Consider the following 114,300-nt stretch of genomic DNA (forward strand, 5'->3'; position numbering starts at 1 on the left):
GATAGCCCACGCCGAGCCGCGCGCGCCGATGCACCGGCAGCCTGGAGATGTCCTGATCGTCGATCAGGATGCGGCCGGCGTCGGTGGGGACCAGGCCGACGATCATGTAAAACGCGGTGGTCTTGCCGGCGCCATTGGGACCCAGCAGCCCGACCACTTCGCCGCTCGACACTTCCAGCGACAGATCCTTGACGACCTGGCGCGAGCGATATTTCTTGGCCAGTCCCTCGACGCGCAGACGGCTCATGCGCCGCCTTCGGTGTTGTTCGAGGCCTTGTCCTGCCGCGGGCGAATGATGCCGCGGACGCGGTTCGAGGAGCCGCCCGGATTGATTTGCACGCGCTCGTCACGGATGTTGTAGATCACCACGTCACCGCGAAACTCGTCTTTGCCATTGCTGAACCATACCTGATTGGTGAGCTTCACCACGCCGGTGTCGAAGTCGTATTCGATCACGCCGGCGCGACCGCGCACCTGGCGATCGTCGGTGCCCACCTGCTCGAAACGCGCCGGCGAGCCTTCGATGCGCGCGTTGGCGATCTGTCCATTGACCACTGCCGCGGTCGCGAGGTTCGACTTCAAGTCGGCCTCTTCAGTGCGGATGTGCACGTCCTTCTCGAACGTCCACTGCTGTTTCTCGGCTTGCCCGTTGCGCGCCCTCGCGGTTTGCGCCTCGATGAACTTGGGCCCCTGGGTCACGCGCACGTTGCCGGAGATGTCCAGCGTGTTGTTGCGGAAGTCGGAGTTGACCACGTCCGCGCTCCAGACGAAGTCCGCATCCAGCGAAGGCGCCTGCAGGGCGCCGCCTGGCGCGGCGAACAGCAATAACAGCAGCCCGCCCCAACGCGGCATGTCGATCAGTGTTCGCATGCGCTCACCGCGGTCGACGCACTTGTTCGGTGGTGGGATCGAATCGACCATTCACTGTCTCCAGCCGCAGTTTCTCGCTGGTCAGATCGGCGCGCAGACTCTTTACCGTCATCGCATGCTGCCCGAAGCGCATCTGCACCGGTGAGCGGGTGCTGTACGCGATGTTCTTCTCGGTATCGATCGCCAGCTCGTTGGTGCTCAGGTACGCGTTCGCGTTGCCTTCCAGCGAGCGCAGTTCCACATTGCCTTCCAGTTGCACCACGCGCGAATTCGGTGGCACCAGGCCGGTGTCGGCGGTCAACGCCCATTGCCAGTCTTCCTTGCCGAAATAGTTCACGCGCACCGATTCCATGGTGATGGCTTCGGCGCGCGACGGACGGGTCAGCTGCTGTTGGATGCGGCGCGCGATCAGCTCCACGCCGGGCGTGCCGTCTTCGCGCGTGCGCAGGATCACCGCGTCCTTCAGATAATAGCCGGGCTGCTCGGGCATTTCGTGGCTCGCCATCGGCATGCCGCCATCGTCGACGAACGCGCCGTAACCGATGACGATGGCGGCGAGCGCGGCGGCCAGCGATACCCAGCGCCAGTTCATCCGTGCACCCGTCGATTCACTTCGATCTGCCGCGTTTCGATCAGCAGGTCGCAGACCTCGCGCACGGCGCCCTGGCCGCCGCTGGCCTGAGTGATGAAGTGTGCGCGTGATTTCACGCTGGGGTGCGCGTCGGCGACCGCGACCGCGAGCCGCGATGCTTCGAACAGCGACAGGTCGGGCGTGTCGTCACCGACGCTCGCCACCGCCTGAGGTGTGAGATTCAACATGTCGAGCAACTCGCGTAGCGCCGCCAGCTTGTCGTGCACACCCTGCCGGATCCAGGTCACGCCGAGCTCGCTCATGCGCTTGTCCACGGCCTTGGACTGCCGGCCCGAAATCACCGCCACCTGCAGCCCGGCGTTGAGCACTTGCTTGATGCCCGCGCCGTCGCGCACGTGAAAACATTTCATTTGCTCGCCGCGGGCGGTGAAGTACAGCCGTCCGTCGGTCAGCACGCCGTCGACATCCAGGACCAGCAGGCGCACGTCGTTAGCGCGTTCCACCAAGGTGTCCATTACATCACCCCGGCGCGTAACAGATCATGAACGTTCAACGCGCCGACCAGCACGTTGTCGGCATCGGTCACCAGCAACTGGGTGATGCGATGCTTTTCCATCAGATGCACCGCCTCGGCGGCCAGCTCCCGAGGAGCGATGGTCTTGGGCCCGGCGGTCATCACATCACCCATGCGCACAGCATTGATATCGATCGGATGGTCGAGCGCGCGTCGCAGGTCGCCATCGGTGTAGATGCCGAGCACGCGGCGGCGCTCGTCGACCACGGCGGTCATGCCCAGGCCCTTGCGGCTGATCTCGAGCAGACCATCCTTGAGCGAGGTATCCGGGCTCACGGTCGGCAACTGGTCGCCGGTGCGCATCACGTCTTCGACGTGCAGTAACAACCTTCGCCCCAGGCTGCCGCCCGGATGCGAGCGTGCGAAATCCTGCTCGCTGAAGCCGCGCGCCTCGAGCACCGAGACGGCGAGAGCGTCGCCCATCGCAAGCGTGGCGGTGGTGCTGGCGGTCGGCGCCAGATTGTGCGGACAGGCTTCCTCGGGAACGCTCACGTCGAGCAGGGCGGTGGCCGCCTTGGCGAGCGTCGACTGTCGTTTGCCGGTCATGACCACCAGCGGTACGCCGAGCCGTTTGATCACCGGCAGGATGGTGAGCAATTCGGCCGTCTCGCCCGAGTTGGAAATGGCTATGACCACGTCTTCTTGAGTGATCATCCCGATGTCGCCGTGACTGGCCTCGGCGGGATGCAGGAAAAACGAGGGTGTGCCGGTGCTCGCCAGGGTCGCGGCGATCTTGTTGCCGACGTGGCCGGACTTGCCCATGCCGGTGACCACCACCCGGCCCCGGCAGTCGTGCAGCAGCTGGCAGGCTGCGACGAAGTTTTCATCCAGCCGCGATTCGAGGGCTTGCACCGCAGCGACTTCCGTCGCCAGCACGCGTCGGCCGCGCGTCAGCAACTGTTCGGAATTCAGTGGGGCCGAAGTCGGTAAAGATCGCATCCGTGAATGATAACGCGCCCACTACTGCCAGCGCATAAACATACTGTGTCGGCAGATAGCCAGAATGTGCGGGGAGGAGATCGGATAAGATGCCGCCCTTTGCAGCCCCAGGGTCGAGCAGCAATGAATGCCGCCGAAGTCCAAACACTGATTCAGAACGGTTTGCCGGGCGCGCAGGTGCGCGTCATGTCGGACGACGACACTCATTTCGAAGCCGTGATCGTGGCGCCCCAGTTCGAGGGCCGTCGCATGATCCAGCGTCATCAGCTGGTGTACGCGACCCTCGGGCAGCTGATGGGGCGTGAAATTCACGCGCTCAGCATCCAGGCGTTCGCGCCCTCCGAACAAAAGTGATGCATGGATAAGTTGCTCATCACTGGCGGCCCGCCGCTGGACGGCGAGGTTCGCATCTCGGGCGCGAAGAACGCCGCGCTGCCCATTCTGGCGGCGACGCTGCTGGCCGAGGGGCCGGTGTCCGTTGGCAATGTGCCGCATCTGCAGGACGTCACCACCATGATCGAGCTGCTCGGTCGCATGGGCGTGAGTGTCACCATTGACGATCGCATGCGGGTCGAGGTCGATGCGTCGACCACGAATGCGTTTGTCGCGCCGTATGAGCTGGTGCGGACCATGCGAGCATCCATCGTCGTGCTGGGGCCGTTGCTGGCGCGCTTCGGTCAGGCGGATGTGTCATTGCCGGGTGGCTGCGCCATCGGCGCGCGGCCCGTGAATATTCACGTCGATGGGTTGCGCGCCATGGGCGCGGATATCCAGATCGAGAATGGCTACATCCGGGCCAAGGCGAATCGACTCAAGGGCGCGCGGATAGTTTGCGAGACGGTAACGGTTACGGGTACCGAGAATCTGCTGATGGCGGCGACGCTCGCGGACGGTGAGACCATCATCGAGAACGCTGCGCGTGAGCCGGAAGTGGTCGACCTCGCGAATTTCCTCAGTGCGATGGGGGCGAAGATCAGTGGCGCGGGCACGGACATCATTACTGTGCAGGGCGTCGAGCGATTGACGGGCGCCAGTTATGACGTGCTGCCGGATCGCATCGAGACTGGAACCTATCTGGTCGCGGGCGCGATCACGGGCGGACACGTGAAGATCAAGGGCACGCGACCGGATCATCTGGACGCGGTGCTGCTGAAGTTGCGAGAAGCGGGCGCGAAGATCGACGTGGGCGATACGTGGATCGATCTCGACATGCGAGGCCGGCGGCCGAAGTCGATCGATATCCGCACGGCGCCCTATCCGGCGTTTCCAACCGATATGCAGGCGCAGTTCGCGGCGTTGAATACGGTGGCGGAGGGCGTCGCTGCTGTGACTGAAACGATCTTCGAGAATCGTTTCATGCATATGCTGGAGATGCGGCGCCTTGGCGCGGACATTCGCATCGAGGGGAACACGGCCATTATTCGCGGCGTGCCTAAGCTGACGGCGGCTCCTGTCATGGCTACGGATCTGCGCGCCTCGGCTAGCTTGGTGCTGGCGGCTCTGGTTGCTCAGGGATCTACAGAGATCCACCGCATCTATCACATAGATCGCGGGTACGAGCGGATCGAGGAGAAGCTCGAGCAGCTCGGGGCGCAGATTCGGCGGGTCGCCTGAATCAACGCGAGCCGCGAGGCGGGCGTTCTTCCAGCGTGGCTTCGACGCTGAAGTCTGCATTGCCGCGGCGGCCGCGGATTTCCAGCTCGGAACCTGGGGACATCGCGGCCACGCGATTCAGGGCCTCTTGAGCATTCACGATGGGCTGACCGTTCAGGTGGGTCACGAGATCGTCGACGCGGATGCCGACGCGAGCGGCCGGGCCCTGCGGATCGACTGAGCTGATGCGCAACGCCACCGGCGGATCGATGCCGAGCGCAGCGGCGGTGGCCCGCGGCAGTTCTTCGGACGACACACCCAACCAGCCGCGACGCACGCGGCCGTGCGCGATGATTTGATCCATTACGCCGCGCACCATGTTCACGGGAATTGCGAAGCTGATGCCATCGGTCCCCAGTGTCTGTGCGAGCACGGCAGTGTTGATGCCGATGAGCTCGCCTTCCGTATTGATCAGCGCGCCGCCGGAGTTACCGAAGTTGATGGCGGCGTCGGTCTGAATGAAATCCTCGAAGTCGGTGACGCCGAGGCGGCCGCGGCCGGTGGCGCTGACGATGCCTTGGGTCACGGTCTGGCTGAGGCCGAAGGGATTGCCGATCGCGAGCACCACATCTCCGGCGCGCAGTACGTTGGAGCGGCCCATGGGCATCACGGGCGGGTTCTCCAGATCGACGCGCAGCACGGCGAGATCCGTATCTGGATCAGTACCGACGATTGTGGGGGTGGCTATGCGGCCATCGGCGAGTTGCACGCGGATCTGGTCGGCGCCCCTGATGACATGGTCGTTAGTGACCAGATGGCCGTCCGAATCGAGGATGACACCTGAGCCAAGGCTGCCTTCAACGCGGCGGCGGACCTGAGCTGGATTCTGTCGCAACAGCGGATTGCCGAACGCTGCGTTGGGGACGCTCGCAACTACGCGCGCCGTGTAGATGTTGACGACCGCAGGTCCGGCGCGGCTGACGGCGTCCGCGAACGATGTGCGCACTTCACCTTCGCGCGGCGTGAAGGAAGCCGGCGTTGCGGGCGAATCCTGCTGAGCGGGCGCGGCAGCGGCGGTTGGGCCTTGCTGGATCGGCCGCACCAGCATCAGCACGGCAGCGATCGCGAGGCCTACCAGGGTCCATTTCAGCAGGAACAACAGGGTCTGCGGCACGGTGGGCACGAGTATGAAGGCCGGCTGACGACCGGCGCGTCGTGGCGCCCTGGGCAATGTACTTGGGCGATGTGTGTATAATGCGGAATTCCTTGAAGGTTTGAAACCTCGCTCCGGGCTCGCAGGCGCCGGTGTGGGGTGCGCGTGCGAAAGATGCCTCGCGGAGATCTTGGATGACGTCAGAAGTTGAAAAGGTGGATGGCGGCCGGCGCCATTTTCTGCTGGTTGCGACCGCCGTGACCGGCATAGCCGGCGCCGCGATGACCGCCGTGCCGTTCCTGGCCTCCTGGAAACCGAGCGCACGCGCGCAGGCGTTGGGCGCGCCGGTCGAACAGGACATCAGCAAGCTCGAACCGGGCGCCGTGGTCAAAGTGAACTGGCGCGGCCAGGCGATCTTCATCGTGCGTCGCTCGCCCGAGATGATGAAGCAGCTGGAGGATCCGGCGCTGGCCGATAAGCTGCGCGATCCGAAGTCCGAGCAGTCCGAGCAGCCCGAGTACGCCAAGAACGATGCGCGTTCGCTCAAGCCGGAATATCTGGTGCTGGTCGGCGTGTGCACGCACCTGGGGTGCGCGCCGCTGAGCCGCTTCCAGCCCGCGGACGCCGAGCTCGGCGCCGACTGGCCGGGCGGCTTCTATTGCCCGTGCCACGGCTCGAAGTTCGATCTGGCCGGCCGCGTCTTCAAGGACGTGCCCGCGCCCACCAATCTCAAAGTGCCGCCGTACCGCTTCGTCACTGACGGCGTGGTGCAGATCGGCGTCGACGCGGAGGTCGCCTGATGAGCGCCACGATGCAACAAAAAGGGCGCATGGCGCAGCTGGTCGACTGGATCGACGCGCGCTTCCCGATGACTCGCTTCATGAAGGAACACGCCAGCGAGTACTACGCGCCGAAGAACTTCAACTTCTGGTACTACTTCGGCTCGCTCGCCCTGGTGGTGCTGGTGTTGCAGATCGTCACCGGCATCTTCCTGACGATGAACTACAAGCCCTCGGCCGCGGACGCGTTCGCGTCGGTCGAGTACATCATGCGCGACGTGGAGTGGGGCTGGCTAATCCGCTACATGCATTCCACCGGCGCGTCGGCCTTCTTCATCGTCGTCTATCTGCACATGTTCCGCGGCCTCATGTACGGCTCGTACAAGAATCCGCGCGAGCTGGTGTGGATCTTCGGCATGCTGATCTACCTGTGCCTGATGGCCGAAGCGTTCTTCGGCTACCTGCTGCCCTGGGGCAACATGTCCTATTGGGGCGCGCAGGTGATCGTGTCGCTGTTCGGTGCGATCCCGGGCATCGGTGAAGGGCTCGTGGAGTGGATCCGCGGCGACTACTACATCTCCGATATCACGCTGAACCGCTTCTTCGCGCTGCATGTCATCGCGTTGCCGCTGGCGCTGGTATTCCTGGTGATCGCGCACATCTTCGCTCTGCACGAAGTCGGCTCGAACAATCCGGACGGCATCGAGATCAAGAAGCTCAAGGGTCCGGACGGCCATCCGGTGGATGGCATTCCGTTCCACCCGTATTACACCGTGAAGGACCTGGTGGGCTTCATCGTGTTCGCGATGCTGTTCTCGCTGGTGTTGTTCTTCGCGCCGGAGATGGGCGGCTACTTCCTGGAGCACGCCAACTTCGACCCGGCCAACCCGCTGCAGACGCCCGAGCACATTGCGCCGGTGTGGTACTTCACGCCGTTCTACGCAATCCTGCGCGCGGTTCCGAACAAGCTGCTGGGCGTCGTCCTGATGGGTATCGCGGTGCTGGCGTTCGTGTTCCTGCCGTGGCTGGACCGCTCCAAGGTCAAGTCGATCCGCTATCGCGGCTGGCTGTTCCGTGGCTTCCTCGGCGCCTTCGCGGTGAGCTTCATCGCGCTCGGCTACCTCGGCCTGCAGCCGGCGACCCCGGGATACACCCTGGCCGCCCGCGTGTTCGCGGTCATCTACTTCGCGTTCTTCCTGCTCATGCCCTGGTACACGAGGATCGATCAGACCAAGCCCGTGCCCGAGCGTGTGACTTTCCATACCCACTAAGCAGCCCGCCATGATGAAGAAGACTTTCCATAAGCTGTTTCTGGGTGCGGTCGGTGTGACGGCCCTGTCCTGGTCGACGGTGGGCGCCACGGCGGAGAGCGGCGCCCCACTGCAACTGGCGCGCAACGATGTCGCGAATACCGCCTCGCTCCAGCGAGGCGCCCGCAACTACGTGAACTACTGCAGCGGCTGCCACTCGGCCAAGTACGTGCGCTACAGCCGCCTGGCGGAAGATCTGCTGCTGACCGAAAAGCAGGTGACTGACAACCTGATGTTCAGCGGCGAGCGGATCCACGACACCATCAAGATCGCCATGCGTCCGGAGGACGCCAGCCACTGGTTCGGCACCACCCCCCCGGACCTGTCCCTCATTGCACGCAGCCGCGGCACCGACTACATCTACTCGTTCCTGAAGTCGTTCTACCTGGATCCGAGCCGTCCGACCGGGACCAACAACCTGATCCTGCCGGGCACTTCCATGCCCCACGTGCTGTGGGAGCTACAAGGCTTGCAGCGGGCGGTCTATGATGGGCAGAGCGACGCGGAACACAACGCGGTCCACAAGAAGTTCAAGGAATTCGAACTGGCGAAGCAAGGCAGCCTCTCGCCGCAGGAGTACGACCAATTCGTCCGCGACACGGTCAATTTCCTCGACTACATCGCCGAACCGATGCAGATCGAAAGGAAAAATTTGGGCATGCGAGTGCTGGCATTCCTGATAGTCTTCTTCCTGTTCGCCTATTTCCTCAAAAAGGAGTTCTGGAAGGACGTGAAGTAGGCCTGACCTTGACGGGTGCCAAACTGCGTTCGATCAGAACTGTCTGGAGCGTACTACCGTGATGACGCTCTTCTCGCGCGCCGACGATCCCTGGAGCCATCGCACCAGGATCGTGCTGGCTGAGAAGAGCATTCACGTCGAGACCATCGACGTGCAGGGTGGCAACCTGCCCGAAGACCTGCTCGACCTGAACCCGTACCACACGGTCCCCACCCTGGTGGACCGTGATCTGGTGCTCTACGACTCGCGCGTCATCATCGAATACCTGGACGAGCGCTTTCCGCACCCCCCGCTGATGCCTGTGGATCCGGTGGCGCGGGCGCAGTTCCGTCTGGCGCTGTATCGGATCGAGCGGGACTGGTACAGCCTGGCTCAGCAGATCGACGACCCGTCGGATCGCAAGAACGGGTTGAAGGCGCGCAAGATCCTCCGCGACAGCATCCTGGCCAGCACGGACGTGTTCAAGGCCAAGCCGTACTTCCTGTCGGACGAGTTTTCGTTGGTGGATGCCACCATTGCTCCCATCCTATGGCGGCTGTTGTATTGGGAAATCGATCTGCCTCCGCAGGCTCAACCCATTACCAAGTACGCCAATCTGTTGTTCTCCCGGCCCGCGTTCAGGCACAGCCTGTCGCGCGCCGAGCAGGAAATGCGCGCTTAAGACTCATGGCAGATGCTCCAATTCGATCGCGCCGGCCCTATTTGTTGCGTGCCATGCACGAGTGGATCAGCGACAGCAATCAGACACCGCATATCGTCGTCGATGCTTCGTTACAAGGCGTGGAAGTGCCCCGGCAATACGTCCAGGGCGGCAAGATCATCCTGAATGTCAGCAATAATGCGACGAGCAACCTGAGTCTCGGCAATGACGTCGTGCGGTTTCGCGCGCGTTTCGGGGCGGTAACTCACGACGTGCATGTGCCGATCGCGGCGGTGCTGGGTATCTATGCGCGGGAGACGGGGCAGGGGATGATTTTCTCGGAGGCGGATGCGCCGCCGCCCCAGCCGCCGAATGCGCCGACCGAAACGCCGGCTGGCGGCGCCGGGCCGGAAGTGAAGCGGTCGAAGCCGACCTTGAAGGTCGTCAAATAACGCCGCCGGGCGATTTATGCCACGGTCGCTGCCGGGACCGAGAGGGCGCGAAGCGCGCGCCAAGCAGCGGAATAAGAAGCGAGCGACTACGGGTTCAGACGTGTCGCGGTCCACTGGCCGCCGCTGAACGTGAATTCATCTTTCTTGGTCAGCGTGCGCTGCCAGCGCGCGCGGTCGTGAATCCGCCCGGCGCCCTCCGACCATAACTCGATCGAGTCGATCCACAGACGAATCCCGCCCCAATGCGGCGGCCGCGGCACTTCACCTTCGGTCGCCTGTAACAAGCCGAGGCGTTCTCTGACAGCTTGAACCTGCTGGACCATAGCCGCGCGCGAGGCGAGCGGCTCGCTCTGAACGCTGGCCCACGCGCCTACCCGGCTCTCGAACGCGCGGCTGGCGAAATACTGATCGCTCTCCGGCGCCGGCGACCGAACCACCGGACCTTCGAGGCGGACCTGCCGATGCAGCACGTCCCAATGAAACACCACCGCGGCGCGTGGATGAGCGGCCAGTTCCCGGCCTTTGCGCGAGTCGTAGTTCGTGAAAAAAACTATGAAGCCCTGATCGGCCACCAGCCGCTTGCACAGCACCACGCGAGCGGACGGCGCGCCATCGTCGCCGACGGTGGCCAGCACCATGGCGTCCGGGTTGGGCTGAACGTTGCGTGCCCGGGCGTCGCTGAACCAGGTCGCGAACATGGGCATGGGATCGGCGGGCAGCGGATCGGGCAGAAGTTCGTCGGCAGGCATAGGAGCCACATTATATACGGGCGTTAACTTGCGGGCCGCGCACGCCGGTTGGTAAAAGGCGTGAGCAACCCGCAAAGTCGAGACCCGACCTTTGATGAATCTTCAGGAACTCCGCGAACGCCTGTCCGAAGTCGATCGGCAGCTGCTCGCGCTTGTCGCCGAACGCCAACGGCTGAGTCGCGAGGTGGCCGAGGCCAAGCGCTCCGAAGGACGTGCGACGCGCGACTACACGCGTGAGCGCGAGGTGCTCATGCAGGCGCGCGCTACTGCGGATTCACTCGGGATTTCCCCGGCTCTGGCCGAGTCGGTGTTGCGCCTTTTGATTCGCGGCTCGCTGACCACGCAGGAGCGCATCCGGGTTGCGGCTGGCGGCCGCGGTGACGGCAAGAGCGCACTGGTCATTGGCGGCACGGGCAAGATGGGCCGCTGGTTCAGCGAGTTCATGGCCTCGCAGGGGTACACCGTGACCGTGGCCGATCCAGCGGGCAAGCCCGACAACGCCGCCTACCCGTACACGTACGTCGCGGATTGGCGCGAAAGCGGCCTCGACTACGATCTGATCGTGGTGGCCACTCCACTCAAGATCGCAAACGTGGTGTTGCAGGAATTGGCCGAGCGCAAGCCGCGCGGCGTCGTGTTCGACATCGGTTCGCTCAAGACGCCGCTGCGACAAGGCATCGATGCATTGCAGAGCGCCGGCGTGAAAGTCACGTCCGTGCATCCCATGTTCGGGCCGGACACCGAGCTGCTGTCCGGGCGGCACGTGATCTTCATCGACATGGGCAACCGCGAGGCGGTCGACGCCGCGCGCGAATTGTTCGGCTCGACCATGGCGGAACAGGTGGTGATGGGGCTCGACGAGCACGACCGCCTGATCGCTTACGTGCTCGGGCTGTCGCATGCGTTGAACATCGCATTCTTCACGGCGCTGGCCGAGAGCGGCGAAGCGGCGCCCCGACTCGCGCAGCTATCCAGCACGACCTACGACGCGCAGGTCGACGTCGCCACCAAGGTGGCCGGCGAGAGTCCCGACCTGTATTTCGAGATTCAGCATCTCAACGACTACGGGCGCGAGTCGCTCCTGGCCTTGCGCGGCGCCGTCGAGAAGCTGTTGCAGTCGGTGTCGACGGGAGACTCGCCGGCATTCACGGCGATGATGCAGCGGGGCCGCGAATACCTCGCAGGCCGGGTGCGCAATGATTAGCTTTGGTTCGAGGCAGGCTTAGATGTCGGCACGGGATCTCCAGGGAGAGATCCGCGAATTGCGCGGGCGCATTGCTGCGCTCATGGATGAGGCTGCGAACAACGAAAAGCTGCTCCGGCGGAGTCAGGAGCGCGAACTCGAGTTGCTCAAGGCCGAAAACATGGCGCAATTGTTCGACACCATCTGCAAAGGCTTGAAAGCTTCGTACGCGCTGGAATCGGTGACGCTGTTGCTGCTCGATCCGCAGCACGAGATCCGACATCTGATGATCGCCGACGGGCTGCAGCTCGAGGATTATCCGCAGGTGTTGTTCACCGACAGCTTGGCGGGCATGGCGCCGCAGTTCACCTCATTCCATCGCCCCTGGCTGGGGCCGTACATGGGCTGCGATCATCAACTGCTATTTCCCGACGTCGCGGGTTTGAAAAGCGCTGCGCTGATCCCGCTACGACGTCAGGAAAAGCTGCTTGGCGCGCTGAACTTCGGCAGCGTCGACGAGAAACGATTCACGCGACATCTGGCCACCGACTTCCTGGCGCATCTGGGCGTCATCGCTTCCTTCGCCATCGAGAACACGATCAATCGCGCGCGCCTCGTGCGCAGCGGACTGACCGACTTTCTCACTGGTTGGCACAACCGCCGCTACCTCAATGCGCGACTCAAAGAGGAACTGGCGCGCGCGCAACGCCAGGGCACCAGCCTCACGTGTCTGGTCATCGATCTCGACCGTTTCAAGCAGATCAACGATCAGCACGGCCACCTGGCCGGCGACATGGCTTTGCGCGAGGCTGCGCAGCGAGTCGATTCGCATATCCGCGGCAGCGATGCGGCGGCTCGCTTCGGCGGCGATGAATTCGTGGTGCTGGCCCCAGCCATCTCTCCCCAGCAGGCGGCATGCCTTGCCGAGCGCATCCGCACGACGGTATGCGAAACGCCTCTGACGCTGCCCTCCGGGGTTCAGTTGAATATGACCGTCTCGATCGGCGTCGCGTGGATCACCGTGCCGCGCGAGGAGGTCGATCTGAAAGCCGCCGCCGAACGGTTGCTGGCCGACGCCGACTCCGCGCTGTATCGGGCGAAGCAAGCCGGCCGCAACCGGGCGGAGCTCGCGAGCGGCGACATGCCCGAGCATCCTTGCACCTGACCCCCTCGGCACCCTGACGAATAATTAACGCCGGCGATGTCTGACAGACCTGGTCAAACGTGATTAAATGCGAGTCATTCGCATTGATTGGATTTTGGAATGATCAGGACAATCAGGGTCGATCGATTCGCGCCGGTGCTCGGCGCGCTACTGCTGGCAGTGGGGTTGGTGGGCTGTGGCAAACAGCCCGACGAACTGGTGGTCTATTCGGCGCGCAACGAGCAGCTGATCAAGCCCATGTTCGATCGCTACACGGCCGAGACCGGGAACAAGATCCGCTTCGTAACCGATGACGCGGGACCGCTGATCGAGCGACTCAACGCCGAAGGTGCGAATTCCCAGGCCGACATCCTGATGACCGTCGACGCCGGCGAGTTGTGGCACGCGGCTGATCGCGGCCTGCTGCGCCCGACGCAGTCGGAAGTGTTGAACGCCAACATCCCTGAAAACTTGCGCGATCCGCAGGGCCGCTGGTTTGGCTTCTCGATCCGAGCTCGCACCATGGTTTACAGCACCGAGCGTGTGAAGCCCGAAGAGTTGAGCGACTACGCGGCGCTCGCCGACGAACGGTGGAAGGGCAAGCTGTGCCTGCGCACCTCGAAGAAGGTGTACAACCAGTCGCTGGTGGCCATGCTGATCGCCGAGCACGGCGAGGCCAAGACCGAAGAGATCGTGCGCGGTTGGGTCGCGAATCTGGCCACCGAGCCGTTCTCCAACGACACCTTGCTCATGGAAGCCATCGCCGCCGGCCAGTGCGACGTGGGTCTGGTGAACACTTATTACTTCGGCCGCCTGTTGCGGGACAACCCCGACCTGCCGTTAAAACTGTTCTGGGCCGACCAGGCCGGGCAGGGCGTGCACGTGAATATTTCTGGCGCGGGCGTCACCGCTCATTCGCCACGCGCGGAGCGAGCGAAAGAGTTTCTGGAGTGGCTGTCGCAGCCCGAAGCCCAGTCGCTGTTCGCCGGCTTGAATCTGGAATATCCCGCCAGCCCCAGCATCGAGCCCGATCCCATCGTGAAAGCCTGGGGCGACTTCAAGCGCAGCCCGATGAATGTGGCGCAAGCCGGCGAGTTGCAGGCGACGGCAGTGAAGCTGATGGATCGGGCCGGCTATCGCTGACGAGTTGCAACTATGAAAAGCCATGTTTCGCGTACCACCCGGGTACAGGGAGGTACCCCGTCGCCGCAGGCGGCGGCGAGCAGCAAGAAGTCGCGCCTTTTTGCGAGCTCGCAGGAGGGTCGTGGCAGGATGCCCGATCCCGAGTCATAAGATGACGCGGCGTGCGTGGCGCGATCCGCTGAGCGTGGTGCTCGCGGTTGTGCTTTGCCTGCCTGCGCTCGTGCCGTTGCTGGTGATCGCGCACGCCACGATTTCGCCGGAAGCGGATGTCTGGGCGCACCTTGCGCGCTATGTGCTGCCCGAAGTCACCGCCAACACCATCAAGCTGCTGCTCGGCGTCGCGATCCTGAGCGGCATCGTCGGCACCGCGCTGGCGTGGCTCACGTCCATTTGTGAGTTTCCCGGGCGGCGCTTTTTCGACTGGGCGCTGCTGCTGCCGCTGGCCATTCCCACTTACGTGCTGGCATTCGTCGCGGTGGGGTTCCTCGACTACTCCGGTCCCTTGCAAAGCTGGTTGCGCGAGTGGACGGGCACTTCGGCCTGGGTGCCGCGAATCCGCTCCACGGGCGGCGTCATCCTGGTCCTGTCGCTCGCGCTATATCCCTATGTTTATCTGTTGGCCCGAACTGCGTTTCTCACGCAGGGCCGTCGAGCGCTCGAAGCTGCGCAGACGCTCGGGCTGGGGCGCGCTGCGGCGACTTGGAAGGTGGCGCTGCCGATGGCACGTCCCTGGATTGCCGCGGGCATCGCATTGACCTGCATGGAAACATTGGCCGACTTTGGCGCGGTCTCGGTGTTCAACTACAACACCTTTACGACGGCCATTTATCGCGCGTGGTTCGGCATGTTCTCAGTGAATGCGGCGCTTGAGCTGGCGGGTGTGCTGCTGCTGTTCGTGATCGCCGCTTTCGCGCTCGAACGCGCGTCGCGAGCTGGAGCGCGTTTCACCAGCAGTCGCGACGTTACTCGCGAAGCCGCCCGATTGCAGCTTGGGCCGGCAGCGCGATGGCTGGCATTCGCCGGCGCCGCGTTGATCCTGGCGCTGTCATTCGTGTTGCCGCTGGTGCAGTTGTTGATCTGGTCAGTAAAGAACGCGGGCGATATCGACAGTCGCTACTGGGGCTTTATCGCACGCAGCTTGATGTTGGCCGGCAGCGCTGCCGTGGTGATCGTGACGGCAAGTCTCGCGCTGGCCTACGTCGAGCGTCGCAGATCGACAGCTTCGATGCGAATGCTCGTGCGGCTCGCGACCTTGGGTTACGCCATCCCGGGCACGGTGCTCGCGGTCGGCATCGTGGTGCCGCTGGTGCTGTTGAACAACCAGCTGCAAGGCTGGTTACGTGGCTGGTTTGGGGACGCTGCGCCGGTGCTGCTGCTCCAGGGCACTTTGCTCGCGGTGCTGATCGCCTATCTGGCTCGTTTCCTCACCGTCGGCTTCAATCCCGTCGAGAGCGGCTTGCAGCGCGTGACGCGGAGTATCGACGAAGTGGCCGCCAGCCTCGGGGTGGTCGGCACCGATCTGATTCGCAAGGTGCACGTGCCGCTGTTGCGAACCAGCCTGGCCACCGCGGCCACGCTGGTGTTCGTCGATGTGATGAAAGAGATGCCCATCACCTTGATCACGCGGCCGCCCGGCTGGGACACACTCGCGGTGCGCGTGTGGGAAATGACGTCGGAAGGCGAGTGGGAGCGTGCGGCCTTGCCCGCTGTCGCGATCGTGCTGGTGGGATTGATTCCCGCCGCGATGCTGACCCGCAGAGGTGCGCATGTGGCTTGAGCTGGAAAACGTGGTTCGCCGCTTCGGCGCCCGCTCGGCCGTGAATGGCTTGTCGATCCGGCTGGCGAAAGGCTCGATCGGTTGCCTGCTCGGTCCCAGTGGCTGCGGCAAGACCACGGCGCTGCGTTGTATCGCGGGCTTCGAGCCCGTGGACGAAGGAACGATCCGCGCTCATGGTCGTCAGCTTGCAGCTCCAGGTTTTCATGCCGCGCCCGAGAGCCGTCAGATCGGCATGGTGTTCCAGGACTACGCATTGTTTCCGCACCTCACCGTGCTCGACAACGTTGCGTTCGGTTTGCATCGTTGGGAGCGGAGCAAGCGAGTTCGCCGCGCCGAAGAAATCCTCGACACCGTGGGCCTTGCGGAGTACCGCGATCAATACCCGCATCAACTGTCCGGCGGTCAGCAGCAGCGCGTCGCTCTGGCGCGCGCGCTGGCGCCAGAGCCGGAGATTGTGCTGCTCGACGAACCGTTCTCCAGCCTGGACGTGGAATTGCGCGAACGCCTGAGCGTGGAAGTGCGCTCGGTGTTGAAAAAACTCGGCGCCACCGCGTTGCTGGTGACGCACGATCAGCAAGAAGCCTTCGCCGTCGCCGACGTGGTGGGCGTGATGAAGGACGGCAGGCTGGAGCAGTGGGACACTCCGTATCAGTTGTATCACCGTCCGGCGACGCGCTTCGTCGCCGACTTCATTGGCCAGGGCGTGTTCATTCCGGGCGAGATCGTGGCGGCCGGTTCGGTCCGCACGGAGCTCGGCGTGGTGCGCGCCAATGGCAACGGACAATGGCAGACCGGCCGGCACGTCGACCTGCTGTTACGGCCCGACGATGTGATCCATGACGACGCCAGCGATCTGCGCGCCGAGGTCTGTCAGCGCGCGTTTCGTGGGGCCGAGTTTCTGTACACCTTGAAAATGGCCAGCGGTCTGCAGTTGTTGTCGCTGGTGCCGAGCCATCACGACCATGCAGTGGGCGAGCGGATCGGCATCCGCATAGAGCCGGATCACGTCGTGGCATTCGCGCGCGAATGATCCAAAACAGCGTCTCGGGCACCCCACGTACAGCGGCAGGGCACGTGCCTCGGAGCGGGTGAAATTTGGTTGGCGCGGAGGCTTGTGGAACAATCGGCGCAATCCGATTTCCAAAAGTTCCATGACCGATTTCATCGATGCAGACGGCTTTCGCGCCAATGTCGGAATCGTCTTGATGCGCGAGGATCGCCAGGTCTTCCTCGGCGGCCGGACCGGCGGCCGCGGCTGGCAATTCCCACAAGGCGGCGTACAGCAGCGGGAGACGCCCGAAGAGGCGTTGTATCGCGAGCTGAAAGAAGAAGTGGGCCTCGAGCCCAAGGACGTGAAGCTGGTCGCTGGCACGCGCAGCTGGTTGCGCTATCGCCTGCCCAAGCAGTACGTCCGCAAGAACAGCCATCCACCGTGCATCGGCCAGAAGCAGCGCTGGTTTCTATTGCGCTTCATGGGCTCGGAGGACCGCTTCGATCTGGAGTCGACCGGCGAGCCTGAGTTCGACAGCTGGCGGTGGGTCGACTACTGGACGCCGGTGCGCGAAGTCATCTACTTCAAGCGCGCTGTCTACGCCCGCGCGCTCGACGAGCTTGCGCGCACCGCCTTTCCGATCGACCCTCCGGCGCTGCCGGAGTGGTGCCAGGAAGAAAAATATCTGCGCAACCTGGCTCAGCGCCGGCAAAAGAAAGAAGGATGTGACCAATGAGAGCCGCCCCAGGTACAGGGATGTGCCCGCCGCAGCCGGCGAGCGCAGCAGTGGCAGGATGCCCGAGTCGCTGTCTGATCAGAACGGTTTGACCACCACCAGGATCACGATGCCGAACAGGAACAGGGTCGGCACTTCGTTGAAACCTCGGTACCAGCGCTCCGAGCGCTGGTTGCGGCCGTGTCGGAAGGCGAGCAGCAGCCGATAGCACCACACGTGATAGCCGATCAGTCCGGCCACCAGGGTCAGCTTGGCATGCATCCAGCCGGCCTGCATGAACCCCGGCACCTGACCCAGGGTGGCGCCGCCGAACAACACCGCCAGCACCCCGCCCACCGTCATCATGGTGAACAGTCGTCGTTCCATGATCTTGAAGCGCTCCGAGCCGGCCGTGTCGCCGCCCACCGCTGCGTGGTACACGAACAGCCGCGGCAGATAGAACAAACCGGCGAACCAGGTGATCACGAATACGATGTGCAGCGCCTTGAGCCAGAGCATGGATGTCCTTTCGATCGTTCGGTGACGGCCCGATGAACGGGCCACCTGCCGCGTTCACCTCACTGCCGATTGAGCCATCGCCGTATTCGGTCCCGGGGCGCCACTGCCGATGGTCCCGGACCTGGAGCCCGCAAGACCCGATTCTTTGCGGCGCTTCTCAATCGAGGCGCGGCGGCTGTGCTCTAATTTCACCAGCTTCCGTCAAATTCGTACAACGGTTTTCGAACCACGGCTGATCACGCGCCCGTTCAGAAATGGCTGATTTCAACCCACTGCGCACCGGAGCCTTCGTGGTCCGCCAGATGCCTTCCTGGCGTCGGCGGGTGCTGCTCGTGGGCGCCGTGCTGGCCACGGTGGTGGCCATGTACGTGATGTACGAGTGGGGCCGCTTCGAAGGCGGCTATAGCAAGTTCGCGGAAATCCAGCGGCGTCGCGAATTGACGGCGCAGATCCAGTCGCTGAAGGACGAAAATGAGCGGCTGCGCGCCGAAGTCGCGGCCGCGGAGCTGGCTCGCAACGTCGATAACAAGGCCTATGCGGCCGTCGAAAAGAATCTGGCCGATCTGCAGGCGCAGGTGCTGAAACATCGCGAGCAGCTGACGTTCTATCGCGGCATCGTCTCGCCCGAGGACGGCATCGGCGGGCTGCGCATCCAACGTTTCCAGGTGCTGCCCGGCGCGGCCGAGCATCACTACCGCTTGCGACTCGTGCTGGTTCAATCGATGCGGCAGGAGACTGTCGTGTCGGGCTCGGTGGTCGTGCAACTTGAAGGCGTGCGCGACAATCGACCCGTGCAACTGCCACTGTCGGAAGCTGCGGACACCCAGCGCGCGGACGGGCTGCTCCCGTTCCAATTCCGTTATTTCCAGAATCTCGAACAGGACATCGTGTTGCCGGAGGGCTTCGAGCCGCGCGCCGTCAACGTCGAAGTGCGTTCGGCACGGCTCGCCCCTGTGCGAGAATCGTATCCTTGGCAAGTGCAGGTAGAGGGCTGAAAGCCGCTGCCTGGGCGAGCTCCTTGACCGGGACGGCTCATGTTCAATCGCAGTAAACCCAAACCTCATCGCATCGACACGCTGATCGGCGCCGGCACGCGCATCATCGGCGACGTGCAATTCGCCGGCGGCTTCCACGTCGACGGCCATGTGAAAGGCAACGTGGATGCGCCGCCCGATTCGGGCGCAACCCTGAGCGTCAGCGACAGCGGCGTCGTGGAAGGCTCGGTGGCCGTACCGAACGTGATTCTCAACGGCACCGTGAAGGGCGACATCCTCGCCCACGAGCGCGTCGAGCTGGGCGCGACCGCCCGTGTCACCGGCAATGTGTATTACGCGCTGATCGAAATGGAGATGGGTGCGGAGATCACTGGCAAGTTGATCCACGAGCCGCGCCGTGGTGGCCGGTCCGAACCGGAGATCAAGCCCGCGCCGGGCGCCGCAGCCGCAGATTCCACCGGCTGATGACCTTATTCCTCAAAGGCTTGGCCGCGCTTTGACGCTGCCGACGGGGGCTCGTTACACTTGATTTACGCCAGGTAAGCCCTCATCGTGGCCGCATGAACACTGAATCCGCCGTTTCCGATCTTGCTCCGACCCCGGGTGCGCCGAGCCTGGTCTTCACCGATGCCGCGGCTGCCAAGGTGAGCGAGCTGATCCGCGAGGAGTCCAATCCCAACCTCAAGCTGCGCGTGTTCGTGCAGGGTGGCGGTTGCTCCGGCTTTCAGTACGGCTTCACTTTCGACGAAAACCTGGAAGACGGCGACACTCGCGTCGAGAACGGCGGCGTCACGCTGCTGATCGACCCGATGAGCATCCAGTATCTGGCCGGCGCCGAGATCGATTACAAGGAGGACATCGAAGGCGCGCAGTTCGTCATTCGCAACCCGAACGCCTCGACCACCTGCGGCTGCGGCTCGTCGTTCTCGATGTAAGCGCCCGATCCAGAACAATCGTAATGGCGCGCAGGATCCCCGACGTTATTGCGGCCGTCGATCTAGGTTCCAACAGCTTCCACATGGTCGTCGCCCGTCATTCGCACGGGCAGCTCACCATCGTCGATCGCTTGCGTGAAAGCGTGCGCCTCGGCGCCGGGCTCGACGAACAAGGGCGATTGAAGCGCGAGGCCATCGACGTTGCGCTGGCTTGCCTGGAGCGATTCGGTCAGCGACTGCGCGACATGAAGGCAGAGAGCGTGCGTGTCGTCGGCACCAACACGCTGCGCAAAGCCAAGCGCAAAGGGGCGTTCCTGGATCGCGCGCGTTCCGCGCTCGGTCATCCCATCGAAGTGATCTCCGGTATCGAAGAAGCGCGCCTGATCTATCTCGGCGTAGCGAACACCATGCCGAGCGAGCCGGGCCGGCGCCTGGTCGCGGACATCGGCGGCGGCAGCACTGAAATCATCATTGGCGAAGGCCATCAGCCGAAGAAGCTGGAAAGCCTGCACATGGGCTGCGTGAGCATGAGCTCGCGCGTCTTCAGCGACGGCGCGATCACCGAGAAGCGGTTGAAGCGCGCTCGCCTGGCTGCGCGCCTCGAACTGGAGCCGGTGCAGACGACCTTCAAAGAATATGGTTGGGATCAGGTCGTCGGCTCATCCGGCACCATCCGAGCCGTCAGCGACGTGCTGCGCGCACGCTCCAATGGCGACGGAATCATCACGCCGGCTGGCATCGACGCGTTGCTGGAGCAAGTGCTCCGCGCCGGGCACCTCTCGAAGCTGCGCTTGCCTGGACTGGCGGAGGAGCGAGTCCCGGTGTTCCCGGGAGGGCTGGCCATCCTTGCGGAAATTTTCAGTGTGCTGGATCTGAAGATGATGAGGGCGGCCGATGGCGCCTTGCGCGAAGGATTGCTTTACGACCTGGTGGGTCGCTACACCGACGAAGACGCGCGCCTGCGCAGCGTGCGCGCCATGCAAGGTCGCTATCACGTCGATCAAGCGCAGGCGGCGCGCGTCGAAGCTACAGCGCTGGAGTTTCTGCGCCAGACTCAGACTGTGTGGGAGCTCGAGGAGCCATTCGCGGAGCTTGCCTTGTGCTGGTCGGCGCGTTTGCACGAGATCGGGCTGGATGTCTCGCATTCGCACTATCAGAAGCACGGCGCCTATCTGCTCGAGCACGCGGACATGCCGGGTTTTCCGCAGGAAGAGCAGAAGATTCTCGCGTATATCGTCGGGGCTCACCGCCGCAAGCTGCAGCTGGATGCGCTTCAGGATCTGACTCCGCCGTGGCATATCAAGGCGCAGTTCCTGATCGTGATTCTGCGGCTGGCAGTGCTGTTGCACCGGGGGCGGAGCGCTGAAGCGCTGCCGAAGATCGAGTTGACGCCGCGCGCGCGCGCACTCGATATCACATTCCCGAAAGGCTGGCTGGATACGCATCCGCTCACCGCGGCCGATCTCGAGAACGAGATCGAGTATCTGAAGGCCGCCAGTTTCAGACTGCGCGTGAGCTGATTTTCTTCGACCAGTCAGTAGTCACCAGTCAGCAGTCACTTCTTTTCAGTCGTTGCAGTCGGCGTGTCGTTGCAGCAGTACCTGCTGTGCAATCATCGTTGGCGAGCCATCCGCGTTGGCGCGTTCGTACTTGCCGTCAGGACGCAGCACCCACGCTTGCTCGTTGTCGGCCAGGTAGCTCTCCAGATCCTCCACGATACGGTCGCGATGCGGTTTGCGCTCGATCGGGAAGCACACCTCGATGCGGCGGAAGAAGTTGCGCTCCATCCAATCGGCGCTGGCGCAGAAAATCTCCGGGCTGCCGTCGTTGTGGAAGTAGTACACGCGCGAGTGCTCGAGGAAGCGTCCGATCACCGAACGTACGGTGATGTTCTCCGAGATTCCGGGTAAGCCCGGCCGCAGCGCGCAGATTCCGCGCACGATCAAATCGATCTTCACTCCCGCCATCGCGGCCGAATACAGCGTCTGAATGATCTGCGGTTCGATCAGGGCATTCATCTTGGCGATGATGCGGGCCGGTTTGCCCTCGCGCGCAAAGGCCATTTCGCGCCGGGTCTTTTCCAGCAATCCCTCGTGCAGCGTGAACGGCGACTGCAGGATCTTCTGCATGGTCGCCACGCGTGTCGGGCTGGTGAGCTGCAGGAACAGCTCGTGCAGATCCTCGCCAACAGCCTCGTCGCACGTGAACAGGCCATAGTCTGTGTACACGCGTGCGGTGTTCGGGTGGTAGTTGCCCGTTCCGCAGTGACAGTAGCGGCGCAATTTCCCGCGCTCGCGTCGGACGACCATGATCAACTTCGCGTGGGTTTTGTACCCCACGACGCCGTACATCACGTGTGCGCCGGCTTCCTGCAAGCGAGTCGCGAGTTGAATGTTGGCGGCCTCATCGAATCGCGCCATCAGCTCGATGATCACCGTCACTTCCTTGCCGGCGCGTGCCGCGTCGACGAGTGCATCGACGACGGGAGACTGCGGGCCAGTTCGATACAGCGTCTGCTTGATCGCCAGCACGTCCGGATCGGCGGCGGCCTGCCGCAGGAAATCGATCACCGGCGCGAACGATTCGAACGGGTGATGCAGCAGGACCTCGCCTTCGCGCATCACCGCGAAGATGTCTTCCTTCGCCACCAGGCGCTTGGGAATGCAAGGCGTAAACGGCGGATATTTCAGGTCCGGCCGGTCCACCAGATCGTAAATGGCCATCAGCCGGTTCAAATTCACCGGGCCGTTGACCTGGTACAGATCGTCGCGCGTCAGCGCAAAGTGCCGAAGCAGGAAGTTGGTGATGTCTTCCGGACAGTCGAGCGAAGTTTCCAGTCGCACGGCCGCGCCGTAGCGACGCTGCGCGAGCTCGCCTTCGATGGCGCGCAGCAGGTTGTCTACTTCTTCGTCGTCGACGAACAGATCGCTGTTGCGCGTGACGCGAAACTGCCAGGCGCCTTCGACCTTCATGCCGCTGAACAACTGCGCCACGAAGGTGGAAATGACCGCCGACAGAAACACGAAATACGTCTTGCCGGGCTCGCCGGTGGTCGGCGGCAGCCGAATGATTCGCGGCAGCGAGCGCGGCACTTGCACGACGGCCAGCTCGGCGTCGCGACCGAACGCGTCCTTGCCGGACAGCCGCACGATGAAATTCAGACTCTTGTTTTGAATGCGAGGGAACGGCCGCGCCGGATCGAGCCCGAGTGGCGTGAGCACCGGCTCCACTTCCTTGGCGAAGTAGTCGCCCACCCATTGACGCTGCGCCGGGGTCAGCGTCTTGGCGTTGACGAAGTGGATGCCTTCCGCGGCCAGCGCCGGAAAGACCAGTTGATGCAGCAGTTCGTATTGATCCTTGACCAGGGCCGCCGCCCGCTCGTGAATCGCGGCGAGTTGCTCTGGCACCGTCATACCGTCGGGGCCGCCGGTGAGCGAGCCGAGCTCCTGGCGCTGCTTCAGGCTGGCGACGCGGATCTCGAAAAACTCATCGAGGTTGGAGCAGCTGATCCCCAGGAAGCGGATGCGCTCGAGCAGCGGCAGTCGCTCGTCGTGGGCTTGCGCGAGCACGCGCTGATTGAAGTCGAGAAACGACAGTTCCCGATTGATGTAGTACTCGGGAGCTTTCAGATTCACATCGAGCATGAACGCCGTCGCCTGTGTCCCGTCGATCTTCGGATCGATCCCGTGAGATCGATTCATGGGGGGACATCGAGAATACTACGGCGGCGACAGCGCATGTGTTACACGAGAAAGTCGCATGGATCGCACCCCTGCCGCGAGGCGCGATCCTTGAGCCGGCGGGTTAGCGGGGCAGGGCGGCGGCGACCGTGGCGGCGCCGGAGCGATCCAGCTTGGCGAACATCTGGCCGGAAGCGGTCAGGAATTCGGCTCGATACGAGTCCGGAATCGGCGCCGCATCCGGCAGCAGCACGGTGCGCGGATTCTTGTGAACGCCGTTCACCAGGTATTCGTAGTGCAGATGCGGACCGGTGGCAGCGCCGGAGCTGCCGACGTAGCCGATGGTCGTGCCCTGGCGGACGCGCTGACCGTTGCGAATGCTGGCGAAGCGCGACATGTGACCGTACAGCGTTTCGATGCCGCCGCCGTGTTCGAGGACTACCACGCGGCCATAACCGCCCTTGGTGCCGACGAACTTCACCCGACCGTCGCCCGCCGCCTTGATCACCGTGCCGGTGGAGGCCGCGTAGTCGACGCCTTTGTGGGCCCGAATCGTGTTCAGGATGGGATGACGGCGCTTGGGATTGAAGTTCGAGCTGATGCGAGTGAATTCGAGCGGGGCGCGCAGGAAGGCGCGACGCATGCTGCGGCCGTCCGGTGCGAAGTAGTCGGCGACCTTGCCGTCCTTCGACTCGAACCATACCGCGCGGTGAATGGTGCCGTTGTTACTGAAGTCGGCGGCCAGGATGCGGCCGTTGCCGATGAACTTGCCGTCGCGATACTTCTGCTCGTACACCAGGTTGAACTTGTCGCCGGGCTGGATATCCAGCGCGAAGTCGATTTCCCAGCCGAAGATGTCGTTGGCCAGCTGCAGGATCAGTTCCGGGCTGACGCCGGCGGCGCGCGCCGCCACGAACAGCGAAGAGTCGATGGTGCCTTCGGCCTGAACTTCCTGGATGTCCAGCGGCGTTTCGATGACTTCGGCGTTGAAGCCTTCATTGCCGCGCGTCACCGACAGAATCTCGGTCTCGCTGATGCGGCGAGTCAGCTGTTGCACCAGGCCCTGGTCGTGCACCAGCGTGATGATGTCGCCGACACGCAGCTGATCGAGGCTCTGCTGCACGCTCGGCATGTCGCGAATCACGGCGAGGTCGGTGAGGTTCAGTTTCAGCTGGCGGAAGATGCGATCCATCGTGTCGTTGCGACGGACCACGTATTCAACCGTGTCACCGAGCAGCGAAGTCGGCATCGCCGCCGGGATGGGCGCCGCCGTTTCCACCGGAATCGGCGGCAGGCTGGTCAAGCTCACGGCCGGCTGACTCGGCGCGGTCACCGTGGCGTCCTGGGTCGCCACGGCATAGGCAACGATGCCGCCGATCAGCGGCAACACCAGCCCGGAAATGAACCAGCGCGCGTGATTGGGCGAGCGGGGCACCTGCGGCTTGTAGTCGAAAGCGGTCCGGGCGCTGGGCTGCAATCCCTTGGCGATTGCTCCTTGAAACTTCAGGGATCCAGGTTGCCTAGACTCGCGCATAGCTGGTGCGTAAAAAATAAGTTAAAGTAAATGAATCAAGTCGCAAATTTGAAGAATCACAGCGGCTACGTCAACCCACGTAGATGGCGTTCGGATCCAAACTCTCGCGCCCCTCACGTAAAAGTGACGTGAACGCCACCTGACTGGCGCGTGGACCCCACGTGGCTCCACGTGACCAAAGCGTGCCGAAGCGACTAAAGTCGCCTCATTTCGTTTCACTCACTCGTTATCGTGCCCTTCGCGGCACGCTGGAAATCCGATGCTCTCCGCACCTACTGCAGAAGAACAATTGGCCGAGCTGAAGCGCGGCGCCACCGAGATCCTGTTGGAAAGCGAACTGCTCGCCAAGCTGCGTCGCGGTCAGCCGCTCAGAATCAAAGCGGGCTTCGATCCCACGGCGCCCGATCTGCACCTGGGCCACACGGTGCTGATCAACAAGATGCGCCGCTTTCAGGATTTCGGCCACCAGGTGATTTTCTTGATCGGGGATTTCACTGGTTTGATCGGTGATCCTTCCGGACGCAACGCCACCCGGCCGCCGCTGACGCCCGAGGATGTGCAGGCCAATGCGCGGACCTATCAAGAGCAGATCTTCAAGATTCTGGATCGCGACAAAACCACCATCGACTTCAATTCGCGCTGGATGAGCCAGCTCGGCTCGGCGGGCATGATTCAGCTGGCCGCCCGGAGCACCGTGGCTCGCATGCTGGAGCGCGACGATTTCAGCAAGCGCTACAAGGGCGGCCAGCCGATCGCCATTCATGAATTCCTGTATCCGCTGGTGCAGGGCTACGACTCGGTGGCGCTCAAGGCCGATGTCGAGCTCGGCGGCACCGATCAGAAATTCAACCTGCTGGTCGGCCGCCAATTGCAGGAGAGCCACGGACAGGAGCCGCAGGTGGTGCTCACCATGCCGCTGCTCGAGGGCCTGGATGGCGTCAACAAGATGTCCAAGTCGCTCGGCAATTACATCGGCGTCAACGAGGAGCCGGACAGCATGTTCGGCAAGCTCATGTCCATCTCCGATGACTTGATGTGGCGCTACTTCGAGCTGCTGTCGTTCCGGCCCAATGCGGAGCTGGCGAGCTTGCGCCAGCAGATGGCCGACGGCCGCAATCCGATGGAGATCAAGTTCGAGCTGGCGATGGAGATCACCACGCGCTTCGGCGGCGCCGCGGCCGCTGAACAGGCGCGTCAGAATTTTTCCTCACGCAGCCAGCGTCGGGAGATTCCGGAGAACGTCGAGACCAAGACGGTCAGCATCGATGGCGCGAGCATCCCGATCGCGGCCGTCATCAAGCAGGCGGGTCTTGCGGAAAGCACCTCGGCGGCGAATCGCTTGATTCAGCAGGGCGCCGTCCGAATCGATGGCGAGCGCGTCGAAGACATCAAGAAGACGCTGGAGCCGGGACCGGCGAGGTTGTTTCAGGTCGGCAAGCGAGGCTTCGCCTACATCGAGGTGGTGCGAGCCACCGCGTAGCCGCGATCGCTTTGACAGATTCGCGGGGCCTGCGTGGCCTCGCGACCGACCTTTTCGGCGCTCGAAAAAAAAATGTTGGCAGCGCCCTTTGCACTCTTGCAAATTCACGCGGTGGCTACGAAATCGGGTTTCCGCGTGGCGAAGAAATAAGCATGTTTTCAGCCGTCGGAAGCGCCGCGAAAAATTTTTTGCGGCGGGTGTTGACGCCCTGAAATCAAACAGTAATATGCGCCTCCCTCGCGGCGGGCGCCGGTTGAAAAACGGGCTGCGAGGACACTGGTTCGACTGCCCGCCAACGCCTCGGAAATAAAAAATTTCGAGGGGGTTGACGGCCAGAAACGAGACAGTAAGATGCGCCACCTTCGCGGCGGACGCCGGTTGAAAAACGGGCCGCGAAGAAGCTGATTCGACGAGTCGATCGCCTCGAAATGAAAAAACGAGGGGGTTGACGGAACGAAAAAAGCAGCTTAAAGTTCCGCTTCTGCCTGCAGCGAAAGCTGCGACGGCAGACACCGAAAGCCTCAGCGCACCGGTGACGCTCTTTAAAAATCGAACAGGTAATTTGTGTGGGGACTCGCGTCGGTTCGTTGGCGAAGCCAACTTCGACGATGAGTTACCAATTAGCCAGTAGAGCTTGTTGGATAACCTCTTCGTTAAACTTGATAGGTCTCAAAGCCTTTAAGTGAAGAGTTTGATCCTGGCTCAGATTGAACGCTGGCGGCGTGCCTAACACATGCAAGTCGAGCGGTAACAGGTGTAGCAATACATGCTGACGAGCGGCGGACGGGTGAGTAACGCTTGGGAATCTGCCTATCAGTGGGGGACAACCCGGGGAAACTCGGGCTAATACCGCATACGATCTACGGATGAAAGCCGGGGACCGCAAGGCCTGGCGCTGATAGATGAGCCCAAGTCGGATTAGCTAGTTGGTAGGGTAACGGCCTACCAAGGCGACGATCCGTAACTGGTCTGAGAGGACGACCAGTCACACCGGAACTGAGACACGGTCCGGACTCCTACGGGAGGCAGCAGTGGGGAATATTGGACAATGGGGGCAACCCTGATCCAGCGACGCCGCGTGGGTGAAGAAGGCCTGCGGGTTGTAAAGCCCTTTCGGTTGGGAAGAAAAGCTGCGACCTAATACGTTGCGGCCTTGACGTAACCAACTAAAGAAGCACCGGCTAACTCTGTGCCAGCAGCCGCGGTAATACAGAGGGTGCGAGCGTTAATCGGAATTACTGGGCGTAAAGCGCGCGTAGGCGGCTTTGCAAGCCGGATGTGAAATCCCCGGGCTTAACCTGGGAACTGCATTCGGGACTGCATTGCTAGAGTATGGGAGAGGGAAGTGGAATTTCAGGTGTAGCGGTGAAATGCGTAGATATCTGAAGGAACATCAGTGGCGAAAGCGACTTCCTGGACCAATACTGACGCTCATGTGCGAAAGCGTGGGGAGCAAACAGGATTAGATACCCTGGTAGTCCACGCCATAAACGATGAGAACTGGATGTCGGAGGGGTCTGCCCTTCGGTGTCGTAGCTAACGCGTTAAGTTCTCCGCCTGGGGAGTACGGCCGCAAGGTTGAAACTCAAAGGAATTGACGGGGACCCGCACAAGCGGTGGAGCATGTGGTTTAATTCGATGCAACGCGAAGAACCTTACCTGGTCTTGACATCCCAGGAACCCTGCAGAGATGTGGGGGTGCCTTCGGGAACCTGGAGACAGGTGCTGCATGGCTGTCGTCAGCTCGTGTCGTGAGATGTTGGGTTAAGTCCCGCAACGAGCGCAACCCTTGCCCTTAGTTGCCAGCATTAAGTTGGGAACTCTAAGGGGACCGCCGGTGACAAACCGGAGGAAGGTGGGGATGACGTCAAGTCATCATGGCCCTTATGACCAGGGCTACACACGTGCTACAATGGCCAGTACAAAGGGTTGCCAACCCGCGAGGGGGAGCCAATCCCAAAAAGCTGGTCGTAGTCCGGATCGCAGTCTGCAACTCGGCTGCGTGAAGTCGGAATCGCTAGTAATCGTGAATCAGCGATGTCACGGTGAATACGTTCCCGGGTCTTGTACACACCGCCCGTCACACCATGGGAGTTGATTGCACCAGAAGTAGGTAGCCTAACCGCAAGGAGGGCGCTTACCACGGTGTGGTCAATGACTGGGGTGAAGTCGTAACAAGGTAGCCGTACGGGAACGTGCGGCTGGATCACCTCCTTTAAATGACTCTGCTTCAGCCATACGGCTGCCGCGAGTTCCCAACACAAGTTACCTGATTCGATAAGTTTGGTTTCCGCGAGACTGGCCCGGCTTCAAACCATCACGGGTCTGTAGCTCAGTTGGTCAGAGCGCACCCCTGATAAGGGTGAGGTCGGAGGTTCAAATCCTCCCAGACCCACCAGTCCATCACTGGTATGTCAGGGGCCATAGCTCAGCTGGGAGAGCACCTGCTTTGCAAGCAGGGGGTCGTCGGTTCGATCCCGACTGGCTCCACCAGCGATACGCGGAATTCGTTCACGTGTACGTGAAGCGACTCATGCATCGTCACCCGACGGTCTATGCGTGGCTTTACGTCGCGAGAGTCTCAACGACTCTTGTTACGTGCTCTTTAAAAATTCGGAAGTTGTTTTGACGCATCAGATTCAGCGAAATCTAGATGACTTCACAACCGTTTAGAAATAAACGATTGAAGGCAGAAAGAGTTCAGACGAATCATGTCGCATTCGAGAATCAGCAACGTATAGCCTCAGGCTCATTGGGGTTATATGGTCAAGTGAATAAGCGTATGTGGTGGATGCCTAGGCGATAGAAGGCGATGAAGGACGTGGTAGCCTGCGAAAAGCTGCGGTTAGTTGGCAAACAGACTCACCCGCAGATCTCCGAATCGGGAAACCGACTGCTTCGGCAGTACTTGCAACTGAATCCATAGGTTGCAAGAGCTAACCCGGGGAATTGAAACATCTCAGTACCCGGAGGAAAAGAAATCAACCGAGATTCCGTCAGTAGTGGCGAGCGAAAGCGGAACAGCCCAGTTGGAACCAGTCGATCGAGCTTAGTGGAACGGTCTGGAAAGTCCGGCCATAGCGGGTGATAGCCCCGTACACGAAAGGCAAAGTCGATGACCAACGAAGAGTAGGGCGGGACACGTGTAATCCTGCCTGAACATGGGGGGACCATCCTCCAAGGCTAAATACTCTCTATCGACCGATAGTGAACCAGTACCGTGAGGGAAAGGCGAAAAGAACCCCGGAGAGGGGAGTGAAATAGAACCTGAAACCGCATACGTACAAGCAGTCAGAGCCCGCAAGGGTGATGGCGTACCTTTTGTATAATGGGTCAGCGAGTTATTTTCAGTGGCGAGGCTAACCGTATAGGGGAGCCGTAGGGAAACCGAGTCCGAATAGGGCGAATCAGTCGCTGGGAATAGACCCGAAGCCGGTCGATCTATCCATGGCCAGGATGAAGGTGGGGTAATACCCACTGGAGGTCCGAACGAACCACTGTTGCAATAGTGTGTCGATGAGCTGTGGATAGGAGTGAAAGGCTAATCAAGGCCGGCGATAGCTGGTTCTCCCCGAAAGCTATTTAGGTAGTGCCTCATCGAGCACTCCTGGGGGTAGAGCACTGTTTAGGCTAGCGGGTCATCCCGACTTAGCAAACCTATGCAAACTCCGAATACCAGGAAGTGAACCGGTGGGAGACACACGGCGGGTGCTAACGTCCGTCGTGAAGAGGGAAATAACCCAGACCGCCAGCTAAGGCCCCAAATTCATGGCTAAGTGGTGAACGATGTGGGAAGGCATAGACAGCCAGGAGGTTGGCTTAGAAGCAGCCATCCTTTAAAGAAAGCGTAATAGCTCACTGGTCTAGTCGGCCCGCGCGGAAGATTTAACGGGGCTCAAGCCATGAGCCGAAGCTGCGGATCTGCACGCAAGTGCAGGTGGTAGGGGAGCGTTCTGTACGCCTGCGAAGGTGCACTGCGAGGTGTGCTGGAGGTATCAGAAGTGCGAATGCTGACATGAGTAACGTTAATGCGGGTGAAAAACCCGCACGCCGAAAGCCCAAGGTTTCCTGCTCAACGTTAATCGGAGCAGGGTGAGCCGGTTCCTAAGACGAGACCGAAAGGTGTAGCCGATGGAAAACAGGTCAACATTCCTGTGCCCGGTGTGATTGCGATGGGGTGACGGAGAAGGCTAGCTCAGCAGGGGTTGGTTCCCTGTTTAAGCATGTAGGAGGAGTTACCAGGCAAATCCGGTAGCTCATTAACTCCGAGGTGTGATGACGAGGCTCCACGTGAGCCGAAGTGAGTAACGCCCCGCTTCCAGGAAAAGCCTCTAAGCTTCAGATCACATTGGACCGTACCGTAAACCGACACTGGTGGGCGAGCAGATAATCTGCCAAGGCGCTTGAGAGAACTCGGGTTAAGGAACTCTGCAAATTGATACCGTAACTTCGGAAGAAGGTATGCCTTCGACGGTGTAGGGACTTGCTCCCGAAGCTGTTGAAGGTCGCAGGTAATCGGTGGCTGCGACTGTTTATCAAAAACACAGGACTCTGCGAACACGCAAGTGGATGTATAGGGTCTGACGCCTGCCCGGTGCCGGAAGGTTAATTGATGGGGTTAGCCGCAAGGCGAAGCTCTTGATCGAAGCCCCGGTAAACGGCGGCCGTAACTATAACGGTCCTAAGGTAGCGAAATTCCTTGTCGGGTAAGTTCCGACCTGCACGAATGGCGTAACGCTGGCCACACTGTCTCGACCCGAGACTCAGTGAAGTTGAAATCGCTGTGAAGATGCGGCGTTCCCGCGGCAAGACGGAAAGACCCCGTGAACCTTCACTACAGCTTTACACTGAACTTTGAACCTTCCTGTGTAGGATAGGTGGGAGGCTATGAAGCCTGGGCGCTAGCTCGGGTGGAGCCAACCTTGAAATACCACCCTGGGATGTTCGAAGTTCTAACCTAGGTCCGTAATCCGGATTGGGGACAGTGTATGGTGGGTAGTTTGACTGGGGCGGTCTCCTCCCAAAGAGTAACGGAGGAGTGCAAAGGTACGCTCAGCGCGGTCGGTCATCGCGCTCTAGAGTGCAAAGGCATAAGCGTGCTTAACTGCGAGACGGACAGGTCGAGCAGGTACGAAAGTAGGTCTTAGTGATCCGGTGGTTCTGTATGGAAGGGCCATCGCTCAACGGATAAAAGGTACTCCGGGGATAACAGGCTTATTCCTCCCAAGAGTCCACATCGACGGAGGAGTTTGGCACCTCGATGTCGGCTCATCACATCCTGGGGCTGTAGCAGGTCCCAAGGGTATGGCTGTTCGCCATTTAAAGTGGTACGCGAGCTGGGTTCAGAACGTCGTGAGACAGTTCGGTCCCTATCTGCCGTGGGCGTTGGAAACTTGAGGGTGAGCTGTCCTTAGTACGAGAGGACCGGGATGGACGCACCTCTGGTGTTCCGGTTGTCACGCCAGTGGCACTGCCGGGTAGCTATGTGCGGACGGGATAAGCGCTGAAAGCATCTAAGCGCGAAGCCCCCCCCAAGATTAGGTTTCCCTGGGAACTCGATTCCCCTAAAGGGCCGTCGCAGACTACGACGTTGATAGGCTGGGTGTGTAAGTGCAGCAATGCATTGAGCTAACCAGTACTAATTGCCCGTGAGGCTTGACCATATAACACCCAATCAGCTTGGGCTTTGTATGGACCATGTTGATACTCAATGTGACATCGGTTCGTTGAACCTGTTGCTGAGTCAAAGTGTGTCGAAACAACTCCGAATTCACTGCAGCCGAGCGCTTGAAACACAGCAATCGACTGCGACGTGAGCCAGTTTGCCTGGCGGCAATAGCAAGCGGGAACCACCCGATCCCATATCGAACTCGGAAGTGAAAACGCTGTGCGCCGATGGTAGTGTGCCCTTCGGGCATGCAAGAGTAGGTCACTGCCAGGCTCTTAAACGTAGCGAAAGCCCCGACGGAGTCATCCGTCGGGGCTTTTTGCTCAGGTGCGTTTGCACCGCTGCGGTACAGCAACCAACCAATTGCTTCGAGTAATCAGGGGTTGAACAACATGAACACGCTGGAACGCCGTCGGCTCGTCAAAGCCCAGGTCATCGACGTGAAAGTCGCCAAAGCCGCGGTCAATGCTTCCAAGCGCCAGCGCGCTGAAGCTGCCAAGGTCCTGCGTAAGGACATGGCGGCCGAGCAGTTCAACCAGCTGCGCGCCGCCAGCTGATTTCTCGCCCGTCCGGGCACTCTTCCCTCAATGAAAGTCGCGCGACTTGCGCGGCAATGTTCTCACCCAGTGGGAATAATCCTCCACGGCCATCGCCACCACGTGCACGACTGATTCCAGGCTCTGCACTTCTCCCGTCACCACCATGAAGTTCGATTGCAGAATCCGGTCTCGATAGGCCTCGAATACGCCAGGCCAGAAAACGATGTTGTTGATGCCGGTCTCGTCCTCCAGCGACGCAAAGATGACTCCGTTCGCCGTTTGTGGATGTTGCAGGTGAGTGACCAGGCCGCCCACGCGCACCGTGCGTCCGTTGCGCATTCGATCCAGTTCGCTACGAGTGGAGATGCCCGAGGCGCGCAACTTCGGTCGCAGCACCGCCATCGGGTGCCGGCCGGTGCTCAATCCCATCTGCCGATAGTCGCGTTGGACTTCTTCCCATTCCGTCGGGACGGGCAGTGCGGGTGCAGGCTCGCGCGCAGCGTTCGCGGCGAGGGCGCCCGGAAGATGCTCGATGCCGAGAGCGCTCCAGAAAGCGTGATTCCGATGTTCACTCAAGCTCCGGAATCCGCCGCTCTGTGCGAGCGCTTTGGCAGCTCGTGACTTCAAGCCGGCGCGATAGGCGACATCTTCCACCGAGGTGAAGGGCGCCGACGCGCGTGCTGCCACTACGCTCATCGCTTCTTCCCTGCGCAAGCCCTTCACCAAGCGCATGCCGAGCCGGATGGCGTGGTTGCCGTGCTCGTCCGGTTCGAGCGTGCAGTCGTAATCGCTGACGGTGACATCCACTGGCAGCACCTTAACGCCTTGCCGCTTCGCCTGTTCGAGCAATTGCGAGGGTTGATAGAAGCCCATGGGCTGGCTGTTGATGAGCCCGGCGATGAAGGCCGCGGGTCGATGACATTTGAGCCAGCTGGAGAAGTAGGTCAGCAGCGCGAACGAGGCCGAGTGCGATTCCGGAAAACCGTACTCGCCGAAGCCTTCGATCTGTTTGTAGATCTGCTCGGCGAATTCCGGGGTATAACCGTTCGCGAGCATGCCGCTCATCAATTTGTCGCGATACATGCTCATCTTGCCGCTGCGCTGCCAGGCTCCCATGGCCCGGCGCAATTGATCGGCTTCACCCGGCGTGAAGCTCGCGGCGACGATGGCGATCTGCATCACCTGTTCCTGAAAGATCGGCACGCCGCGCGTCTTCGCCAGCACCGGGCGGAGAGCGTCGCTGGCGTACGGAATATCTTCGTCGCGCATGGAGCGGCGCTGCAGGTACGGATGCACCATACCGCCTTTGATGGGACCGGGTCGCACGATTGCGATCTCGATCACCAGGTCATAGTAGGTGCGCGGCTTCAGCCGCGGCAGCATGCTCATCTGCGCGCGCGACTCGATCTGAAACACACCAATCGTGTCGGCACGGCAGATCATGTCGTAGGTCGCCTCGTCGCCGCGCGCGATCTGATCCATGGCCGTCGGTCCGGTGCCGGCAGTCTCGAGCAGTTCGAAAGTCTTGCGCATGGCGGTCAGCATGCCCAGCGCCAGTACGTCCACTTTCAACAGACCGAGCTCTTCGAGATCGTTCTTGTCCCACTGAATGATGGTGCGATCGGGCATCGCGGCGTTTTCGATCGGCACCAGCTCGCTGATCGGCTCCTCCGCGATCACGAAGCCGCCGACATGTTGCGAAAGATGCCGGGGGAAATTCAGCAGATCCTTCACCAGCGTGCATAGTCGGCGCATCACGATGTCGTCGACATGCATGCCCATGGCCTGGATGTTGGCGGACAGCCGTTCCCAGTTATCCCACCAGGCATGCGACTTGGCGAGGCGGCCGACCACGTCTTCAGTCAAACCCAAGGCCTTGCCTACCTCGCGAATGGCGCTGCGCGGTTGATAGGTGATAACGGTCGCGGCGATCGCTGCGCGCGCCCGGCCATATTTCCTGAAGACATGCTGGATGACTTCCTCGCGGCGCTCGTGCTCGAAATCCACGTCGATGTCCGGCGGCTCGTCGCGCTCATCGCTCAGAAAGCGCTCGAACAGCACGCTGATGTCCTCAGGATTCACTTCGGTGATTCCTAGCGCATAGCACACGATCGAATTCGCGGCCGAGCCGCGGCCCTGGCACAAGATGGGTTTCTTCCTCCCGCCGTCGTCCGCCAGCTCCGAACGCGCCCACTCGGTAATCTCGTGCACCGTCAAGAAGAAATGCTCGTAGTGCTTGCGCTCGATCAGCGCCAGTTCCTTTTCGATAGTGGCGCGGACCGACGCCGGTTCGCCCTTCGGCCAGCGGCGACGGATCCCGAGCTCGGTGAGATCGCGCAAATGCTGGGTGGCTGTCCGCCCGGCGGGAACGATCTCGTTGGGATAGTGATATTGCAGACTCCGCAGCGAGAATTTGCAGCGTTCGGCGATGCGTAACGTTTCCTCGAGCAACTCGCGCGGATAAAGTTCAGCGAGTACGTGGCGCGGCCGCAGATGGCGTTCGCCATTGGGGAACAGACGATGACCCGCGTCGCGGACAGTGCAGCCTTGGCGAATGGCGGTCATCGTGTCCTGGAGCGCCCGTCGTGATTCGATGTGCATGTGGACATCGCCGCTTGCCACCAATGGCAATCCGAACGACTGCCCCAACCGCTGCATGGCCGCGAGGTGCTCACTATCGTCCGGCCGACGCAACATCGGGACCGCGATCCAGCCACGGTCAGGAAAGAACTCCCGTAGCCACCGCGCCTCGGACGGCCGAGCGTTGCGAGGGGCAACCCAGAGCGCCAGGCATTCGCTCAAATCCTTCTCGAGATCGCCGCGCGCCAGTTGGTACGTGCCCTTGGCCGAATCGATGCGGCCCTTGGTGATGAGCTGGCAAATCTGCGCATAGGCGCGCTGTGATGGCGCCAGAAGCACCAGATGCAGATCGTTCGGACAGCGGAATTCAGCGCCAACGATGAGCTGCAATCCGCAGTCCTCGGCCGCTTCGAGCGCACGCACCACGCCGGCCATGGAACATTCGTCGGTCAACGCCAGCGCCGAATAGCCAAGGTTGTGCGCCTGATACACCAGCTCGCCCGGATGCGACGCGCCGCGCAGGAAGCTGAAGTTGCTGACGCAGTGGAGCTCGGCGTAGCGGTCGACGGTCATGACCAGAACCCGTGCAGATGCCAGCTACCGTCGTTCAGATCCTTGAAGATCCACAGCGCCGCGCCCTGTTGAGTGCGAGCGATAAAATAGTCGCGTCGCACGTCGCCGCCATCCCACCAGCCGCTTTCGATTCGTTCCGCGCCCGTGAGCACGGGCATACCGCTCAGCTGTATGGGCTTGGGTTCCGGCAGCAGCCACAAAGGCCGATCGGGAAAATCCAGGTGTGGCCGCGCGTGCTGTGGATCGGCTGTGGCCCAGCTGTTTTCGGGGCGATGCTCGGCGACGGCCTTGACGCCGTGGACCTGCGCTTCACCGAGGCGGGCGACGAGACGATCGATGGTGTGGCCGAGCTCTTCACTTTGCTCGGTTGCGCCGCTCAGCATGTCGATATGCATGCCGGTGGGCATCGCGAACTCTTCGGCGGATAGCTCCAACGCCACCGGGGCTGCAGCCAGGGCAGTGTGCTCGAGCCGTTCGCGCGCCAATGCCAGGAAACGTTCGCTGTTTCGGTCGGGCATCGACAGCCCGATCGTGAGCACCGTGGCGACGGCGTCGCGATGAATGAAGCGCAGCGTGAACTTCTGCACTCCGGTGTCCCGAGCTCGAAGGAAGCCGACGAACTCACGCAACATGCGCCGCAACGGGAACAGCAAAGCTTCGGTGTTGTGAACTTCCGCTTCGAATTCGAAGCGAGCGTGATATTGCGGCGGCAGCCGGTATGTCGGGCGCGGGTCGGCTGCGGAGCCCATCAGTCGATCGAGGTAGTTGCACACCTCCGGGCCGAAACGTTTTGCCACCCCATCCCGAGGCAGCGCCACCAGCATCCCCACTGTGCGCACGCCGACAGTTTGCAGCTGCTCGGGAATCCACGGATCGAGATTCAACCAGCGCACCGATACCGACCCGATACGCGCGCGCAATGCTTCAACGCTAGTGATCGCAACACGAACTCCGGTACGCGCGAGCAATGCCGAGCCTTCCAGCGTCGGAGCGATGCCGAGCTGATAGCTATATGAGAGCTTGCGCAACTCGGCTTCCAACTGCTCGATGAGCTTGCGGAAGCCGCCAAACAATCTCAGGCTGGCGCCGATTTCCAGCCACACCGCCGTGCTCCGGGCACGCTGCAAGTCGAGAAACAGTTCGCCCACGATGACGGTGCCGCTGAACTGATATGCCCAGGTCGCCAGCCGCTCCAGCGCCGCCTGCTCGGCCGACAGCCGCCGCTCCATTGCGATCACTTCGGGGAGGATGGCCAAGGCGGTGGTGAAGTTCATCGCCGGCTTCAAGCCGACGCGTTCCGCAGCCGGGTTGCAACAGACCACCGAGCGAACGTTGCCTTCCAAAACCGTGACCACCGTGGGCCGCTCACTTTGCTCACATTGCAAAGCTTCGAGAGGCAACTGGGGCAGGGTGATGCAGAGCCAGAGCATGGCGCACCGGCGGTTAGCGGTTGGCGCTTAGAGGTTGGTAAAGAGGCGCGACAGCAACATCAGCTTCGCTGTTCTGGCTAACCCCTGACCGCCAACCGCTAACCGCTAGAGTCATGCCGGCGCGCGCGCCGCGGCACTTGACCACATCGATATTCAATTGCCCGCTCGCGTCCGACTGCAGGCGCAGGCGGACCGCGGCGGGAGAAGATTCACGAGCGGCGCTCGGCGGACGATAGACAAACCCGACGCTGTTGCCCGCCTCGGCGGCGAGTTGCAGTCGGCGCACTTCGCGGTCGCGGATCGCCTGCGGCCAGGCCAGCACCGCGCCGAACGACTTACATCGCAATGTTTGTTCGGCCGACCAGAGGATGTCGGTCGCGCTTTGGGCGCGAATGATCCAAAAATGCTCCAGCCGCAGCCCATGGCGAAGCAGGGCTGGAGCGTACGGAATGTAAGGCGGCGCGATCATGGCGACGTGGCGCTCGCCCTGCGTGATCTTGGCCAGCGCAGGCATCAACAGTTGCAGCTCGCCGATCCCCTCGCTCACCGGCATCAACTCGACCACCGTGCCTGCTTGCCAGCCCCCGCCGGGCAACACGGCGTCGAGGTTCGCCGAGCCGCTGGGCTCCACCCGCGCCGGTGGGCCTTCGTGGCCGTGGCGACACAGGCGCGCCAGCTGCTCCAACTTCTCGGCGCGAGACGCACTCATGATGATTCATCGAACACGGGGCAGGGCGGTGCGAATCACTCCCACTGCCAGCCCTTCAATGGACAGTTCCTGTTCACGCAGATCGATCTCGATGGGCCGATATGCCGCGTTCGCCGGTTCCAGCCGCACCCTGTGGCCTTGCCGACGGTAGAACTTCACCGTCGCTTCGTCCTGATCGACCAGCCGCGCCACCACGATCTGGCCGTTACTCACCTGCGAGGTTCGATGAACCGCCAGCAGGTCGCGATCGAGAATGTCGGCGTCCTTCATGCTGTCGCCGCGGACCCGAAGCAAGAAATCGGCGTGCGGCTTGAACAGCGATGCAGCGACGACGACGTGCTCTTCTATATGAGACGCCGCCAGAATCGGTTCACCGGCGGCGATCCGCCCGAGCAACGGCAGGCCCGCTTCAGAGTTCGACTTCGCGCGCTCGCGATTCGATTCCGCGATCGGCGCGAAATCCTCCCGAAGGCGAATGCCTCGAGAAATACCAGGTACCAGCTCGAGCGCGCCCTTGCTCGCGAGGGCGCGCAGATGCTGATCGATGCCCTGACGATTGCGCAGCCCCAGGCCCTCGGCGATTTCACCGCGCGTGGGCGGCAGTCCGTCCCGCTCCATGAAGCGGCGGATAAAAGCCAGGACTTCCAACTGCTTGCGGGTGAGGTCGGGCATGCGGGGCCTGCGCTGTACCGGTCGACCCTGGCCAGGGTCGATACCAGACAAACGTCTGGTACCGAGTCTAGGATCCTTCGCGGCCGAGTACAAGCGCTCTCGAGGCGCTGCTTCCAACCTGAACGCCTGCGAAAAAAATGTGATCCGGTTGGCGGACGCGCATCGACATGAATCCCTTCGGCGCCACTGTCGCGAATAAGTGGTTGCGAGTAACCCTTCACCTCACATGACAGCTGGCGAACTGAAGTGACAGTCTCCGCTATACTTCCGGCTCCATATTCTTCGCTCATCGCACTGACCAACGACGATGCGACGCGAATCACACCAGCTCAGAGCCGCCCGCGAATGACGGACTCCGTACTCGCTCGAGTCGCACAAGGAGATGCGCGTGCCGTGCACGAGTGCATCGATCAATTCGGTAGTCTCATCTGGTCCATCGCGAGGCGTCTGACTCGCACCCGCGCCGACGCCGAAGACGCCGTCCAGGAAATTTTCACCGATGTCTGGCGCAGCGCCGGTCGCTTCGATCCCGCGCAAGGCTCGGAAAAAGTCTTCGTCGCCACCATCGCGCGCCGACGGCTGATCGACCGCATGCGGCGCGCCTCGCATCAGGCCCGCACCGAGTCCACCGACGACATCGATTCGCTGGGCTGGGCCGATCCCGGTAACAGCGCTGAAGTGTGCGCCGAGGCTTCGGCCGCCGCGCGTGCAGTCATGCAGCTGCGACCGGAACAAAGGCAGGTGCTGGAGCTTGGGATCCTGCAAGGGTTGAGTCATTCGGAAATTGCCGATGTGCTGCAAATGCCACTCGGTACAGTCAAGACCATGATGCGTCGTGGGTTGATTCAAGTGCGTGAGATCATGGGTGTGCAGAATGCCGCCTCGGACGGGGTGCGCTAATGGGCAACTCCGTCATGCAGAACCCCAGGCTGGTGGAGCTGTTGGTGCAGCGGGCCGTGGATGGCTTGAATTCTTCCGAACGAGCCGAGCTGAAGCAGTTGCTCTCCGAGGAGAAGTACGTGGACGCGGGGCGTTTCGAATACACCGCCGCGGCGCTGCTGCTCGCCGGCGATGTGGAGAATCACGCCACCGAAGAAATGCCGTACAGCCTGCGCGAGCGGTTGATGGACCAGGCGGATACCTTCGCCGCGACCTCGATGTCGCCGCCGCCGCGACAGAGCTCGGGGCAGCCGAGGGTCATCAGCATTGCCGGCCGCTCACGAACGCCAACGGCGGCGCCTGCGGTGAGCCCGTCTTCGACCTCGCAGCCGGCGCAACGCCCGTCGCGCAAGCCGGTGCAGTGGCAGAGCAAGGTGGGCTGGTTCGCTGCTGCGGCCAGCGTGCTGATCGCGCTGGCTGGCTGGTGGCCCCGCATGCAGACCGGTGGCGACCCGATGGTCCAGGCTCCTATCGCCTCGACGTTGGAACAGGAGCGTGAGGAACTGCTCGCCCAACAGGGCGTGCTGCGCCAGACCTGGCAAACGACCCAGGATCCAGCCGCAAGCGGCGTCACCGGCGATGTGGTCTGGGATCCGCGCAGTCAGAACGGCTATCTGCGCTTCCGAGGCTTGCAGGCCAACAACTCGAACGAGTTGCAGTATCAGCTGTGGATCTTCGACGGTACGCGCGATGAGCGCTATCCGGTGGACGGCGGCGTGTTCGACATTCCTCCGGGCCAGAGCGAAGTGATCATCCCGATCACCGCCAAGCTCCAGATCCGCAAGCCCGAAGCGTTCGCGGTCACCATCGAAAAGCCCGGCGGCTCGGTGGTCTCCAGCCGCGACCGCATCGTCGTCCTCGCCCCGGTCGCGGCCGGCTAAACCTCCAGAAAAACATCGGCCCTCCGCGAGGAGGGCCGATAGCGGGTCGACGATACGTGCGCTGGTCTCGACTCGAATAGTTCGCGTTAATCAGCTCGTGATCGGCACTCCGACGCCAGGAATGTGACGTCCGATGTTCTGGCTCGCTTCAGAGCGTTCCCGCGCATAGCTGTTCAATTTGTTGTAGAGCGTCTTCAGGCTGCAGCCGAGCACGGCCGCGGCGCGACGCTTGTCGCCCTCGCAGTAATCCAGGGTCACTTCGATCAGCGAGCGTTCGGCCTCGTCCAGCCGTGAGCCCAGCGGCACATGCACGCCGGCGGGGCGAGCCGCTTCCACCGGTTCGACGGTGTGCGCGGGCATGGTGATCGACAGATCCACGTCCAGCACTTCGTCCGCAAGAATGAAGCTGCGCTCGACGGTGTTCTTGAGCTCGCGAACGTTGCCGGCCCAGCGCCGGGAGGTCAAGGCATCGAGGAACGAAGGTGAGAATCGCTTGGTCACATCGCTGGTGCGATTGAGCACCTCGAGGAAGTGTTGCGCCAGCAACGGCACGTCGCCGGGCCGCTCGCGCAGTGGCGGGATGTGCAACGGGAACACCGCCAGCCGATACATCAAATCTTCGCGCAGCTGACGATTGGTCACTGCCTCGGTGACGTTGCGATTGGTCGCCGCCACGACCCGAATATCCGTCTTGATCTCCTGCGTGCCGCCGACGCGATAGAAGCGTCCGGTCTCGAGTACTCGCAACAGGCGAGTCTGCATGTCCAGCGGCATCTCGGTGACCTCGTCGAGGAACAAGGTGCCGCCGGTGGCGCGTTCGAACACGCCCGCGTGCGAGCGTGAGGCGCCGGTGAAGCTGCCTTTCTCGTAGCCGAACAATTCGGCCTCGATCAACGAGGCGGGAATCGAGCCGCAGTTGATCGCAACCAAGGGGCCGTGCGCGCGATTGCTCAAGTAATGGATGCATTCGGCGACCAGCTCTTTGCCGACGCCGCTTTCACCCATGATCATCACGGTCGCCTCGGTCGGCGCCACTCGTTTGATCAAGCCGAACACTTGATGCATGGCAGGCGAGCGCCCGAGGAGGTTGCCGAGCCCGTTCTCGTGCAGCGTGATCGGTGCGTCCACTGTGTAAGTTCTCCCCAAAAGAAAACTGGAGGGTTGTGATCGAAGTGTGAGATGCAAATTCTTCAAGCGCTAGTGGAGTTCCTTTGTAAGAAAGTTTTTTCGGCGTTGTAAAAGTAGGAAATTTCCAGCGTCGAAAACATTGACGCAGCATTGGTGAAAAAACCGATCGATTGCGGCGGGTGCGTTGCGTTCTGAAGCATTCGCGACGCACTGTGGATCAACCAACTGACTGCAGCTTGCGACACGTAGTCGACGTTTCGACGCCACGTGAGCGATCGACGGAACACCGGCATAGAACTTGCCATTTGAATGGGGGAACCGAGTGTGCGCGTGGAGCGTCGCTCGGTACTTTCATTACGGAGACACATGATGGCGTTACAGATCGATAACGTGAGCGCCGAGGCGCAGCGTTCTCGCCGCGGCTGGCTGCGGGAGAGCGCGCAGGACGAAGACATCGCACCGGGCTCGCCGCGTCGAATCAGCATTTTCGGCCTGGGTTACGTGGGCGCCGTGTCGCTGGCGTGTCTGGCGCGCGACGGTCATGAGATGTTTGGTGTCGACATCGATCCAGGCAAGCTCGAATTGTTGCGCCGAGGTCAGGCGCCCATCGTCGAGACCGGTATCCAAGAACTGACACGCGCGGTAATGCGTGGCGGCACGGTGAGCGTCACCGATTCGGTGCGGGACGCGATTCTCGCGACTGACATTTCTTTCGTGTGCGTCGGTACTCCGCCGCGCGCCAATGGCAACCAGGATCTGACTGCGATCACTCGCATCGCCGAGCAGATCGGCGCGGTGTTGCCGGAGAAAGCCACTCGCCACGTCATCGTCATCCGTTCCACGGTCAAGCCGGGCACGCTGGACGACGTCATCAAGCCGGCCATCGAAGCGTCGTCAGGGCTGCAGGCGGGGCGTGACTTCAGCTTGTGCTTTCAGCCGGAGTTTCTGCGCGAAGGCACCTCGATCAACGACTACGACAACCCACCGTTGACGGTGGTCGGCGCTGACGACCAGTACGCGGTCGAAGCGTTGCGTGGGATTTTCGGACATCTGCCGTGCGAATTCGTACACACCTCGGTGCGGACCGCCGAGATGCTCAAGTACGCGTGCAACGCTTTCCACGCCTTGAAGGTGACCTTCGCCAACGAGATCGGCCGAGTGTCGCAATCCGTCGGCGTCGACCCCCACGAGGTCATGAAGTTGCTGTGCATGGATAGAGCGCTGAACATCTCTTCGGCCTACCTGCGCCCGGGCTTCGCGTTCGGCGGCTCCTGCCTGCCCAAGGACCTGAAGGCGCTGTTGTACCTGGCCAAGAACAACGATGTGGAGCTGCCGATGCTGAGCAGTCTGTTGCCCAGCAATGCCGCGCACATCGAGCATGCCGTCGAGCGCGTGCTGGCGAGCGGCCGCCGTTCGGTGGGCATGATCGGACTGAGCTTCAAGTCCGGCACCGACGATCTGCGTGAAAGCCCGATGGTGATCCTGGCCGAGCGCTTCATCGGCAAAGGCCTGCCGTTGTGCATTTTCGATCCGCAGGTGAACGTGGCGCGATTGATCGGCGCCAACCGCCGCTTCATCGAGGAGAGCATTCCGCACATCGCCTCGTTGATGACCACGGACCTGGACGCGCTGGTGCGCGACTCCGACGTGCTGGTGGTGGCGATGAAGACTCCAGAAGTCCTGGCGGCGCTGCGCGCTCATACGCGGCCCGATCAGCTGTTGCTGGACATTGCGATGCTGCCGGACCGCGATACCTATCGCGCCAACTATCAAGGCGTGTGCTGGTAACAAGGTCATGTCGAATGCCGAAGAACAAACCCCCGAGGCGATGGGCGCCAGCGTCGCCGTCGCCCGTCGCCGGCGTGTGCTGATCATCGTGGAGAACCTGCCGTTACCGTTCGATCGGCGCGTATGGCAGGAAGCTCGCACGTTGCAGGCGCACGGCTATCAGGTATCCATCATCTGCCCCAAGGGCAAGGGCTATGAAAAGAGCTTCGAGGAGCTGGAAGGCGTGGCCATCTATCGCCATTCCATGCCGTTCGAAGCCAGCGGTGCGCTCGGCTACGCGCTCGAATACAGCTGGGCGCTGGCGGCGGAGTTTCTGCTGTCGCTCAAGGTGTTGTTCAGCCGTGGCTTCGATGTCATCCACGGCTGCAATCCGCCCGACATGATTTTTCTGATTGGCGCCTTCTACAAACTGTTCGGGAAAAAATTCCTGTTCGATCACCACGACATCAATCCCGAGCTGTACGAGGCCAAGTTCCAGCGTCGCGACGCGTTCTACAAGCTGATGCTGGCGCTGGAGCGCTGGACCTTCAAAACCGCCGACGTGTGCGTGGCGACCAACGAGTCGTACCGCAAGATCGCCATCGAACGGGGCGGTCAGCAGCCGAACAAAGTATTCGTGGTCCGCTCCGGGCCGGACCTGCGGCGTCTGAAGGTGTTGCCGCCCCAGCCCGAGCTCAAGCGCGGTCGCAAATACCTGGTCGGCTACGTGGGCGTGATGGGCCGACAGGAAGGCATCGATGGCCTGCTGACCGCGGTTCGTCACATCGTGCACGACATGAGGCGCACCGACATTCACTTCGGACTGGTGGGCGGCGGCACCGAGCTCGAGGCGATGCGCAAACTGGCCCGGGAACTGGAGGTCGCAGAGTATGTGACTTTCACCGGCCGGGTGCCGGATGCGGAGCTGCTGGCCATGCTCAACACGGCGGACGTGTGCGTGAATCCCGATGTCGCCAACGAGATGAACGACAAGTCCACCATGAACAAGATCATGGAGTACATGGCGCTGGGCAAACCCATCGTGCAGTACGACCTGACCGAGGGACGCGTCTCGGCGCAGCAGGCATCGCTGTACGCGAGGCGCAACGATCCGATCGACATGGCGAAGCAGATCGTGACGCTGCTCGACGACGAGCCCCGTCGCAAGCAGATGGGTGAGTGGGGCCGCGAGCGGGTCAAGAACTCGCTTGCCTGGGAGCATGAAGTACCGCGCCTGCTGGCGGCGTACGACATGCTGTTCAATTGAGGTTGACTGCAAGGCGCCAGACCGGGACGTAGCTTGGCGCTGGACGAAGCAACTCGATGAGATACGTGGTGCTAGCCGCAGGCTTTGATGGAACGCTGGCGCGCGATGGCCGCTGCGACGAGCGTTGCATCGATGCTTTGCGCGAGCTTTCCGCGACCGGGCGCAAATTGATCCTGGTCACCGGTCGCGAACTGCGCCAGCTGCTGGAGATATTTCCGGAGGCCCGGCTGTTCGACTATATCGTCGCCGAGAACGGCGCGGTGCTGCATCGGACGGCGACGCGACAGTCCGAAATCCTGGGTCAGGCGCCGCCCGAAATCCTGTTGCAGGAACTGCGACGGCGTCAGGTCGCGCCGTTGGCGGTTGGCAGCTCCATCATCAGCACCAGCGCGCGGCATCTGGACACTGCGCGCGAGGCGCTGCGCAAGCTCAAGCTGCACATGGACTACGAGCTGGTTTTGAACGACGACACGCTGCTGGTCCTGCCGCCTGGCATCGACAAGGGCTCTGGCGTCAACGAAGCACTGCGCGAGCTCGGCGTGTCGCGCCACAACCTGGTGGCCATCGGCAACGCGGGGAACGATCTTCCGCTGCTGGCGTCGGCGGAGCATGCAGTGGTCGTGAGCAACGCTCATGAGGCGATCAAGCAGGCTGCCGACCGAGTGACGGAAGGCGAGTACTGCGAAGGCTTTCTCGAGCTGGCGCGGGATCTCATCGCCACCGATCTCGCATCGGCGACGCCGCGCCGTCGCGTAGTGCTGGGCAAGAGCGAGGATGAGCGCGAGGTGACACTGGCGCCCTGTCAGGATTCGGTGCTGATCAGCGGGCCCGATGAGTCGGCACGCACCATGATCTGCAATCGTTTGCTCGATCAGCTGATGGCCCAGGATTATCAGTGCTGCGTCATTGGCGCCGATCGGAAGTTCGGGGGCACGTCGCCGCGCGGTGCGGTCGGGGACATGAGCAGCTGGGGCGACGCGCATGAAGCGCCCCGCCTGACCGATGTGCTGTCGGCGCTCGAGCATCCCACACACAGCATCGAAATCAATCTTGCCGCGCTCCCTTCAGAGACGCGGCCGGTATTCGTCGATGCGCTGTTGTTACAACTGCAGGCGCTGCACGATCGCGCCGGGCGACCGCATTGTATTTTGATTCACCACGCGCACCACTTTCTGACCGGCACTTTGGCGGCCAACGCCATTCAACGGCTGTCGGAAGTCACGATGATTTATTCGACGGCGGAGGCGGCGCAATTGCCGGCCGCCGTGCTTGAAGACGTGAAGTTGACCATCGCCACCGGCTCGGCCGCTGACGCGCCGGACATCGCCGGCGCGTCGGCGGGTTTTCAGGCCGTCATCGCCGGTGGCGCGGTGTGCCGAATCTCGTTGTTACGACCTTCAGCGGGCTCCACGTCGGTCACTTCGACGGATGAAGTCACAGTCTCGGGATACTGAATCACTTCCTGCACTCGATAGTCCTTCATGCCGCGGGCGTGAGTGAAGATGATCAGCTCGCCCAGCAGGCCGAGCGCGAACACCTGCATACCCAGCACAACCAACAGCGCGCCCAACAGCAGCGCCGGACGGTCCGCCAACTTCTCGTCGAAGAACAGCCGTTGCACGCTGAGCAGCGCGATGACGGCCGCGCCGATGCCGAAGGTCGCAGCGCCCAGCATGCCGAAGAAGCGCAACGGTCGCTTGGTGAAGCGCGTCAGGAAAAAGATGCTGAACAGATCGAGAACGTGATGCGCATATTCCTTGGGACGATACATGCGCGCCAGCCGATCCTGCGGCGACTGGCGCATGGCCACTTCACTGACCCGGAAGCCGAGCCGCGTGGCCAGGATGGCCATGAAGCGATGCTGATCGCCGTACAGATCCATTTCTTCGAACACCTGGCGGCGCATGGCGCGCGCGCCGCAGCCGATGTCCTGCAGTCGTGAGCCGGTGACGAAATTGACCAGCCCGTGATAGGCGCTGCGACGCATGCGATCGAGCAGATTGCCGTAGCGGGGCGAGCGGTAGCCGATCGCCATGTCCGAGGCGCTCAGCGCGGCCAGCAGTTTCGGAATGTCCTGCGCTTCTATCTGATGATACGCAGGCAAGGTCAAAATCACGCTGCCTGCGGACCGCTCGAAGCCGGCCATCAAGGCCGCGGCTTCGCCGAAGCTGCGCGTCAGGTTGATGACGGTAAGGTCCTCGCCTTCCTGCAACATCGCTTCCAGCGTGCGGCAGGCGTCGGTCCGGTCGCCGTCGATCACAAATATGAACTCGAACGGCAGACCGATCGCGGCGACGCCGGCCTTGTACTGCTGATACAGAGCGCGCAGCTCCGAACGCCGCCCGCAGACCGGCACGATCACCGAGATCGACGGCAGCGAAGGTGTCACTGACTCACGGGAGAGAGGCTGAGTGCTCATGATGAGATGGTCGTCACTGGTTGTGTGGGCCGCGCCTTGGGCTTGTCACTCGGTTGGCGCTGAATGATTTGCGTCAGTCGGAAAAACTCGTTGTCGCGGATGTCGCCGCGGGAATAAATCAACTCGGCCAATGCGCCGCTACACAGCAGCAGGGTGGCAGAGGCCAGGAATATGATTCCAGTACCGGCGAGCGGTAGCGAAAGTTCCGAGCGATTTGTCAGTAAACTGATGAATGTGTGCGCCAGCATCGCGAACGCGGCCAGGAACAGCGGCACCGACAGCAGTGCGAACCAGCGTAGCGGACGCGAGGCGAAGGTGGTCACCGTCTTGATGACCATCAGGTCCAGCAGAACTTTGTAGATGCGCGACAGCCCGTATTTGGATTGTCCGTAACGGCGGGCGTGATGACGCACGCGTATCTGCGCCACACGCGGGCCCGCGATGGAAGCCATGGCGGGGATGAAACGATGCATCTCCGAGTAGAGCGGAATGCTCTTGATGAGCTCGGCGCGAAACGCCTTCAAGGAACAACCGTTGTCGCGAATCGGCACGCCCGTGACTTTCCCGATCAGCACATTGGCGATGCGCGAAGGGATCTTGCGGGTGACCAGCTTATCCTGACGGTTGTGGCGCCAGCCCACCACGATGTCGAAGCCCGCTTCGATCTGCTCCAGCAGCAGTTTGATATCCGCCGGATCGTTTTGCAGATCGCCGTCCATGGTCACCAGGATTTCGCCCCGGGCGTGCTCGATACCGGCCGCCATGGCCGGCGTCTGGCCATAATTGCGTCGGAACTTCACCAACCGCAGTCGCGAGTCGAAGCGCGCGATCTGCCTGGCGATCTCCGCTGTGTCGTCCCGGCTGCCGTCGTCCACGAACACCATTTCGAAGCTGCAGCCGATGTCTCCTAGCGCCTGCACGATGGCGGCATACAGCGGCCGAATGCTTTCCTGCTCGTTGTAGAGCGGCACGATCACGGACAGCCGCGGGCGCGGTGTCGTGTCCGCCGCAACAGCCGCCGGCAGATCTCGATCGGTTGTAACTTTTGCACCAGTCATCCTGTATTTCCCGACGTTCTTACAACCCCGCCTGCGTCAGCTTTTACGGCCTTTGCAGGAACTTTGCCCACACGCGCGCCTTTCTACGGTGGTAGTAACAACGCGGCGGCGAAACCTTGTGTCCGGACCGCGTTGGCGCCAACCGCCGACACGCAGCATCGTTGGCACGTGACCTGCAAAGGACAGGCCAACGCAATGCGCATGTAACGACCGCTTATGTTTGGAGGAGCCGCATCGATGTCGAGAATCCGATGGGTCTGGGGGATGCTGATGATGGTTGTGCTGGGGCTGCAAGCGGCCCACGCGCAGCAGGCGTCCTATATCATCAAGCCCGGCGATACGCTGGAAATCTCCGTGTGGAAGGAGCCGGACCTGCAGCGGCAGGTGCTGGTGCGCCCCGACGGCGCGTTTTCATTTCCGCTGGTGGGCGAGGTCGATGCGCGCGGCAAGACAGTTGCCGATCTCAACAAGCTGGTGTCGGAGCGCCTGTCGAAATATATCTCCGGCGCGGTGGTCACGGTGTCGGTACAGGAGATCAAGGGCAACAAGATCTTCGTGCTCGGGCAAGTGAACAAGCCGGGCGAGTTCATCGTCAATCCCAGCGTCAACATCATGCAGGCCTTGAGCATGGCCGGCGGCATGACGCCGTTCGCGGCCACCAACGACATCATCGTGCTGCGCGGTCAAGGCGAAAAACAAACGGCGATGGCGTTCCGCTATCCCGAAGTGGTGCGCGGCCGCCGTCTCGAAACCAACATCGAACTGATCGCAGGAGACATCGTTGTTGTGCCGTAAACGTATGACGGGTCGGACCTGGATCAGCCTGCCGCTGTCGGTGGCTCTGTGCTCTACCGCAGCCGCGGCGAACTGGGAAGTGGAGCCGCGCGTGCAGGCGGGATATCGCTACAGCGACAACTTTCGTCTGTATCCCAAGGGGCAGGAAGTGGACGTGTCCGGCGGCGAGGCCGATGTCGGAGTGACGTTTCGTACCGTCGATCCGCGCACCAACTTCGAGATCACGCCCCGCCTGGTCTCGACCTACTTCCCGAACGAGCGCAGCGAGGATGCGAACAACTATTATCTGACCGGCGGCTGGTCGGATGTCACGCCGCGCCGGCGTTTCAACTTGCCGTTCCTCTATTCGGAGGAAGACGTGGTCCGCAGCGAGTTGCCCGATGCGGGCGAGGGCGGCGATCTCGGGCAGCCTACCGAAGGCGACTCGGGTCGCTTCCTGCAGCGGAACCGGCGCAACTTCTTCCGAATCGCGCCCGAGTTCGAATACGACATCTCGCAGCGCTATCGCATGGAGCTCAACGCCCACTATCTCGATGCCACGTTCGATCGCCAGCTGAGCGGCTTCCAGCAGGATTTCAGCGAGGTCGGCGCCGGGGCCGGGCTCGGCGTGCTGACTTCACAGCGTTCTGCACTATCGTTCCGCGCCGTGGCGTTCCAGTACGAGACGACTACCACCACCGACGCCTACGGTGGCGAGCTCGAATGGAATACCCAGTACTCGCCGAATTCGCGGGCTTATGTCCGGGTGGGCGCCCAGCAAACCAAGCCCGAGCGCGGCAGCAGCGACACCAATATCACCGCGGGCGCCGGCGGCCAGTGGTCGAGCGCGCGCAATACTTTGTTCATCGACCTCACTCGCAGCGTCGGGCCAGTGTCGGCGGGAACCGTTGTGGAGCGTCATCAGTTGCGTGTAAGGATTGACCATGACGTTTCGCAGCGATTTGCCCTGCGAGCCGGAGCCCGCCTGTCGCGGGACGAGCAGGTCGAGGACGGCACCTATCCGACGCGCGAATACGCCACGGGCGAGCTGGGTTTCGAATGGCGCTGGCTGAGGCAGTGGTCGCTGGTCGGCACCTACAACTATCGTTGGCAGGAATACGAAGACGAGCCTTTGGAGCGCGATGCAAACTCGTTTCTGCTCGGCATCGTGTACGAACCGAAGCGCCGCGATTAGGCGGGGCGCCCGTGTCCGAGAGCGAGCTGGCCAGGGTTCGATCGAGTGATCTAGCAATCGTTTCCAACCGTCGTTGCAACAACCGCGCAGTCCCAAGCTAACAATGCAGACGCCATCCTCACTCAACGCCGGCCAAGAGCCGCAAAGCGCCGGTTTCGGCGAGTATCTGGGCATTCTGCGCAAACGTCGCAAGCTGCTGCTGCTGGTGGCCCTGCCCATCATCGCCATCGGCGCGGCGCTGGCGCTCGGCTTGCCCGACGTGTATCGCTCCTCCGGGCAGATCGAGCTGGAGGGCGCGCAAAACATCAAACAAAATCCCAACGCCCTGGGCCAGGATCCCGACGAGTCGCCGTATGCCGACCAGTACGTGCGCAGCCTCAGCACGGTGGTGTTGAGCGATCGCAATCTGGCCAAGCTGCTGGCGGAACATCAGCTGTACGACGATCAGGCCGAAGATCCTTCGGCTGCGCTGTCCAGGCTGCGGGGCGACATCAAGGTCGACATCGTCACTGTGCCGATTCTCGACCCCACCACGGGTCGCGAGCGCGACGTGGTCACGGCGTTTACCGTCGCTTACGACAATCGTCAGCCGGAACGTGCGCAGCAGGGCGCGCAATGGCTGGTGAATTCATTCCTCGAAGAGAATCGCAACGATCGACGGCGCCAGGCTGCTGGCAAGGCCGAGTTCTTCGCGCGCGAAGCCGAACGCATTCGCACCCACGTCGCCGGTCTCGAAGCCAAGCTGGCCGAATTCAAGTCCAAGCACGTCGGCAAGCTGCCCGAGCTCAACGAGATGAATCTCAGTGTCATGGACCGCACCGAGAACGAGATTCAGAACGTCGAGAGTCAGATGCAGGCCCTGCGCAGGGAGCGTGTGTTCCTCGTGGCTCAATTGCAGCAGGCGCGCGCCGCCAGTCCCGAGACCGCCAATCTGCGCGCGCTCGAAGATGAATATGCTCGCAAGAGCGTGCAGTACGATCAGAGCCATCCGGATTTGATCATGCTGCGTCGGCAGATCGATCAGCTGCGCGCCGGCGGCTCCGCCGCGGGCCAGTCGCTGCAGGCCCAGCTGCAGACGCAACGTTCCATCCTGGCCGAAGCCCGGCAGCGTTACAGCGAAGATCATCCGGACGTACAACGCATCCAGCGCAATATCGAAGCGTTGCAAGCGCGGATTGCCTCCGGTGAAACCGCCGATCGCACCGCTTCCGCCGACTCGCCGATGGCCATCCAGCTGCAGACTCAGCTGAATGCCACGGACACGCAGCTGGCGGCGTTGCAGGCACGCGCCATGGAGTTACGGACCAAGTTGAGCAGCCTGGAAGGCCGCATCGTCGCGGCGCCTGAAGTGGAGCGCGAATATCAGGCGGTGACGCGCGATCTGGCCAGCGCCCGCGCCAAGTACGACGAGTTGCTGCGCCGTCAGATGGATGCTGAAGTCAGCGAAGCAGCCATCGCCGGCGGCACCGCCGACAAATTCCGGGTCAAGTCGACGCCCAAGATTCCGGAAGGGCCCGCCAAACCGGCGCGTGCGGCTATCATGATCATCGCGGTGGTGTTGGCCCTGATTGCGTCAGTGACGATGGTGATCATGGCGCAGTTGTTCGACACCACAGTGCGCGGTGCTCGTGACATTCAGGACATCCTGGGCGTCGCACCGCTGACCGCCGTGCCGGTGATCAAGCGTGCCAGCGGCGGCAAGCGCAAGGCGCCCGCGCCAGCCTATGCGGCGACGGCCGCACTAGCTGTGCTCGCCATGGCGTGCGCAGCCGTCGTCGTTCGATTCATGGCGTGAGCGCCGAGCATATTGACCAGACAGTCACGAGAGTCCGCAAATGAGCATCATTGAAGAGGCAGTGCGCAAGACGGCGGAACGATATCAGCGCCCGACGCCGCCCGAGCAGTCAGGCGGCCGCCCGAGGTTGCGACGCGTACCGCCTCCCGCCGCGGATACATCCAACGTGCGGCGATTCCAGCCCATATCGCTGGATCGCGCGGTGCTCGAAGAAAACTACATCCTTCCGCACATCACCGATCCGGGCGCGTTGCGTGCTTACAAGATTCTGCGCACTCGCATGCTGCGGCGACTGGACGCGAATCAGTGGCACTCTTTCGCCGTCACCGGCGCGACCGCCGGCGAAGGCAAGACGTTGACCTCGATCAATCTGGCCATGGCGCTGGCGCAGGATTCCAATACCTGGGTATTCCTGGTGGATCTGGACCTGCAGCGGCCCAAAGTGGCCGACTATCTCGGCCTGACCAACAGCCATGGCGAGCGCGGCTTGACCGACTTCCTGCTGGGCGACGCGACCTTCGAACAGATCGTTTATTCGCCAAGCACCGCAGAACGGCTCGCGGTTATTCCCAACTTCCAGGCGGTCGCCAACGCGTCGGACCTGCTGACCTCGCCGCGCATGGACGAGCTGGTGCAGGCGTTGGAAGCGGAGAAGCCGCGCCGGATCGTGATCTTCGATATGCCGCCGGTGCTGGCCTCCGATGACGTGCTGGCCTTTTCGCCACAGGTGGACGGCATGCTGCTGGTAGTCGCCGAAGGCACGACCGGTCGCGACGCGTTGCGCGGCGCGAAAGAGCTGCTGCAGGAAATGAATTTGCTGGGGGTGGTGTTGAATCGATCCGAGGCGCAAGACGAAGGGGCGTATTACTCGTACGCTCGCTGACTGCGGCCTACAACAACAGAGTGCTCAGGGGGACCGCCCCAGGCAGGTGAGAACCGGCCTGGGGCGTAGTCTTTCAGGGGTCACTCGCCGATCGCGTCACCGTCGCCGATGCGCCGGTTGCCGGCGTAGGAGATGATCTTGAAGCCCGGCTCCATCACCGCGATGGCGTTGTCCGGCAGATCCTTGTGGATCACGGCGTTGGCGCCGATCTTCACGTTGTTGCCGATGGTGATCTTGCCCACCAGGCGCGCACCGGGAGCGATATAGACATTGTCGCCGATGGTCGGTGCGCCTCGCTTGGAGCCCGCGCCAGACACGCCGATCGTAATACTCTGCGAAAGATTGCAATCCCGCCCGATCACCGCGCCGGAAGAAACCGTGATGCCGCCGTAATGGCCGATGTACAGGCCCGGCCCGATTTTGGCTCGACGCGGAATCTCGATGCCCCACAGCACCTGGATGAAAAAATTCAGAATCGCATAGATCGGATCGAACAGGATGCGCAGCAGTTTGTTGCGACGCTGGCTCCATTGTCCGAAACGCAACACCAGCACGGCATGCACGCCGGGCGAGCGGGCACAGGTCAACACACGGTGGAGTTTGCTTCCGGAGGTCATTTCATATCGACGCCGCAGATCCGCGCGAAGCGGGCTGGCGGCGCGTGACTGTCTGTTTTCACGGAACGCTGCACTGTCTGCGCTCATGGTGTGGTTCCTATATTCGTCGGTGCTGCCGCTGGGTTTGTCGGTGCTGCCGCTGGCGTCACCGCCTCGGAGGGCGGGCGCATCCCCGTTCGGGCTGCGAGCATCAGCCACCACGGGAACCATACAACTACTTGCAAAGCTCGGGCCGCCAGCGACACGGCCAACGCATCCGCCGGTCGAACGCCGCCCAACGCCATGATGGCGATGAAAATGCCCTCGTAGACGCCGATGCCGTCCAGCGAAATGGGCAGTCGCGACACCAGAATCGCCAGCGGCACGGCCGCGAATATGAACATGGGGCTGAACTGCACCTCCAGGGCCCTGGCGACCAGGGCGTAACACACGATCACCATGACGTGCTCGACCAACGTCAACGCCGAGAACGCGGCGATTCGAGGGCGATCGGAGGCGAGCGACGCGTAGGCTTCATGCAGTCGCTTCAGCAGCCGGACCGCGGAGCTGTCCGCAAACCGTTGGGGAACGAGTCGCAGCACCGAGTTCAGGGCATGATCGGTGAACGAAAACACCAGGATGACGATGCCGGCCAGCAGCCCCGCCACGCCGAACGCCAGCCCGTAGTCATATACTTCGTCTTGCGGCAGCACCGTTCGGAGAATCAGCAGGCTGGCCACTGCGGTCAGCAGCGCGACGATGAAGCCAATGCCGCGCTCGACCAGAATGGTTGCAAGCGTGTCGTCCACGCGCACGCCGAAGCGACGGACCAGCATCACACGGATGCCGTCGGCGCCCACGGTGCTCGGCAGCGCCAGTCCCCACATCATGGCGCTACAGTAGACCATCAGCTTTTGCACGAGAGAAACGCTGTAGCCGCGGATTGCCAGCAACAGGCCCCATTTGTAACTCATGAGCACGCGGTCGAGCAGAAATGCCGCCAACGCGACCAGCGCCCATAGAGGATCGCAGTTGCCGAGCGTTTTGATCACCAGATCCACGTCGACGACGTAGATCAGCAACAGCGCGCACAGCACCAGCGTGACGATGATCCGCAGCGACGTTTTCATTGTTTATTGACGGAGGTCAACCTGCGCGACGCGTGTCATGTGCGTCCGCCACCAGTTCCCTGCGCAGGTCTTCTTTGGATTGGCCGAGAATCGACATGCGATACCAGATTTCGGCGTTGATCAGCAGCCACAGCCGATTGCCATGATCGGCGCGCTTCGCCAGGTGCTCGTCGACCAGCTGGCCGATCGCCTGGCGTTCGAGCACGCGATCCTGCACCAGCAGCGATCGTCTCAAGCAAGTCTGGTACAAGCGCGTGTATTCCGCTTGCAACAGATAGGGCAGGGCGGATGAGAATCCCTGCTTCGGGCGATCGAGAATCTCCGAAGGCAGGTAGCGCGCCGCGAGCTTGCGCTGAATGTAACGCAGCGTGCCGCCTCGTACTTTCATTGCAGCCGGCAGGCGGGCTGCGAAGCTGGCCAGTTCGTGGTCCATGAACGGGCTGCGAGCCTCGAGGCCATGCGCCATGCAGATGCGATCGGTGATCATCACGGGATGATTCGGCAGCCGCACCAGGCTGTCGGCGTACAGCATGCGATCCAGCTCGCCGCCTTCGGCTTCTTCATACGGCCGGCGAATGGCGGCCTCGGCATCCAGTTCAGGCCAGCGCTCCTGCACTTCGCGCGTGTACAGTTTCTGCCGCTTGTCGGCGTCGAAATAGAAATAGTTCAAGCTGGCCGCGTAACGCGCGCTGCCCGAATGAAATGAAAGATGATGCAGCCACCGCAGCTGATGTCCCAGGCTCTTGTACCACCCGGACTCCGGAATCATCGCCATCGCCGGCGCCAGCAACTTGCGCCGCAGGCCTTCGGGCAGCCGACCGTATCGAGCGGCGTACAGGTTGCCATAGTAACGATCGTAGCCGCCGAACAATTCGTCGCCGCCATCGCCGCCGATCACGACCTTCACGTGCTGGCGCGTGAACTTGGCCAATAGCCAGGTGCACAACGACAAGGGATCCGAAGGTTCATCCAGCGCCCACACCAGATCGGGCAGGTGCGCGGCGATCTCCGGCTGCACGCGCTGTTCGTGATGTTCCGTACCGAACAGCTTCGCGACCGCGCGGGCGGCCGGCGCTTCGTCGAAGCGCTGATAGCTCAGCCCCATGGTGAAGGTGGGCAGCTTGCTGACCTTGAGGTCGCGCGACAGCATGGCGACCAGCAGGCTCGAATCCATGCCGCCGCTCAGGAACGCACCCACCGGAACGTCGCTTTCCATGTGCAGGCGAAGTGTTTCCTGCAGCCTGGCCTGCAACTCATCCAGCAGTTGTGCCTCGCTGCCGGTCAGCTTGGGATTCTGTCGCAAATGCCAGTAACGACGGATGCGCGGCTCGCCGCCTGCTTCGAGCGTCAGCAGATGTCCCGGCGGCAGCTTGTGGATGTCTTCGTACATCGTCAGCGGCGCGTCGATCAGACGCAGACCCAGGTATTGATCGAGCGCCGCGAGATTCATTCGCGGTCGTCGGCGATCGAGCGCGCGTAGCGCCTTGATCTCCGAAGCGAACGCAAAGCCTTGTTCGCCGCCGCTGTAGAAGAACGGTTTCTGCCCGAGATGATCGCGAGCCGCCAGCAGGCGCCGCTTTTTCACATCCCACAAGGCGAACGCAAACATGCCGCGCAAGTGGTCCAGCAACTGCTCGCCGTGGCGCTCGTACAGGCCGAGGATGACTTCGCAGTCGCTGTTGGTCAGAAAGCGATGGCCGTCCTGTTCCAGGCGCTGCCGCAGTTTGCGGTAGTTATAGATCTCGCCATTGCAGACCAGCACCAGCGAGCGATCCGCGTTGTAGAGCGGCTGCTGGCCGCCGGCCAGATCGATGATGGACAGGCGACGGTGGCCCAGCGTTGCGTACTCGTCGTGGTGGATGCCCTCGCCGTCGGGGCCACGATGCTGGAGCGCGCCGAGCATGCGTTTCAGCGCTACGTCACGCTGCGGATCGGAGTTGATGAGTCCCGCAATTCCACACATTGGATGAAGTGACTGCTGACTGCTGACTAGGAAGAGGGAGAGGTCAGGCCGCGTGGCGTGCCGGCGCGGCGCTCGATGGCGGCATTGAAGATCGTTTCGTAACGCGCGGCGCAGGTGTCGATGAAATAATTCTCCACCAGTTGGCGATTGTGCCGCCCATAGCGCTCGCGTGCCTCCCGGTCGGCGTGCAGCTGGATCAGTGCACGCACGAACGCTTCCTGATCGTTCAACCTGACCACGTGCCCGGTTTCGCCGGTCACCAGGAAATCGGTCTGTCCGCCGCGATCGTAACAAAGCACCGGCAAGCCGAATGCCATCGCTTCCAGGAACACCAGGCCGAAGCCTTCGTGCTGACTGGCGGTGACAAACGCATCTGACACCGAGAGCGCGGCGTACTTTTCCGCATCGGAAACTTGTCCGAGCATGTGCACGCGATGGCGAACGCCGAGCTCATTGGCGCGGCGATCCACGGCCGCCGCATCAGGCCCATCGCCGACGATCACCAGGTGCGCGTTGGCGATGTTGCTGGCGGCGAACATGTCGATGAGCTGCGTGGTGGCTTTGCGAGCCACCAGGCGGCCGATGGTGATCATCACGAACGCATCGGCGGGCAAGCCAAGATCCTGTCGCGAAGCCGCGCTCACCGGTGGCGGCCGATCGATGCCCAACGGAATCAACTCGACCGGTCGCTGCACGCCATACAGTTCATTGACGTGGCGAACCGTGTCGCGCGACTGACCGACCACATCGTCGGCTGCCTTGAGCATCCAGCGGACCGCGGCACGTAGCGGCGCGTGCAAATGCGGAGAGCTGCCCTTGCTGGGATCGAACAGATCGCCGCCGTGCACGGATAAAACATTTGGAATGCCATGCCAGCGGGCGAGCGCATGCCCGAGCGGTCCGGTGGGCACCACGAAGTGAGTATTGATGACGTCGAAATCGTGCCTGTTGAAGCGCAGCCCGCGCAGCAGGCCCATCGGCAGATATGCCGCCATGGAGGGAAGATTCGCCACCGCCAGCTCCCGCCGGAAGAACACCGGAGCGCGCAGCACGCGCACCCCGCCATCTCGTGACTCCGAGCTTAGATCTCCTGCTCGTGAAGTGATCACTGTCACTTCATGACGACGGGCCAGTTGCCGGGCCAGCGCGGCCATGACCACGCCGCCGCCACCGCCCAGGGGCGGATACTCATAGTTACAAAATAGGATGCGCATCGTTGCTGAGCAGGAGCAAGTTCCATGCCGCCGCCGGACGCAGCGTCAGGAGTTCACTTCGTGTAACTTCGGGGAACCAAGCCGGCTCGAGCGGTATTTAGCCGAATGACCTCACGGTCGGAAATTTCCGGGGATCCAATCATCATGAGTGCTCAGCCCAACGTGACCGAACGCGCCATCACCGAGCGGGCGCCGCAACGGCGTGTGCTCGCGGCCCGCCTCGAGCCGTTCGATTCGTACTGGCAGGCGCCGGCCAACATCGAGGCCGGTTACCGCTCGTTTGCCGCCTACTATCGCGCCAACTATCTGCCGCATCTGCCTGCAGACAAGAACGCCAGGATTCTGGTGGTGAGTTGCGGGCCGGGCTATCTGGTCGATGTGCTGTCTCAGGCGGGCTATCGATCCGTGGTGGGCATCGATTCGGATCCGACCAAGGTCGAGCATGCGCGTCGGCGCAACTTGCCGTGCGAGACCGCTGAAGCGTTCCCGTATCTCGAGAACGTGCGTGGCGAATTCGACGTGATCATCCCAGAGCAGGAGCTCAATCACCTTACGCACCAGGAGACGATCGAATTTCTGCAGCTATGTCACGCCGCGTTGCGCCCCGGCGGCCGTGTGATCGTGTACGCGATGAATGGCGCCAATCCATTCGTCGGCGCTGAAAACCTTGCGCACAACATTGACCATTTTTACATCGTCACGGAATACAGCCTGGGGCAGCTGTTGCAGCTGGGCGGCTTTCGCGACATCAAGCCGTTCGCCTTGAAGCTGTACGTGTTCTGGAAGAACCCGCTGAACTACGTCGGCCTGGCGGTCACCAGCGTGCTGGAGCTGGGCATGCGCATCCTGTTCCGGATGTACGGCAAGAAGGTCAGCGTGTTGAGCAAGAAAGTGGCTGCGGTGGCAGTGCGCAGCTGAAGACGAGCGAATCAATCGTCGTCGCGGATGATGGCCTCGGCGCGCGCGGTCTTGCCCAGCCGCGCCGATTTCGGGGCGAACAGATCCACGAAGAAGTTCTCGTCCTCTTCCTTGAGCAAATCGTTTCGTAACGGCACATAGATCGCGCGTTGCGCCTGGCCGTCGGCGAAGGTCACCGTGCCGCTGGCGGCCGAAGCGAAATCGATGCCTGCATCGGCAGAGCCACTGACGGCCTTCCAACTCACAGTGACGCGTCCCGACAACGGCTGCCCGCGCTTGATCAGGAACACCGCCGCCACCGACGACTCACTGGTGACGATGCTGGATGACTCGAACGATATTTCGCTGACCGGCGCCGCCGCGGCGCGTGGCTTGGCCGCAGCCGTCGGAGTTGCTATCGCTGGTGTGCTGGCCGTTTCAGAGGTGGCCTCAGCGGCCTGGTCAGTCGCTGTCGGAGTTGCTGTCTGGGCTTCCGAGGTCGAATCCAGCGAAGGCGCTGCAGGCGGCGGTGCGCTGGTTGCCGTGGGCACGATGGCAGGCACCGCCGCGCCAGGTTCGTCGGTCGCATTCTGGCGTTGAAACGCGAAGTAAGTAACGAGCAACGCGCACGCGATGAAAGCGAAGAACCCCCAGCTGCGTTGCTTGGGCATGAGGTCGGCAGGCAGTTCGGAGGGCACGATTTCCTCGGGATCGACGTGATCGAGCGGCGGTGTTGCGGCCACCGGCGGCTCGGGATGCAAGCGGGTCAGCAGTTCCTCCACATTGGTGGGACGCTGCTCGCGCTTCCATGACAGGGCCGAGAGCAATGAGAGCCACTGCGAGGTCGAGAGGTTCCATGCTCGCGGCGGAATCTTTTGTTCGTCGCGAGCCTGCAACGAGGATTGCCGGCCGAACGGATGCTGGCCGGTAAGGAGCTCGTACGCCACGCAAGCAAAACTGAACACGTCGTCGCGCACATCGGGCGTTTCGCCACTGAGTACTTCGGGGCTCGCGTAGGTCGGAGTGCCGGCAGGAATGCGTGAGTCGCTGCTCATGGGGCCGGCGGCGGTGCCGAAGTCCACGATGCGCACGCCTTCTTCCGGCGTGATGAAGACGTTGCCGGGCTTGAAGTCGCCGTGCACGACATTCTGGCTATGCGCGTAGGCCAGGGCTCCGGCGCACTGACGCAGAATCTTGTAAGCCAGCGGCGTCGGCAACATGGTCCAATCGCGCAGCATCTGCGCTAGCAATTTGCCCTGGACCAGCTCCATGGTCATGAAACAGCGGCCCTCGTCCTCGTGCAGGTCGAGGACACGCACGATGCTCGGATGTGACAGCAGCTTGGCGTGCTCGAACTCATGCTTGAGGCGCCTGGCGGCGCGCTCTGGATCGCCGAGCTCGGGGCGCGGCGTTTTGATGGCCACTTGAAGGTTCGGCGCAGTGCCCTTGGCGGACAGCATGTCCCGTGCACGGAACACGATGGCGGTGCCACCGCACCCGATCACCTGCTCGAGCAAATATCGGTCACAGAGCACTTTCCCCGGAGCGAGCGCCGGCCGCCGCGTTTCAACTGCCTTCAGTGCAGGGATCTTGCGAGGCGCTGACGCAGGAGGTGCAACTTCAGGCTGCGCGACATCGCTGGTGAGCTCGGTCGAAGCTTTCGGCACGGGCGCGACGGCTCGCAACGGTACGTCGACTGTGATAGCGGCTTTGATTGGCGCTTCGGCGGGCGTTATGTCGACGGTCGGCGTGCTTAGCGGCTTCGCAGCCGCTGCCGTGTCAGTGGCGATTCGCGGCTGAGTCGCTGTCGCCAGCACGGGACGTGGCACGTCGCTGGGCACGATGTCGGCAGTCGCTGGTTCGAGATCGGCGGTGCTTTCTTCGTGGACGTCGGCGGTCGTGTCGAGGTCCATGGTGGCCGGCCGTTGCAGACGCCGGTGTCGCGAGCGAAACGTCGAACCGTGAAAGTGAGCGGACATAGTTTTCAAGCCGATTGCCTATCGGCGAGCTCCGTGACTGAGGGACGCGGCAACAGGCCGCGTGCCCGATACCAGCTGACCGTGTCGGCCGCGCCGGTGCGGAAATCGATCGCCGGATGAAACCCAAGCAACGACTGTGCCCGCGCCGTTGAAAAAACGAAAGACTTGCGAAAGAAATCGAGTCTCCTGCTGTGCAAAGGCGGCGCGATATGCAGCGGCGGCAGCGTGGTCTCCAGCACGCCCGCGGCCGCCACGAACGGCCACATCGGCAACTGCAGCCGAGGCGGCCGGCGCTCCAGCACCATCGCGATGCGCCGAACCATTTCCTGCGTCGTCATGATCTCGCTACCTGCTAACACGAATGTCCGGCCCACAGCGGCTGAATGTTGCGAGGCGAGCAGCAGGCCGCGCGCCAGATCGTCGACGTGGATGCATTGTCGACGGTTGCTGCCGTTGCCGATCATCACGAAGTGGCCACGGGCAATGCTTCGGAACAGCTTGAGCAGGCGTCGATCGCCCGGGCCGTAGGTCTCGGCGATGCGCACGATGCAGGTTTCGAAGTCCTGCTCGAAGGCATGCACCAGCGATTCGGCTTCGAGCTTGGTGCTGGTGTAAACGTTATCCGGACGCACCGGACTGTCTTCGTCCAGCAACGATTCGCTTGCATCGCCATAAACGCCTATGGTGCTCCCGTAGACGAAGCGACGGACGTTGTGGTCGCGACATGCGGCCAGCAACGTACGCACGGAGTCCACGTTGACGGCGCGAAAGTAGGACTCGGGCATCTCGGCCTCGTGTTGAGCGGCGGCCAGATGGATCACCGTATCCCGCCCGGGCAGCAGGCGATTGACCAGTTCGGGATCCTGCAGCATGCCCACTTCGACGCGGATGCCGGCGGCGCGCAGTTCCTGCAAGCGCTCGGCTTCGACATGCAGCTCGGCACGGCCGGTGGCCAGCACATCGATGCCGAGTTGATGGGCGCGTAATGCGAGCCGCGAGCCGATGAAGCCCGTGGCTCCCGTTACGAGCAGTTTCTGGGGAGACGTAGTATTCGGGAAAGCAGTCATGCCGTCGCTCTTACCGTGGTTTCTGCAAGCATCGAGCCATGACTCAGATCATGACTCTCACTCACAGGTTCATTCAGGGACGCTGTCGCATTGGCGCCGTCCGTGGCTCGAAGCTCAGTACGATCTGATGCAGCCGTCGAGCTGGAGTCGCGCGCTAAATGCCGTTGCAGAGTGTGTTCCGTCGTGGCGATCTCCCGATGCAGGCGCTCGGCTGACCACGACAACAATCGGCCCATCTCGGCCGCAGTGGCGAGCAACGCTGCCCGGCCTGGATGCGCACCGGCGGCAAGATCCGTCCGGCGCATGATCACATCGTCCAGGTGCACGGCCATCTCGTGGCTCACCGCGTGACGAACCTCGGCGGTCAGCGTGTTCGTGCCCGGCACATTGAGTAACGTCGACTGGCGGCACTTGTTCAACACCGCGCGATAATGAGTGCCGTGATTGCGTAGCAGGCCGTGCAGACTCTTCTCGTCGACGCCTGCGGGCAAGTCGCGACGTGCGTCGGCTTCGAACGCGGCGAAGTTTTCGATCTCGCCGCCCGGCAGCGCAATGCTGTCGGTGCGTTTCGCCGCCGGGGCTCGTTCCATCTGCTTCAGCAGCAAATCGAGCGCACGACCCGCGTCGACGCGCGCCATGGTGAAGCGGATGCCGACGAGGCTCACCAGGCCGCCGACGTTGTGAGTGCGACGATGATCCACCAGGCGCGATTCCTTGCCGAAGCTGAGCTCGGTCGCCGTGGCGGTCTCGCCGAACGGCACGAGGCCGCAATGGGCGAAGCTCACTTCGTCGGGCTGCAGTTGCAGCGTGGGATAGACGGTATTGATCTCGGCCATCCATTCCTCGATCTCGTGCGGCTGCACGCAGGCTTGATCGGGGAACTCGGGGAACAAGGTATGCCACACGCCGAGCAGAGTTTTGTCTCGCCACGGGGCGGCAAATAAATGGCGCGTCTGGCGCCCGAGCAATGCGTCCTTGTCGCGGCTCAAGCCTTGAATGGCGATGCCGAACGAGGAGGTGGGCGCGCGGTCGACGATGAAATAGGCGTCGCGCGAAAACGGCAGTCGCTGCGCCGGACCGAAATGCTCGGGGTCGTGCAATAAGTAATCGGCCCATGGCCCGGCGGCGTTCAATGTCAGGCGGGCGCGAACCTCGAATTCATCGCCGCTGAGCCGGTCCTGAACGCGAGCGCCACGCACGTTGTTACCGGACCAGAGAAACTGTTTCACCTCGGCGTAGTTGCAGACATCCGCTCCGGCTGCCGCGGCGCCCTTCACGAACGCGAGCACCAGCCGCGCGGCGTTGTACATCTGTCCATCCTCGAACACCACGGCGCCAGTGAGCTTGGGCGCCTCCAGGTGAGGAAACATTTCCAGCACTTCACTGCGCGACAGCAGCCGGGTATTGCCGATCCTACGTTCCGGATCGCGAATGCCGCGATTGCGGTCCAGGGTGAGCAGGTCGTATACGCGGGCTCCGGTACCCAGAAACGCTTTGCCGCTGCGTCCATGTCCGTAAGTGGGAATGGCGATGGGCAGAGGGCTCACCAGATGCGGAGCAATTCGCAACAGCGCGGATCTTTCGTGGCACGAGCCTCGCAGACGAGGCAGGTCTGCATGCTGCAAATAGCGGATGCCGCCGTGGACCATCTTGAAACATTCGGCCGAGGCGCCGCCGCCAAAATCGTTTCGTTCCAGCAGCAGGGTGCTCAAGCCGCGCAAAGCGGCATCGCGTGCGGCAGCCGCGCCGAAGGCGCCGCCGCCGATGATCAGCAGGTCGTATTCGCGTTGCGTGAGAGCCGCGGGTCTGCGTTGCATTCGTGCAAGTTCTCGGAAGGTTCAAGCCCAACGCGCGCGATGCACTTTCAGTGCCCGTCGCGCAGGGATTTTTTGGGCACGCCTCATGCGCCGCTCCGGAACGGGCGTAGCAGCCGTCTGCGAGACCGGCGACTGTCGCCGATGCCGGGCAGGGAATCGCCCTACGTAAACCACCAAAGACTGGGCCGGGCTTCAGGGCTTAGCCGATGTAATCGTTGCAACAAGACTTGTAAGTTTTCCCGCGAGTTGCAAGCGGTGCTCGAACCCACGTGTTTGCAAAACCTACCGGCTATGCAGGCCTCCAGAGGCCGCTGTTGAAACTCTTCATGGAGTAAGTACGTTAATGGCTACGAAGATTCCCGCCATGAAACCATTGATTCGCCGACTTGCCGCTGCGGTGGCGCTGGCCTGCGGGCTGGCGCCGATCGCCAATGCCGTGCCGGTGTTGCCCGGTGCGATCGGTCATGGCATCACCACGCCGGCCGGTCGCGGCGGCACGGTCCATCGCGTTACCAACTTGAATGCCTCGGGCGCGGGTTCGCTCAAGGCCTGCGTCGACGCCAGGGGCCCGCGTGTCTGCGTGTTCGAAGTGTCCGGCACCATTCGACTGGACGACGATCTCACGCTGCGCAATCGCTACATCACCATCGCCGGCCAGACGGCGCCGTCGCCTGGCATCACATTGCGTGGTGCAGGTTTGCTGGTGAAGACCTCCGACGTGCTGGTTCAGCACATCCGCGTTCGTCCCGGCGATGACGCCGGCGGCGAGCCGCCGGGCAATCGCGATGCTTTGAAGATCGAGGCGCCGGCGACTGCGCCGATCAGCAACATCGTCATCGACCACTGCACCTTCACCTGGTCGGTCGACGAGGTCGCGAGCGCCTGGCAGTACTGGAACAACATCAGCCTGATCAACAACATCTTTGCCGAGCCGCTGCACGACTCCATCCACCCCGAAGGCAAGCACGGCTATGGCGTGCTGCTCGGCCCGGTCGACGGCAATGCGACGCTGGCCGGCAACCTGTTCGCGAACATGCAATCGCGCCTGCCGATGACCGCCGCGACTCGCACCGTCATCGTCAACAACCTCATCTATAACTGGGGCAATACGGCGGTCGATCTGCAGAGCCGTGGCGATGTCACGCAGAATTCCGTGGTTGGCAACGTTTTCGTTCGTGGCCCGGATACGGCCAGCAACAATCCGCCGATCGGCTTGCGTGCTGACGCGTCGACTCTGCGTAACGGCGCCAAAGTGTTCCTCGCCGACAATGCCGGCGCTGGCAGCACTTCGGATGCGTGGTCGCTGGCGGGTTCGATCTACGGTTCCCTGCCGCTGCCGAACTTCCGCGCCAACTCACCGCTGGCCTGGCCGGCCGGCATGACGACACTGCCCACCTCCGACAACGTGGTGCGTGACCATGTGCTGCGCTACGCCGGCGCGCGTCCGGCCGATCGCGATAGCGCCGATCGGCGCATCATCGAGCAGACCCGCAATGGCACCGGCCGAATCATCAACTGCGTGGCTTCGAATGGCACCGCACGCTGCAATCGCAATGCTGGCGGCTGGCCGGTGTTGGCCCAGAACCGGCGCGCGGTGAACTTGCCTGCCAATCCGAACACGGTAACCGCAAGCGGCTACACCAACCTCGAGTTGTGGCTGCACCGGCAGGCGGCGCAAGTCGAAGGTCGCGCAGCCAATCCGCCGGAAGCACCGACGTTGAATCGGTAACTTCTACAACAACACGCTTGTAAATACGTCGAAGAAATCGGTGCGCTCGCTCGACAGGGGCGGGCGCCCCAGTAAGTTGTTTCGGCAAACACGGCAGATACGTCAAATCGTCGTGTTTCGCGCTCGTGGTACGCATCTTGCTCTCCGATATCGAAGGGACTCGTCCCGTCGATCATCTCGAGAGTTCGTGGATCCCATTGATGAGCGCAATTCCAGACAGCGCGGTCCGGCCTAGAGTGAGACTCGCCGGCGCGCCGCAGCCGCGGCTGTCACCAGTAAAACTTCCCGACACCAGCACGCCCTCTCAAGCCGCCGCCTACGACATCACGCCGCCGCTGCTGTTCAAGCGGCAGTCGGCGCTGGCCGCGATCTATTTCTCTTTACGCGCGACCGCTCCCGCGGCGGTGTCGATTCTTACCTTGTATGTGCTGGCCGAGCTGACCGGCACCGCGTCCACCGAATATTTCAGTGCGGTGACCATCATCGTCACCATTCTTTCGATCACGTTGTTGCAGTCGCCGCGTACGCCGGCGGCGGAATTGATCGCGCCTCGCCGGGTCGTTTTGCTGGGCTTGCTGGTGCGCTGGTCGGTGCTGTTGCTGGCGCTGCTGCTCATCGGTCTCATCGCAGGCTATCCCCGCGCTTATTCCACGCCGGTCATTCTGTTGTGGGCCGTGGCCACGCCGGCATTGTTGGTTCCGAGCATGCTGGTGTTGGACGAGATCGCACGTCGCGTGCTATGCCGGCCGAGCAACGCTCGCAAAGTCGTGTTCGCGGGCTACAACAAAACGAGTGAGCAGCTGGCCGAGCGCTTCGCGCGCCATGCCGAGCTGTGCATGCACGTGCATGGCTTCTTCGACGACCGGAGCGCGCAGCGGCTCGAAGCGGCCGACACTCACACCTTGCTCGGGCCGCTGTCGCAGCTGCCGGAGTACATCAAAAAGAATGAAATCGATGTGATTTTCATTGCGCTGCCGTTGCGGCACATCCGTCGTGTGCAGAACCTGTTGGACAAGCTCGGCGACACCACCGTGTCGCTCTACTATTTGCCGGATGTGATGATCTCCGATCAATTCCAGGCGCGCACCGGCGAGATCCTCGGCGTGCCGGTCATCGCCATGCGCGAAAGTCCATTCCACGGCTATCAAGGCGCGGCGAAGCGTTTGATGGATCTGGTGATCTCGGCCTCGGTGCTGGCGATCACCGGGCCGTTGCTGCTTGCGATCGCCGCGGCCATCAAGCTCACCAGCAAGGGTCCGGTGTTGTTCCGGCAGCGGCGCTACGGCCTCGATGGCCGCGAGATCGTGATTTATAAGTTCCGCACCATGACGGTCACCGAGGATTCGGGCTGGCTCGATCAGGCCAGTCGCAACGATGCTCGAGTCACGCCGCTCGGCAAATTCCTGCGCCGTTGCTCGCTGGACGAAATGCCCCAGCTGATCAACGTCCTGCAAGGTCGCATGAGCCTGGTCGGCCCGCGTCCGCACGCGGTCGGCCACAACGAGGAATATCGTCGCCTCATCAAGGGCTACATGGTGCGTCATAAAGTCCCGCCGGGCATCACGGGGCTCGCGCAGATCAAAGGCTTCCGGGGCGCGACTCCGCGGCTGCAGGACATGCAGGGGCGGGTGCACTACGACCTCGAGTACCTGCGCAAGTGGTCGTTGTGGCTGGACCTCAAGATCTTATTTTTGACCGTGCCGAAACTATTCAACACGGATAAGGCTTATTAGGACAACGAATATAAAGGGGTCATCCACATGCTGTCGGATGCTGCCAATCGCGGGTTGATTCCGGTGAGTCCTACCTTGACGGCCCACGTCGGCGAGCTCATGCGCTCGCTCTCGGATCTATTTCGCGTCACCGTGCCGCTGGAACGAGATCAGCTGGCGCATCGGGTCATGCTGCTGGTCATTGTCAGCGTCGGCGCCTGGCTGCGCTTCTGGGGGCTGGGCAACGTCGGCCTGCATGGTGACGAGGAAACCATGGCCATGGCGGTGATGAGCATCGTGCGCGAAGGCGCGCCGATCCTTCCCAGCGGAATGTTCTATCCGCGCGGCATGACGCAACTGTATCTCATGGCCGGCTCGGTGCAGTTGTTCGGCGAATCGGAATGGGCATTTCGTGTGCCCTCGGCGCTGTGCGGAGTAGCGGTGATCTGGCTGTCGTGGCTGGCGGGCCGTCGTTTCCTGCGTCCTTACTGGAATCTGGCGTTCGCGACCGCTGTGGCGCTGCTGCCATCGATGATCGTGTATTCGCAGACGGCGCGCATGTATATCTTTTTGCTCGCTGCCGTTGCCGCTTGCATGGTCTGCGTGTTCGCGTGGGAGCGCACCGGGCGGCTGCGTTGGCTGGTGGGCGGCGTGGTGGCGCTGGTGATCGGCATCGATCTGCAGGCGCTCGCCGTCACCGCCATTCTGTTGTTCATGATGCCCGGCATTCTCCAGGGCGATCTGCGCAAGCTGCTGTACGGCGGCGTCGCGGCCACGCTGGTGATGATTTCCTATCTGGTCATCAACGGCTGGGTGGATTCGCAATATCCGGTGCCGCCGCCGGAATACGCGGCCGATCTGGGCGCGCCGCTGTGGGATCGCAGCCGGGCGCCGCAGTCGTTCGCGCTGACCTTCGAAATCGCTTTGTGGATCGCGGGACTGGCGATCGCGTTCTTCGCCATTCATCTGTCGCGCGTCGTGCCCCAGCGAGTGGCGGCGATCAGCGTGGCGGCGCTGCTGTTGCTTGGCCTGTTGTCGCAATTGCAGCTCTACTATCACCTCGCCGGGCTGCTCTTCCTCATCGCCACCGTGATCGCGCGCCGTTATGGCGGGCCGCGTATCTGGCGCAGGCTGCGCATCTTCGCTCTGGGCAGCGGCATGCTGGCGTTGATCCATTTCAGTCTGCTGGCCTCGACGCCGGGCTCGCTGAAAAAAGTCATCGGCGCGCTGGTGGGGCAGCCGAGCATCTGGCCGTATTACAAGATTCTTTCGTTCTCCGAAGTGGCCGGCTTGTTGGCCATGGCTGCGCTGGCCTGGGGGCTGTGGCGTTTGATGCAGCGTCGGCGCGCCGCCGATTACGCACTGTTCGGGCTGCTCGGCGTGTGGATTCCGATGTTTACGATCGGTTACTTCGTGTGGAATCTGCCGCCGCGCTACACCGTTGCTTCCATGTTGCCGATGATTCTGTGCGCCTTTGCTTTCGCTCAGAAGGGCACGGACTGGCTGCAGGCGAAGCTGCAGGAGCGCAAGATGGCGCGGCTCCAGGGTAAGCCGCTACAAGCAGTCGCGGCCGCCGTGACGGCCACGTTGGTAGTGAATCCGATGGTGGTCGCCGATACAGTGAACTCGGGTTACGAGTCGCACCCGGATCACAAGGGCGCGGCGGAATTCATCAAGGCGCAACAGATCGTCGAGGAGGATGTGATCATCGCCGAAGACGTGTTGCAACAGACTTATTATCTGGGCGGCGTCGACTACTGGCTGATGAGCCGGCATCACGCCCGTCGTTACGTGGAGCTGGTCGACGGCAAGATCCGGGATTTCTACACCGGCGCCGGCGTGATCAGCAGCGCGAAGATGCTCGAGGACCTGCTGCGCGAGGAGCGTGGCCATCGCATCTTCGTCATCGGTAGCGGCGAGAACATGAGCGACAAACGCAAGGGCATGCGCGGCGACATGGAGGCCGTGCTGCGTTCCCCGCAGTTCGAAGTCGTTTACGAGGGCCGGGACGGCCTGACGCAGGTCTGGCGCGCCACCGGCGCGTTGCCCTCGCCGAGCGCGCCCGCAGCTCAGGAGTAGAGTCATCGCCGGGTTAGTGAGTCGAACCGCGATCATTTCGATCACGCGGTTCATGAATCAGGGGCTGGTGGTCATCAGCCCCATCCTGCTGGTGCGCCTGCTGACGGTCGAAGAGTTCGGCCGGTATCGCGAGTTCCTGCTGTACACGGGCTTGCTGACCACCATCTGCGCATTCGGCATCAACAACAGTTTGCTGTACTTCATCCCGGCGCGACCGCAGAACGTGCGGCAGATGGTGCGTCAGGCAGTGACCATGACGTTGGGCACCAGCGCACTGGTCGTGGGCATCACGCTGCTCGCGGACTATCTGTCCGGCGGCGCGATTCTGGGCGCCGTGGCGCTTCCGGTCGCGTTGTACGTGCTGCTGTTCGTGAACCTGGATTTTTGGGAGTACTACTGGCTGGCGCAGAAGCGTCCGGTGCCGGTGTTCGCGTACACCACGAGCCGGCTGATCGCTCGCATTCTGGTCGTGGTTACGGCCGCGACCATCTGGCGTGATGTGATGCCGATCATCTGGTCGTTGATCGCGCTGGAGGCCACGCGCATCACCGTTTCCTTCATCGCCTGGCAGCGAACCGGCGGCGATCTGGCCGATCGGGCTGTGCAGGAGTCATGTTGGCGCGAGCAGTTCCTTTACTGCCTGCCCGTGGGTCTGGCGTTGATCCTGGTGACCTTGAACAAGTCGCTGGGCAATCTGTTCGTGACCAAGACCCTCGGCGTTGTGGCACTGGCGCATTACGCGATCGGAACTCACATTCAGCCAGTCATCGGCGTGCTGCGTAACTCGGTGTCGGATGCCGTGCTGCCCGAGCTCGCGGCGTTGAAGAATACGAAGGGCGAGGGCGCGCTCGCGCTATGGCGTCGTTCCACCGTGGTGTCGATGATTCTGCTCACTGCGGCCGGCGTGGTGCTGTTCGAGTTCGCGCACACCTTCGTGGTTACGTTGTTTTCGCCCAGCTACGAACCGGCTGTGCTGATCTTCCAGATCTATCTGCTTGTGCTGGTGCGCGAGGTGTTCGACTTCGGCGTGGCGCTGCGAGCCGTTGGCAAGACCGCGCCCATCGTGACCAGCAGTCTGTTCGCCATCGTGTTGAATCTTTTGTTACTGATCACGGTGCTGCCACTGTGGGGCTTGCCTGCTGCGGCGCTGGCGTTCGTGATTTCGCGCTGGACCGAAGGCATGGTGCTCAGTCGCAGCACCATGCGTGCTTACAACATCGGCGTGAAAGATCTGGCGCGCTGGGGCGATCTGGGCCGCGTCGCGCTGGCGGCGCTGGTGGCTTCGGTGGTGTTCTATGGCTCGTTTTGGATCGACCATTTCGGGCTGATCGGCGTGGTGCTTGGCGGCATGGTGTTCATGAGCCTGTTCATCGTGCTGTTGCTCGCATTCCGAGTGCCCGAAGCCGTAGCGATGCTCGGTCGTCTACGCAAGACGGAGAGCCTGCCCGCCAAACCCTGACCCGTCCGACTGACGCCCAATGGCGACGTCCTGTCGTTGAACTTTGGGCACGCTCGAAGCATTGGCTTCCAGTGGTAACAAGCGGGTCACCTTGCATCACGAGGTAGTTACTTTGACACTGGAGCAATATCCCGAGCCTGTCGATGTGCATGCTTCAAGTGAAGCGGCCGTCTGGGAAGGGCCGCTGTTCATCGTGGGCATGCCGCGCTCCGGCACCAAGTTACTGCGCGGCCTGCTGAGCAATCATCCGCGGCTGCGCGTGCTCGCGGCCGAGACGGACTTCCTGCCGTTCATGGACACATGGGTTCAGCGTCACGGCAAACCGACAACCGCCGAGGCCTTTGAGCGGTTCGCGAGTGACATGAGCCGCGCGAACCACTACTTCAATTTCCGCCCGGCAGGGCGGGGCCCCTTCCGATGGCAGGACTGGCGCTCGGCATGCAACGGCAACTTCGGCGTGAGTGGCCTGTTCGAAGGTTTCGCCCGCTACGAGCTGGACGTGCGGCGCGGTTCGGGCGTGATCTGGGCCGACAAGTCGCCGGCCTATATCCGTCACATTCCGTTGCTGCTCAAACATTTCCCCACGGCCAGGATCGTGCACATCGTGCGCGACGTGCGCGACCACTGCGTCTCGATGCGCAAAGCCTGGGGCAAGGATATCCGGCGCTCGGCCTGGCGCTGGGGCAATGATGTGCTCACCGCGCATCGCCAATGCTCCAACATGCCGGAGCGCTGCCTGGAACTGAAATTCGAAGAGCTGTTGCAGGATCCGGAAGCGCAACTGCGCCGGATCTGCATGTTTCTGGATCTGGAATTTTTCGCCGGACTCGCCGTGCTGTCGCAATCGGTCGAGCAGCGTGGCTTCGCCGCCGGCCGCAACGAGATCGTTCGCGACAATTTCAGCAAGTTCGAAACCCGCCTGACGCCGCGCGAGCTGCTGGCGATCGAGTCGCTGGCGTGGCAGACCATGCAGGCGCTGGGTTACAAGCCGGTGCGAGCCGAGCAACAGGCGACGCTGTCGCCGTTCATGCAGCAACTATTGAAGCTGAAAGATGGCGTGCATCTGGTGGCGAGTGGAATGTCGCGACGAGGCGTCGCAGCCGCCGTGCGTTTCCATGCCACTCATCGACGCATGGCGGGATGAAACAGGCCCAGGCGATGTAAGGAATGAACCGCTCGTTGCAATAATTACAAGAAAGAACGGGCGCTCTGCTGCGGCGGGTGGCGTACGCAAGGCGCTTTTTGCTGGTATGCAACTTGCTCTGGATTGCAGGCGGCGGGGTCACCGAGGTGGATGAATACGTGCAGTTCAGGCAGAGCAATGATGGCGGGCGGTTGCGCTCGACTCACCGGGTGACGCGCCGGGGGAGTGCATTGTGATGCGTTTCCTGCTGGCGACTCTGACGCTGTTTCTTACCTTGAGCAGCGTGTTCAACTGGGATCCCGGCCCCGCGCCCGGCGTCAAGATCAAGAATTTCCTGTTGTACCTGCTGGTGACGGGGTTGGTGTTCAACTACGCCGTCGGGCGCAAGTTCAGGATTCAGCTGCCCGCCATCAACACCGCGTTCGTGGTGTTGATCGGTTACTCGATTCTCACCTATCTGGCCATCGTTCTGTTCATCGACTATCCCAGGTACGACATCCTGCGCAGCGCTCTCGACCTGAAGAATCGCATGGTCGACTACATGCTGTTCTTCCTGGTGTTCTTCTACGGCGCGCGCTCGGAGAAGGACGCGGTGTTCCTGCTGAAGTGCCTGTTGCTCTCCTGGATCGTGTCGCATGCCGTGGCCGTGCTGGACGCGCTGGGGTATGTGCAGATCGGCGACATCGAACGCCGCGGCGACGGACGAGTGCAAGGCGCGGTTGGCGAATCGAACCAATACGGCGCGTTCGTCGCGCTGACGCTACCGGCCGCCGTCGCCATGGCGGCGGCTGTGAAAGGGTGGTGGCGATGGTTCTGGATCGGCGGCGCCGTGCTCACCGCTTGTACGTTGCTGATGACGGTATCGCGCGGCGCATTCGTCGCCACGTTCTTTGCGACCGTGTTCGGCGCCTATCTGTTTCGTCGCTATCTGTCGATGGGCAAGATCGTCTCGTGGGGCATGATGGTCGGCGGTGCGATGCTGGTGATTCTGCTGGTGGTCAGCATCGGCTTCGGCGATCTGTTATACGAGCGCGTGATCGGTCAGTTCAGCACCAAGGACCTGGGCGGCACCTCGTCGGGCCGCACCGAGATCTGGACGACCGCCATCGGCATGATGTTCGAACATCCGCTCACCCTGCTCACCGGCTTCGGTTGGAATTCCTACTGGATCATGCCGTTCCGGTATTCGCCGCATAACTACTATCTGTCGCAATGGTTCAACCTGGGGCTGCCGGGACTGATCTGCAGCGTGCTGCTGCTGGTCCTGCCGGTGCGCACCGCCTTGCAATCCTTCGCTGCGGCGCCAGTGCACGTGCGCGCCTTGCTGGCTGGTTTCGTGTTCTCGACCATCGCTTACGCCACCGCCACGTTCTTTGTGGATCTTTATGTGCCCTGGATCTATTTCTGGGCATACGCCGGCGTCACCATGCGGCTCGCGATGATCGCGCGAGAGGCCGTCCTGGAACCGGCGGTCGTGGATCGGCCCGCGGTCGCGACTCAGCGACCCGATCCGTATGGCTGGATCGGAGCCGTCCGTCATTGATGTCCCATCGATGGGTTGTGTGGAAGCAACGATGAAGATTTGTATTGTCGGCCTCGACGACTATCCGCAATTGGCCGGGCTGAAGGATGCGAAATACGTGGGCGGCGAATCCGTCCAGCACGTGTTGCTGGCCCGGGCCTGGCGCGACCTCGGCCACGAAGTATCGATGATCGTGCACGATCACGGCCAGGGCCGCGTCACCGATGTCGATGGCATTCGTGCAGTTGCTCCATACAGGCGCGATGAGGGCATTCCGGTGCTGCGCTTTGCGCATCCACGCATGACCGGGATGATCAGCGCGATGCGCGAAGTCGACGCCGACGTTTACTACCAGTCGCCGGCGGGCGTGGCCACCGGAATCACTGCCTGGTTCTGCCGGCGCAACGGCAAGCGTTGCATCGTGCGCATTGCCTCCGACCTGGCCTGTATTCCCGGCAAGCAGCTGATCCGCTTCTGGCGCGATCGCAAGATTTATGAATACGGTCTGCGCAATGCCGATCTGATCGTGGCGCAGAGCGAACAGCAACGCACCCTGCTCGAGCAGAACTATGGATTGAAGAGCGAAGTGCTCGACATGGCGGTAGAGATGCCGAGCGGCCCGCAGCCCGCGAAGGACATCGACGTGCTGTGGGTCGCGAATCTTCGGCCGGTGAAGCGCCCTGAAGTGGTGTTGGAACTGGCGCGCCGCCTGCCCAATGTGCGCTTCACGCTCGCCGGTGGAGCGTTGCCCGGAGCCGAGGACTATTATCGTACGGTGCGCGAAGCCGCCAGCTCGATCCCGAATCTCACGTTTCCCGGCGCCGTGCCCTACACCGAGGTGGGGACCATGTTCAGCCGTGCGAAGCTGTTCCTCAACACCTCGGAGATCGAAGGCTTTCCGAACACCTTTCTACAGGCGTGGGTGCGCGCCGTCCCGGTGGTAGCGTTCTTCGATCCCGATTCGCTGATCAAGCAACGCCTGCTCGGACACACGGCCACCGATCTCGACGATATGATCGGCGCCATTCGGCGCTTGCTGGCGGACGATGCGGAACGACAGCGCATCGGCGAGCGCGCCCGTGCTTACGCCATCGCGCAATTCGGAGCGACGCGCATCGCCAGTCGAAATCTCGAAATGCTCGGCGTCCGCGACGCCTCACAAGTTCTACGCTACGGCACCAGCGGTTGAAACATGGCGAGCGCGCAACTACAGCTCGATCGCAACGTTTCCGCGCCGCCACTGGCGGCGAGCGACCATGGGCTGGACGTATTGTTCGTGCTGAACAATCTTGCGGTGGGCGGCTCGGAGCGAAAAACAGTTCGCCTGGCCAACGCCTTCGCGGCGCGTGGCATGCGAGTTGGCATTGCGTATCTCAACGAACCCACGACGCTGCTGAAGGACATCGCCCCCGACGTTGCTACCTTCTTCCTTGCGCGCCAGGGTCGATACTCGCTCAAGGCGAACGCCGCGTTGCGCCAGCTCATCGAGGAGCAGCGACCTCGCAATCTCGTCTCAGTGAATCTGTATCCGGCACTGTATGTCGTTACGGCTACACGCTGGTCGCGACATCGGCCGCGCACGATCGGCCTGATGAACACCACTGAGATGCGTCGCGGCGCGCGTTGGAAGCGCGGCTTCTACACCCGAGTGCTGCGATATCTCGATTGGACCGTGTACGGTTGCGAGCTGCAAAGGGATGCCTGGCTGTCAGCCGAAGACGCGATGCGCTCGCGCTCCAGCGTCATCTATAACGGCGTGGACCTTTCCAGGTTCGCGGCGGCAGGCGGCGAAGGCGCCACTCAGCGCGCCACTTATGGCATCGGCGAGAACGCATTCGTCGTGGGCACGGTAGGCCGACTGGTCGCCGAGAAGAATCAATTACCCTTGATCGATGCGGTCGCCGAATTGCGCGCATCGGGCGCTGATGTACATCTGATGCTGGTCGGCGACGGTCCCATGCGAGCGGCCTTGGAACAGCGGGCCGAACAACGAGGCATCTGCAGCGCGGTGACATTCACAGGCGCATTGCCCGACGTGCGCGCCGCCTTGCGAGCGTTCGACGTGTTCGTGTTGCCGTCGCTCTCCGAAACCTTCTCGAACGCTGCTTTGGAAGCGATGGCCATGCAGGTGCCCGTGATTCTGACGCGCACCGGTGGCGCGGCGGAGATGATCGAGAATGGTCGGGAAGGTTACATATTGGACGTGGCCGACCTGTCGCGCCAGCTTCCGCAACTGCTGAATCAGCTGAGACTCGACAATGTACTGCGCAGTCGCATGGCCGCCGCGGCGAGCGCGCGCGCGCGGAAGTCTTTCTCATGGGAGGGAATGGTGGCTGCTTATCAAGAAATATTCGGCGCACGTGGAGCAGTGAATGGTGCGTGAGCCAGCCAACATTCTGATGCTCGGTCCGGCGCTGAACGTGCGTGGCGGTGTGTCCGGCGTCGAACGCATCCTGCTCGAAGCCTTGCCCAAGGAAGTGCGCGCAGTTCACATCGCCACCATGGTCGATGGTGGCAAGTGGATCAAGACCCTGACGTTCGCGCAAGCGCTCGCCAGGTTCGCCTTGGAACTCCGCCATCGTCCGGACGTGGTGCATATTCACTTCGCCAGCGGCGCAAGCAATATCCGGAAGATCATCTTGGCGCGCATCGCGATGGCGCGAGGCGCCAGCGTCATCATGCACGCGCACGGCGCCGCCTATAAGCAACATTGGGCGAAGATGTCGCCGCTGGCCAAGTCGATCACTCGCGATACGCTGGCTCGGGCGCAACGACTGGTGGTGCTGGGCGAGCGCTGGAAGTCGTTTTTCGTCTCTATCGGCATCCCACAGCATCGCATCCTGGTGCTGCCGAACCCGGTGGTGTTGCCGGAAAAGGTGCCCGAGCGGCCCATGGGCGGCAAGGTGCGCTTTGTTTTCTTCGGACTGATTTCGGCTCGCAAAGGTCCGTTCGAACTGGTCGAGGCAGTGGCCAAGCTGTCGCCGGAGTGTCGCGCTCGTGTCGAGTTCATGCTCGCCGGCAATGGCCAGACCCAGCGATTGCGTGCACGCGTCAACGAGCTCGGTCTGCAGGACGTGATCGAGATTCGCGAATGGGTCGAACCGGCGGAGCGCGACCGGCTGCTGGCCGCCGCGCATGCATTCGTTCTGCCGTCGCACGCCGAAGGTTTGCCCATGTCGCTGCTGGAAGCGATGGCCTGGGGACTGGCGCCCATCTGCACTCCGGTCGGCAGCATTCCTGAACACGTGGTGGACGGAGTGAACGGGATACTGGTCACGCCCGGCGACGTGGCGCAGTTGGCCGCCGCCATCGAGAAGCTGGTGTTCAAGGATGAAGAGCGCATGCAAATGGGCCGGCTGGCGCGAGCCACGGTAGAACCATTGTGCGTAAAGGAATATTCGAATCGCATGTGCGCGGTGTATCGGTCGCTCGCCAACGGCCACGCCCAGGGCCGTCGCGTGTTGGCGCGCTGAGCACGAGATGGTATTGGGCATGCAAGCTCTGGTAAAAAAACTCAAGCTGCTCCAGGTTGGCGATACAGCCGTGCGTCGCAATCCGCTGTTCTACGCGGACGCGCAACGTGAGCTCGAGCATCTGGAGCGCGCTGACCTCAACGAGCGCCGCACGTGGACCCGCGATCGGTTGGGCGAGGTGCTGTGGCCGGCAAGTCGTAGCGGCTATGGGCACCTGGCGCGCGGGGGTAGAGACATTGCGAGCTGGCCTTTGCTGACCAAGGCCCAGGTGCGCGCCACGCCAGGTGCGTTCGCGGTGGGGTCGCAGCTTTTCACAGTCAAGGCCAGTACCGGGGGCACATCCGGCGCGCCTCTGGAGATCGTGCGCTCGTTGCGGTCGGTGGTGTTCGAGCAGGTGTGCATCGATCGGATGATGCAAAAGGTCGGCGTCGACGCGCGCTCCTCCAAGTGCGCCGTGTTACGCACCGAAAGCATCAAGGATCCGAACGACTTCAAACCGCCGTACTGGATCTTCGCCGGTGGCGGCAACCGGCTGGTGTTGTCGTCGACGCATTTGAAGGCGGCAACACTTGAACACTACGCGCGCATTCTCGAGCAGTTCGCGCCGGATTGTTTGCTGGGCTATCCCACGTCGCTTGAAGCGCTTTGTTTCCTGCTGCAAAGAACGGGGCGGCAGCTGCATATTCCAGCGGCGCTGTGCTCATCCGAGGTGCTGCATGGTCGGGTGTGGGCGTGCGCGCGCGAGACGCTGAATTGCAGACTGCTCGATTACTACGGCCAGGCCGAACGTGTCGCTTTCGCCTATGCGACCGCGCCGGGCGAGTATCGGTTTCTGCCAGGCTACGCACACGTGGAGTTCGAGCCTGCAGGCTTCGAGGGCGAGCACAAGCTCTACGAGATCGTCGGCACCCCGTTGTGGAATCGTTCGATGGCGCTGATCCGTTATCGGACCGGCGATTTGATCCGCGTTCCCGCGAGCTGGGGCGAGCGCGAGCTGGAAGAGCTGGCATTGGGCGTTAGAACGTTCTCAGGCGTGCTCGGCCGTGACAGCGACATCCTGATCACACCGGACGGCGTGAAAGTCACCGGCATCTCTCATTTCCAGCGGGACGTGGCCAACATCGTCCGCATACAGGTGATTCAAGAGAGCAGCACGCGGGTGGTCATCCTGGTGCTGGCGACAGGCGAGTACACGGAACGGGATCGCGAGCGACTGATGCACAACGCTCGCGAGAAATTGCCAAGGAGCATGCACGTAGAGATTCGCAGCGTGACCGCGCTGGAGCGCACGGCCCGCGGCAAGACACCTTTTGTCATTCATCGGCCGCCGGTGAAAGAGCTGCTGAACAATACGCGTGCCCACGGAAATATTGCGTGAGGCGCAGGCAATGAGTTTGAAGTGGAAGCTGCATCGCCTGTCGGCGATGAGCGGGTGGGAAGTCGGTTATCGGGTCAAACAGCGCGTGCAGGCCAGCGTGGAGCAGCTCGGGCTGCATTCCACCGCGCCACCTCCCCCTGCGCGCAACGAAACCGGCGCGGCTTGGGTGGCAACGCTGCCGACCGAATTCAACGTCGATAAATATCGCCGGGCCGCCGACAGCATTCTGGACGGCCGCTTTCCCGTGTTTGCGCTGACCGCGGCGCCGCTGGGCTTTCCACCGCAGTGGAATCGCGATCCCAAGACGGGGCGGCAGGCGCCGTTGCGCTTCGGCAAGACGCTGAACTACCGCGACGAATCGCTGGTCGGTGACATCAAGTATCTGTGGGAGCCCAGCCGTCATTCGCAGCTGGTGACGCTTGCGCAGGCGTGGCATCTCACGCGCGAAGATAAATACGCCCAAGGCTGTCGCACGCTGCTGGAGTCGTGGTTCGATCAATGCCCCTATCCGTCGGGCGTGCACTGGACCTCCAGCCTGGAGCATTCGATCCGGCTGGTGAACTGGTCGTTCGCGTGGCATCTGTTAGGAGCCGATGCCGCGACCATTTTTCAAGGCGCGGCGGGTGAAGGGTTCAAACGGCGCTGGCTGACCAGTGTGTATCAGCATTGTCAGTTCATCGCTGGACACTTCTCCAAGTATTCGTCGGCCAACAATCATCTGCTGGGCGAGTTGATGGGGCTGTTCGTCGCCTCGCTCACCTGGCCGCTGTGGAAGCGCAGCCGTCGCTGGAAGGAACATGCTCAGCGCGAGCTGGAACGCGAGATGTTGTTGCAAAACGGCCAGGACGGAGTCAATCGCGAGCAGGCCAACTGGTATCACCATGAAGTCGCGGACATGATGATCGTCAGCGGCTTGCTCGCGCGCGCCAACGGCTGTGACTTCAGCACGGCTTACTGGCTGCGCTTGCGTGGGATGTTGCAATACATTGCCAGCATCATGGATGCGGGCGGACACGTGCCCAACTTCGGCGACGCGGACGACGCCATCATCGCCCGGCTCGATCCCGAACCGAGCGACGTGTATAGGTCGCTGCTCGCCACCGGCGCGGTGTTGTTTGACAGCGCGGAATTCAAATTCAAGTCGAGCTCGTTGTCGGGCAGCGCACCGGATCGCGTCTTCGGCAATATCGACGACAAGACGCGCTGGTTGCTGGGCGATGCCGCCGCGATCAGATTCGAAGCGATCGACATGTCACGAGTGTCGCTGCCTGCGCGCCTGGATTTTCCCAACGCGGGTTACTACATCTTGGGCGATCGCTTCGAGACCGCCCGCGAGGTGCGCATCGTTGCCGATGCGGGCCCGCTCGGTTATCTGTCGATTGCCGCGCACGGACACGCGGACGCCCTGTCGTTCACACTGAGCGCCGCCGGCAAAGAGATATTGATCGATCCAGGCACCTACGCGTATCACACACAGCGCGTGTGGCGCGACTACTTCAAAGGAACGTCGGCGCATAACACGATCCGGGTCGACGGCGTCGACCAGTCCGTCAGCGGCGGCAACTTCCTGTGGATCAAGCACGCTCAAGCGCAGGTGCTGGCGGTCGAACGCACGCCGCTGGCGGATCGATGGGTCGCCAGCCACGACGGTTACAGCCGACTGAAACATCCGGTGATCCATCGCCGCGAGCTGTTGTTCCATAAACAGCAGACGCGTTTGCAGGTGACCGACGAGTTGCTGGGCGCCGGCGTGCACGAGGTCGAGATGTTCTGGCATTTCGCCGAGCAGTGCGCGGTCGTGGCCAATGGCCGCGGCGTTCGGGTGTCCTGCGGGGATGTGTTGCTGTCGATGACCTTGCCGGAGGAACTCCACTGCAACGTGCATCGCGGGATCGAACGGCCGGAGCCCACCGGCTGGATCTCCCGCAGTTTCGACTCCAAGGCGCCGACCACCACGGTGATCGCCAAGGGCCGCATCGACGGCGGCGTCCGGCTGGTGACGCGGTTCAATTTCGACTTCCGGAGCTGAGCGGGGCCATAATGCCGCCCTGCTACAGGGGGCATTATGAGCCTGGTCGATCGACAAACCGCGCCGGACGTGATGATGATCCGGCCGGTCGCATTCGTGGGCAATCCGCAGACCCAGCCGTCCAATTCTTTTCAGCAGCTCGACATCGCCAGCGTCGACACGGCCAGTCAGGCCGCGGCGTTGCTGGAGTTCGACGCTTTGGTTGTCGCGTTGAAGCAGGCGGGCGTCAACGTGCATGTGTTCGACGATACGCCGGAGCCGCACACCCCGGATTCGATTTTTCCCAACAACTGGGTGAGCTTCCACGCCGATGGCACGGTGGTGCTGTACCCCATGCTGGCGGAAAACCGCCGGCTGGAGCGGAGGCTCGACCTGCTCGAGGCATTGAGCTCGAAGCACGGCTTTCACACTTCGCGCGTCATCGATCTGACGCGACACGAGCACACCGGCCGCTATCTGGAAGGCACCGGCAGCCTGGTGCTGGACCGCATCCATCGAGTGGCCTACGCGTGTGTTTCGCCTCGCACCGATCTGGATGTGCTTGGCGATTTCGCTCAGCAACTCGATTACGACATTGTCGCTTTCGAAGCGACCGACGCCGGCGGCGCTCCGATCTATCACACCAATGTATTGATGTCGGTGGGCGAGCGCTTTGCCGCGGTCTGTGTGAACGCGATTCGACAAGACGAGCGGGCAGGCGTGGTCGAGCAGTTGCGCGGCACGGGTCGTGCGATCCTGGAGCTGTCGCTGGATCAGATGAATGCGTTTGCCGGCAACATGCTGGAGCTGGCGTCGCCGCTCACTGGCAGCGTCGTGGCCCTGTCGCAGCGGGCGCGCGACGCATTGACCGCCGAACAACTGGCGACGCTGGAGTCGAGCGCCGGTCCAATCGTCACGGCCGCCATTCCCACCATCGAACGACTCGGGGGCGGCAGCGTCCGGTGCATGCTCGCCGAACTGCATCTACCTAAAAAGAAACCCCTATAATCCCGCGATATGCTGGAACTCGGCGTCAAATCTCTGCTGGCCTATTTGCTGGGTGCGTTGATCGGCAGCCTGCTGGTCGGCCAGCTGCGCGGCGGCGTCGACATTCGCAAGCTCGGCAGTGGCAATGCCGGCGGCACCAATGCGCTGCGCACGCAAGGCTGGTCGTTCGCCGCCTGGGTGATGCTCATCGATATCGGCAAAGGGTGGCTCGCGGCCGGCGTGTTGCCAGCGATGAACTTGCCCGGAATCGGCATCGATCCACAGGTAGAGCGCGACTGGCTGGCAGTGGCGTGCGCCACGGCTGCGGTGCTCGGTCACGTTTATCCCGTCTGGTATGGATTCCGCGGTGGCAAGGGCGCCGCGACTTTGATCGGCGTGCTGCTCGGCTTGACGCCAATCGCCATCCTGGCGGTGTTCGCGGTATGGCTGGTGGTCGTGATGCTCACTGGCTTCGTCGGCCTGGGCACCATGCTCGCGGTCGCTTCTTTCCCGATGTATCTGGCCCTGACGGAACCGAAGCCCTCGGCGGCGATGCTGTTTTTCGGCTGCGTCATGACGCTGTTCGTTTGTTACACCCACCGCGCCAACATCGAGCGCATGCGGGCGGGCACCGAGAGCCGCGCCCGGCGGCTGTGGCTGCTGCGACCTCGCTGAAGATCCAGATTCCTGATGGCGACCAGCAGCAAGGCTCACACTCCCAAGACTCAAGCTCATGCGCGTCGGCAGCGCCTGCTCGCCATGCTTGCGGAGGGCGCCTTCTATTCGGGCGAGCAACTGGCCAGGAAGCTGAAGATTTCGCGTGGCGGGGTCTGGAAGCTGATGAACTCGCTCAAAGCGCTCGGCGTCGACATCGAATCGGTGCCGCGTCAGGGTTATCGCTTGCCGCGCGCGGTCGATCTGCTCGCCAAGGAAGACATCACTGCTTCGTGGCCGGCCGCGACGCGCGCGCTCATGGAGCGCACGGATGTATTGCTGACGGTCGATTCGACCAATCGGTTCCTTTTCGATCTACCGCCGCCGCAGCCCGGACGGTTTCAGCTATGCACGGCCGAAGTGCAGAACGCCGGTCGAGGGCGTCGCGGGCGCAGCTGGATCGCGCCGTTCGGCAGCGGGGTTTGCATGTCGCTGTCCTGGCAATTCGCGGAGGCGCCGCCGACCTTTTCGGCGCTCAGCCTGGCGGTTGGCGTCGCGGTGGTGAAGGCGTTCCAGCGCCTGGGCATCGAAGGGGTCGGTTTGAAGTGGCCCAACGATCTGCAATGGCAGGCTCGCAAACTCGGCGGCATTCTCATCGAGATGCGCGGTGAATCGGCTGGGCCGGCGCAGGTGGTCATCGGCATCGGGATCAACATGCACATGCCCGCGGCGACTCGCATGCAACTCGCAGAGCGCGAGGCTGCGTTGATCGCGGACGTGCACGAAATCATGAAGGAGCGGACGCCGACTCGAAATGCGCTGATCGCGACGGTGGTGGAGCAGCTGCTGGAGATGCTGCAGACATTCACCGTGCATGGATTCGCGCCGTTCAAAGAAGAGTGGCTGGCGCTGGATACCCTGTCGAATGCAGCGGTGAAAGTCATCGCCGGTTCGCAAACGACTCACGGTACCGCACGCGGCGCCGATGACGATGGCACGCTGCTGGTGGAAGTGGATGGCGAGCTGCGCAAATTCGTTTCCGGTGAGGTCAGTCTGCGCGCGGCGAAGAGTTGATCTGCGATGCTGCTGCTCATCGATATCGGCAATACACGTATCAAGTGGGCGCGCTGCGTCGATGGCGTCATGGGTGCGCAGGCCGCGGCGGTGCATGTCGACTGGACTCGCGAAGATTTCGTTCAGCAGATCTTGAACAGCGGCCCGCGCGCCGAACGCGTGTTCATCGGCAATGTGAGCGGCAAACGGATGGGTGACCTGGCGCAGGCCGCCATTGCCGGCGCCTGGCAACTCGAACCCCGATTCCTGCATTCGCCGGCCGCGCAGGCCGGCCTTCGCAATGCCTATCCCGAACCCGGCAAGCTCGGCGTCGATCGCTGGCTGGCCATGTTGGGCGCACGGGCGCTCGAGCCGCGCCCGTTGTGCGTGGTCAGTGTTGGAACGGCCATGACCATCGACGGCCTGGATGCGCACGGTCAGCATCTCGGCGGGGTGATCGTGCCGGGTCCGGATCTGATGGTGTCCAGCCTGCTCAAGAACACCAGCGACATTGCCCAGCGCGCGGCCGGCGGTCAGGCTCGCGATCAACTATTTGCCGACAATACGCTGGGTGCGATCCAGCAGGGCGCTGTCCAGGCGCTCGCGGCCCTCGTCGATCGCGCTCACGAAACACTGCGCCAACAGCTCGGCGAAGCGCCGGCGCTGTTGCTCACCGGTGGCGCCTGTCATCGGATCCAGCCAGCGATTCATGTGCCGGGCAAAGAGATTCCCGACCTGGTGCTGCGAGGCCTGGCGGTGGTGGCGGCCGAAACTGAATCGTCCCCCTGAGACAATTCGCCGATTCATCCGAGGTCTGATCCGCAAGGCCTGTCCCGTCTCAACGCCGTGATCGCGGGGCCTTCGTGTATCATTTGCCCCGTTCCATGCGCGCGGCGTCGCCGCGAATCGAGGATGCTTGGATGGCCATTTCTGGATCCCGACAACTGTATGCAGGCGCGGCGCTGACAGCGCTCGCTCTAGCGTCGCTGTCGGCGCCGGCCGCCCAGGCCGCCGACGTGCAGGCGGGCAAGGCCGCCTCGCAGGCCAAATGCAGCGCCTGTCATGAGCCCGACGACTGGGAAGGCGAGAGCGCCGCGTCGCTGGAAAGCCTGATCCGCGACATCGTCGCCGGCAAGGTCAAACACAAACAGCCGTTGCAATTGACGCCCGCCGAGGTGGCGGACATCGCCGCCTGGTGGGGCCAGAGCAGCCAGAAGGGTCAGAAGCGACGTTGATCGCTCGAGCATAACCATTCCATGCGCGCGTTCTGTTTGCTGTTGGTGCTGATCAACGCCCTGTACTTCATCTGGTCCCAGGTGATCGACGTGCAGGTGAGCAGCCTCGATCGCGTGCCGATCCGCATGGCCGCGCCTCCGCCCCGCATCGTGCTGGCCAAGGAAGCTCAGAGTGGCGTGACTGCGGAGCCGGAGCCCGAAGAAGAGGATGAGGTCGTTGCTGACGTTCGCGAAGTAGTCCCGCCTCAGGTCGCGCCGTTGGAGTCGCCCGGCGCCGCTCAACCGGCCGCGCCGTCGACGGCGGCTCGTCAGGATGCTCTCACCTGCACCAGCGTCGGACCGTTCGCCGATCTCGGCCAGGCATCGCAGGCCCAGGCCACTCTGCGCACCCTGGGCTTCCAGCCACGGCAGCGGGTGGAGCAGGGCGAGTTGTGGACCGGTTATTGGGTCAGCGTTCGCGACTTCCCCACCCGCGAGGCGGCCGAAGCGGCGCTGGTGAAGCTCAACAACAATGGCATCACGGATGTTTATCTGATGCCGGGCACCGATCCGCCCAACGTTTTGTCCCTCGGCGTGTTCTCCGATTACCAGCGCGCGCAACGTCGCGCCGAAGAAGTTCGCTCCATCGGCCTGTCTCCGCAGATCAGCGATCGCAAGCGCGCCGGGTCGGTGTTCTGGCTCGACGTCGACTTGAAGGAACCTGGCGAAACCATCGACACCAGCTTGTTTCAAGTGGGGCAGAGTCGGATTCTGCGCCTGGAATTGCGCGGCTGCCCGCAAACCGGCTAACGCCGCCGCCCTTCAGTAGCCGCGCTCCGAGCAGCACTGAGCTAACGCTTCATCATCACCCGCGCGCCTTGCGCAACCGATGCCTGCCCGGTCCGCGCGCCAGTCCTCCCAGTTAGCATCCCCGGCGCCGAACAGATCGCGCAGTTCCTTGCCAAGACCGGCCATATACGCCTCGCTACCGCTGCAGTATCTCGCGATCAGTCCAGCAGCAAGGCAGTGCGCCCGCGCGTCCGGCAAGCCGGCCGGCAGCTTTTCCTGCACCACCGACTGCATGCATTCATAAGAAGACCTGGCCGGTCTCGCCGGCCGATTCGGCGCCGTAACGCAGCCAGCAAGGACAGCCGACGCCAGCACGCCGATCAGTGCGCGCGAAATGAAAGAAATGTTTCCGCGTACGTCAACGTTCATACTACGAGTATCCCAGGCCAGCGCGACCTGGGCGAGCACCGATGAAGCCTGCCAGGTTCGGCGCGGCGGCGCCGGTTCAGACATGCTCGATCATGAACAAGGCGAGAAGTCGCCCAGGTTGGATGGTCAGCGCTCGAGATAACTGGCGAGTGTCGTGGCGAGCAGTGAGCGATCGATGGGCTTAGACAGGTAGCCATCCATGCCGGCTGCGCGGCATTCCTCGTCCGCGCCCTTCATCGCATGCGCGGTGAGCGCAATGATGGGCGTGCGGCGCGCGCCTTGTTCGGTTTTGCGAATCTCGCGAGTCGCTTCGTATCCATCCAGATCGGGCATCTGACAATCCATCAGGATCAGATCGTACTTCCCAGTCAGCCAGGCATCGACAGCCGCGCGCCCGGTGCCGACTGCATCCACGCGATAGTTCAGCTTCTCCAGCAGACGCACGGCAACCTTCTGATTCACCAGATTGTCATCGGCTAGCAAAATGCGCGCTTTCGCGCCGCGCAGGCCCGCGGCCTGCAGCCGCTCGCCAGTGACAATGGGCTGCGAGCGCAGATGCCAGACTTCCGGCTGCTGCGCAAGCACCAGCTGCAACGACGCGACCAGATCCCGCTGTGTCACCGGCTTCAACAAATAACCGGCGAAACCGACATCAGCAAAGTATTCACTCTCATCTCGATGGCCCGCGGAGGTGAGCAGGATCAGCCGCGTGCTCCTGAGCAGAGGATCCGCGACGATTCTGCGACCCAGCGCCGCCCCGTCGCAGTCGGGCATCTGGTAATCGAGTAACGCCGCGTCGAACGGCCGCCCGTTGGCCTGAGCTTCACGCAGCAACACCATCGCTTCAGTGGCATTGCTGGCGGAACAAGGCTGGATGCCGCACAGCGCCAGTTGCCCCAGCAGCACCTTGCGATTGGTCGCATTGTCATCGACCACCAGCACACGCTTCCCGCTGATCGTAGTGGTGAGCAAAGAAAACATTCCCGTCGTCGGGCTGCCAACGTGGAAGCGAGCGGTGAACCAGAAGGTCGAGCCCGCGCCCTCGCGGCTGGTGACGCCCACGTCCCCGCCCATCAGATCGATCAACCGACGCACGATCGACAAACCCAGCCCCGTGCCGCCAAAGCGGCGAGTCATGGACGAATCGACCTGAGTGAACGGCGCGAACAGCGCCGCGATGCGGTCCTGAGGAATACCGATGCCGGTATCGCGAATCTCGCAGCGAATGAACACGCTCTGCGCAGCTTTCGAGAGCACGCTCAGAGCGATCGAGACTTCGCCGCGCTCGGTGAACTTCACCGCGTTGCCGGCGAGATTCAGCAGGATCTGCCGGATGCGGCCGGCGTCGCCCTTGAGCGTCTGCGGCAGGTCCGGATCGATCTGCAATGTGAGCTCCAGTCCCTTGGTATGCGCCTGCACCGACAGCAGGCGCGCCACATCTTCGAAGGTGTCGCGCAAGTCCATGTCGGCATGTTCCAGGTCGAGCTTGCCGGCCTCGATCTTGGAAAAATCCAGAACGTCGTTGATCACGGTCAGCAGCGCACTGCCACTGTCCTTGATGGTCTGCACGTAGTCGCGTTGCGTGTGGTCCAGCCGGGTGTCGAGCAGCAGGTCGGCCATGCCCAGCACGCCGTTCATGGGCGTGCGGATCTCGTGGCTCATGTTGGCCAGGAATTCGCTTTTCGCCTTGTTGGCGGCGCTGGCGGCGTCGGCCGACTCGGTGGCGCGACGCGTGGCGTCGGCCAGTCGGCTGTTGCTAGCGGCAAGCTCGTGGGTGCGTTCGGCGACCCGTCGCTCCAATTCATCTCGAGCGCGCCGCAGTTCGGCATCGCGAGTCTCGATCTGCCCGAGCATGTCGTTGAATGCCACGATCAAACGACCGATCTCATCGTCGTTGAGAGCGGGTACGCGCAGACTATAGTCGCGTGAGCGCGTGACGCTCTCGGTCGCGGCGGACAGCGCCAGAATGGGCTTGGAAATGAATCGCTGAATGCGCACTGCTGCGAGGCTCGCGAACGCGAGCGCGCCGACGATTACGAGCGCAAGCAAAAGCGTGCGCTTGTACACACCCGCATGCAGCTCGTCACGCTTGGCCCACAAATGCACCGAGCCGATGTATCCGTCCAGCACGATTTCGGCCTCGACGTGGACGAATTCGTCGCGGTCCGCGGCATTGCTCAGATCACGTCCATAGCGCGCCAGCACTTCGCCGCCGGTGTAGTGGATCTCGGCTGCCACGATGGCGGGGTCCGCTCCCAAGGCGGCCAATGATCGGCTCGCCGCCTCCTGATCGTCGAATGCGACCGCGGCCTCGCTGTCTCGAGCGGTGATTTGCGCCTGAGTCTGCAGCCTGCGCCACAACTCGCGCTGATCGATACGGTAATCGGCAATGGTCATCACCACGCCAGCGATGAGCAGCGCCAGGCCGCTCACCAGGCTGGCGAGCAGCGTGAGCTTGCCGCCGATGGGCAATCGCTCGAACCAATGCCGCACCGAGCTCATCGCGGTTTCCGTCGTACGCCAGCGGCGAGTTTCAGCAGATCGGAGCTGATTCGCAGCCCGACCCGTTCCGCGCTCTCGACATTGATCAAAAAGCGCAGGCGATGGTTCTCGGTGAACAGTTCGATCATGCCGCCGTTCGCTGCGAAATCCGCGGCATTGCTGACCGTCAGCACCGGTCTACCGGCAAAGCTATTGATCGATGCCGGCAGCGGCGCCTCCACGTACACAGCATTGCAAGCGTCGGCCGCCTGCGAATCCGTAAGCTGAAGCGCCACCAGACGGCGTGAGCCGACTCGCTTGTTCTCGATGCCGGACGCCAATTCCTGGTAGACGCCAGCGCCGCCGATGAAGCAGATCGTGACAGTGTCGGTGGCTACGCCTGCCGGCCATTCCACGAACTTGGCGAAGTTGAACAGGTACGCGGCCTTGAACTGAGTTTCCCGCTGCAACACTGCATCGGCGCGAGCGCTCATGGCGGTTGCCATGAGCGCCGCGAGCGCCGACAGGATGTGCAGATGGAAACTCATGTGAATCGTGAACTGTAGCAATGCGTTCCGGTTGCATCGGCAACGAGCTTCACAGCTGAAGTCGCTGACCGTCGATCGAGCGTGCATTCTGCTCGAGTTATCGCCATCAGGCTCGCGCAGGAGTGCTATGCCTCTCTCACTTTGCTGCATTTGCGAGGACCCTGCTGGCTACTTAAGGAGATGTCTTATGAACAGTGCGACCGCGCGCGTCGAAGATGTCCAGTGTGAGGACGAAATCAACATGCTTGGTGCGAGCGTGTGTGCTGGCTGCGCTGGCGCACGGCACGCTGGCGTCCGCTGCAGATCGCGGCGATTTGACTGCGCTGAGCCTCGAGCAGCTGATGGAGATGAACGTGCACTCCGTCTCCGGCGCCTCGAAGTACGAGCAGCGCGTGACTCAGGCGCCGTCCTCCATCAGCATCGTGACCGCCGAAGATATTCGCCGCTCGGGTCACAACAACCTCGCCGATGTGCTAAGGGGCGTTCGGGGTTTGTACGTGACCGACGACCGCAACTACACCTATCTGGGCGTGCGCGGCTTCCTACGTCCCGGCGATTACAGCACGCGTGTACTGGTGCTGATCGACGGGCATCGGCTCAACGACAACGTTTATGACTTCGGCTCGGTGGGCCGCGAGTCCATGATCGACGTCGAGCTGATCGATCGTGTCGAAATCATCCGCGGCCCGAGCTCCTCGATCTACGGCAGCAGTGCATTTCTCGGCGTGGTCAACGTGATCACCAAACGTGGCCGCGGCATCGACGGCGGCGAGGCCGCCGTCGAAATGGCGAGCTACGACACTCAGAAGGTGCGCGCCACGTATGGCAAGACGTTCAACAGCGGCCTGGACTGGCTGGTGTCGGCGACGCATTATTCCAGCGCCGGCATGGATTTCTATTACCCGGAGTTCGACCAGCGCATCAGCGACAATCCTCGCGCGGCCAACAACGGCTTCGCAACCGGCCTGGACGACGAAGAGGCCGCGAAGTTCTTCACCAGCGTGCGCTACGGAGATTTCTCCGCCTCGCTGTTTCTGAGCGATCGTCACAAGCAGGTGCCGACGGCGTCGTTCGAGACGGTGTTCGCCGACCCCAGGGCCAGGACCGACGACGCGCGCGGTTATCTCGAGCTGAGTTACGAGCGAGCGCTCAACGAACGCGCCGGCCTGCGTGTGCGCGCCTCGTACGATTCATATGAATATGAAGGCGAGTTTCCTTACGACTACGCTTTGCTGGGTGATGCCGACTATCAGGCGCTGTTCATCGATGAGATGGCCGGTGAGTGGCTGAGCAGCGAAGTGTTGCTCACGTCGCGCCCATCAGATCGCTACACACTGGTGATCGGCGGCGAGTATCGCCACCATCTGCGCGAGTTCCAGGCTTCGTACGACGACGTCGATCCGCGCGTCTGGTACTTGTACCAGGATGAGACGAGCGGAGTAGGTGGAGCCTTCGCTCAGGCGGAGGCGCGCCTGCGCGACGATTTCAGCCTCACCGCGGGCCTTCGTTATGACCACTATGGCGAGACCTTCGGCGGTACGACCAATCCGCGCTTCGCGGCGATCTATAATCCTTCGCGGAATTCCGCCATCAAGGCGCTGTACGGCGAAGCGTTCCGTGCGCCCAATCCATACGAACGCTATTACTATCCCCACCAGGCCGAGCGACCGCCGCTGCGCCCCGAGACCATCGAGACGTACGAGCTCGCCTACGAGCATTATTTCAACTCGACGTATCGCTTGAGCTTGTCGGCCTACTCGTATCACATCGACGGCCTGATCACTCAGGCGGCGACCGAGGATGCTGACCCTTACTACGACAACATCGACCACGCGCGTGCCCGTGGAGTCGAGATCGAAATGGAAGCCTCCTACCGCAATGGAACGGTATTGCAAGGCAGCTGGGCGGTTCAGCGCGCCACCGACGTGGCCACCGATCTGGAGCTGAGCAACTCACCCCGCCACCTGGGCAAGTTCAGCGCTTCCGCGCCGATTCTCGGCAGCAACGTCTTTGCAAAGCTGGATCTGCAGTATCACAGCGACAGCCTTACGCTTTCGCGCAGCCGCAGCCCCGCGTTCTGGCTCGCCAACTTCAGCTTGAGCACGCACGACCTCTGGTCGAAGGTCGAGTTGACCGCCGGCGTCTACAATCTGCTGGACGAGCAGCGTTGGTTCCCCAGCGCCGAAGAACACGTGCAGCCGCGCCTGCAGCAGGAAGGGCGAACCTACGGCGGCAAAATCGTAGTGAGGTTCTGAGTCGCGCTCGAACTGTTCCACCGGTCGGTGAACATGAGCTCGTGCAATGGCCGAGCTTTGGTCCAGCCGGTGAGTTCCAGCATCGGCGCTGGGTAGAACGCCTCCACCTGTCCGAGACAAAGAATGGCGATGGGCTCGCTACCCTCGGGCATGCCGAGCAACTGCGCCAGCGCGACCGGTTCGAACAGCGACACCCAGCCCATGCCGATGCCCTCGGCGCGCGCCGCCAGCCATAAGTTCTGAATGGCACACGCCGCCGACGCGAGGTCCATTTGCGGCAACGTGCGGCGGCCGAAAACATGTTGCTCGCGTCCTTCGCACAGGGCCACGACCAACAGCTCGCCACATTCGAGCACTCCTTGCACCTTCAAGCTCAGGAACTCGTCCTGACGCGAACCGAGCGCGGCGGCGGTCCTATGACGCTCCTCTTCCACGAGCGCATGGATCTGCTGCCGCAACTCGCGATCGGTGACGCGGATGAATCGCCAGGGCTGCATCAGTCCGACGCTGGGCGCGCAATGAGCCGCATTCAGCAAACGCTCCAGGGTCGCGTGATCGATGGGGTCGGATCTGAAGTGGCGCATGTCGCGTCGTTCGGCGATAGCGCGATACACGGCGGCGCGTTCAGCATCGCTGAACCGGAAAGGCGAATCAGTCACGAGGAAGGCGATCTCCTGGCTCGGGAGCGGCCGATTCTATCGCTTGCCGTTCGAAAGGTGATCGAATACCGCAGCACCTTGGTCGGCGGCACGTGGTGCTGCCACTTCCAGCGCGCTTCGTCTCGCAAGATGTATGCGGAGCGCGGCGCCAGTTCGAGCGAGAACGCCTCCGCCTTCTTCTCCGGCTCCCATGGATAGGGGCGAAAGCGCAAGCGCGCCGCGCCCGCCAGCGAGATGCCCACCACCAGCTCGAAATCCGGCACGTCGCGATGCCAGCCCAGCGGTGTGCCGGGCTGGTATTCGGCGACCAGCCCTTGCACGAATTGTTCGGGGCGGACGCCGGCCCAGGCCGCTGCCCGAACGCGCAGCGGCGTCAAGAATTCGGGAATGGGCGGCGCCGGTTTGGATTGCTGGTGAGTGAAGTCATACGAAGAGCCGAAGTTCACCGTGCGCCGTCGCGCGGTGTATTGCCGGTACTGCGATTCTTTCAGCGGCAGCAGTCGAATCTCCGACAGCAACTGTTGCTCTTCCTCGGGCGCGATGAAGTCCTCGCGGTAGATCAACCCCGTCGGGAGCGCCGGCGGGAAAAACTCGGCTTGCTTCATGAGCTCATGGTAGGTCCACGCTCGCGAAACTCACAACTGGGGACATGCGAGGAACCCGCGGAGGGCGGCGGCGTTGCCTTTAGTGATTTGCAACAACTGGAGCCATCATGTGTCCATCCCGTAGCACCACCCCGGGTGGCAATCCCGGAAAGGCCGGTCCCAAAGGCGCGTTGGGGTTGCCCGCCGCGCGCAACAAGAAGCGCGGTCGGAACGAAGACAGGAACGAGCAGCGCAACTTCGTGCAGCTGAGCGACAAGGAGCGAAAGAAAAGCCGCCGCGACGGCGAAAACTAGTCGTCGTCAGCGGCGGCGTCATCGAAGTCCGTTACATCAGCTCGCTGGTCTCCATCGTCAGCAGCGTGTACCAGTTACGGACTTTGGTGAGATGCACGGCCTCTTCATCGAGCGCCTGCTTGAAGCGGTTCGCCATGTCGTCGTGACCCATCTCGCGAGCCATGGTCATGAGGTCTTCCCAACCTTCATTGTCGATCAGCTCGGCGGCCAGCGCGGCATGCAATGTCTGAGCGAGCGTGGTGCGGGGATCGCTCACTGCTTGCAACAGCCCCGCGCTTTCCACGCCGACCAGATCCGCGCAAGGCGTCTGTGCAGTCGGGTCGGCGCCCAATGTTTCCATGCATTCCTTGATCAGCAATGCATGGCGCGCCTCGGAATTGCGGATCTCCAGCAACTCTTCGGCGGGGACCTTGCTGATATCGCCCTTGCTCGCCAGGGCCTTCGCGTAGACGGCATCATACAGCCGCGTGCCGCCGCGTTCGAAAGCGAGGCGCTCCGACAGCTTGTCGATGAAGACCTGCGGGCGTCGACCGGTCAGCATTTTGGCGCCGCTCTTGGCCGCTCCCTTGAGGGTGGCCGGAGCAGGCACGGAGCCGAGCGGGTCGGCCATAGCAATGTATTCCTGGCGCATCGCAGATAGCGCCTGCCCGTCGGCTTCATCGCTTGTACCCGCAGGCATATCCATTTCGAGCAGCTGCGTGCCCTCCAACATTTCCTGAGCGTGCTCGGGCGACATCTGCAGGCCGGTGCGATTGATCCCCAAGCGGGTCGCGTCGGTGGAATTGCGCATGAGATTTCTCCAGTCGTATTCGTTGATAAGGTTCGAGCGCGACGTTACGCCGCCCGCACTTGCGCGCGGGTCAGCACCTCGGTCCCGGGCCGCCACGTGTATCCGGCGGCAACGGTCTCCGAGGGCGAACCCTCCGAATTCATGTGGTTGCGATATTCGATCGAGCGCTGCGGCTCCTGCTCCAGTCCGACGAAGTCGTGACCGCTGGGTCGCAGATCCACTTCCTGCGCCAGCGTGGCGCGCACGAACTCGCGCTGGCTCTCGAACTTGACGGGTTCGGGCAGCCGTTCGCCGACGATCTCCTGCGGATCCTGACGCTCGTGCTTTTTGAACAGCTCGGCGACCATGTGGAAGTGGCCGAGCTCGTAACTGAGCATGCGCTCCCACATCGCCTTGATGCGCGGGTTCGGCTCCTGTTGCACACAGCTGTAATAAAGGTAAGCCTCCATCGCTTCGTGCAACAGCCAGTTCTCCAGCAGCGATTGCGACGGATCGAGCAGCGATTCGTACTGCGTGACGTGCTGTTCCTCGATCGACGCGATCTCTGCATACAACTGGCGGGCCACCGGGTCGGCGAACAGCGGACCGATATTCATATAGTAGTCGTGCGTCTGATGCTCGGAGGCGGTCAGGGTCAGCGCATTGAGCTTGGTCAACGGCGCCGCGGTCTTGCGATCGAACGGCCGCCGCAGGTCGTTCTCGGGTGCGCGATGTTCCACCACGGTCGGTCGGCCAGGGAGCACATCCGTGTAGCTTTGCAGGATGTTGTTCGAGTCCTTGCCTTCGAGCCGATCGAGCAGCGCCGAGTAGCGATACATGTGATCGAAGTCTTCCAGCAGACCGAAGCGATACACCTGCGCGAGATAAGGATCGGGCTCCTGCTGGGCCAGGGCCGCGGTGATTTCGATCGCCACCTGTTCGTAGCCGATCGTTGTTTCCAAAGGAGAATGATCGGCGCCGAGCAGCCAGTTCACCATGGTGGCCTGGTGCTGCTCGACGCGCCGGATCTCGGCCAGCGGCCGGCGGAATTCGAGGTTGAAGCGCGCGGCGGCATGAGAGAATCGCAGCGCCTCGGTTTCGATGCCGTTCATCAAAATGACACGCACGCGCGTGAAGGCGTCGTCATCGAGCTTGCTGATCGGTTTTCCGGCCAGTTCGCGCCAGGTGAAGCGTTGTTGATTGAGCGGAGTGCCGCGATCTTCGAACAGTGCCAGGGTCATGATGTAATCCTTCCATTAGAGGAGGGGGCCGAAGGCCCGCCCGAGTGAATCGAGTAGAGGAGATTGAACTGCTGGTGGTTGGATCTGTTCCAACCCAATCATTACAAATGGTCGGGCCACGCGGCTCATGCCCGCACCGGCCCGCCCGGCAGCGCCGTGATGACACGGTGAGCTGCGCTTTCGAACTCGTTGACATCGTGCGAGCTCATTATGCGAACGGCTTTGCCATGGTTCCGCTTGAGATCGCGCAGCCGCTGTTGGTTCGCCAACCGCGAACGCCGGTCTTGTTCCATCATCCATTGATAAAAACGCAGGCCGGGCGTGCAGCGGGGATGCGCCAGATCCATCTCGGCGTGATAGAAGTAAGCGTCGCCGGCTTGTAGGATCCAGCTACCGCCGGTTCTTTCGACGGCCACACCGGCGTGTCCCAGCGTGTGACCGAGCAGCGGCACCAGGAGAATCTCCGGCGGCACGCCCTGCAGCTGGCGCACGCATTCGAAGTCGTACCATTTTTCTCCACTCATCGCGGGATACACCGTCCAGTTGTGGCGGGTCGACCACTGCTGAGGACGGTATCGCATGCGATCTAACAAGCTGCGCTGCGCTTCGGCCACCTCGCGTTCCTTGCTCAGCATGTGCACGCGGGCATGCGGAAAATCGTCGAGACCGCCGGCGTGATCAAAATCCAGGTGTGTAAGTACGATGTGACGCACGTCGCGCGGGTCGAAGCCGAGTGCAGCGATCTGCCGGACGGCGGTGAACTCTTCGCGAAACTCCGGCGCCAGCAGCGTCAGGAAAAATCGGCTGAGTCGCGAGTGCGGATCGGCCGCGTCGCGCAAACCGAAGCCGGTGTCGATGAGCACGAGGCAATCGTTTGTTTCCACCAGCATGCAGTGACACGTGAGTCGACCTCGCAAACTCGTGGAATGACCGTCCATGAGCGCGCCGCCGAGGGGGCAGCTGGAAATGCAATTCAAATGATGGATGCGCATTGCGGTCGCTGCCCCGATTGCGAGCGTGTTCCTCGCCAATGCCGCGCCCGAGCGAAGCGTTCCATGTTCGTGCGCATCCTCGCGCGGCTGTGATACGTTTGCTGAAGGATCGTCAGTGGGAAACAGTTGCGCATCCTATGTAAATGCGAGGGTGGAAAATACCGGATAGTTTGTTTATGCAATCGCGACCTGAACGTCGCGGCACGCGTTCGCCGACGTCGAGCAACCGAGGAGCCGGTCGTGAGTATGAATCCCGCTGCTATAGATTCCTGGACCGACGCTCGAGCGCCGCGCCCCGCCAATGCAACACTCATGGAACAGGCGTCGCCCTTCGGGCTCGGTCGTCTGCTCGGCGAGTGCGCGCCGATGCGAGAGCTGTTTCAACGTTTGAAACGAGTGGCGCCGACGGGTGTGAGCGTCCTGTTGACGGGTGAAAGCGGCACGGGAAAGGAATTGGTGGCGGAGACCATTCATTCCTTGAGCACGGGACGGGATCAGCCGTTCGTCGCGGTGAACTGCGGCGCCATTCCGGCCACGCTGGTCGAAGCGGAGCTGTTCGGTTACGAGCGGGGCAGTTTCACCGGAGCGATGCGTTCACAGGCGGGATACTTCGAGCGCGCTGGCCGCGGCACCTTGTTCCTGGACGAAGCGGGCGAGATGCCACTCGACATGCAGGTGAAGCTGCTGCGTGCGTTGGAGTCGAGACGTTTCTATCGGGTCGGGGGCGATCGAGACATTCCGTTGCAGGCAAGGGTGATCGCTGCGACCAATCGTCCGCTTGCGGACGCGCTTGCGGAGAATAAGTTCCGCGCCGATCTGCTGTATCGACTTGCGGTGTTTCATTTGCACATCCCGCCGTTGCGCCGGAGGGGAGACGACGTATATCTGCTCGCACGAACTTTCCTGGATCGGTTGAATGAAGCCGAAGGCGCAAACAAGGAGTTTTCGGCTGATTCGCTGCGCTATCTGCAAGAGCACAGCTGGCCCGGAAATGTGCGAGAGCTCTACAACACCGTGCAGCGCGCCTTTATCCTGGCGGACGATGAGATCGATCTGCGAGGCGCATCCGAGTACGGCACCGACATTGCCGAGCCGAGCCTGACGGTCGATGCCGATGTGACATTCCGTCAAGGCATGTCGCTGTCGGACATCGAGCGGGCCGTGATAAAGGAAACGTTGCGACGCTGTGCTGGAAACAAGACCCGGACCGCGGCAGTGCTGGGCATCAGCGTCAAGACGCTGTACAACCGATTGAACGAGTATCGCGCGCTGGACTGAACACGCTCGATTGAGTCAATGCACCTGGTGCGCGAGCTCGCTGCGTACCCGCTCGATGACGGTGCTCCAGTCTGCCTCCCGAGGCTGACGGAACAGTCGCATCGTCGGATACCATGGCGAATCTTCTCGCCCCAGCATCCAACGCCAGTCGGCATGGTAGGGCAGCAGCAGCCACACCGGCAGTCCGAGCGCGCCTGCCAGGTGCGCCGTCATTGTGTCCACGGTGATGATCAGATCGAGCAGTTGCATGCGCGCAGCCATCTCTGCGATGTCTCGCGATGCAATCGGCGCTGCGGGCAGCGCGCAGGTCGCTGGCGGATACTGCAAACTGAACCAGCGAACGTGAGTCAACGAAACCCATGGCTGCAAGGCCGTGCCGGGCAGAGATCGTTTCGGATCCCATTCGCCGGCTGACCAGCACACTCCGATGCGCCGCCGGCGTCCCGTCGGCATGGCCCGGGTCGGTACATATATATAGGGCATCGGGCCAGGCAGCTCGTTGACATCCAGTCGCAGGGCGTGCGGCAGCTCCATGATTTCGATGTCGACGTCATAATCCAGATCCGGGTTGCCATCATGCAAAGGCAGCAGCCGGTCGATGCCGCGCACCGTTTGTAACAGCTTGAGCAGCGGTGGTTGTGCCCACAGGGTAGTTTCGGATGCGCGCAAGCGCGGGTGAGCGAGCAATCTCACGAACTGCAGAGTGTCGCCGAGGCCGTGATAACAGCGCACGAATACGCGTCGACCTTCCAGCGGCGTGCCATCCCATACGAACTGTTCGTGACGCGGCCGATGAGTGCACACTTCGCCGGACTGCGTGCGCTCAGCCAGAATGCGGTCACAGATTGCCCATGCGGACGCGAAGTCGCCCCGGAGCATGGCGTCGATCCACGCATCCATGGCGGGTCACCATAGAAATGAATGACCATGGCCGCCGGACGGCAGCCCCAGATGTTGGGCCAGGGTCGCGCCCATATCCGCGAAGCTGTCCCGCCGGCCCAAGGAGCGCCGGCTTCGTTGCCCAGACGGCCCGAACGCGAGCACGGGCACGCACTCTCGCGTGTGGTCCGAACCGCTCCAGGTCGGATCGCAACCATGGTCGCCCGTGATGATGGCAAGGTCGCCCTCGTCCAGCTGCTGCAGAAATTCCGGCAGACGTGCGTCGAAGGCTTCCAAAGCGGCGGCGTAGCCCGGCACATCGCGACGGTGGCCGTACAGCGTGTCGAAGTCGACCAGGTTGACGAGCATCAAGCCGCCGTTGCCAAGGCGGCTCACGGCGTCGACCGCTTGGTCGAACACGGCGTCGTTATCTTCGCCCTTGAGCTCGCGGCCGGTGGCGGAGTGACAGAACAGATCGCCAATCTTGCCCACCGAGATCACGTCGCGACCTTGGTCCTGGGCGCGACTGAGCAACGTCGGGAACGGCGGGGGCACACCATAGTCGCGACGATTCGAAGTCCGTTGATAACCGCGCTCGGTAGTGATGAACGGGCGGGCGATGACTCTGCCGACCCGCATTTCGTCGAGCAGCTCACGCGCAATCTCGCAGGTTCGATACAGACGCTGCAGTCCAAAGGCCTGCTCGTGGGCCGCAATTTGAAACACGCTGTCCGCCGAGGTGTAGCAGATCGGCCAGCCGGTGCGCAGATGTTCATCGCCAAGCTCGGCGATGATTTGCGTTCCGGACGCATGTTTGTTGCCGAGCACGCCATCGAAGTCGGCGCGCTCGCACAGCTCGTCGATCAGCGCTCGCGGGAAGCATGGCTCGGTGCGTGGGAAGTAGGCCCATTCGAACTCCACCGGACTGCCGGCGATTTCCCAATGGCCCGATTGCGAATCCTTGCCCGTGGAAACCTCCGCCGCCGCGCCCGCATGGCCATGAAGCCAGGCCGACACGTCGAGGCCCGGCGCTGTCGAGCCCGTGGCAGCACGACAGCATTCTCCCAAGCCCAACGAGCTGAGATTTGGCAGCTTCAATGCGCCGTGACGCACGCCACTGCGATCTGCATCTCCGTGGGCGCAACGCTGCGCGATGTGACCTAACGTATCAGCGCCGCTGTCGCCGAAGGTGTCGGCGTCGGGCGCACCGCCCACTCCCAGAGAGTCGAGCACGATAATGAAAGCGCGGCTCATGCGACTGCCACTCGATTGGTTGATGGCTTGCTGCTCGTGGCCGGTGCGTACCGCTCCACCATGGTGGCGCAGAACTCGGCGAATCGTTGCGGCTCGCGCGGCGCACTGGTGTGGTGAGGCATGATGCCCAGATGTTCGGGCGTGAAGCAGAAGGTGACGGTCACGTCGAAGTCCTGCAGCGCCTCCATCTGGCGATCGAACCATGCGAGCGCGTTGGGCCGGAAACTGTCGGCCCACGACAGGCCGGTGCGTAAGTGCCGCACACCCAGTCGCTTCAACCAGGTCACCGCCGGCTCGAGCCGGTGATCTTCGAAGTGAAACCACTGGCAGATGCCCATGGCCGGCGTGTACCGTGCGAAACGCTCCAGCGCCTGCTTCGGAGTGCCGTCCTCCTTCAGCAGGCCCATATAAAAGTGTCGGTAGTACGAGGAGCCTTCGGCCTCGCGATGGCGCGTAGTGGCTGGCCAGGCGCGCGGCAGATCGTACAGGCTGTACCAATGGATGCGCGGCGCGTTGCCGATCAACAGCGCTGCGGTTCGATCCACTCCCCAGGCCTGCACTTCTTCGGCGCCGAAGCTGGAGACACCGACTTCGCTGACCCACACCGGCAGATGTGTCGCGGCCTGGATTTCCGCGATCTTTTGCGGCCATTCATCGATGCACCACAAATTCCAGTCGAGCGGAAAGCCGTGCACCGCCACGATATCGAGATGATCGAGCACGCCTCGCCTCGCCAGATTGTGCAGAAACGAGGCGTCTATGGGCGACATTCCGCCCAGCACGCGCGGCAGGTTTGGATTCGCGGCGCCGATCGCTCGCCCAGCGAGCGCCGCCATTTCGGCGAAGCGCGACCAATCGGGATCGACCTCCGGATCCCAGTGCGACTTGTTGTTCGGCTCGTTCCAGATCATCGCGGCTTCGATCATGTGCGTACCTCGACTCTCGCCGACTCGCGGCTCGGGGCTTTGGATGCGTCGGACTCCACGGCGTCGCTCTCGCTGAGCATGAGCATGGCGGCGCGATAGCCTTGCAAGGTGCCGACATCGACGTAGGCTTCGCCCGCTTTGATGCCGAGGGCGCGGCCGCCGCCCGCGAGATACGCGTTGATCAAGGTGCCAAAATATTCGTCGCGCTGGTTACGTTGCTGCCAGAGGTTATGCAGTTCGTGCAGCACCGCGCCAGGCATTTTGAAAGCGCCCCAGATCCAGTGTGTGCCGGGGTCGTGTTGTTTCACCTTGATTTCGGTCACGTGCAACTCATCGTCCGCCAGCATCACGGCGTCGAACTGCTCCGGGCGCTCGACCGGGAACAATAGAAAAGACAAGGCGTCGTCCGGCAGTGCCGCCAGTCCATGGTCGGGGAACCAGATCGTGTCCGGCAACCCAATGGCGACGGTATCGTTGCGGGCCACTAGTGCGCGGGCTCGAAACACCGCGTCACACAATCCAGCGGGCTGGGGTTGCACGACATAGGCGAGATCGGCGCTGCCGAACTGACCGCCGAAGTACTCCAGAATGTCGGACTTGCCGGCGCCAATGACGAAACAGATCTTGTCGGCGCCGCCCCGGATCATGCGCTCCAGCAGGTATTCGCTGACGGCGCAAGGCCGCTGCGTGTCATGCAGGGTGCGCGAGCCCACCGGCAGCAGCTCTTTCGAGAAAGCCAATGGCTGAATGCGGCTGCCACGACCCGCCGCTGGAACGATGCCCCACATGCTCATGGTCTCGCTGCACCGAACGGTTGAACGGGTGGATGCATCGTCAGCGGGCGCGAGGGCGAGCGAAGCTCTTCCAGGTAGTGGATGAGCTGCTTGGCCCGGTGCAGGCTGGTGTGCTCGTCCAGAGTGCGTTCGCGCGCGGCGCGCCCGATGGCGCGCAATTCGGCATCGCTTCTATCCAGGGCAGCCAACGCGTCGGCGGTGTAGCGCGCCACCAGGATCTGCTCGCCGGGCGTGTAGAAATCGTCCAGGCCGCACCATTCGTCGGAGAGCACGGCGGCTCCGCAAGCCGCGGCCTCGAACAGCCGGCCGGACGGACACCAGCCCATGCGGGCCATGGGCTCGCGAGTGACATTCAGTGTGAGCCGCGACGACGAGAAGAACGCGGCGTGTTCCTGCGGCGGCAGGTGATGTACGAAATAAACGTTGTTGCTCCAGGGAAAGTGCTCCGGATATTGCGCGCCGCCGATCAGGAATTTCTGATCGGGACGCAGGCGGGCCGGCGCCACGAACAGCTCTTCGAGCATCGCTTGCCGGTCGGCGGAGTACGTGCCCAGCCACGACAGCACGGCTTCGTAGCGCGAGGTTGGGGCGACCGGTTGATGAACGTCGGGATCGGCGTGGCCGTAGAGCGCGCGCACTCGATGAGCGCACAGATCGCTTCGCAGAGCTTCGAGCGCCGCGCCGCCCGTGTAACTCAGCACCAGGTCGAAGTCACCGAGTCCGCGCCAGGGAATGTAGGGAACCTGCTTGCCCGCGCGCAATGCATCCAGCGTGACCGGCGTATCCAGGTCATAGAACACGGCGAGCGGATGTTGCGCGTCCAGGATGGCGTCGGTTGCGGCCTGGGCATCGAAGCAATACGAGGACACGATGGCCGTATCGCAGCTGGCCAGCTCGCGTCGCACGCGTCCCTCGATGGTGGACCAGTCCGGATACAGCACCAGCTTGCTGTCGCCGAGCGAGTCTGGCAGCGCTGGCCAGTCGCGGCTGCTGGCGTAGTAGGAAACATCGCGTTCGAAAAAGATGAACTCGTGGCCGAGTTGCGCCAATGCCTTACACAGGCCTCGCCACAGCGTCGCGTGGCCGTTGCCCCACGAAGAGCTGATGGTCAGACCGAAGATCGCGATTCTCATAAAGGTGCCCGCAGGTTGATGCCATCGATGCGTGGGCCCCAGTCGCTCAGGCTCACGCGACTCATGGACGCAGGGCTGATCGCCAGTCGCGCATAGGCCTCGATCGGCGCTTGCAGCCAGTGTAGCAGCGTGGCGCGAATCACTTCGGCGTGACTGACCATGACCATCGGACGACCTGGAAATTTCTGCCGCAGCCGATGCAGTAAGTCCAGCACGCGCGCCTGCACGTCGCTGATCCGCTCGCCCGCCGGCGTTGCAGCTGCCTCGCGCTGCTCGTTCCATCGCCGCCAGTCTGGATCCCGGGCGAGCTCGCCGAATGTTTGACCCGACCAGTGGCCAAAGTCCAGTTCGTCGATCGCACCCGAGGTGACCAGCTCGCCCTGACAGCGGGCGGCGATCGCGCCGGCGGTCTGCTGCGCACGGCGACGCGGGCTGACCACGATCAATGTTTCCTGTTGGGGCTGGAGCACGCGCGCCATGGCTTCGGCTTCCCGTAGTCCGATCTCGGCAAGCGGTGCATCGACGGTGCGTCCGAAGAGCATCTCATCCATGCGCTCGCACGTGGCGTGGCGTACGAGCACGAGCTCGTTGATCATGACTCTGTTCCTGAGGCGGTTGGCCGGCGATGAAGTCCAGGGTCAGCTGGCGGGCGACGTGATCGGTGAACTGTTGCGGCGGCGACTTCATGAAATAACTCGACGGTCCTGTCAGTGCGCCACCTACGCCGCGGTCCAGCGCCAGCTGCGCGCAGCGCACGGCGTCGATCACCACGCCGGCCGAGTTCGGAGAGTCCCACACCTCCAGCTTGAGCTCCACGTTCAGCGGCGAGCCGCCGAACGCCGTGCCCTCCATACGAATGTAGGCCCACTTGCGGTCGCTCAACCATTCCACGTGATCGCTGGGGCCGACGTGAATGGCGCCGGGCGGCACGTCGATCTGGCTGGTGACCGAGCGCGTCTTGGAGAGTTTTTTGGACACCAGGCGCTCGCGCTCCAGCATGTTCTTGAAATCGGCGTTGCCGCCGAAGTTGAGCTGATAGGTGTGGTCCAGACTCACGCCACGCTCGCGAAACAGATTGGCGAGCACCCGATGCACGATGGTGGCGCCCACCTGGCTCTTGATGTCGTCGCCCACCAGGGGCAGGCGCGCCACCTCGAAGCGCCGCCGCCAGTCCGCATCGGAAGCGATGAACACTGGAATGCAGTTGACGAAAGCACAGCCTGCCTCGAGCGCGCGCAAGGCATACCACTCGGTGGCACGTTGCGATCCCACCGGCAGGTAGGACACGAGGACTTGCGTGCCACTGTCTCGTAACACCTTCACGACGTCGCACTCGGCTGCGTCCGATTCGATCAGCTCGTCTTCCAGATACATGCCGATGCCATCGAGCGTGCGGCCACGCGCGACTTTGACGCCGAGCGGAGGCAACGACGCGAACACCCTCGTGTTGTTGGGAGGGGCGAGCAGCGCTTCCGACAGATCTTTGCCGACCTTCTGAGCGGTGATGTCGAACGCCGAAGTGATTCGCACGTCACGCACGTGATAAGGACCGACGCGCGGATGCATCAGTCCTGGGATCACGGCGTCGTCGGCGGCGTCGCGGTAATAATGCAGGCCCTGCACGAAAGAGGAGGCGCAGTTGCCGGCGCCGACGATGCCCACGTTCACTGTTGTTGCGTTCAATGCCGTCTCCGGTGCGATGGATCGCGAACAGGCTGATGCACGAAGCATGCAAACGAACAAAGAAGCGCGCGCGCTGGTAGCAAGTGCCACTTCGCGTCGGTATATCGCCTGCCAATCGGGGCGCATACATCGGTAACGTCTGCCCACCTCGGTAACTTTTATTCCCGATGGATGCGAGCTTCTGCTGATTTTCCCCTGCTGCCGCGTTCACGAAGTGGCGGCACGCTTGTTGCTACTTACCTTGCATCTGGCTCAGCACAGTCGTGAGCCCTTACTGACAGCTGGCGAGGAGTACGTGGTGGCAAAGCTTTGGACATCGAACAATTCGATCGCCGGCAAAACGGTACTGGTGACGGGCGGGGCGGGCTTCATCGGTTCGCATGTGGCGAACCTGCTGGCGGAAAACGGCGCGCGTGTGCGCGTGGTGGATGCGCTCGACGCGCAGGTGCACGGCGAGGAGCCGGGCTTTCCTTCACATCTGCACGCCGATGTGGAGCGCATCGAAGGCGATATTCGCAATCGTGACACCTTGCGCTCGGCGCTCGCGGGCGTGTCGCATGTATGTCATCTGGCGGCCGCGGTGGGCGTCGGTCAAAGCATGTACGAGATCGAGCGTTACGTCGATGTGAACAATCGCGGTACAGCGCTGCTGCTCGAGGCATTGATCGATCATCCGTTGGAGCGGCTGGTGGTGGCCTCGAGCATGAGCGTTTATGGCGAAGGCCTGTATAGAGCGCGCAACCCCGGAGGCGGCGCGGATTATTGCGAGCCGTCACTGCGATCGCGTGAACAGCTGGGCCGCGGCGAGTGGGAGATTCAATCGGAACACGGCACGCTGGTGCCGGTCGCGACGCCGGAAACCAAACATGTCGCACCGGCATCGGTGTATGCGCTGTCCAAGTACGATCAGGAGCAAATGTGCCTGATGTGCGGGGCTGCCTACGGCGTGCCGACGGTAGCGCTGCGTTTCTTCAATGCCTACGGCCCGTATCAGGCCTTGTCGAATCCATATACCGGCGTGCTGGCGATCTTTGCGTCCCGTTGTCTCAATGGCAATCCGCCGCTGATCTTTGAAGACGGCTTGCAACGACGCGACTTCGTCAGCGTGCGCGATGTCGCGCAAGCTTGTCAGCTGGCGCTGACCACCTCCGCGGTGGGCGAAATCTTCAACGTAGGCTCCGGCGAACCGCGCACCGTGCTGGACGTCGCCACCAGCGTGATCGACGCGGTGAATGCTCGCGTCGAGCCGAAAGTCACTGGCAAGTACCGCTGCGGCGACATCCGCCACTGCTTCGCCGATATCTCCAAGGCCGAACGGATGCTGGGCTATCAGCCGAAGGTAAAATTCGAGGAGGGCCTGCTGGAGCTGTCCGAGTGGCTGGCCGGCACATCGGCGAACGACAATTTCATGCGGGCCAGCGCCGAGCTGGATCGCCGAGGGCTGACGCTGTGAGTACCGGCGCAAACGGTCGAACCTGCAGCGTCCTGATCACCGGCGGCGCCGGCTTTGTAGGCGTCAACCTGGCGGCTCACTGGCTGGAGGCCGGCGAGCGGGTGCGCATTCTGGATTCTTTGATCCGTCCGGGCAGTGAACGCAACCTCGAATGGTTGCAGCAACATTATGGGGACCACATCGACTTCGTGCAGGCCGATGTGAGAAGTGCGCAGGCCGTGGCCGCAGCCATGCAAGGGGTCGAGCACGTAGTCCATCTCGCCGCGCAGGTCGCCGTCACCAGCAGCCTGACCAATCCGATCTTCGATTTCGATGTCAACGCGCTGGGCACATTGAATGTGCTGGAGGCGGCTCGGCGCAGCGCGCGCGCGCCGTCATTGATTTTTACCTCCACGAATAAGGTGTATGGCGGACTCGAGGATCTGCGCCTGCGCGCCGAAGGTCAGCGCTACATGCCGCTCACCGAGCGGGTCCGGACGCGTGGTATCGATGAATCGCGCGGCCTGGACTTTCACAGTCCCTACGGCTGCTCGAAGGGCGCCGCCGAGCAGTACGTGCTCGACTACTCGCGCAGCTTCGGCCTGAGAACAACTGTGTTTCGTATGAGTTGTATCTATGGCCCGCACCAGAACGGCAACGAGGATCAGGGCTGGGTGGCTCACATGATCCGCAAGGCGCTGGCGCGGGAGCCGATTACGATTTATGGCGACGGCAAACAGGTGCGCGACGTGCTGTTCGTCGACGACCTGGTCGATGCGTTCGCCAAAGCGCGGCACGACATCGACAAGCTGTCGGGGCGGGCGTTCAACATCGGCGGAGGCGCGGGCAACACCGTCAGCCTGCTGGAGCTGATCCGTCAGCTGGAGCAGCTGCTCGACCGGCGGGTCGCGCTCTCCTTCGACGCCTGGCGCCTGGGTGATCAACGTTATTACGTATCGGACACCAGCCGATACCAGGCAGCGACCGGATGGCGGCCGCGCATGGCGGTGGCCCGAGGCATACAAGCGCTCTGCGACTGGCTGGTGACGGCCGAGCCGCAGCTTTCCTACAGGCACATCGCTGCGTCCGCCGTGGCCCGGGACGACCGGCGGCTGGGAGTGTCTGGATGAGAGAGCGATCATGAGCGCCATACAACATGCCGCCACCTTGGTGCGGCCGATGACCACGCGAGTGCGTGAGATCGAAATCCCAGAGCCTGCCGCCAACGAAGTGCGCGTGCGCTTACAAGGCTGCGGAATCTGCGCCTCGGGCTTGCCGGTGTGGGAGGGACGTGACTGGTTCAAATATCCGCTCGAGGCTGGCTCGCCCGGGCATGAAGGCTGGGGGCTGGTGGATGCGGTCGGCCCGGGGATCGACGACATCGAGGTAGGCCAGCGTGTTGCGATGATGTCGGGTCACGCGTACGCCGAATATGACATTGCTTCGCGCGACTGCGTGGTGCCGCTACCGGAAGAGCTGGACGATGAGCCGTTTCCGGGCGAGCCGTTCGGCTGCGCCATGAATATCTTCGATCGCAGCGACATTCACAGCGGCCACAACGTGGCGGTGGTCGGCGGTGGTTTCCTCGGCTTGTTGTTGACGCAGCTCGCCGCCGACGCCGGAGCGCACGTGGTGGTGCTGTCGCATCGCGAGTTCGCATTGCAGTTGGCGCTCACCATGGATGCAGAAGATACGATTGCAACTCAGGACGACGGCCACGACGCCGAGCGCGCGCTGCAGCTCACCGGCGGGCGAGGATTCGATCGCGTCATCGAAGTGGCCGGACTGCAGTCGGCCCTGGATCTTGCGAGTGAGATCACCGCCGAGCACGCGCGACTCATCATCGCCGGATATCACCAGGACGGCCCGCGCCAGGTGAACATGCAGCAGTGGAACTGGCGCGGTCTCGACGTGATCAATGCGCACGAGCGCACCATGGACCGCTACGTCAGCGGAGTGCAGAAGGCCATTCAGGCGGCGCTCGAGGGCCGACTCGATCCGTTCCCGTTGCTGACGCATACAGTGTCCCTCGGCGCCATGGATCAAGGTTTCAGACTGATGCGCGAGCGGCCGGAAGGTTTCGTCAAGGCGTTGATGTTGAACGAGAGGCCGTTGTGAGCGCGCGCTTGGAAACGCCGGCCAGCGCCCTGCGCCAGGTCGCGCCATTGATCGCTTCACCGCCACGCGTTGCATTCGTGGGGCTGGGCTGGATCGGTCGTAAGCGGCTCGATGCCGCGGCGGCCGAGAGCGATCTGATCGAGGTTGCTGCGCTGGTGGACAGCGATGTTGGGCGCTTGCAGGCCGCGGCGAGGGAGTATCCGGAAGCGGCACCGTGCTCGACCATCGAGGACGTACTGGACGAGGGCGTCGACGCAGTCGTGATTGCAACTCCCAATGGCTTGCACGCGAGGCAGGCGATTGCCTGCCTGGAGCGCGGGCTGCCGGTGTTCTGCCAGAAACCTCTCGCTACCACGCTCGCCGATGTGCAACGGGTGATCGCGGCGGCACGGGCTGCGGATCGTTTGCTCGGCATCGATTTTTGTTATCGGCACATCAGCGGCATGTCCGAGCTGCGCCGGCGAGTTCTGTCCGGCGCCATCGGCGACATCGTCGCCGTCGACCTGTGTTTCCACAACGCCTACGGGCCCGATAAATCCTGGTGCCAGGATCGCTTGCTGGCGGGCGGCGGATGCCTCCTCGATCTGGGGGTGCACCTGCTGGATCTGTCTTTGTGGGTGCAAGGCATGCCGCCCACCGAGCGGGTTCGAAGCCGTTTGTTTGCGCAGGGGGAGCCCGTGCAGGGAGCCAGCGGGCCGCTGGAAGATCTGGCGTATGCCGAGTTCATCCAGGCGAACGGGGCCATCGTTCGCCTGGCGTGCTCATGGCATGCACAGATCGGCCAGCCCGCGCAGATATGCATGTCGTTGTCTGGTACGCGCGGCGGGGCCTCGTGGACCAATGTCGACGGCTCGTTCTATGACTTCGATACCCAAATGTTTGTTGGCACGAATCGCGAGCTGCTCGGCGCCTCGCGAGATGACTGGGGGTCGCGTGCGTTATGCGTCTGGCTGGCGCAACTGCGAGAAAGCAATCGATTCGATGCCGAGGCGGAGCACATCGTGCGCAGCGCTGCCCTCATCGACGAGGTGTACGCCGCATGAAGGTGCTGATGACAGCCGATTCGGTCGGCGGCGTGTGGACCTATGCGCTGGATCTGTGCGCGGCGTTGCATGAATTCCATGTTTGTTTTGTCTTGGTCACCATGGGGCCGCGCCCCTCCAACGAGCAGCGCGCAGCGGCTCGGACTCTGCCCAACGTAGAGCTGGTGGAGTCGGACTTCCGCTTGGAATGGATGGAGGACCCCTGGTCCGATGTGACTGCCGCGGGCGACTTTTTGCTGGAACTGGCGAGCGCCAAGGCTGTCGATCTCGTTCACTTGAATGGCTACACCCATGCAGCGCTGGCTTGGCGGCACCCAGTGGTCTGCGTGGCGCACTCGTGCGTGGCCACCTGGTGGCAGGCTGCGCACGGTGTACCGGCGCCAGCGCAGTGGGATGTGTACCGGAGTCATGTCGCTCGCGGTTTGAACTCCGCTGACGCCGTTGTCGCGCCGACATTTGCGTTCGTGAAGCAGTTGCGCGAGTGCTACGAGTTCGATCGACCCGTTCGGGTCATTCACAACGCCCGGGTGCAAGCCGCTGAAAGTTCGGCTGCGATGAAAAAGATTCAGGGCGATGCCATCGTGCTCGCTTGCGGTCGCCCGTGGGACGCTTCCAAGAACATGCGCGTGCTCGACGATGCGTCGGCTGGAGCGTCCTGGCCGGCGTATGTCGTGGGCGCAGTCGTTGGGCCCGACGGGCAATCGTTTGCTCCTACGTCGCTCGTATGTCTTGGCGCCCTATCGTCCAAAGAAGTGGAATCGTGGCTGCGTAAAGCGGCGATTTTCGTTCACCCTGCGCTTTACGAACCCTTCGGCTTGGCCGTGCTCGAAGCTGCGTTGGCCGGCTGCGCTCTGGTGCTGGCGGATATCCCCACGCTTCGAGAGCTCTGGAATGGCGCTGCCGAGTTCTTCGATCCGCATGACAGTCGACAGCTGCGCGCCGTGATCGATGAGCTCATCGCACAGCCGACGCGATGCGCATCTCTCGGCGCGGCTGCTCGCGAGCGCGCCACTCGGTATCGCATCGAAGCGACCGGGGCGGCGTACATGGACTTGTACGGAGCGTTGCTTCGTTCCAATGCAAGTGCGCCAGCCTCGGACGACAAGCGAGCCGTGGCATGAAGCTGGTCCTGTTCTATCACTCGTTGATTTCCGACTGGAATCACGGCAATGCTCATTTTCTGCGAGGTGTGGTCAGCGAGTTGCTCGATCGCGGACATCAGGTGGATGTTTACGAGCCCGAGTCCGGCTGGAGTCTGAGCAACTTGCTGGCCGAACGAGGTGAGGCCGCCATCGACGATTTTCACCTCGCGTTTCCCGAGCTGCGCAGCGTCCGATACGACGCAGCGACGCTCGATCTCGACCAGGCGTTGGAAAATGCCGACGCCGTCATTGTTCACGAATGGAACCCGCCGGAGTGGATCTCGTCCATTGGCGAGTGCGCCGGGCGCCTTGGCTGCACAGCGTTGTTCCATGACACGCATCACCGCAGTGTCACTGACGCGGCTACGATGGCATCTATCGACCTGAGCCATTACGACGGCGTGCTGGCGTTCGGCCAGGCCGTCGCGGACCAATATGTCAGGCACGGGTGGGCAGCGCATGCCTGGGTGTGGCACGAAGCCGCGGATTTGAGGCGTTTCAAGCCGATGCCTGCCGCCGAACAGCAGAAGGATCTGGTGTGGATCGGCAACTGGGGCGACGACGAGCGCAGCGCCGAACTGGCGGAATTCTTGATCGAGCCCGTCGGGCAGCTGGCACTGAGTGCGACAGTGCACGGCGTGCGCTATCCCCAACAGGCCTTGACCCTGTTGCAACAGGCAGGCATCGAGTATCGAGGCTGGCTGCCGAACCATCGCGTTCCGGAAACATTTGCGAAGCATCGCTGCACTGTGCACGTCCCTAGGCAGACATATGCCAGGCAACTGCACGGCATTCCCACGATCCGCATGTTCGAAGCGCTGGCATGCGGCATTCCATTGATCAGCGCACCGTGGCAAGACGCCGAGCTGCTGTTCCGTCCGGGCACCGATTATCTCGTCGCCGCGGATGGCAATGAGATGCAACGACATCTCCGCGCCGTGCTGAACGACAGCGAGCTGGCGCAGAGCCTGGTCCGGAACGGCTTGGAAACGATTCGAGCTCGTCACTCCTGCGCGCATCGCGTCGACGAGTTGTTGCACATTCTTACGACGTTGCGGGCGCAGCCGTTGCGCCGTTCCGTTGGCGGAGGGCTGGTATGACTGCAAAAGTGACCATGGCAATGTTTGGCTCCAGCCTGGTGTCGGCGTACTGGAACGGGGCGGCGACCTACTATCGCGGCATGATCCGCGCCCTGAACGAGTGCGGCTTCGACGTTACTTTCTACGAGCCCGACGCATTCGAGCGCCAGCAGCATCGCGACATGGCCGATCCGCCCTGGGCCAAAGTGGTGGTTTATCCAGCCACCCAGCAGGGCCTGCATGCCGCACTCGAACAGGCGCGCGAGGCGGACATCATTGTCAAAGCGAGTGGCGTCGGAGTGTTCGATGAGGAACTGGAGGCGGAAGTGCCGCGACTGCGCCGGGCCTCCAATCTGACCGTGTTCTGGGATGTGGACGCTCCGGCGACGCTGCAGCGCATGCGAGCCGATTCAGCCGATCCGTTTCATTCCCAGGTGCGCAACTACGACCTGGTGCTCACCTACGGCGGCGGCCCGCCAGTCGTGCAGGCTTATGTGAACTTTGGGGCGCGCCGGTGCGTTCCTATCTACAACGCTCTCGACCCAACGACGCATCACCCCGTACCGGCGGAGTCACGTTTCAGTGGCGCGTTGGGTTTTCTAGGCAACCGGTTGCCCGATCGTGAGGCCCGTGTGCACGAATTTTTTCTCAAGCCGGCGTCGCTGCTGCCCCAGCAGACTTTTCTGATGGGCGGATCGGGCTGGGAGAGCAATGTCGCGCTCACCCCGAACATCAATTATGTCGGCCACGTGTACACGCGCGATCACAATGCGTTCAACTGCTCGACCTTGGCGGTGCTGAACATCAATCGCGACAGCATGGCGCAGGTGGGTTATTCGCCGCCCACCCGGGTCTTCGAAGCAGCGGGCGCTGGCGCCTGTTTGGTCTGCGATGCGTGGGAAGGATTGGAGCAGTTTCTGGAGCCCGGCAAGGAAGTGCTGCGTGTGGCGAATGGCGAGGAGGTGGCTGCGGTGTTGCCGCAGCTAACCGAGCAACAGGCGCGCCGCATCGGCGAACGCGCGCGTCGGCGGTTGTTGAACGAGCACACTTACCAGCACCGTGCCCAGCAAGTGTCGGCATTGCTGGTGGAGCAATTGGCCAGCCGCGCCCGGCCGGCCAGATATCACGAGGAGAGGCATCGTGCGGCGCTCTGACGAGATTATTTTCATCGGCCTGTCGATCACTTCGTCCTGGGGCAACGGCCACGCCTCGACCTATCGGTCGCTGCTCCGCGGATTGCATCGGCGCGGCCACAAAGTGCTGTTTCTGGAGCGGGATCAACCCTGGTACGCCAGCAATCGAGACGCGCCGATCCTGCCGTTCTGCCAGTCGCGTTTGTATGCGGACGTGGACGAGCTGCGCAGCCGTTTCACCCCTCGCATTCGCGCAGCTGCGGCGGTGATCGTGGGCTCCTACGTGGACGACGGCAGAAATGTATGCGATTGGGTGCTCGAGCACGCCACCGGCGTTAAGGCGTTCTACGATATCGATACGCCCGTGACCCTGGCCAGGCTTCGCGACGACAGTTGCGAATATCTGGCGGCATCGCAGGTCCCCGACTTCGATCTCATGTTGAGCTTCACGGGCGGGCCGACGTTGCAACGCTTGGAGCGCGATTTCGGAGCGAAATGCGCGCGGCCTTTGTATTGCAGCGTGGATGTCGATCAGCATCAGCCCAAGGACGTGCGGCGGGATATCGAACTGGGCTATCTCGGCACGTACAGCGACGATCGTCAGCCGGCGCTGGAAGAATTGTTGAACGAGCCCGCACGGCGCATGCCCAAGCGCCGCTTCGCTGTGGTCGGCGCGCAGTATCCGCCGCACATTGCCTGGCCGAAGAACGTCCAGCGCATCGATCATATGGCGCCGGGCTCACATGCTCAGTTCTACGGTCGTCAGCGCTTCACGTTGAATCTGACACGCGCCGACATGCGGAAGGCCGGTCACTCGCCGAGCGTGCGGCTTTTCGAAGCAGCGGCCTGCGGTACACCCATCATCTCGGACGAGTGGGTCGGCATCGACGAGGTGCTGGAGCCGGGCAAGGAGATTCTGCTGGCCAGCTCGACCGAGGACGTAACGAGATATCTGGATGAGGTGAGTGACGAACAGGCTCGGCAGATCGCCGTTGCGGCGCGCGAGCGTGTCTGCGCCGAACACAGCAGCGTGCATCGGGCCGAGGAGCTGGAACGTTATCTGAATGCAGCGCGCGGCGGACCGGAGCGTAGGAAGGTCATCGGTCTCGGCGATGCCGAGCGCGCCGTTGCGGCACCCTGAGGGATCCACCATGCCAGTGCAGGCGAGGATTCGACAGCAGATCGCGGAGCTCGGCCCGTGGTTTCATAATCTGCATCTACCGGACGGGACCGAGACGTCGCCCGATCATCCCTTCGGCGATTTTCCCAGCTTCAAGTGGCAGCATGTCGCAGCCGCCGTGCCCGAGGATCTATCCGGCTGGACGGTGCTCGACATTGGTTGCAACGCCGGGTTTTACAGCTTCGAGCTGGCCCGGCGCGGTGCTCAGGTCTTGGGCGTCGATGTGGAACCGATGTATGTGCGCCAGGCGCGCTGGGCGGCTCGCGAGCTAGGCCTCCACGATCGCGTCGATTTCGTCGAAGGAGATGTCTACAGTCTGCTCACGGCGCGACAGCACTACGACCTGGTGTGGTTCACGGGCGTGTTCTATCACCTGCGCTATCCGACGCTGGCGCTCGATCTGGTGCGCCGGGTGACCGATCGACTCATGGCGTTTCAAAGCATGACCATGCCAGGCGAGGCGCGCGATATCGCGCCGCCCGACGTGCAGTTGAATCGTCGCGAGCTGCTGCTCCAGGAAGCCTGGCCGAAGATGGCGTTCGTCGAGCATCGCGTCGCCGACGACCAAAGCAACTGGTGGGTGCCGAATGCGAGCTGCGTGGAAGCATTGTTGCGCTCGGCCGGTTTCGAAGTGGTGTCGCGACCCGAGCACGAGTTCTACATCTGCAAGCCGGTGGCCGTGCCCAAAGAATCCGGTCACGATCTGATGCGAGTGCGAGCGGTGATCGACAGCGCCGGCGTGCACGGCGCTTCGTGAGCGTTACGAGGTCCGCAACATCGTGTGGGCGTAGCGGTCCTTGATCAGACCTTCGCCTTCCAGATGCAGGTAACCCGGATCGAACATGGCCAGGGCTCGCAGTCCGGCGAAGTCATGGATCGCCAACGATTTGCTGCTCATGGACACCAACCCCACGCGCCGCAGTTCCTTGAGCGTGCGATTCACGTGCACGGTGGACAGCGCGACGGTGTCGGCCAGCTCCGACTGCGTGACCGGCAGCTCGCAACCTTCCGGCGTCGCCAGGCCCACCGACTGCAGGCGAACGTAGATCTCGCAAAACAAATGGGCCACGCGCTCCAGCGCGGTCCGCTGCCCGATACTCACCAGCCACTGACGGCCGATCGCCTCTTCGACCAGCGTGTTCCACCAGAACGCGCGCGTCAGCCGCGGATATCTGGACGTGATATCGAGCACAGCTTCGCGAGACAACGTCGTCACCGACGAGGGCGCCAGAGTGCTGATGGTGTGATCCATTTTTTTCAGAATGAACACACGGGCATCGCACATGTCACCGGGCAGGAAGTAGCCGATGATCTGGCGTCGGCCGTCCGGCAGCATCTTGTGCCGGCACGCAAACCCGGAAAGCACCACGGCCACGCCGCTGGCCTGCTCGCCTTCGCGGATCAGATCTTCGTGCGAGCCATAGGACCGCACCGGCCCGGCAGCGTCGTGCAGGGCGCGTTTCTCTTCCTCTGTCAGCTCCGCGAAGTTTTCCAGCTTGCGGATCAACAGGTGAATGAGACTGGTGTCGGGCATGCAGGCGAGTGCTCTCAATTCTTCTACCCGTTTGCTGTCGTTGTCGGTCTAGGTGTTGGAAGTCGTTTCCGAGCGAACGCAGCTGTGCACGGCCTGCAGCAACGCCCGCAGGTTGACCGGCTTTTCGAGCCGGACCACGCCGGTGAATTCTTCCGGCAACACCGAGTCGTCGTAGCCGGTGGCGAAAATCGCCGGCGTGTCGCGTTCGCGCAGTTCGTTCGCCAGGCCGAACGCCAGATCGCCCTGCAGGTTGATATCCAGCACGGCGCAATCGATGGGCTGGGTCCTGGCCAGGCGTCGACCCTGTTCGACATCCGGTGAGGGGCCGATCACCTCGGCGCCGTGTGCACGCAACGTGTTGCAGATTTCATCGGCGATGAAGTAGTCGTCCTCGACCACCAACACGCGCACGCCGTCGAGGGTCACTTGGTCTTGTATGTTTCGCGGAGTTGTCACGGTGGTCTCCTCGGTCAAGCGCGCTGCATGCGCGCAGTGGTGCGTTCATTGATCGGCAGTTCGATCTCACATCGCGCCCCATCCGAGGTGATGGTGAAGCTGGTGACCGCGCCAAGCTCATAAGGCAATACGCGCTCGATCAGCTCTCTGCCGAAGCCGCGTCGCTCCGGCGATGTTTGCGCGACCTGGACGTTGGATTCGATCCAGCGCCAGCGCATCGTCGGTGCAGCGATCGACTCGATGCTCCAGCTCACAGTGAGCCGGCCTTCGGGTGTCATCAGTGCGCCAAACTTCAGCGCATTGGTGGTGAGCTCGTGCAGCGTCAACGCCATCGCCT

100 protein-coding genes, 2 tRNA genes and 3 rRNA genes (2 of these 105 running past the window's edge) are annotated in these 114,300 nt (G+C 62.5%); 63 read left to right on the top strand and 42 right to left on the bottom strand.

The genetic code is table 11. The features are described 5' to 3' along the window. The 5 genes in view from lptB to JM946_RS24755 are tightly spaced (at most 4 nt apart) and all read right to left on the bottom strand, a layout consistent with a single transcriptional unit that may run on beyond the window. Window positions 1–247: the start of an LPS export ABC transporter ATP-binding protein gene (gene lptB / locus JM946_RS24735; RefSeq protein ID WP_203170059.1), read on the bottom strand. Its footprint begins 479 nt before the window's first position; 247 of the gene's 726 nt are visible here — the first part of the coding sequence; it begins with the start codon at window positions 245–247; the stop codon falls past the left edge of the window. After that, on the bottom strand, window positions 244–870 hold the full coding sequence (locus JM946_RS24740) for an LptA/OstA family protein (protein WP_203170060.1): 627 nt from the start codon (window positions 868–870) through the stop codon (window positions 244–246). Before JM946_RS24740 ends, lptB begins: the two co-directional genes overlap by 4 nt. Window positions 871–874: 4 nt before the next feature. Next, on the bottom strand, window positions 875–1,462 hold the full coding sequence (gene lptC / locus JM946_RS24745) for an LPS export ABC transporter periplasmic protein LptC (protein ID WP_203170061.1): 588 nt from the start codon (window positions 1,460–1,462) through the stop codon (window positions 875–877). Beyond that, the gene (gene kdsC / locus JM946_RS24750; RefSeq protein WP_203170062.1) at window positions 1,459–1,977 is read right to left on the bottom strand and encodes a 3-deoxy-manno-octulosonate-8-phosphatase KdsC; all 519 of its coding nucleotides are present in this window, start codon (window positions 1,975–1,977) and stop codon (window positions 1,459–1,461) included. Before kdsC ends, lptC begins: the two co-directional genes overlap by 4 nt. After that, window positions 1,977–2,975 (bottom strand): KpsF/GutQ family sugar-phosphate isomerase, encoded by a 999-nt coding sequence (locus JM946_RS24755; protein WP_203170063.1) that lies wholly within the window; start codon window positions 2,973–2,975, stop codon window positions 1,977–1,979. Before JM946_RS24755 ends, kdsC begins: the two co-directional genes overlap by 1 nt. Before the next feature lie 123 nt (window positions 2,976–3,098). On the opposite strand from JM946_RS24755, the gene JM946_RS24760 reads away from it, so the two are divergent. Next, window positions 3,099–3,329: a BolA family protein gene (locus tag JM946_RS24760; protein WP_203170064.1), complete on the top strand. Its 231-nt coding sequence runs from the start codon at window positions 3,099–3,101 to the stop codon at window positions 3,327–3,329. A gap of 3 nt (window positions 3,330–3,332) precedes the next feature. Continuing rightward, window positions 3,333–4,589 carry a UDP-N-acetylglucosamine 1-carboxyvinyltransferase gene (murA, locus tag JM946_RS24765; protein WP_203170065.1) on the top strand — a complete coding sequence of 419 codons (1,257 nt, stop codon included), beginning with the start codon at window positions 3,333–3,335 and terminating at the stop codon, window positions 4,587–4,589. 1 nt (window position 4,590) lies between these two features. Here murA and JM946_RS24770 read toward each other — a convergent pair whose 3' ends face one another. Beyond that, window positions 4,591–5,751, bottom strand: a complete 1,161-nt coding sequence (locus tag JM946_RS24770; RefSeq protein ID WP_218043101.1) for a S1C family serine protease — start codon at window positions 5,749–5,751, stop codon at window positions 4,591–4,593. Window positions 5,752–5,915: 164 nt separating this feature from the next. Between JM946_RS24770 and petA the strand changes: the two genes are divergently transcribed. From petA to JM946_RS24795, 5 genes are all read left to right on the top strand, one after another. Continuing rightward, window positions 5,916–6,521 carry a ubiquinol-cytochrome c reductase iron-sulfur subunit gene (gene petA / locus JM946_RS24775; protein ID WP_203170067.1) on the top strand — a complete coding sequence of 202 codons (606 nt, stop codon included), beginning with the start codon at window positions 5,916–5,918 and terminating at the stop codon, window positions 6,519–6,521. Window positions 6,522–6,550: 29 nt separating this feature from the next. Then, a complete protein-coding gene (locus JM946_RS24780; protein ID WP_203170331.1) occupies window positions 6,551–7,771 on the top strand; it encodes a cytochrome b in 1,221 nt (406 codons plus the stop codon). A gap of 13 nt (window positions 7,772–7,784) precedes the next feature. Continuing rightward, a complete protein-coding gene (locus JM946_RS24785; RefSeq protein WP_407700599.1) occupies window positions 7,785–8,549 on the top strand; it encodes a cytochrome c1 in 765 nt (254 codons plus the stop codon). Between the two features lie 61 nt (window positions 8,550–8,610). Continuing rightward, window positions 8,611–9,210: a glutathione S-transferase N-terminal domain-containing protein gene (locus JM946_RS24790; protein ID WP_203170332.1), complete on the top strand. Its 600-nt coding sequence runs from the start codon at window positions 8,611–8,613 to the stop codon at window positions 9,208–9,210. 5 nt (window positions 9,211–9,215) lie between these two features. Continuing rightward, a complete protein-coding gene (locus tag JM946_RS24795) occupies window positions 9,216–9,641 on the top strand; it encodes a ClpXP protease specificity-enhancing factor (protein WP_269141100.1) in 426 nt (141 codons plus the stop codon). Between the two features lie 86 nt (window positions 9,642–9,727). Here JM946_RS24795 and pdxH read toward each other — a convergent pair whose 3' ends face one another. Then, window positions 9,728–10,390 carry a pyridoxamine 5'-phosphate oxidase gene (gene pdxH / locus JM946_RS24800; RefSeq protein WP_203170070.1) on the bottom strand — a complete coding sequence of 221 codons (663 nt, stop codon included), beginning with the start codon at window positions 10,388–10,390 and terminating at the stop codon, window positions 9,728–9,730. A gap of 94 nt (window positions 10,391–10,484) precedes the next feature. Here pdxH and JM946_RS24805 point away from each other — a divergent pair, with 94 nt between their 5' ends. The 6 genes from JM946_RS24805 (at window position 10,485) to JM946_RS24830 (ending at window position 17,364) form a co-directional block, all read left to right on the top strand. Further along, window positions 10,485–11,594 carry a prephenate dehydrogenase/arogenate dehydrogenase family protein gene (locus tag JM946_RS24805; RefSeq protein ID WP_203170071.1) on the top strand — a complete coding sequence of 370 codons (1,110 nt, stop codon included), beginning with the start codon at window positions 10,485–10,487 and terminating at the stop codon, window positions 11,592–11,594. A 22-nt stretch (window positions 11,595–11,616) separates the two neighbouring features. Next, complete coding sequence (locus tag JM946_RS24810; RefSeq protein ID WP_203170072.1) at window positions 11,617–12,738, top strand: GGDEF domain-containing protein; 1,122 nt, start codon at window positions 11,617–11,619, stop codon at window positions 12,736–12,738. Between the two features lie 99 nt (window positions 12,739–12,837). Continuing rightward, the gene (locus JM946_RS24815; RefSeq protein ID WP_203170073.1) at window positions 12,838–13,860 is read left to right on the top strand and encodes a Fe(3+) ABC transporter substrate-binding protein; all 1,023 of its coding nucleotides are present in this window, start codon (window positions 12,838–12,840) and stop codon (window positions 13,858–13,860) included. A gap of 151 nt (window positions 13,861–14,011) precedes the next feature. Beyond that, window positions 14,012–15,637: an ABC transporter permease gene (locus JM946_RS24820; RefSeq protein ID WP_203170074.1), complete on the top strand. Its 1,626-nt coding sequence runs from the start codon at window positions 14,012–14,014 to the stop codon at window positions 15,635–15,637. After that, window positions 15,627–16,667, top strand: a complete 1,041-nt coding sequence (locus JM946_RS24825; RefSeq protein ID WP_203170075.1) for an ABC transporter ATP-binding protein — start codon at window positions 15,627–15,629, stop codon at window positions 16,665–16,667. Before JM946_RS24820 ends, JM946_RS24825 begins: the two co-directional genes overlap by 11 nt. Before the next feature lie 121 nt (window positions 16,668–16,788). After that, window positions 16,789–17,364, top strand: a complete 576-nt coding sequence (locus JM946_RS24830; protein WP_203170076.1) for an RNA pyrophosphohydrolase — start codon at window positions 16,789–16,791, stop codon at window positions 17,362–17,364. A 78-nt stretch (window positions 17,365–17,442) separates the two neighbouring features. Here JM946_RS24830 and JM946_RS24835 read toward each other — a convergent pair whose 3' ends face one another. Further along, a complete protein-coding gene (locus JM946_RS24835) occupies window positions 17,443–17,862 on the bottom strand; it encodes a CopD family protein (protein ID WP_203170077.1) in 420 nt (139 codons plus the stop codon). Window positions 17,863–18,116: 254 nt separating this feature from the next. Here JM946_RS24835 and JM946_RS24840 point away from each other — a divergent pair, with 254 nt between their 5' ends. From JM946_RS24840 to ppx, 4 genes are all read left to right on the top strand, one after another. Continuing rightward, window positions 18,117–18,857 (top strand): DUF6776 family protein, encoded by a 741-nt coding sequence (locus tag JM946_RS24840; protein ID WP_203170078.1) that lies wholly within the window; start codon window positions 18,117–18,119, stop codon window positions 18,855–18,857. Between the two features lie 39 nt (window positions 18,858–18,896). Continuing rightward, window positions 18,897–19,322 carry a bactofilin family protein gene (locus JM946_RS24845; RefSeq protein ID WP_203170079.1) on the top strand — a complete coding sequence of 142 codons (426 nt, stop codon included), beginning with the start codon at window positions 18,897–18,899 and terminating at the stop codon, window positions 19,320–19,322. A 95-nt stretch (window positions 19,323–19,417) separates the two neighbouring features. Next, window positions 19,418–19,792 (top strand): iron-sulfur cluster insertion protein ErpA, encoded by a 375-nt coding sequence (erpA, locus tag JM946_RS24850; RefSeq protein ID WP_203170080.1) that lies wholly within the window; start codon window positions 19,418–19,420, stop codon window positions 19,790–19,792. 23 nt (window positions 19,793–19,815) lie between these two features. Beyond that, window positions 19,816–21,312 carry an exopolyphosphatase gene (gene ppx / locus JM946_RS24855; RefSeq protein ID WP_203170081.1) on the top strand — a complete coding sequence of 499 codons (1,497 nt, stop codon included), beginning with the start codon at window positions 19,816–19,818 and terminating at the stop codon, window positions 21,310–21,312. A gap of 45 nt (window positions 21,313–21,357) precedes the next feature. On the opposite strand, the gene ppk1 is transcribed toward ppx, so the two are convergent. Both ppk1 and JM946_RS24865 read right to left on the bottom strand, forming a co-directional pair. Next, entirely contained in the window at window positions 21,358–23,436 is a 2,079-nt protein-coding gene (gene ppk1 / locus JM946_RS24860; protein WP_203170334.1) for a polyphosphate kinase 1, read from the bottom strand. 160 nt (window positions 23,437–23,596) lie between these two features. Next, window positions 23,597–25,006 (bottom strand): peptidoglycan DD-metalloendopeptidase family protein, encoded by a 1,410-nt coding sequence (locus JM946_RS24865; RefSeq protein ID WP_218043103.1) that lies wholly within the window; start codon window positions 25,004–25,006, stop codon window positions 23,597–23,599. 259 nt (window positions 25,007–25,265) lie between these two features. Between JM946_RS24865 and tyrS the strand changes: the two genes are divergently transcribed. The 7 genes from tyrS to JM946_RS24900 all read left to right on the top strand — a co-directional run bounded on the left by tyrS (window position 25,266) and on the right by JM946_RS24900 (window position 32,711). Continuing rightward, window positions 25,266–26,486 carry a tyrosine--tRNA ligase gene (gene tyrS / locus JM946_RS24870; protein WP_203170083.1) on the top strand — a complete coding sequence of 407 codons (1,221 nt, stop codon included), beginning with the start codon at window positions 25,266–25,268 and terminating at the stop codon, window positions 26,484–26,486. Between the two features lie 679 nt (window positions 26,487–27,165). After that, window positions 27,166–28,703: ribosomal RNA gene (locus JM946_RS24875) — 16S ribosomal RNA — on the top strand. Between the two features lie 104 nt (window positions 28,704–28,807). Then, window positions 28,808–28,884, top strand: a tRNA-Ile gene (locus JM946_RS24880). 19 nt (window positions 28,885–28,903) lie between these two features. Continuing rightward, window positions 28,904–28,979: transfer RNA gene (locus tag JM946_RS24885), tRNA-Ala, on the top strand. Between the two features lie 271 nt (window positions 28,980–29,250). Beyond that, window positions 29,251–32,149 (top strand): 23S ribosomal RNA (locus JM946_RS24890). Window positions 32,150–32,311: 162 nt separating this feature from the next. After that, window positions 32,312–32,427, top strand: a 5S ribosomal RNA gene (gene rrf / locus JM946_RS24895). Together the 16S, 23S and 5S rRNA genes with 2 tRNA genes alongside form the textbook arrangement of a ribosomal RNA operon. 119 nt (window positions 32,428–32,546) lie before the next feature. Beyond that, a complete protein-coding gene (locus tag JM946_RS24900) occupies window positions 32,547–32,711 on the top strand; it encodes a hypothetical protein (protein WP_203170084.1) in 165 nt (54 codons plus the stop codon). A 27-nt stretch (window positions 32,712–32,738) separates the two neighbouring features. Here the strand turns inward: JM946_RS24900 and JM946_RS24905 are convergent, their stop codons facing one another. The 4 genes from JM946_RS24905 to lexA are packed head-to-tail and all read right to left on the bottom strand — an operon-like array spanning window position 32,739 to window position 38,657. Then, window positions 32,739–35,846: an error-prone DNA polymerase gene (locus JM946_RS24905; protein ID WP_203170085.1), complete on the bottom strand. Its 3,108-nt coding sequence runs from the start codon at window positions 35,844–35,846 to the stop codon at window positions 32,739–32,741. Beyond that, the gene (locus JM946_RS24910) at window positions 35,843–37,276 is read right to left on the bottom strand and encodes a Y-family DNA polymerase (RefSeq protein WP_203170086.1); all 1,434 of its coding nucleotides are present in this window, start codon (window positions 37,274–37,276) and stop codon (window positions 35,843–35,845) included. Before JM946_RS24910 ends, JM946_RS24905 begins: the two co-directional genes overlap by 4 nt. Before the next feature lie 13 nt (window positions 37,277–37,289). Then, a complete protein-coding gene (imuA, locus tag JM946_RS24915; protein ID WP_203170087.1) occupies window positions 37,290–37,985 on the bottom strand; it encodes a translesion DNA synthesis-associated protein ImuA in 696 nt (231 codons plus the stop codon). Between the two features lie 6 nt (window positions 37,986–37,991). Beyond that, window positions 37,992–38,657, bottom strand: coding sequence for a transcriptional repressor LexA (gene lexA / locus JM946_RS24920; protein ID WP_203170088.1), 666 nt, complete (start codon window positions 38,655–38,657; stop codon window positions 37,992–37,994). Between the two features lie 345 nt (window positions 38,658–39,002). Here lexA and JM946_RS24925 point away from each other — a divergent pair, with 345 nt between their 5' ends. Both JM946_RS24925 and JM946_RS24930 read left to right on the top strand, forming a co-directional pair. Beyond that, on the top strand, window positions 39,003–39,557 hold the full coding sequence (locus tag JM946_RS24925) for an RNA polymerase sigma factor (RefSeq protein ID WP_203170089.1): 555 nt from the start codon (window positions 39,003–39,005) through the stop codon (window positions 39,555–39,557). Continuing rightward, window positions 39,557–40,477, top strand: a complete 921-nt coding sequence (locus JM946_RS24930) for an anti-sigma factor (protein ID WP_203170090.1) — start codon at window positions 39,557–39,559, stop codon at window positions 40,475–40,477. The genes JM946_RS24925 and JM946_RS24930 overlap by 1 nt, the downstream gene beginning before the upstream one ends. 90 nt (window positions 40,478–40,567) lie before the next feature. Here JM946_RS24930 and JM946_RS24935 read toward each other — a convergent pair whose 3' ends face one another. Continuing rightward, window positions 40,568–41,605 carry a sigma-54 interaction domain-containing protein gene (locus tag JM946_RS24935; protein WP_203170091.1) on the bottom strand — a complete coding sequence of 346 codons (1,038 nt, stop codon included), beginning with the start codon at window positions 41,603–41,605 and terminating at the stop codon, window positions 40,568–40,570. A gap of 369 nt (window positions 41,606–41,974) precedes the next feature. Between JM946_RS24935 and JM946_RS24940 the strand changes: the two genes are divergently transcribed. From JM946_RS24940 to JM946_RS24950, 3 genes are read left to right on the top strand one after another with little or no spacing between them, the layout of a single operon-like run. Beyond that, window positions 41,975–43,393, top strand: a complete 1,419-nt coding sequence (locus tag JM946_RS24940; RefSeq protein WP_203170092.1) for a nucleotide sugar dehydrogenase — start codon at window positions 41,975–41,977, stop codon at window positions 43,391–43,393. A 7-nt stretch (window positions 43,394–43,400) separates the two neighbouring features. Further along, window positions 43,401–44,639, top strand: coding sequence for a glycosyltransferase family 4 protein (locus tag JM946_RS24945; protein ID WP_203170093.1), 1,239 nt, complete (start codon window positions 43,401–43,403; stop codon window positions 44,637–44,639). A gap of 56 nt (window positions 44,640–44,695) precedes the next feature. Then, complete coding sequence (locus JM946_RS24950; RefSeq protein WP_203170094.1) at window positions 44,696–46,093, top strand: HAD family hydrolase; 1,398 nt, start codon at window positions 44,696–44,698, stop codon at window positions 46,091–46,093. Here the strand turns inward: JM946_RS24950 and JM946_RS24955 are convergent. After that, on the bottom strand, window positions 45,985–47,058 hold the full coding sequence (locus JM946_RS24955) for a glycosyltransferase (protein ID WP_203170095.1): 1,074 nt from the start codon (window positions 47,056–47,058) through the stop codon (window positions 45,985–45,987). The two genes, JM946_RS24950 and JM946_RS24955, sit on opposite strands and share 109 nt — an antisense overlap. Continuing rightward, a complete protein-coding gene (locus JM946_RS24960) occupies window positions 47,055–48,116 on the bottom strand; it encodes a glycosyltransferase family 2 protein (RefSeq protein ID WP_203170096.1) in 1,062 nt (353 codons plus the stop codon). Before JM946_RS24960 ends, JM946_RS24955 begins: the two co-directional genes overlap by 4 nt. A 237-nt stretch (window positions 48,117–48,353) precedes the next feature. On the opposite strand from JM946_RS24960, the gene JM946_RS24965 reads away from it, so the two are divergent. From JM946_RS24965 to JM946_RS24980, 4 genes are all read left to right on the top strand, one after another. Further along, window positions 48,354–48,911, top strand: a complete 558-nt coding sequence (locus JM946_RS24965) for a polysaccharide biosynthesis/export family protein (RefSeq protein ID WP_203170097.1) — start codon at window positions 48,354–48,356, stop codon at window positions 48,909–48,911. After that, window positions 48,898–50,085 carry a hypothetical protein gene (locus JM946_RS24970; protein WP_203170098.1) on the top strand — a complete coding sequence of 396 codons (1,188 nt, stop codon included), beginning with the start codon at window positions 48,898–48,900 and terminating at the stop codon, window positions 50,083–50,085. The genes JM946_RS24965 and JM946_RS24970 overlap by 14 nt, the downstream gene beginning before the upstream one ends. Before the next feature lie 103 nt (window positions 50,086–50,188). Continuing rightward, window positions 50,189–51,880: a GumC family protein gene (locus JM946_RS24975; RefSeq protein ID WP_203170099.1), complete on the top strand. Its 1,692-nt coding sequence runs from the start codon at window positions 50,189–50,191 to the stop codon at window positions 51,878–51,880. Window positions 51,881–51,920: 40 nt separating this feature from the next. Continuing rightward, on the top strand, window positions 51,921–52,763 hold the full coding sequence (locus JM946_RS24980) for a CpsD/CapB family tyrosine-protein kinase (RefSeq protein ID WP_203170100.1): 843 nt from the start codon (window positions 51,921–51,923) through the stop codon (window positions 52,761–52,763). 80 nt (window positions 52,764–52,843) lie between these two features. On the opposite strand, the gene JM946_RS24985 is transcribed toward JM946_RS24980, so the two are convergent. From JM946_RS24985 to JM946_RS25000, 4 genes are read right to left on the bottom strand one after another with little or no spacing between them, the layout of a single operon-like run. Next, window positions 52,844–53,467 (bottom strand): serine O-acetyltransferase, encoded by a 624-nt coding sequence (locus JM946_RS24985; protein WP_203170101.1) that lies wholly within the window; start codon window positions 53,465–53,467, stop codon window positions 52,844–52,846. Beyond that, entirely contained in the window at window positions 53,464–54,489 is a 1,026-nt protein-coding gene (locus JM946_RS24990) for a lysylphosphatidylglycerol synthase transmembrane domain-containing protein (protein WP_203170102.1), read from the bottom strand. The genes JM946_RS24985 and JM946_RS24990 overlap by 4 nt, the downstream gene beginning before the upstream one ends. A gap of 16 nt (window positions 54,490–54,505) precedes the next feature. Then, window positions 54,506–56,452 carry an asparagine synthase (glutamine-hydrolyzing) gene (asnB, locus tag JM946_RS24995; RefSeq protein ID WP_203170103.1) on the bottom strand — a complete coding sequence of 649 codons (1,947 nt, stop codon included), beginning with the start codon at window positions 56,450–56,452 and terminating at the stop codon, window positions 54,506–54,508. Window positions 56,453–56,478: 26 nt separating this feature from the next. Next, window positions 56,479–57,666: a glycosyltransferase family 4 protein gene (locus JM946_RS25000; RefSeq protein WP_203170104.1), complete on the bottom strand. Its 1,188-nt coding sequence runs from the start codon at window positions 57,664–57,666 to the stop codon at window positions 56,479–56,481. A 144-nt stretch (window positions 57,667–57,810) separates the two neighbouring features. On the opposite strand from JM946_RS25000, the gene JM946_RS25005 reads away from it, so the two are divergent. After that, on the top strand, window positions 57,811–58,584 hold the full coding sequence (locus JM946_RS25005; RefSeq protein ID WP_203170105.1) for a class I SAM-dependent methyltransferase: 774 nt from the start codon (window positions 57,811–57,813) through the stop codon (window positions 58,582–58,584). Between the two features lie 11 nt (window positions 58,585–58,595). Here JM946_RS25005 and JM946_RS25010 read toward each other — a convergent pair whose 3' ends face one another. The 3 genes from JM946_RS25010 to JM946_RS25020 all read right to left on the bottom strand — a co-directional run bounded on the left by JM946_RS25010 (window position 58,596) and on the right by JM946_RS25020 (window position 63,426). Beyond that, complete coding sequence (locus JM946_RS25010) at window positions 58,596–60,476, bottom strand: protein kinase domain-containing protein (protein WP_218043105.1); 1,881 nt, start codon at window positions 60,474–60,476, stop codon at window positions 58,596–58,598. Between the two features lie 71 nt (window positions 60,477–60,547). Beyond that, window positions 60,548–61,609, bottom strand: a complete 1,062-nt coding sequence (locus JM946_RS25015) for an NAD-dependent epimerase/dehydratase family protein (protein ID WP_203170107.1) — start codon at window positions 61,607–61,609, stop codon at window positions 60,548–60,550. Beyond that, entirely contained in the window at window positions 61,606–63,426 is a 1,821-nt protein-coding gene (locus JM946_RS25020) for a glycerol-3-phosphate dehydrogenase/oxidase (RefSeq protein WP_203170108.1), read from the bottom strand. Before JM946_RS25020 ends, JM946_RS25015 begins: the two co-directional genes overlap by 4 nt. A 343-nt stretch (window positions 63,427–63,769) precedes the next feature. Between JM946_RS25020 and JM946_RS25025 the strand changes: the two genes are divergently transcribed. From JM946_RS25025 to JM946_RS25105, 17 genes are all read left to right on the top strand, one after another. Further along, window positions 63,770–65,155 (top strand): pectate lyase family protein, encoded by a 1,386-nt coding sequence (locus JM946_RS25025; protein ID WP_218043106.1) that lies wholly within the window; start codon window positions 63,770–63,772, stop codon window positions 65,153–65,155. Between the two features lie 200 nt (window positions 65,156–65,355). Then, window positions 65,356–66,888, top strand: a complete 1,533-nt coding sequence (locus JM946_RS25030) for an undecaprenyl-phosphate glucose phosphotransferase (protein ID WP_203170110.1) — start codon at window positions 65,356–65,358, stop codon at window positions 66,886–66,888. A gap of 27 nt (window positions 66,889–66,915) precedes the next feature. Continuing rightward, entirely contained in the window at window positions 66,916–68,946 is a 2,031-nt protein-coding gene (locus tag JM946_RS25035; protein WP_203170111.1) for an ArnT family glycosyltransferase, read from the top strand. 16 nt (window positions 68,947–68,962) lie between these two features. Next, window positions 68,963–70,405, top strand: a complete 1,443-nt coding sequence (locus JM946_RS25040; RefSeq protein ID WP_322110975.1) for a lipopolysaccharide biosynthesis protein — start codon at window positions 68,963–68,965, stop codon at window positions 70,403–70,405. A gap of 112 nt (window positions 70,406–70,517) precedes the next feature. Next, entirely contained in the window at window positions 70,518–71,549 is a 1,032-nt protein-coding gene (locus JM946_RS25045; protein WP_218043107.1) for a sulfotransferase family protein, read from the top strand. Window positions 71,550–71,784: 235 nt separating this feature from the next. Next, window positions 71,785–73,092, top strand: a complete 1,308-nt coding sequence (locus tag JM946_RS25050; RefSeq protein WP_203170114.1) for an O-antigen ligase family protein — start codon at window positions 71,785–71,787, stop codon at window positions 73,090–73,092. Between the two features lie 31 nt (window positions 73,093–73,123). Further along, window positions 73,124–74,260: a glycosyltransferase family 4 protein gene (locus JM946_RS25055; protein ID WP_203170115.1), complete on the top strand. Its 1,137-nt coding sequence runs from the start codon at window positions 73,124–73,126 to the stop codon at window positions 74,258–74,260. A 3-nt stretch (window positions 74,261–74,263) separates the two neighbouring features. Then, window positions 74,264–75,454 (top strand): glycosyltransferase, encoded by a 1,191-nt coding sequence (locus tag JM946_RS25060; RefSeq protein WP_203170116.1) that lies wholly within the window; start codon window positions 74,264–74,266, stop codon window positions 75,452–75,454. Further along, complete coding sequence (locus tag JM946_RS25065) at window positions 75,444–76,544, top strand: glycosyltransferase family 4 protein (protein WP_203170117.1); 1,101 nt, start codon at window positions 75,444–75,446, stop codon at window positions 76,542–76,544. The genes JM946_RS25060 and JM946_RS25065 overlap by 11 nt, the downstream gene beginning before the upstream one ends. Before the next feature lie 19 nt (window positions 76,545–76,563). Beyond that, window positions 76,564–77,922 (top strand): phenylacetate--CoA ligase family protein, encoded by a 1,359-nt coding sequence (locus tag JM946_RS25070; protein WP_203170118.1) that lies wholly within the window; start codon window positions 76,564–76,566, stop codon window positions 77,920–77,922. Between the two features lie 10 nt (window positions 77,923–77,932). Beyond that, complete coding sequence (locus JM946_RS25075) at window positions 77,933–79,951, top strand: heparinase II/III family protein (protein ID WP_203170119.1); 2,019 nt, start codon at window positions 77,933–77,935, stop codon at window positions 79,949–79,951. Between the two features lie 36 nt (window positions 79,952–79,987). Further along, window positions 79,988–80,938 (top strand): citrulline utilization hydrolase CtlX, encoded by a 951-nt coding sequence (gene ctlX / locus JM946_RS25080; protein WP_203170120.1) that lies wholly within the window; start codon window positions 79,988–79,990, stop codon window positions 80,936–80,938. Between the two features lie 9 nt (window positions 80,939–80,947). Further along, window positions 80,948–81,592, top strand: coding sequence for a glycerol-3-phosphate 1-O-acyltransferase PlsY (gene plsY / locus JM946_RS25085; RefSeq protein WP_203170121.1), 645 nt, complete (start codon window positions 80,948–80,950; stop codon window positions 81,590–81,592). A 15-nt stretch (window positions 81,593–81,607) separates the two neighbouring features. Next, window positions 81,608–82,645, top strand: coding sequence for a biotin--[acetyl-CoA-carboxylase] ligase (locus tag JM946_RS25090; protein WP_203170122.1), 1,038 nt, complete (start codon window positions 81,608–81,610; stop codon window positions 82,643–82,645). Window positions 82,646–82,651: 6 nt separating this feature from the next. Next, complete coding sequence (locus JM946_RS25095; RefSeq protein WP_203170123.1) at window positions 82,652–83,413, top strand: type III pantothenate kinase; 762 nt, start codon at window positions 82,652–82,654, stop codon at window positions 83,411–83,413. A 131-nt stretch (window positions 83,414–83,544) separates the two neighbouring features. Next, a complete protein-coding gene (locus JM946_RS25100) occupies window positions 83,545–83,859 on the top strand; it encodes a hypothetical protein (RefSeq protein ID WP_203170124.1) in 315 nt (104 codons plus the stop codon). Between the two features lie 21 nt (window positions 83,860–83,880). Beyond that, on the top strand, window positions 83,881–84,648 hold the full coding sequence (locus JM946_RS25105; RefSeq protein WP_203170125.1) for an SPOR domain-containing protein: 768 nt from the start codon (window positions 83,881–83,883) through the stop codon (window positions 84,646–84,648). A gap of 12 nt (window positions 84,649–84,660) precedes the next feature. On the opposite strand, the gene JM946_RS25110 is transcribed toward JM946_RS25105, so the two are convergent. The 3 genes from JM946_RS25110 to JM946_RS25120 form a co-directional block, all read right to left on the bottom strand. Then, window positions 84,661–85,095 (bottom strand): hypothetical protein, encoded by a 435-nt coding sequence (locus JM946_RS25110; protein WP_203170126.1) that lies wholly within the window; start codon window positions 85,093–85,095, stop codon window positions 84,661–84,663. Between the two features lie 87 nt (window positions 85,096–85,182). Next, complete coding sequence (locus tag JM946_RS25115) at window positions 85,183–87,558, bottom strand: hybrid sensor histidine kinase/response regulator (RefSeq protein WP_203170127.1); 2,376 nt, start codon at window positions 87,556–87,558, stop codon at window positions 85,183–85,185. After that, a complete protein-coding gene (locus tag JM946_RS25120; protein ID WP_203170128.1) occupies window positions 87,555–88,085 on the bottom strand; it encodes a YfiR family protein in 531 nt (176 codons plus the stop codon). Before JM946_RS25120 ends, JM946_RS25115 begins: the two co-directional genes overlap by 4 nt. 248 nt (window positions 88,086–88,333) lie before the next feature. Here JM946_RS25120 and JM946_RS25125 point away from each other — a divergent pair, with 248 nt between their 5' ends. Further along, window positions 88,334–90,340: a TonB-dependent receptor plug domain-containing protein gene (locus JM946_RS25125; protein ID WP_322110982.1), complete on the top strand. Its 2,007-nt coding sequence runs from the start codon at window positions 88,334–88,336 to the stop codon at window positions 90,338–90,340. Here the strand turns inward: JM946_RS25125 and bluB are convergent. Both bluB and JM946_RS25135 read right to left on the bottom strand, forming a co-directional pair. Further along, entirely contained in the window at window positions 90,310–90,999 is a 690-nt protein-coding gene (gene bluB, locus JM946_RS25130) for a 5,6-dimethylbenzimidazole synthase (RefSeq protein ID WP_203170130.1), read from the bottom strand. The genes JM946_RS25125 and bluB overlap by 31 nt on opposite strands. Next, window positions 90,996–91,604 (bottom strand): alpha-ketoglutarate-dependent dioxygenase AlkB, encoded by a 609-nt coding sequence (locus JM946_RS25135; protein WP_203170131.1) that lies wholly within the window; start codon window positions 91,602–91,604, stop codon window positions 90,996–90,998. Before JM946_RS25135 ends, bluB begins: the two co-directional genes overlap by 4 nt. A gap of 107 nt (window positions 91,605–91,711) precedes the next feature. Here JM946_RS25135 and JM946_RS25140 point away from each other — a divergent pair, with 107 nt between their 5' ends. After that, window positions 91,712–91,897 carry a hypothetical protein gene (locus tag JM946_RS25140; RefSeq protein ID WP_203170132.1) on the top strand — a complete coding sequence of 62 codons (186 nt, stop codon included), beginning with the start codon at window positions 91,712–91,714 and terminating at the stop codon, window positions 91,895–91,897. Window positions 91,898–91,928: 31 nt separating this feature from the next. Here the strand turns inward: JM946_RS25140 and JM946_RS25145 are convergent, their stop codons facing one another. The 3 genes from JM946_RS25145 to JM946_RS25155 all read right to left on the bottom strand — a co-directional run bounded on the left by JM946_RS25145 (window position 91,929) and on the right by JM946_RS25155 (window position 94,899). Continuing rightward, entirely contained in the window at window positions 91,929–92,687 is a 759-nt protein-coding gene (locus JM946_RS25145) for a ferritin-like domain-containing protein (RefSeq protein WP_203170133.1), read from the bottom strand. A gap of 44 nt (window positions 92,688–92,731) precedes the next feature. Continuing rightward, window positions 92,732–93,907, bottom strand: coding sequence for a hypothetical protein (locus JM946_RS25150; protein WP_203170134.1), 1,176 nt, complete (start codon window positions 93,905–93,907; stop codon window positions 92,732–92,734). 125 nt (window positions 93,908–94,032) lie between these two features. Continuing rightward, window positions 94,033–94,899, bottom strand: a complete 867-nt coding sequence (locus JM946_RS25155) for an MBL fold metallo-hydrolase (RefSeq protein WP_322110976.1) — start codon at window positions 94,897–94,899, stop codon at window positions 94,033–94,035. 246 nt (window positions 94,900–95,145) lie between these two features. On the opposite strand from JM946_RS25155, the gene JM946_RS25160 reads away from it, so the two are divergent. Beyond that, window positions 95,146–96,177, top strand: a complete 1,032-nt coding sequence (locus tag JM946_RS25160; protein ID WP_230979984.1) for a sigma-54 interaction domain-containing protein — start codon at window positions 95,146–95,148, stop codon at window positions 96,175–96,177. Window positions 96,178–96,192: 15 nt separating this feature from the next. Here the strand turns inward: JM946_RS25160 and JM946_RS25165 are convergent, their stop codons facing one another. The 7 genes from JM946_RS25165 to JM946_RS25195 are packed head-to-tail and all read right to left on the bottom strand — an operon-like array spanning window position 96,193 to window position 102,846. Then, window positions 96,193–97,077 (bottom strand): glycosyltransferase family protein, encoded by an 885-nt coding sequence (locus JM946_RS25165; RefSeq protein ID WP_203170137.1) that lies wholly within the window; start codon window positions 97,075–97,077, stop codon window positions 96,193–96,195. 6 nt (window positions 97,078–97,083) lie between these two features. After that, window positions 97,084–98,310: a phosphopentomutase gene (locus JM946_RS25170; RefSeq protein WP_203170138.1), complete on the bottom strand. Its 1,227-nt coding sequence runs from the start codon at window positions 98,308–98,310 to the stop codon at window positions 97,084–97,086. After that, the gene (locus tag JM946_RS25175) at window positions 98,307–99,236 is read right to left on the bottom strand and encodes a glycoside hydrolase 5 family protein (protein ID WP_203170139.1); all 930 of its coding nucleotides are present in this window, start codon (window positions 99,234–99,236) and stop codon (window positions 98,307–98,309) included. The genes JM946_RS25170 and JM946_RS25175 overlap by 4 nt, the downstream gene beginning before the upstream one ends. Continuing rightward, window positions 99,233–100,024 carry a sugar phosphate nucleotidyltransferase gene (locus JM946_RS25180; RefSeq protein ID WP_407700600.1) on the bottom strand — a complete coding sequence of 264 codons (792 nt, stop codon included), beginning with the start codon at window positions 100,022–100,024 and terminating at the stop codon, window positions 99,233–99,235. The genes JM946_RS25175 and JM946_RS25180 overlap by 4 nt, the downstream gene beginning before the upstream one ends. A 2-nt stretch (window positions 100,025–100,026) precedes the next feature. Further along, window positions 100,027–101,163 (bottom strand): CgeB family protein, encoded by a 1,137-nt coding sequence (locus JM946_RS25185; RefSeq protein ID WP_203170141.1) that lies wholly within the window; start codon window positions 101,161–101,163, stop codon window positions 100,027–100,029. Further along, the gene (locus JM946_RS25190; protein ID WP_203170142.1) at window positions 101,160–101,759 is read right to left on the bottom strand and encodes a histidine phosphatase family protein; all 600 of its coding nucleotides are present in this window, start codon (window positions 101,757–101,759) and stop codon (window positions 101,160–101,162) included. The genes JM946_RS25185 and JM946_RS25190 overlap by 4 nt, the downstream gene beginning before the upstream one ends. Continuing rightward, window positions 101,707–102,846 carry an inositol-3-phosphate synthase gene (locus tag JM946_RS25195; RefSeq protein ID WP_230979966.1) on the bottom strand — a complete coding sequence of 380 codons (1,140 nt, stop codon included), beginning with the start codon at window positions 102,844–102,846 and terminating at the stop codon, window positions 101,707–101,709. Before JM946_RS25195 ends, JM946_RS25190 begins: the two co-directional genes overlap by 53 nt. Before the next feature lie 328 nt (window positions 102,847–103,174). On the opposite strand from JM946_RS25195, the gene JM946_RS25200 reads away from it, so the two are divergent. Genes JM946_RS25200 through JM946_RS25240 form a run of 9 tightly spaced genes read left to right on the top strand, consistent with a single transcriptional unit; the run spans window position 103,175 to window position 112,730 of the window. Next, window positions 103,175–104,299: an SDR family NAD(P)-dependent oxidoreductase gene (locus JM946_RS25200; RefSeq protein WP_407700601.1), complete on the top strand. Its 1,125-nt coding sequence runs from the start codon at window positions 103,175–103,177 to the stop codon at window positions 104,297–104,299. Then, entirely contained in the window at window positions 104,296–105,408 is a 1,113-nt protein-coding gene (locus JM946_RS25205; protein ID WP_203170145.1) for an NAD-dependent epimerase/dehydratase family protein, read from the top strand. Before JM946_RS25200 ends, JM946_RS25205 begins: the two co-directional genes overlap by 4 nt. 10 nt (window positions 105,409–105,418) lie before the next feature. After that, window positions 105,419–106,396 (top strand): MDR/zinc-dependent alcohol dehydrogenase-like family protein, encoded by a 978-nt coding sequence (locus JM946_RS25210; protein WP_203170146.1) that lies wholly within the window; start codon window positions 105,419–105,421, stop codon window positions 106,394–106,396. Then, a complete protein-coding gene (locus tag JM946_RS25215; RefSeq protein WP_203170147.1) occupies window positions 106,393–107,439 on the top strand; it encodes a Gfo/Idh/MocA family protein in 1,047 nt (348 codons plus the stop codon). Before JM946_RS25210 ends, JM946_RS25215 begins: the two co-directional genes overlap by 4 nt. 8 nt (window positions 107,440–107,447) lie before the next feature. Then, the gene (locus JM946_RS25220; RefSeq protein WP_218043108.1) at window positions 107,448–108,560 is read left to right on the top strand and encodes a glycosyltransferase family 4 protein; all 1,113 of its coding nucleotides are present in this window, start codon (window positions 107,448–107,450) and stop codon (window positions 108,558–108,560) included. After that, window positions 108,557–109,681 (top strand): CgeB family protein, encoded by a 1,125-nt coding sequence (locus tag JM946_RS25225; RefSeq protein ID WP_203170149.1) that lies wholly within the window; start codon window positions 108,557–108,559, stop codon window positions 109,679–109,681. The genes JM946_RS25220 and JM946_RS25225 overlap by 4 nt, the downstream gene beginning before the upstream one ends. Beyond that, a complete protein-coding gene (locus tag JM946_RS25230) occupies window positions 109,678–110,814 on the top strand; it encodes a CgeB family protein (protein ID WP_203170150.1) in 1,137 nt (378 codons plus the stop codon). The genes JM946_RS25225 and JM946_RS25230 overlap by 4 nt, the downstream gene beginning before the upstream one ends. Next, complete coding sequence (locus JM946_RS31380) at window positions 110,801–111,934, top strand: CgeB family protein (RefSeq protein ID WP_203170151.1); 1,134 nt, start codon at window positions 110,801–110,803, stop codon at window positions 111,932–111,934. Before JM946_RS25230 ends, JM946_RS31380 begins: the two co-directional genes overlap by 14 nt. Window positions 111,935–111,944: 10 nt before the next feature. Further along, window positions 111,945–112,730, top strand: a complete 786-nt coding sequence (locus JM946_RS25240) for a TIGR04290 family methyltransferase (RefSeq protein WP_203170152.1) — start codon at window positions 111,945–111,947, stop codon at window positions 112,728–112,730. A gap of 3 nt (window positions 112,731–112,733) precedes the next feature. Here the strand turns inward: JM946_RS25240 and JM946_RS25245 are convergent, their stop codons facing one another. The 3 genes in view from JM946_RS25245 to JM946_RS25255 are tightly spaced (at most 48 nt apart) and all read right to left on the bottom strand, a layout consistent with a single transcriptional unit that may run on beyond the window. Then, a complete protein-coding gene (locus JM946_RS25245; protein ID WP_203170153.1) occupies window positions 112,734–113,507 on the bottom strand; it encodes a Crp/Fnr family transcriptional regulator in 774 nt (257 codons plus the stop codon). Window positions 113,508–113,555: 48 nt separating this feature from the next. After that, window positions 113,556–113,963, bottom strand: coding sequence for a response regulator (locus JM946_RS25250; RefSeq protein WP_203170154.1), 408 nt, complete (start codon window positions 113,961–113,963; stop codon window positions 113,556–113,558). A gap of 14 nt (window positions 113,964–113,977) precedes the next feature. Continuing rightward, window positions 113,978–114,300: the final stretch of a sensor histidine kinase gene (locus tag JM946_RS25255; RefSeq protein ID WP_203170155.1), read on the bottom strand. The gene runs 796 nt beyond the window's last position; only the last 323 of its 1,119 coding nucleotides appear in the window; its start codon lies beyond the right edge, outside the window; its stop codon occupies window positions 113,978–113,980.

The organism is Steroidobacter gossypii (assembly GCF_016801985.1).
GTDB lineage: Bacteria > Pseudomonadota > Gammaproteobacteria > Steroidobacterales > Steroidobacteraceae > Steroidobacter > Steroidobacter gossypii.

Excerpts from the sequence above, each read along its gene's own strand:
- JM946_RS25050 (WP_203170114.1), top strand. The coding sequence starts at position 71,785 with ATGCGTTTCCTGCTGGCGACTCTGACGCTGTTTCTTACCTTGAGCAGC.
- JM946_RS25105 (WP_203170125.1), top strand. The coding sequence starts at position 83,881 with ATGCGCGCGTTCTGTTTGCTGTTGGTGCTGATCAACGCCCTGTACTTC.
- JM946_RS24740 (WP_203170060.1), bottom strand. The coding sequence starts at position 870 with ATGCGAACACTGATCGACATGCCGCGTTGGGGCGGGCTGCTGTTATTG.
- pdxH (WP_203170070.1), bottom strand. The coding sequence starts at position 10,390 with ATGCCTGCCGACGAACTTCTGCCCGATCCGCTGCCCGCCGATCCCATG.
- JM946_RS24965 (WP_203170097.1), top strand. The coding sequence starts at position 48,354 with ATGTCGAGAATCCGATGGGTCTGGGGGATGCTGATGATGGTTGTGCTG.
- ppx (WP_203170081.1), top strand. The coding sequence starts at position 19,816 with ATGGCGCGCAGGATCCCCGACGTTATTGCGGCCGTCGATCTAGGTTCC.
- JM946_RS24755 (WP_203170063.1), bottom strand. The coding sequence starts at position 2,975 with ATGCGATCTTTACCGACTTCGGCCCCACTGAATTCCGAACAGTTGCTG.
- JM946_RS25065 (WP_203170117.1), top strand. The coding sequence starts at position 75,444 with ATGGTGCGTGAGCCAGCCAACATTCTGATGCTCGGTCCGGCGCTGAAC.
- JM946_RS25240 (WP_203170152.1), top strand. The coding sequence starts at position 111,945 with ATGCCAGTGCAGGCGAGGATTCGACAGCAGATCGCGGAGCTCGGCCCG.
- kdsC (WP_203170062.1), bottom strand. The coding sequence starts at position 1,977 with ATGGACACCTTGGTGGAACGCGCTAACGACGTGCGCCTGCTGGTCCTG.
- JM946_RS25020 (WP_203170108.1), bottom strand. The coding sequence starts at position 63,426 with ATGCAACGCAGACCCGCGGCTCTCACGCAACGCGAATACGACCTGCTG.
- JM946_RS25015 (WP_203170107.1), bottom strand. The coding sequence starts at position 61,609 with ATGACTGCTTTCCCGAATACTACGTCTCCCCAGAAACTGCTCGTAACG.
- JM946_RS25220 (WP_218043108.1), top strand. The coding sequence starts at position 107,448 with ATGACAGCCGATTCGGTCGGCGGCGTGTGGACCTATGCGCTGGATCTG.
- JM946_RS24760 (WP_203170064.1), top strand. The coding sequence starts at position 3,099 with ATGAATGCCGCCGAAGTCCAAACACTGATTCAGAACGGTTTGCCGGGC.
- JM946_RS25175 (WP_203170139.1), bottom strand. The coding sequence starts at position 99,236 with ATGATCGAAGCCGCGATGATCTGGAACGAGCCGAACAACAAGTCGCAC.
- lptC (WP_203170061.1), bottom strand. The coding sequence starts at position 1,462 with ATGAACTGGCGCTGGGTATCGCTGGCCGCCGCGCTCGCCGCCATCGTC.
- JM946_RS25170 (WP_203170138.1), bottom strand. The coding sequence starts at position 98,310 with ATGAGCCGCGCTTTCATTATCGTGCTCGACTCTCTGGGAGTGGGCGGT.
- JM946_RS24960 (WP_203170096.1), bottom strand. The coding sequence starts at position 48,116 with ATGACTGGTGCAAAAGTTACAACCGATCGAGATCTGCCGGCGGCTGTT.
- petA (WP_203170067.1), top strand. The coding sequence starts at position 5,916 with ATGACGTCAGAAGTTGAAAAGGTGGATGGCGGCCGGCGCCATTTTCTG.
- JM946_RS24900 (WP_203170084.1), top strand. The coding sequence starts at position 32,547 with ATGAACACGCTGGAACGCCGTCGGCTCGTCAAAGCCCAGGTCATCGAC.
- JM946_RS24835 (WP_203170077.1), bottom strand. The coding sequence starts at position 17,862 with ATGCTCTGGCTCAAGGCGCTGCACATCGTATTCGTGATCACCTGGTTC.
- JM946_RS24865 (WP_218043103.1), bottom strand. The coding sequence starts at position 25,006 with ATGCGCGAGTCTAGGCAACCTGGATCCCTGAAGTTTCAAGGAGCAATC.
- JM946_RS24980 (WP_203170100.1), top strand. The coding sequence starts at position 51,921 with ATGAGCATCATTGAAGAGGCAGTGCGCAAGACGGCGGAACGATATCAG.
- JM946_RS25075 (WP_203170119.1), top strand. The coding sequence starts at position 77,933 with ATGAGTTTGAAGTGGAAGCTGCATCGCCTGTCGGCGATGAGCGGGTGG.
- asnB (WP_203170103.1), bottom strand. The coding sequence starts at position 56,452 with ATGTGTGGAATTGCGGGACTCATCAACTCCGATCCGCAGCGTGACGTA.
- JM946_RS25025 (WP_218043106.1), top strand. The coding sequence starts at position 63,770 with ATGGCTACGAAGATTCCCGCCATGAAACCATTGATTCGCCGACTTGCC.
- plsY (WP_203170121.1), top strand. The coding sequence starts at position 80,948 with ATGCTGGAACTCGGCGTCAAATCTCTGCTGGCCTATTTGCTGGGTGCG.
- JM946_RS25115 (WP_203170127.1), bottom strand. The coding sequence starts at position 87,558 with ATGAGCTCGGTGCGGCATTGGTTCGAGCGATTGCCCATCGGCGGCAAG.
- JM946_RS24945 (WP_203170093.1), top strand. The coding sequence starts at position 43,401 with ATGTCGAATGCCGAAGAACAAACCCCCGAGGCGATGGGCGCCAGCGTC.
- JM946_RS25060 (WP_203170116.1), top strand. The coding sequence starts at position 74,264 with ATGGCGAGCGCGCAACTACAGCTCGATCGCAACGTTTCCGCGCCGCCA.
- JM946_RS24825 (WP_203170075.1), top strand. The coding sequence starts at position 15,627 with ATGTGGCTTGAGCTGGAAAACGTGGTTCGCCGCTTCGGCGCCCGCTCG.
- JM946_RS24810 (WP_203170072.1), top strand. The coding sequence starts at position 11,617 with ATGTCGGCACGGGATCTCCAGGGAGAGATCCGCGAATTGCGCGGGCGC.
- JM946_RS24780 (WP_203170331.1), top strand. The coding sequence starts at position 6,551 with ATGGCGCAGCTGGTCGACTGGATCGACGCGCGCTTCCCGATGACTCGC.
- ctlX (WP_203170120.1), top strand. The coding sequence starts at position 79,988 with ATGAGCCTGGTCGATCGACAAACCGCGCCGGACGTGATGATGATCCGG.
- JM946_RS25245 (WP_203170153.1), bottom strand. The coding sequence starts at position 113,507 with ATGCCCGACACCAGTCTCATTCACCTGTTGATCCGCAAGCTGGAAAAC.
- JM946_RS25145 (WP_203170133.1), bottom strand. The coding sequence starts at position 92,687 with ATGCGCAATTCCACCGACGCGACCCGCTTGGGGATCAATCGCACCGGC.
- JM946_RS24820 (WP_203170074.1), top strand. The coding sequence starts at position 14,012 with ATGACGCGGCGTGCGTGGCGCGATCCGCTGAGCGTGGTGCTCGCGGTT.
- JM946_RS25070 (WP_203170118.1), top strand. The coding sequence starts at position 76,564 with ATGCAAGCTCTGGTAAAAAAACTCAAGCTGCTCCAGGTTGGCGATACA.
- ppk1 (WP_203170334.1), bottom strand. The coding sequence starts at position 23,436 with ATGCTCGATGTGAATCTGAAAGCTCCCGAGTACTACATCAATCGGGAA.
- JM946_RS24975 (WP_203170099.1), top strand. The coding sequence starts at position 50,189 with ATGCAGACGCCATCCTCACTCAACGCCGGCCAAGAGCCGCAAAGCGCC.
- JM946_RS24905 (WP_203170085.1), bottom strand. The coding sequence starts at position 35,846 with ATGACCGTCGACCGCTACGCCGAGCTCCACTGCGTCAGCAACTTCAGC.
- JM946_RS25185 (WP_203170141.1), bottom strand. The coding sequence starts at position 101,163 with ATGAGAATCGCGATCTTCGGTCTGACCATCAGCTCTTCGTGGGGCAAC.
- erpA (WP_203170080.1), top strand. The coding sequence starts at position 19,418 with ATGAACACTGAATCCGCCGTTTCCGATCTTGCTCCGACCCCGGGTGCG.
- JM946_RS25190 (WP_203170142.1), bottom strand. The coding sequence starts at position 101,759 with ATGATCAACGAGCTCGTGCTCGTACGCCACGCCACGTGCGAGCGCATG.
- JM946_RS24785 (WP_407700599.1), top strand. The coding sequence starts at position 7,785 with ATGAAGAAGACTTTCCATAAGCTGTTTCTGGGTGCGGTCGGTGTGACG.
- JM946_RS25010 (WP_218043105.1), bottom strand. The coding sequence starts at position 60,476 with ATGGACCTCGACACGACCGCCGACGTCCACGAAGAAAGCACCGCCGAT.
- JM946_RS25030 (WP_203170110.1), top strand. The coding sequence starts at position 65,356 with ATGAGCGCAATTCCAGACAGCGCGGTCCGGCCTAGAGTGAGACTCGCC.
- JM946_RS25100 (WP_203170124.1), top strand. The coding sequence starts at position 83,545 with ATGGCCATTTCTGGATCCCGACAACTGTATGCAGGCGCGGCGCTGACA.
- JM946_RS24840 (WP_203170078.1), top strand. The coding sequence starts at position 18,117 with ATGGCTGATTTCAACCCACTGCGCACCGGAGCCTTCGTGGTCCGCCAG.
- JM946_RS25180 (WP_407700600.1), bottom strand. The coding sequence starts at position 100,024 with ATGTGGGGCATCGTTCCAGCGGCGGGTCGTGGCAGCCGCATTCAGCCA.
- JM946_RS25090 (WP_203170122.1), top strand. The coding sequence starts at position 81,608 with ATGGCGACCAGCAGCAAGGCTCACACTCCCAAGACTCAAGCTCATGCG.
- JM946_RS25055 (WP_203170115.1), top strand. The coding sequence starts at position 73,124 with ATGAAGATTTGTATTGTCGGCCTCGACGACTATCCGCAATTGGCCGGG.
- JM946_RS24990 (WP_203170102.1), bottom strand. The coding sequence starts at position 54,489 with ATGAAAACGTCGCTGCGGATCATCGTCACGCTGGTGCTGTGCGCGCTG.
- JM946_RS25160 (WP_230979984.1), top strand. The coding sequence starts at position 95,146 with ATGAATCCCGCTGCTATAGATTCCTGGACCGACGCTCGAGCGCCGCGC.
- JM946_RS25140 (WP_203170132.1), top strand. The coding sequence starts at position 91,712 with ATGTGTCCATCCCGTAGCACCACCCCGGGTGGCAATCCCGGAAAGGCC.
- JM946_RS25155 (WP_322110976.1), bottom strand. The coding sequence starts at position 94,899 with ATGCGCATCCATCATTTGAATTGCATTTCCAGCTGCCCCCTCGGCGGC.
- JM946_RS25165 (WP_203170137.1), bottom strand. The coding sequence starts at position 97,077 with ATGGATGCGTGGATCGACGCCATGCTCCGGGGCGACTTCGCGTCCGCA.
- JM946_RS24830 (WP_203170076.1), top strand. The coding sequence starts at position 16,789 with ATGACCGATTTCATCGATGCAGACGGCTTTCGCGCCAATGTCGGAATC.
- JM946_RS24815 (WP_203170073.1), top strand. The coding sequence starts at position 12,838 with ATGATCAGGACAATCAGGGTCGATCGATTCGCGCCGGTGCTCGGCGCG.
- JM946_RS24925 (WP_203170089.1), top strand. The coding sequence starts at position 39,003 with ATGACGGACTCCGTACTCGCTCGAGTCGCACAAGGAGATGCGCGTGCC.
- JM946_RS24805 (WP_203170071.1), top strand. The coding sequence starts at position 10,485 with ATGAATCTTCAGGAACTCCGCGAACGCCTGTCCGAAGTCGATCGGCAG.
- lexA (WP_203170088.1), bottom strand. The coding sequence starts at position 38,657 with ATGCCCGACCTCACCCGCAAGCAGTTGGAAGTCCTGGCTTTTATCCGC.
- JM946_RS25150 (WP_203170134.1), bottom strand. The coding sequence starts at position 93,907 with ATGACCCTGGCACTGTTCGAAGATCGCGGCACTCCGCTCAATCAACAA.
- JM946_RS25005 (WP_203170105.1), top strand. The coding sequence starts at position 57,811 with ATGAGTGCTCAGCCCAACGTGACCGAACGCGCCATCACCGAGCGGGCG.
- JM946_RS24940 (WP_203170092.1), top strand. The coding sequence starts at position 41,975 with ATGGCGTTACAGATCGATAACGTGAGCGCCGAGGCGCAGCGTTCTCGC.
- JM946_RS24795 (WP_269141100.1), top strand. The coding sequence starts at position 9,216 with ATGGCAGATGCTCCAATTCGATCGCGCCGGCCCTATTTGTTGCGTGCC.
- JM946_RS24790 (WP_203170332.1), top strand. The coding sequence starts at position 8,611 with ATGACGCTCTTCTCGCGCGCCGACGATCCCTGGAGCCATCGCACCAGG.
- JM946_RS25120 (WP_203170128.1), bottom strand. The coding sequence starts at position 88,085 with ATGAGTTTCCATCTGCACATCCTGTCGGCGCTCGCGGCGCTCATGGCA.
- JM946_RS25135 (WP_203170131.1), bottom strand. The coding sequence starts at position 91,604 with ATGAAGCAAGCCGAGTTTTTCCCGCCGGCGCTCCCGACGGGGTTGATC.
- JM946_RS25000 (WP_203170104.1), bottom strand. The coding sequence starts at position 57,666 with ATGCGCATCCTATTTTGTAACTATGAGTATCCGCCCCTGGGCGGTGGC.
- JM946_RS24910 (WP_203170086.1), bottom strand. The coding sequence starts at position 37,276 with ATGCTCTGGCTCTGCATCACCCTGCCCCAGTTGCCTCTCGAAGCTTTG.
- JM946_RS24845 (WP_203170079.1), top strand. The coding sequence starts at position 18,897 with ATGTTCAATCGCAGTAAACCCAAACCTCATCGCATCGACACGCTGATC.
- JM946_RS25210 (WP_203170146.1), top strand. The coding sequence starts at position 105,419 with ATGAGCGCCATACAACATGCCGCCACCTTGGTGCGGCCGATGACCACG.
- JM946_RS24955 (WP_203170095.1), bottom strand. The coding sequence starts at position 47,058 with ATGAGCACTCAGCCTCTCTCCCGTGAGTCAGTGACACCTTCGCTGCCG.
- JM946_RS24985 (WP_203170101.1), bottom strand. The coding sequence starts at position 53,467 with ATGAGCGCAGACAGTGCAGCGTTCCGTGAAAACAGACAGTCACGCGCC.
- JM946_RS25230 (WP_203170150.1), top strand. The coding sequence starts at position 109,678 with ATGACTGCAAAAGTGACCATGGCAATGTTTGGCTCCAGCCTGGTGTCG.
- JM946_RS25095 (WP_203170123.1), top strand. The coding sequence starts at position 82,652 with ATGCTGCTGCTCATCGATATCGGCAATACACGTATCAAGTGGGCGCGC.
- JM946_RS24950 (WP_203170094.1), top strand. The coding sequence starts at position 44,696 with ATGAGATACGTGGTGCTAGCCGCAGGCTTTGATGGAACGCTGGCGCGC.
- JM946_RS24930 (WP_203170090.1), top strand. The coding sequence starts at position 39,557 with ATGGGCAACTCCGTCATGCAGAACCCCAGGCTGGTGGAGCTGTTGGTG.
- JM946_RS25035 (WP_203170111.1), top strand. The coding sequence starts at position 66,916 with ATGCTGTCGGATGCTGCCAATCGCGGGTTGATTCCGGTGAGTCCTACC.
- imuA (WP_203170087.1), bottom strand. The coding sequence starts at position 37,985 with ATGAGTGCGTCTCGCGCCGAGAAGTTGGAGCAGCTGGCGCGCCTGTGT.
- tyrS (WP_203170083.1), top strand. The coding sequence starts at position 25,266 with ATGCTCTCCGCACCTACTGCAGAAGAACAATTGGCCGAGCTGAAGCGC.
- JM946_RS25225 (WP_203170149.1), top strand. The coding sequence starts at position 108,557 with ATGAAGCTGGTCCTGTTCTATCACTCGTTGATTTCCGACTGGAATCAC.
- murA (WP_203170065.1), top strand. The coding sequence starts at position 3,333 with ATGGATAAGTTGCTCATCACTGGCGGCCCGCCGCTGGACGGCGAGGTT.